77 protein-coding genes (2 of these 77 only partly in view) are annotated in these 115,343 nt (G+C 57.6%); 42 read left to right on the forward strand and 35 right to left on the reverse strand.

The genetic code is table 11. The annotated features are described in order from the left end of the window. Together SJY10_RS00040 and SJY10_RS00045 are read right to left on the reverse strand one after the other, a co-directional pair. Positions 1-1,418 carry the 5' portion of a DHA2 family efflux MFS transporter permease subunit gene (locus tag SJY10_RS00040; RefSeq protein ID WP_386678982.1) on the reverse strand. Its footprint begins 175 nt before the window's first position, so 1,418 of the gene's 1,593 nt are visible here — the first part of the coding sequence; its start codon is at positions 1,416-1,418; its stop codon lies beyond the left edge, outside the window. Positions 1,419-1,423: 5 nt separating this feature from the next. After that, a complete protein-coding gene (locus SJY10_RS00045) occupies positions 1,424-2,587 on the reverse strand; it encodes an HlyD family secretion protein (protein ID WP_386678983.1) in 1,164 nt (387 codons plus the stop codon). A 143-nt stretch (positions 2,588-2,730) separates the two neighbouring features. Between SJY10_RS00045 and SJY10_RS00050 the strand changes: the two genes are divergently transcribed. Next, positions 2,731-3,396: a TetR/AcrR family transcriptional regulator gene (locus SJY10_RS00050; protein ID WP_386678984.1), complete on the forward strand. Its 666-nt coding sequence runs from the start codon at positions 2,731-2,733 to the stop codon at positions 3,394-3,396. Here SJY10_RS00050 and SJY10_RS00055 read toward each other — a convergent pair. From SJY10_RS00055 to SJY10_RS00080, 6 genes are all read right to left on the reverse strand, one after another. Further along, positions 3,383-3,982: a class I SAM-dependent methyltransferase gene (locus tag SJY10_RS00055; protein ID WP_386678985.1), complete on the reverse strand. Its 600-nt coding sequence runs from the start codon at positions 3,980-3,982 to the stop codon at positions 3,383-3,385. The genes SJY10_RS00050 and SJY10_RS00055 overlap by 14 nt on opposite strands. Positions 3,983-4,019: 37 nt before the next feature. Further along, positions 4,020-4,559, reverse strand: coding sequence for a hypothetical protein (locus SJY10_RS00060; protein ID WP_386678986.1), 540 nt, complete (start codon positions 4,557-4,559; stop codon positions 4,020-4,022). After that, positions 4,556-5,113 carry a methyltransferase family protein gene (locus SJY10_RS00065; protein ID WP_386678987.1) on the reverse strand — a complete coding sequence of 186 codons (558 nt, stop codon included), beginning with the start codon at positions 5,111-5,113 and terminating at the stop codon, positions 4,556-4,558. The genes SJY10_RS00060 and SJY10_RS00065 overlap by 4 nt, the downstream gene beginning before the upstream one ends. A 272-nt stretch (positions 5,114-5,385) precedes the next feature. Further along, positions 5,386-6,768, reverse strand: coding sequence for a sensor histidine kinase (locus SJY10_RS00070; protein ID WP_386678988.1), 1,383 nt, complete (start codon positions 6,766-6,768; stop codon positions 5,386-5,388). A gap of 462 nt (positions 6,769-7,230) precedes the next feature. Continuing rightward, positions 7,231-8,343, reverse strand: coding sequence for a ParB/RepB/Spo0J family partition protein (locus tag SJY10_RS00075; RefSeq protein WP_386678989.1), 1,113 nt, complete (start codon positions 8,341-8,343; stop codon positions 7,231-7,233). Between the two features lie 50 nt (positions 8,344-8,393). After that, a complete protein-coding gene (locus SJY10_RS00080) occupies positions 8,394-9,692 on the reverse strand; it encodes an AAA family ATPase (RefSeq protein WP_386678990.1) in 1,299 nt (432 codons plus the stop codon). 701 nt (positions 9,693-10,393) lie between these two features. Between SJY10_RS00080 and SJY10_RS00085 the strand changes: the two genes are divergently transcribed. Further along, positions 10,394-10,861, forward strand: a complete 468-nt coding sequence (locus SJY10_RS00085; RefSeq protein WP_386678991.1) for a DnaA N-terminal domain-containing protein — start codon at positions 10,394-10,396, stop codon at positions 10,859-10,861. Between the two features lie 31 nt (positions 10,862-10,892). On the opposite strand, the gene SJY10_RS00090 is transcribed toward SJY10_RS00085, so the two are convergent. Both SJY10_RS00090 and SJY10_RS00095 read right to left on the reverse strand, forming a co-directional pair. Next, the gene (locus SJY10_RS00090) at positions 10,893-11,249 is read right to left on the reverse strand and encodes an Hpt domain-containing protein (RefSeq protein WP_386678992.1); all 357 of its coding nucleotides are present in this window, start codon (positions 11,247-11,249) and stop codon (positions 10,893-10,895) included. A 26-nt stretch (positions 11,250-11,275) separates the two neighbouring features. Continuing rightward, the gene (locus SJY10_RS00095) at positions 11,276-12,250 is read right to left on the reverse strand and encodes a PleD family two-component system response regulator (protein ID WP_386678993.1); all 975 of its coding nucleotides are present in this window, start codon (positions 12,248-12,250) and stop codon (positions 11,276-11,278) included. A 344-nt stretch (positions 12,251-12,594) separates the two neighbouring features. Between SJY10_RS00095 and SJY10_RS00100 the strand changes: the two genes are divergently transcribed. The 3 genes from SJY10_RS00100 (at position 12,595) to SJY10_RS00110 (ending at position 17,617) form a co-directional block, all read left to right on the forward strand. Beyond that, positions 12,595-15,411, forward strand: coding sequence for a CHASE domain-containing protein (locus tag SJY10_RS00100; protein ID WP_386678994.1), 2,817 nt, complete (start codon positions 12,595-12,597; stop codon positions 15,409-15,411). Between the two features lie 212 nt (positions 15,412-15,623). Further along, positions 15,624-17,237 carry an ATP-binding protein gene (locus SJY10_RS00105; protein WP_386678995.1) on the forward strand — a complete coding sequence of 538 codons (1,614 nt, stop codon included), beginning with the start codon at positions 15,624-15,626 and terminating at the stop codon, positions 17,235-17,237. Continuing rightward, positions 17,234-17,617 carry a response regulator gene (locus SJY10_RS00110; RefSeq protein WP_386678996.1) on the forward strand — a complete coding sequence of 128 codons (384 nt, stop codon included), beginning with the start codon at positions 17,234-17,236 and terminating at the stop codon, positions 17,615-17,617. Before SJY10_RS00105 ends, SJY10_RS00110 begins: the two co-directional genes overlap by 4 nt. On the opposite strand, the gene SJY10_RS00115 is transcribed toward SJY10_RS00110, so the two are convergent. The 4 genes from SJY10_RS00115 to SJY10_RS00130 form a co-directional block, all read right to left on the reverse strand. Further along, positions 17,614-18,666 carry a DUF475 domain-containing protein gene (locus SJY10_RS00115; RefSeq protein WP_386678997.1) on the reverse strand — a complete coding sequence of 351 codons (1,053 nt, stop codon included), beginning with the start codon at positions 18,664-18,666 and terminating at the stop codon, positions 17,614-17,616. The genes SJY10_RS00110 and SJY10_RS00115 overlap by 4 nt on opposite strands. 168 nt (positions 18,667-18,834) lie before the next feature. Then, positions 18,835-20,349: an AMP-binding protein gene (locus tag SJY10_RS00120; protein WP_386678998.1), complete on the reverse strand. Its 1,515-nt coding sequence runs from the start codon at positions 20,347-20,349 to the stop codon at positions 18,835-18,837. A gap of 163 nt (positions 20,350-20,512) precedes the next feature. After that, a complete protein-coding gene (locus SJY10_RS00125; RefSeq protein WP_386678999.1) occupies positions 20,513-21,256 on the reverse strand; it encodes a pseudouridine synthase in 744 nt (247 codons plus the stop codon). A gap of 114 nt (positions 21,257-21,370) precedes the next feature. After that, the gene (locus SJY10_RS00130; RefSeq protein ID WP_386679000.1) at positions 21,371-22,171 is read right to left on the reverse strand and encodes a sulfotransferase family protein; all 801 of its coding nucleotides are present in this window, start codon (positions 22,169-22,171) and stop codon (positions 21,371-21,373) included. Positions 22,172-22,346: 175 nt separating this feature from the next. Between SJY10_RS00130 and SJY10_RS00135 the strand changes: the two genes are divergently transcribed. Genes SJY10_RS00135 through SJY10_RS00155 form a run of 5 tightly spaced genes read left to right on the forward strand, consistent with a single transcriptional unit; the run spans position 22,347 to position 28,544 of the window. Next, positions 22,347-24,434: an HAD-IIB family hydrolase gene (locus SJY10_RS00135; RefSeq protein ID WP_386679001.1), complete on the forward strand. Its 2,088-nt coding sequence runs from the start codon at positions 22,347-22,349 to the stop codon at positions 24,432-24,434. Then, the gene (locus tag SJY10_RS00140) at positions 24,431-25,606 is read left to right on the forward strand and encodes a glycosyltransferase (RefSeq protein ID WP_386679002.1); all 1,176 of its coding nucleotides are present in this window, start codon (positions 24,431-24,433) and stop codon (positions 25,604-25,606) included. The genes SJY10_RS00135 and SJY10_RS00140 overlap by 4 nt, the downstream gene beginning before the upstream one ends. Positions 25,607-25,628: 22 nt before the next feature. Beyond that, the gene (locus tag SJY10_RS00145; protein ID WP_386679003.1) at positions 25,629-26,672 is read left to right on the forward strand and encodes a glycosyltransferase family 2 protein; all 1,044 of its coding nucleotides are present in this window, start codon (positions 25,629-25,631) and stop codon (positions 26,670-26,672) included. Continuing rightward, a complete protein-coding gene (locus SJY10_RS00150; RefSeq protein WP_386679004.1) occupies positions 26,669-27,817 on the forward strand; it encodes a glycosyltransferase in 1,149 nt (382 codons plus the stop codon). Before SJY10_RS00145 ends, SJY10_RS00150 begins: the two co-directional genes overlap by 4 nt. After that, positions 27,810-28,544 (forward strand): Crp/Fnr family transcriptional regulator, encoded by a 735-nt coding sequence (locus SJY10_RS00155; RefSeq protein ID WP_386679005.1) that lies wholly within the window; start codon positions 27,810-27,812, stop codon positions 28,542-28,544. The genes SJY10_RS00150 and SJY10_RS00155 overlap by 8 nt, the downstream gene beginning before the upstream one ends. 31 nt (positions 28,545-28,575) lie before the next feature. Here SJY10_RS00155 and SJY10_RS00160 read toward each other — a convergent pair whose 3' ends face one another. Next, positions 28,576-29,532: a GlxA family transcriptional regulator gene (locus SJY10_RS00160; RefSeq protein ID WP_386679006.1), complete on the reverse strand. Its 957-nt coding sequence runs from the start codon at positions 29,530-29,532 to the stop codon at positions 28,576-28,578. Positions 29,533-29,606: 74 nt separating this feature from the next. Between SJY10_RS00160 and SJY10_RS00165 the strand changes: the two genes are divergently transcribed. The 4 genes from SJY10_RS00165 to SJY10_RS00180 all read left to right on the forward strand — a co-directional run bounded on the left by SJY10_RS00165 (position 29,607) and on the right by SJY10_RS00180 (position 49,716). Then, complete coding sequence (locus SJY10_RS00165) at positions 29,607-30,515, forward strand: 3-keto-5-aminohexanoate cleavage protein (protein WP_386679007.1); 909 nt, start codon at positions 29,607-29,609, stop codon at positions 30,513-30,515. Then, positions 30,512-31,930, forward strand: a complete 1,419-nt coding sequence (locus SJY10_RS00170) for a carnitine 3-dehydrogenase (protein ID WP_386679008.1) — start codon at positions 30,512-30,514, stop codon at positions 31,928-31,930. The genes SJY10_RS00165 and SJY10_RS00170 overlap by 4 nt, the downstream gene beginning before the upstream one ends. A 403-nt stretch (positions 31,931-32,333) precedes the next feature. Then, a complete protein-coding gene (locus SJY10_RS00175) occupies positions 32,334-46,244 on the forward strand; it encodes a hypothetical protein (protein WP_386679009.1) in 13,911 nt (4,636 codons plus the stop codon). A gap of 13 nt (positions 46,245-46,257) precedes the next feature. Next, on the forward strand, positions 46,258-49,716 hold the full coding sequence (locus tag SJY10_RS00180; protein WP_386679010.1) for a hypothetical protein: 3,459 nt from the start codon (positions 46,258-46,260) through the stop codon (positions 49,714-49,716). Between the two features lie 126 nt (positions 49,717-49,842). On the opposite strand, the gene SJY10_RS00185 is transcribed toward SJY10_RS00180, so the two are convergent. Beyond that, the gene (locus tag SJY10_RS00185; protein WP_386679011.1) at positions 49,843-51,117 is read right to left on the reverse strand and encodes an MFS transporter; all 1,275 of its coding nucleotides are present in this window, start codon (positions 51,115-51,117) and stop codon (positions 49,843-49,845) included. A 160-nt stretch (positions 51,118-51,277) separates the two neighbouring features. Here SJY10_RS00185 and cyoA point away from each other — a divergent pair, with 160 nt between their 5' ends. Genes cyoA through SJY10_RS00210 form a run of 5 tightly spaced genes read left to right on the forward strand, consistent with a single transcriptional unit; the run spans position 51,278 to position 56,011 of the window. Further along, on the forward strand, positions 51,278-52,276 hold the full coding sequence (gene cyoA / locus SJY10_RS00190) for a ubiquinol oxidase subunit II (RefSeq protein WP_386679012.1): 999 nt from the start codon (positions 51,278-51,280) through the stop codon (positions 52,274-52,276). 3 nt (positions 52,277-52,279) lie between these two features. Further along, entirely contained in the window at positions 52,280-54,310 is a 2,031-nt protein-coding gene (gene cyoB / locus SJY10_RS00195) for a cytochrome o ubiquinol oxidase subunit I (protein WP_386679013.1), read from the forward strand. A gap of 5 nt (positions 54,311-54,315) precedes the next feature. Beyond that, positions 54,316-54,942, forward strand: coding sequence for a cytochrome o ubiquinol oxidase subunit III (gene cyoC, locus SJY10_RS00200; protein ID WP_386679014.1), 627 nt, complete (start codon positions 54,316-54,318; stop codon positions 54,940-54,942). Then, positions 54,939-55,304, forward strand: coding sequence for a cytochrome o ubiquinol oxidase subunit IV (cyoD, locus tag SJY10_RS00205; RefSeq protein WP_386679015.1), 366 nt, complete (start codon positions 54,939-54,941; stop codon positions 55,302-55,304). Before cyoC ends, cyoD begins: the two co-directional genes overlap by 4 nt. Then, positions 55,304-56,011, forward strand: a complete 708-nt coding sequence (locus SJY10_RS00210) for an SURF1 family protein (RefSeq protein WP_386679016.1) — start codon at positions 55,304-55,306, stop codon at positions 56,009-56,011. Before cyoD ends, SJY10_RS00210 begins: the two co-directional genes overlap by 1 nt. Before the next feature lie 4 nt (positions 56,012-56,015). Here SJY10_RS00210 and htpX read toward each other — a convergent pair whose 3' ends face one another. Together htpX and SJY10_RS00220 are read right to left on the reverse strand one after the other, a co-directional pair. Then, entirely contained in the window at positions 56,016-56,921 is a 906-nt protein-coding gene (gene htpX / locus SJY10_RS00215; protein ID WP_386679017.1) for a zinc metalloprotease HtpX, read from the reverse strand. A 141-nt stretch (positions 56,922-57,062) separates the two neighbouring features. Further along, positions 57,063-58,211 carry a lytic murein transglycosylase gene (locus tag SJY10_RS00220; protein ID WP_386679018.1) on the reverse strand — a complete coding sequence of 383 codons (1,149 nt, stop codon included), beginning with the start codon at positions 58,209-58,211 and terminating at the stop codon, positions 57,063-57,065. Positions 58,212-58,519: 308 nt separating this feature from the next. Here SJY10_RS00220 and SJY10_RS00225 point away from each other — a divergent pair, with 308 nt between their 5' ends. The 6 genes from SJY10_RS00225 to SJY10_RS00250 all read left to right on the forward strand — a co-directional run bounded on the left by SJY10_RS00225 (position 58,520) and on the right by SJY10_RS00250 (position 62,692). Further along, positions 58,520-59,272, forward strand: coding sequence for an amino acid ABC transporter substrate-binding protein (locus SJY10_RS00225; RefSeq protein WP_386679019.1), 753 nt, complete (start codon positions 58,520-58,522; stop codon positions 59,270-59,272). Positions 59,273-59,275: 3 nt separating this feature from the next. Next, positions 59,276-59,950 carry an amino acid ABC transporter permease gene (locus SJY10_RS00230; protein ID WP_386679020.1) on the forward strand — a complete coding sequence of 225 codons (675 nt, stop codon included), beginning with the start codon at positions 59,276-59,278 and terminating at the stop codon, positions 59,948-59,950. Continuing rightward, complete coding sequence (locus SJY10_RS00235; protein ID WP_386679021.1) at positions 59,947-60,702, forward strand: amino acid ABC transporter ATP-binding protein; 756 nt, start codon at positions 59,947-59,949, stop codon at positions 60,700-60,702. Before SJY10_RS00230 ends, SJY10_RS00235 begins: the two co-directional genes overlap by 4 nt. 279 nt (positions 60,703-60,981) lie before the next feature. After that, the gene (locus SJY10_RS00240) at positions 60,982-61,365 is read left to right on the forward strand and encodes a hypothetical protein (RefSeq protein WP_386679022.1); all 384 of its coding nucleotides are present in this window, start codon (positions 60,982-60,984) and stop codon (positions 61,363-61,365) included. Continuing rightward, entirely contained in the window at positions 61,362-62,234 is an 873-nt protein-coding gene (locus tag SJY10_RS00245; protein WP_386679023.1) for a CsgG/HfaB family protein, read from the forward strand. The genes SJY10_RS00240 and SJY10_RS00245 overlap by 4 nt, the downstream gene beginning before the upstream one ends. Beyond that, positions 62,231-62,692 carry a hypothetical protein gene (locus tag SJY10_RS00250; RefSeq protein ID WP_386679024.1) on the forward strand — a complete coding sequence of 154 codons (462 nt, stop codon included), beginning with the start codon at positions 62,231-62,233 and terminating at the stop codon, positions 62,690-62,692. Before SJY10_RS00245 ends, SJY10_RS00250 begins: the two co-directional genes overlap by 4 nt. On the opposite strand, the gene SJY10_RS00255 is transcribed toward SJY10_RS00250, so the two are convergent. Together SJY10_RS00255 and SJY10_RS00260 are read right to left on the reverse strand one after the other, a co-directional pair. After that, complete coding sequence (locus tag SJY10_RS00255) at positions 62,689-63,789, reverse strand: hypothetical protein (RefSeq protein ID WP_386679025.1); 1,101 nt, start codon at positions 63,787-63,789, stop codon at positions 62,689-62,691. The genes SJY10_RS00250 and SJY10_RS00255 overlap by 4 nt on opposite strands. Positions 63,790-63,879: 90 nt before the next feature. Further along, the gene (locus SJY10_RS00260) at positions 63,880-65,166 is read right to left on the reverse strand and encodes a hypothetical protein (protein WP_386679026.1); all 1,287 of its coding nucleotides are present in this window, start codon (positions 65,164-65,166) and stop codon (positions 63,880-63,882) included. A 419-nt stretch (positions 65,167-65,585) separates the two neighbouring features. On the opposite strand from SJY10_RS00260, the gene SJY10_RS00265 reads away from it, so the two are divergent. The 4 genes from SJY10_RS00265 (at position 65,586) to SJY10_RS00280 (ending at position 71,355) form a co-directional block, all read left to right on the forward strand. Continuing rightward, entirely contained in the window at positions 65,586-66,332 is a 747-nt protein-coding gene (locus tag SJY10_RS00265) for a LuxR C-terminal-related transcriptional regulator (RefSeq protein ID WP_386679027.1), read from the forward strand. A gap of 244 nt (positions 66,333-66,576) precedes the next feature. Further along, positions 66,577-67,890: a polysaccharide biosynthesis/export family protein gene (locus SJY10_RS00270; protein WP_386679028.1), complete on the forward strand. Its 1,314-nt coding sequence runs from the start codon at positions 66,577-66,579 to the stop codon at positions 67,888-67,890. After that, positions 67,887-70,172, forward strand: coding sequence for a GumC family protein (locus SJY10_RS00275; RefSeq protein WP_386679029.1), 2,286 nt, complete (start codon positions 67,887-67,889; stop codon positions 70,170-70,172). Before SJY10_RS00270 ends, SJY10_RS00275 begins: the two co-directional genes overlap by 4 nt. Next, positions 70,165-71,355 (forward strand): glycosyltransferase, encoded by a 1,191-nt coding sequence (locus SJY10_RS00280; RefSeq protein ID WP_386679030.1) that lies wholly within the window; start codon positions 70,165-70,167, stop codon positions 71,353-71,355. The genes SJY10_RS00275 and SJY10_RS00280 overlap by 8 nt, the downstream gene beginning before the upstream one ends. On the opposite strand, the gene SJY10_RS00285 is transcribed toward SJY10_RS00280, so the two are convergent. Beyond that, positions 71,352-73,163 carry a CocE/NonD family hydrolase gene (locus tag SJY10_RS00285; RefSeq protein ID WP_386679031.1) on the reverse strand — a complete coding sequence of 604 codons (1,812 nt, stop codon included), beginning with the start codon at positions 73,161-73,163 and terminating at the stop codon, positions 71,352-71,354. The two genes, SJY10_RS00280 and SJY10_RS00285, sit on opposite strands and share 4 nt — an antisense overlap. Before the next feature lie 29 nt (positions 73,164-73,192). Between SJY10_RS00285 and SJY10_RS00290 the strand changes: the two genes are divergently transcribed. After that, positions 73,193-73,849, forward strand: a complete 657-nt coding sequence (locus SJY10_RS00290; protein ID WP_386679032.1) for a 4'-phosphopantetheinyl transferase family protein — start codon at positions 73,193-73,195, stop codon at positions 73,847-73,849. An 8-nt stretch (positions 73,850-73,857) separates the two neighbouring features. Here SJY10_RS00290 and SJY10_RS00295 read toward each other — a convergent pair whose 3' ends face one another. Genes SJY10_RS00295 through SJY10_RS00310 form a run of 4 tightly spaced genes read right to left on the reverse strand, consistent with a single transcriptional unit; the run spans position 73,858 to position 79,412 of the window. Further along, complete coding sequence (locus tag SJY10_RS00295) at positions 73,858-75,867, reverse strand: hypothetical protein (RefSeq protein ID WP_386679033.1); 2,010 nt, start codon at positions 75,865-75,867, stop codon at positions 73,858-73,860. Positions 75,868-75,895: 28 nt separating this feature from the next. After that, positions 75,896-77,155 carry a glycosyltransferase gene (locus SJY10_RS00300; RefSeq protein ID WP_386679034.1) on the reverse strand — a complete coding sequence of 420 codons (1,260 nt, stop codon included), beginning with the start codon at positions 77,153-77,155 and terminating at the stop codon, positions 75,896-75,898. After that, on the reverse strand, positions 77,152-78,081 hold the full coding sequence (locus tag SJY10_RS00305; protein ID WP_386679035.1) for a glycosyltransferase family 2 protein: 930 nt from the start codon (positions 78,079-78,081) through the stop codon (positions 77,152-77,154). The genes SJY10_RS00300 and SJY10_RS00305 overlap by 4 nt, the downstream gene beginning before the upstream one ends. Then, a complete protein-coding gene (locus SJY10_RS00310) occupies positions 78,078-79,412 on the reverse strand; it encodes a hypothetical protein (RefSeq protein ID WP_386679036.1) in 1,335 nt (444 codons plus the stop codon). The genes SJY10_RS00305 and SJY10_RS00310 overlap by 4 nt, the downstream gene beginning before the upstream one ends. A 550-nt stretch (positions 79,413-79,962) precedes the next feature. On the opposite strand from SJY10_RS00310, the gene SJY10_RS00315 reads away from it, so the two are divergent. From SJY10_RS00315 to SJY10_RS00340, 6 genes are all read left to right on the forward strand, one after another. After that, a complete protein-coding gene (locus SJY10_RS00315; RefSeq protein WP_386679037.1) occupies positions 79,963-81,954 on the forward strand; it encodes a non-ribosomal peptide synthetase in 1,992 nt (663 codons plus the stop codon). After that, positions 81,954-89,825, forward strand: coding sequence for an amino acid adenylation domain-containing protein (locus SJY10_RS00320; RefSeq protein ID WP_386679038.1), 7,872 nt, complete (start codon positions 81,954-81,956; stop codon positions 89,823-89,825). The genes SJY10_RS00315 and SJY10_RS00320 overlap by 1 nt, the downstream gene beginning before the upstream one ends. After that, entirely contained in the window at positions 89,822-92,656 is a 2,835-nt protein-coding gene (locus SJY10_RS00325; protein WP_386679039.1) for a condensation domain-containing protein, read from the forward strand. Before SJY10_RS00320 ends, SJY10_RS00325 begins: the two co-directional genes overlap by 4 nt. 405 nt (positions 92,657-93,061) lie before the next feature. Next, entirely contained in the window at positions 93,062-93,793 is a 732-nt protein-coding gene (locus SJY10_RS00330; protein ID WP_386679040.1) for a sugar transferase, read from the forward strand. Further along, the gene (locus SJY10_RS00335; RefSeq protein ID WP_386679041.1) at positions 93,783-95,300 is read left to right on the forward strand and encodes an oligosaccharide flippase family protein; all 1,518 of its coding nucleotides are present in this window, start codon (positions 93,783-93,785) and stop codon (positions 95,298-95,300) included. The genes SJY10_RS00330 and SJY10_RS00335 overlap by 11 nt, the downstream gene beginning before the upstream one ends. After that, a complete protein-coding gene (locus SJY10_RS00340; protein WP_386679042.1) occupies positions 95,297-96,115 on the forward strand; it encodes a methyltransferase, TIGR04325 family in 819 nt (272 codons plus the stop codon). Before SJY10_RS00335 ends, SJY10_RS00340 begins: the two co-directional genes overlap by 4 nt. Before the next feature lie 17 nt (positions 96,116-96,132). On the opposite strand, the gene SJY10_RS00345 is transcribed toward SJY10_RS00340, so the two are convergent. Together SJY10_RS00345 and SJY10_RS00350 are read right to left on the reverse strand one after the other, a co-directional pair. Next, positions 96,133-96,849, reverse strand: a complete 717-nt coding sequence (locus SJY10_RS00345) for a Crp/Fnr family transcriptional regulator (protein WP_386679043.1) — start codon at positions 96,847-96,849, stop codon at positions 96,133-96,135. Positions 96,850-97,238: 389 nt separating this feature from the next. After that, on the reverse strand, positions 97,239-98,078 hold the full coding sequence (locus tag SJY10_RS00350; protein ID WP_386679044.1) for a 3-keto-5-aminohexanoate cleavage protein: 840 nt from the start codon (positions 98,076-98,078) through the stop codon (positions 97,239-97,241). A gap of 302 nt (positions 98,079-98,380) precedes the next feature. Here SJY10_RS00350 and SJY10_RS00355 point away from each other — a divergent pair, with 302 nt between their 5' ends. From SJY10_RS00355 to SJY10_RS00365, 3 genes are all read left to right on the forward strand, one after another. Continuing rightward, a complete protein-coding gene (locus tag SJY10_RS00355; protein WP_386679045.1) occupies positions 98,381-99,535 on the forward strand; it encodes an efflux RND transporter periplasmic adaptor subunit in 1,155 nt (384 codons plus the stop codon). 88 nt (positions 99,536-99,623) lie between these two features. Next, the gene (locus tag SJY10_RS00360; RefSeq protein ID WP_386679046.1) at positions 99,624-102,740 is read left to right on the forward strand and encodes an efflux RND transporter permease subunit; all 3,117 of its coding nucleotides are present in this window, start codon (positions 99,624-99,626) and stop codon (positions 102,738-102,740) included. Between the two features lie 216 nt (positions 102,741-102,956). Continuing rightward, entirely contained in the window at positions 102,957-104,195 is a 1,239-nt protein-coding gene (locus SJY10_RS00365; protein WP_386679047.1) for a PleD family two-component system response regulator, read from the forward strand. 158 nt (positions 104,196-104,353) lie between these two features. Here SJY10_RS00365 and SJY10_RS00370 read toward each other — a convergent pair whose 3' ends face one another. Together SJY10_RS00370 and SJY10_RS00375 are read right to left on the reverse strand one after the other, a co-directional pair. After that, on the reverse strand, positions 104,354-105,268 hold the full coding sequence (locus SJY10_RS00370; RefSeq protein ID WP_386679048.1) for a calcium/sodium antiporter: 915 nt from the start codon (positions 105,266-105,268) through the stop codon (positions 104,354-104,356). A gap of 203 nt (positions 105,269-105,471) precedes the next feature. Beyond that, positions 105,472-106,317, reverse strand: a complete 846-nt coding sequence (locus tag SJY10_RS00375) for a fumarylacetoacetate hydrolase family protein (protein WP_386679049.1) — start codon at positions 106,315-106,317, stop codon at positions 105,472-105,474. 311 nt (positions 106,318-106,628) lie between these two features. On the opposite strand from SJY10_RS00375, the gene SJY10_RS00380 reads away from it, so the two are divergent. The 3 genes from SJY10_RS00380 to SJY10_RS00390 all read left to right on the forward strand — a co-directional run bounded on the left by SJY10_RS00380 (position 106,629) and on the right by SJY10_RS00390 (position 110,924). Further along, positions 106,629-107,984 (forward strand): glutamine synthetase family protein, encoded by a 1,356-nt coding sequence (locus SJY10_RS00380; RefSeq protein WP_386679050.1) that lies wholly within the window; start codon positions 106,629-106,631, stop codon positions 107,982-107,984. Further along, positions 107,984-109,288 (forward strand): FAD-binding oxidoreductase, encoded by a 1,305-nt coding sequence (locus SJY10_RS00385; protein ID WP_386679051.1) that lies wholly within the window; start codon positions 107,984-107,986, stop codon positions 109,286-109,288. Before SJY10_RS00380 ends, SJY10_RS00385 begins: the two co-directional genes overlap by 1 nt. Before the next feature lie 121 nt (positions 109,289-109,409). Beyond that, positions 109,410-110,924 carry a catalase gene (locus SJY10_RS00390; RefSeq protein ID WP_386679052.1) on the forward strand — a complete coding sequence of 505 codons (1,515 nt, stop codon included), beginning with the start codon at positions 109,410-109,412 and terminating at the stop codon, positions 110,922-110,924. A 99-nt stretch (positions 110,925-111,023) separates the two neighbouring features. Here the strand turns inward: SJY10_RS00390 and SJY10_RS00395 are convergent, their stop codons facing one another. The 6 genes from SJY10_RS00395 to SJY10_RS00420 all read right to left on the reverse strand — a co-directional run. After that, positions 111,024-111,626, reverse strand: coding sequence for an SDR family oxidoreductase (locus SJY10_RS00395; RefSeq protein WP_386679053.1), 603 nt, complete (start codon positions 111,624-111,626; stop codon positions 111,024-111,026). A gap of 16 nt (positions 111,627-111,642) precedes the next feature. After that, entirely contained in the window at positions 111,643-112,260 is a 618-nt protein-coding gene (locus tag SJY10_RS00400) for a glutathione S-transferase family protein (RefSeq protein ID WP_386679054.1), read from the reverse strand. Continuing rightward, positions 112,257-113,633 (reverse strand): NAD-dependent succinate-semialdehyde dehydrogenase, encoded by a 1,377-nt coding sequence (locus SJY10_RS00405; protein ID WP_386679055.1) that lies wholly within the window; start codon positions 113,631-113,633, stop codon positions 112,257-112,259. Before SJY10_RS00405 ends, SJY10_RS00400 begins: the two co-directional genes overlap by 4 nt. Positions 113,634-113,736: 103 nt before the next feature. Continuing rightward, positions 113,737-114,273 carry a hypothetical protein gene (locus tag SJY10_RS00410; protein WP_386679056.1) on the reverse strand — a complete coding sequence of 179 codons (537 nt, stop codon included), beginning with the start codon at positions 114,271-114,273 and terminating at the stop codon, positions 113,737-113,739. Positions 114,274-114,377: 104 nt separating this feature from the next. Continuing rightward, positions 114,378-114,968, reverse strand: coding sequence for a DUF1190 domain-containing protein (locus SJY10_RS00415; RefSeq protein ID WP_386679057.1), 591 nt, complete (start codon positions 114,966-114,968; stop codon positions 114,378-114,380). A 51-nt stretch (positions 114,969-115,019) separates the two neighbouring features. Beyond that, on the reverse strand, positions 115,020-115,343 hold the 3' end of the coding sequence (locus SJY10_RS00420; protein WP_386679058.1) for a glutathionylspermidine synthase family protein. The gene runs 870 nt beyond the window's last position; the window shows 324 of its 1,194 coding nt (coding positions 871-1,194); its start codon lies off the right edge, out of view — the gene reads right to left on this strand; the stop codon is at positions 115,020-115,022.

Consider the following 115,343-nt stretch of genomic DNA (forward strand, 5'->3'; position numbering starts at 1 on the left):
CCGCGCGCTGTCAGCAGCGCGGCCGTTTGCTGCATCTGGGACAGCGCCTCTGCATTGGCCCAGGTCACAGCCTCTGATAGCCGTTCATAATGCAGCACGCGCCGGTCGCTTAGGATTGTGTTGATCAGCGCCAGTCCCACCGCCCCGCCAAGGTTCCGCATCAGGTTATACAGACCCGACGCGCCTTTCATCTTGTCCGCAGGCAAAGTGCCAAGCGCAAGGTTGTTGATTGGCACCATACACAGCATCAGCGACATGCCGCGAATGATTTGCGGCCACATCAGCTCTTGAAAATCCCAATCCGCTGTCAGTCCCGTCAGCATCCAGGTAGAGCTTGCAAAGCCAAGGAACCCGATCAACAGCATCAGCCGCAAATCCATCTTGGCCGAGAGGATACCCGCCAGCGGCGCGGTGCAGAACATCGCAAGCCCCGACACGAACACAGTCTGCCCGATCATCAGCGCATCATAGCCCCGGATCGACCCCAGATAGAGAGGGTAAAGATAGGTCAGACCGTAAAGCCCGATGCCCATGGTAAAGCTGAACACCGACCCCACAGCGAAGTTGGTATTTGCAAAGGCCGAAAAGTCGACCAGTGGCTCGTCCCGCGTGAACGCCCGCCAAAAGGTGACAATCCCGCCCACGACCATGATGATCGCCAGCGCCGCAACTGCGTGATCGTCGAACCAATCATTCGCGGGCCCCTCTTCCAGCACAAACTCCATCCCGCCTAGGAATCCGGCCAGCGCGAGCAGGCCCCACCAGTCGAACTTGTTCAGCAGCTTCCAGTTGGGCTTGTCAAAATCGATCAGCATCCACGCGCCAAGGGCAACACCGATGCCGGGGATCACGTTAACCAGAAACAGCCAGTGCCAGGAAAACGTCGCCGACAGGAAACCGCCGACCGTCGGGCCAACCGTCGGTGCCAGCGTCGCGATCAATCCGATGATCGGCGATACCGTTGAACGCTGCGATGGCGGAAAGATCGTGAACGCCGCAGCAAAAACCGCTGGAATCATGCCGCCGCCCAGAAATCCTTGCAGACCGCGCCACAGGATCATTTCGCCAATGCTGCTGGCTGTGGCGCACATCAGACTACTGGCCGTGAATCCCGCCGCCGCGATGGTAAACAAAACCCGCGTCGACATCATCCGCGCCAAAAAGCCCGACAGCGGAATCATGATGACCTCCGCGATCAGGTACGACGTCTGCACCCACGAAATCTCGTCCGCGCTGGCCCCAAGGCCCGCCTGAATATCAGGCAGCGACGCAGAAACGATCTGGATATCTAAGATCGCCATGAACATCCCGAACACCATAACCATAAAGGCCAGAACGCGCCGAGGTGTCAGGGCATTATCGTCGGCAGCCGCGGCCGCCGGCGCCGTGCCTTGCATGGCAGGCGATGTTGCAGACATGATCCTTACTCGCCCGCAGCCGCGACAACCGGCGCTTCATGCGCCTCCGACGCGCCGCCGGTGCGGCTGTCGACTTCGACCTTGACCGACAAACCGGCGCGCAAGCCGCCAGCGTCCAGTGCCTCTTGCGGAATGGCGATCCGCACCGGAACGCGCTGCACAACCTTAGTAAAGTTACCCGTCGCGTTATCCGCCGGTAGAAGCGAAAACACGGACCCCGTTGCAGGCGCAATTGATTCAACGGTGCCTTCAAATGTGGCATCAGGCAGCGCATCAATCGTGATGCCAACGGTTGCGCCGACCGCGATTCCCGCCATCTGCGTTTCCTTAAAGTTCGCCTTGATATAAAGGCTTTCCAGCGGCACCAGCGCAGCCAGGCGCGCGCCCGCCGTGACCAGATCACCAGCTTCCAGCGTCATATTTCCCAGCGTGCCCGTCGCAGGAGCCCGCAAAACCGTCAGGTCCAGATTGCGCTGCGCCTGATCCACCGCCAGCTCCAGCTCATGCTGGGTGCCAACCGCCTCGGCGCGCTGCGCTTTCAGCACGCCCACCTGCGCATTCGCGCTAGCAATTGCTGCATCCGCGCTGGCCACCGTCGCCGTCGCCGTCGCCAGCGTTTCGGTCGCCGTATCTAGCTGCGCCTGCGCCGCGACATTGTTGCTGGCCAGGCTTTGCACCCGTACCGCGTTGCTTTGCGCCGCGCTTTGCTGGGCAATCGCCATATCATGCTGCGCCTGCGCCGCAGCCACACCAGCCTCTGCCGCCAAAATCTGCGCATCGATCCGGTTTAGCGTTTCGCCGGCGGATGCAACGCGCCCTTCGGCCACTTCCAACGCAATCGTGTAATCGCCGTCATCCAGCTTTACCAAAACGTCGCCCGCCTGCACGGTCGCATTTTCGCGCACCGGCACCTCGGCGACATAGCCTTGCAGACGGCTGGAAATCAGCGTCACATCCGCCGTGACATAGGCATCGTCGGTTTCAACCATGAAGCGGCCCGTCGTCCAGTATTCATAGCCGAAATCCAAAACCGCCGCGATTACGGCCAGGGCCACCACACCAAGGATGATCCGTTTGCGTTTGCTTTTCGCAGGAGCAACAGGTGCCGCCGCCGCCTGCGCCTCTTGTGTTTCGCTGGACGGGGAAATTGTACGATCATGACGCGCCATGGTGACACTCCTGTAGACGTGCATCGGGAAAAGCAGAGGGATACAGAATCAGATCGAACTGCCGGGTTCGATTTGGCAGATAGCGCAGAGCCATATGCACTTCAAGGCTTTATGAAACCGATTGGTTCGATTATATGCAAAGCATGACCGGAAAAGCAGCATCAAAACCCCGACGCCCCCGCACCCCGCGCCATGCCGCAGGGGAAAACCCGGACAAACGCGCCGCCATTATCCAGGGTGCCGCACAGGTTTTCATGCAAATGGGATTTGATGCGGCCAGCGTGTCAGACATCTGCACCGCCGCGGGCGTGTCCAAAAGCACGCTTTATGTCTACTTCCCCAGCAAAGAAGACCTGTTCGAAGCGTTGGTCGAAAACCGCCGCGAAGCCATGTTCGAAAACCTGCAAAGCAGCGTTCAGGGCCCTGCCCCGCTGGCCGACCGCCTTGCTGCCTTTGGCCGCACACTCGCTACGGCGGTTTGTTCGGATGACGTCATCGCAGCGCAGCGGATTGTCATTGCCATCGCCGAACGTCGCCCCGATATCGGCACTCGTTTTTACGAATCCGGTGCTGCCAAAGGTCACGCGGTACTGCTGGCCATGCTGGAAAACGAAGTCGCGCAAGGCACTCTAACCATTCCGGACCTGCCGCTTGCCGCCTATCAGTTCGTCGAGCTTTGCACCGCCGGCCTTTGGCGCCGCCGCCTGTTTGCCAAAGCTGAAACACCGCCCCCCCCGCAGGACATCGCGGCAACGGCACAAAGTGCGGTCGCCATGTTTCTGGCGACTTACGCCGTCACCCCTTCATGAACACGTCATACCGCGTCGTTTTGCCAAGGATTTGATGCGAAAACGGCCTTAACCCGGGGATCGAAGCCGCCTTTTGCGGCCACTTCAGAACGACCCTTTTGCGGGCATGTTCCAGTGCGACCTGCATCAACTCCAGCGCATTATCGTCCTCACCGACAATCTCTCGGACCTGACGCAGCTCCAATTTGACCAAAGCGGATTTCTTTCGCTCGGGGTGCATTGGATCGACCAGCACCGCATCCGCCTCCAGTCCGGGCAGCAACGCCTTAGCGTCACCCAGCAACAGCGTCATGCGGCCCGTAATCTCGGCCAGATCACCGCCTTCGGCGCCAGCTCGCGCCAGCCCGTCTGCCAGCAGCGCATGCATCTTTTCGGACCGTTCGATCAACGTGACCTGTGCGCCAAGCGACGCCAGAAGAAACGCATCGCGCCCAAGCCCGGCCGTCGCATCCACGATCGTCGGTGTCCGCCCGTCCGTCAGGCCCATCGCCTTGGCCAACGGTTGCCCGCGCCCGCCACCAAACCGCAGACGGTGCGCGACCGCACCTTCGACAAAATCGATCCGAAGCTCCTGATCTTGTTTCATCGGGGCCCTTCCCTACCGCAACACAGCCAGTTGCGATCTACAGATCGACACCCATCAGGACCAGCTTCTTGTTCAGCCCGCCATAACTGCGCGGATCGCTCAACTGATCAAAGCCGTAAAGCCGCCGGTAAAATTCGACCCGGTCCTCTGCCACTGCGGCAACACCATAATCGACCGCGTGCTGTTCTCCCACCGTCGCATAAAGCCGAAGCGTCTGGCGTGCGATCGACAGCCGCAAGGCCCCCAGACCCGGCTCTACAGCGAACCGGGCCCCGTCAATCATGGTCATTCCGGCGTCAATCTTCGGCATCAGCACGTCGGAAAATGCGGACATCGTTGCCGACTTCGGATGCTCTTTGGTCAAAACATGCAGGCGGATGGTGCCGACAATCTCCTCTTGCGACCGGACCCGGAACACCTGACAGGTCGCCAGATCGTCGTATTCATCCAGAAAACACGCCCCGTCATGCGGTGCAATCATGCCTTCGGACAGATAGCAGCGATACCGAAACGCCCCGATCGCATTCAAGTCTTCCTGATTTTGCGCCTGACCGATCTCGAACCGTTTGGCGCTCAAGATGTCTTCCTCATCACACGGGTGGGCAGAAAGAAACCGGTGCTGCGCTGATAAGTGACATAGGTGCTGCCATGGTCACCGCCCCTTAACCAGGCTTCTTCGCGCAGGGCGGAATAGACATAGATGAAAAGCAGAGCCGCAAAGACGATGATCGATACGACGTGCACGGTGCCAATGGCGCAGGCCATCCAAAAGATGATGTAGGATACATAAAACGGATGGCGCACATATTGCCACGGGCCCGTGGTAATGATTCCACTGGTTTTGAAATCTTCAGCGAATGCCAGCCCCAACTGCTTTTGATTGCTATGCCGCGTCGCCCAGACAAACAGCGCAAAGGCCGCCACAATCAACGCAATCACAACCACAGGCTGACTTAGCGTCAACAGAAAAGCAGTATACATAAAGAACGACACGCCGATCAGCGATAGGACAGAGATTAAATGCATACCCCAAGGATATTTATCCGAATTGAAATGCTGCTTTGTCGCCGCAGCAATCATCAAGAAATAAGCCAATGCAAGGCACCCTGCGGCAAAGTCGACCAAGTTCATCCCCTTTTCTGCTTAAATTCAGCGGCTTAACCCGCTAAAGGCTCAACAAGACGGCGCGAAAAACGCAATGGCACTGGGGAACAAGGCAGATAAACCGAAAACTGGAAAGCTGTGCCAACTGCATAAACCATCAGGCTTTCAGGTTTAAAGTCGGATAACCGTTGCTTCAAGCACCAATAGCCCGGTCTGGTTGCAAAACAACCTGACCGAGCAGTTCATGCTAATTTAGAGGCATAACCAGTCCATCGTTTGGACCGGACACCAAACCAGTTTCAGATCACCGCGCGCTTTAACGCCGCGGCGTCCTTACCATGCCTCTTGTGCGCCAGTTGTCCCTTCGCCTCGGCTTCAGGAATAGTTGGCAATTCGATGTAGAACGTCGTTCCTTTACCCAATGTCGAATCGTAATCGATGACCCCGCCAAGCGCCTCGATAATTTCCCGAGAGATATTCAGCCCCAGCCCCGTGCCGCCGAATTGACGTTGGTCAGATGAATCAAGCTGGATGAACCGCGCAAAGATCTGATCCTTTGCTCCGTCGGGAATGCCAACGCCGTGATCACGCACTGTGACCCGCACCCGGTCATCGCGCACACTCATACCGACATCCACCTCCCCCAAGGCGGGGGAAAATTTTGCTGCGTTGGAAATGATATTGCCAAGCACCTGCATTAGCCGCGACTTGTCACTGTGAACGAAAGCCGATGTCAGCCCTTGCGCATCCAGTTGCAAGTCCACGTTATAGCGTTCGGCCAGCCCTTGGTGCCAGTTAATCGCATCGACCAGAAACGCGCCCATGTCGATTACTTCGCAATCGAACTTCAGCTCGCCCTCTTCCAGCTTTTGCAAGTCCAGCAGATCGTTGACCAAAGCTGCCAGCCGTTCGCTGTTCTTGCTTGCCATGCCCAGCAGATGCGCAACGCGCGGCGGCAGCTCTCCAAAACGGCCAGAATTCGCCAGATCAAGCGACCCCTTGATCGACGTCAGCGGCGTGCGCAGCTCGTGGCTGACAACCGCAACAAACTGCGATTTCAACACAAGCGCCTCTTTTGCCCGCTCATGCTCGATCTTCAGGTCCTGAAGCCGCTTCAAATCCTGGCGATACATCCGCAGAAAAATGCGGCTACAATCGACGACGAAATACATCACGAAAACGACCGTAAAAAACTGCAGCCACGATGACGATGTCATGTCGGGGCGATACAGAATGATATCCCGCAAAGTCATGATGAAAAATGCCACGCCATAAAGCGTCAGCCGGGTCGCCAGAATGCTGGCGATTTGGTGGTTGTTCATCGCCGCATAAAGCGCGCCAGAGAACAGGATGAACAAAGAGGTAAACAACCCTTCGCCGCTGGATTGCCCCGCAACCCAAACCGAATAGCTGCAGATCGCCAGCGTGCTGACGACCGTGTTACCCAGATAGCCAAGGTAAACCCGCCAAATGCCAGATTCGTCTTGCGGCCTTAAACCTTTGACTCGGCGCGCCAGTGACAGATCGGCGAATTCGCACAGCATGCTGGTGATAAAGAACAGCGTCGCCAGCACCGGCGAAAAGAACCAGCCAGTCAAAAGCGCCACGCCGAAAAAGATGATCTGACGCTGCCATGTCAACGTATTCACTGCACGGGAATAATCCTGCAGATTACGCAACATAAAACGTTCCCGGTTGATCCGGTTCAGCCTGCTTAAAAATCTAACCATAGCCGCCCCCTACCCAGGTCAAACAATGCCTGCACCGTTTCCAGCCACGCGCTTCGGTCATCAAACCGGCCCCCTCCCACGGGGGAATCATTTTGCGCAGGCTTAAGCATTTAGGCTCCGGTTCAGGTTGTACGGCGCTTTTGCAGCCAACAGTGCGACCAACGGGTTTGGCGGCTTGACTTAACGGTAGCTCTTAAATCAGGCAGAAATATGGACGAACCCGATTTAATCGAAAATTAACGTATCACAGCAAAGCATCAGGCACTTTTGAGTTAACTCGTTGTAAAATATAATAAAAAAGGGCAGTACAGGCCACCCTGCACCGCCCTGCCCAATAATAGTACCACGAAGCCGTCCTTGCGCCAATCGACTTGCGCCGACACACCACCGAAACCTTATCCGCGGATAAGGTTTTCAGTCCAAGCCATCGATCAGAGCCGCAATCGCACGCTCCAACCGCGCCCGATCCATCGTCGAAAAATCGCGGTCGACCTTGATTTCCAGCCTGCCGACGGCAGCCGTGCACTTCACGCGCCCCTGCCGCGTGCGCAAATCAAAGGTCGTCTTTGTCTTTCCCGCATCCGCAGCCACACTGCGCGACTTCTTTATCGGCGGCGCGTCAGGGTCCGGGAGTTCGTACTGATCTAACCCAACGTACCGGCGCAGAACGCCCAACTCATCGACGATCGAACGATTATCCCAATCGTGAAGCTCATCTTTAATACGGCCGATAATTCCCGGCTCGGATTCAATTTCCTGCGCCAACCTGACACCCAGAACACGTGGAATTTCGGTCGGGTAATGCAACACCGACCCTAGGGCATCCAGAACCCGCGCAAATGACCGGATATAGCTGCGCTTAGAATACGGCGACGACTGAAACAGCCGACCGACGGCAGTCTTCAAATCATTCGCGTCCGTCCCAGGATCGCCAGCGTAATTCATCGCCGCCTGCGCCATCTCCGCAAACGACAGGTCTTTGCGAATGACGTTTTCATCGACCATCCGCCGGTATAAACCCGACACGTCAGAACTCGCCGGCAAAACCAGCGCCGGAATTCGGCTCCAATCCCCCTCGCCTTCTGCCTGTAACGCCTTATAGGCAGACCACCGCCGGAAGCCCTGCACCAGTTCGTAGCCTGCCCCATCGCCGCGTTCGGCGACGCGGATCGGGTTAGACAGCCCCAGTTCCTTGATCGAAGTTATCAGATCCGCCAGTTCAAAATCTTCACCGGGCATACGGTCCCGAACCAGCAAATGGGTGTGCACATCATCCAGCGGCACCATGACCACCACATGCCCAGCCTCGCGCAGCGCGACAAACTCATGGGCTAGCGCGTCATTCTCCTCCCTGATCGCCGCAACGGCGGAGGCGCGGGCCTGCAATGCCTCTGCGTTTTCTGCAATGGCGCTTGCCATCGGACCACGGCGCTGCACGTTGGGCATCGGGGCGGGGGCGGGCGTATCGACACGCGGCGCAGGTTCGTCCGGCAGCTCTATATCAAAGATACGTTTCTTACGGCTCATAATGTGTCTCCTTCCGGATAAGGTGCAAAACCTTATCCGCGGATAAGGTTTCAGTCATTGATCTGCGGCCAGGCGGCCAGCATCGTCGCGCGGAATTCCGTATAGGCCTGATCGAAACTACCACGCGCACGGCGCCAGGTTTCACGGGTCATATCGCGGTAATCCATCTCGTAAACCGAGGCGAGGAAACGGCCAGACTGTTCGACGGCACGGGTCATCTCAACTGGGTGCACCGCAAGTCTTTCGCCAAAGACCTTACCGAATGCATCATACATCGCACGGTGCAGATCGTTTCCAGGCTCGAACCGGGTCAATAGAAACCGAACGTCGACGAATTCTTTGGGCAGTGAAACCTTATCCGCGGATAAGGTCTGTCCAAATCCATGCGCCAAATCTTCCAGCGCTTCTGACAGCTGACCAACGAAAGATGTGGTGCTGTCATATTCCCAATACCCCGGACCCGACGGGATATAGAGCATGTCGGCTGCAAAAACCGCATTCATCGACTGATAGCCAATCGCAGGGGGGCAATCGAAAATGATCAAATCCCACTGGTCGTCCGGCAATTGATCCAGATACCGCGACACGGCGGCAAAGAACGACCACTCCGGGTTCAGGTGGCGATACTGGGCCGAGGCAAATTCAACAAAGGCCGCATTGGCGCAACTCGGGATGATGTCGATCGTCGGCCAGTTTGTCGGCTGGATAAAGTCGGCAATCCGCAAATCTTGCAACCCCATGTCGGTGATGCTGGACGGGATCGCACGGCGGGGCAGGGCGGTGCCACTTGCCGCGGCCTTCGGCGCGGCATTTGCGGCTTCGGTCTGACGCACCAGATCGCGCGCCATGATGCCCCAAACGGTCTGTTCTTCGCTGACATCAGTCAGGCCCATGGAATGGGACAGCGTAGCCTGCGGGTCAAAGTCCACACAAAGCACCCGGTAACCGTCCAATGCAGCGGCGTGGGCAAAGTGTAGCGCGACAGTCGATTTGCCGGCGCCACCTTTGAAGTTGGCAATCGCCGTGCGAAAGGCGCGGCCACCGGGGCGCGGCGGCATCAGGGACTTCCCCTTCACCTTCAGCTTGCGCCGCATCGTGTTTACCTCGTCCAATGTGAACCACCGCTGACGCCCGTCCGGTTCGACCAGACCATCGGGCAGCGTCGGATCCGCCGCCATCCGGCCGCGAAACGTCGACTGGTTCATCCCAAGGATCAGCTCTGACACCTCCCATGACGAAAACCGTCGCAGCGTCTTCGTGCTTTCAGGAGAGAAGGTCTGCTGGCGAATCCAGCTTTGCATCTTAAGCGATCTGGTATGGATCTCTTTTAGATCGGTGTGAGTCAGCATGTTCCCTCGGACGCTAAAATTCCATTGTTTGTGATTTACGCTGAATTTGCGTTCTTTGTCGATATCATAGATGATGAATTACGGACCTTATCCGCGGATAAGGTTTCAGGGTGAAAAGCCAAGCGGGTAAGGGCAGTTGGTTCCGAATCAAGTTTGCCACTGATGCCCCCGCAACTTCGGCCCGGCCACAGCATTTGGGGGGACATGCAAAAGGCTCCTACAGCCGGTTGATGGGACATTTCGATCAATTGGGGTGACGCTCAGCATGACCCCCTATACCAATTCAAACCCTTCTTTAATTTTTTGAAGATTGGAAAAGGGCAGGGCGGCAGATGAATCGTTGACAGCGCCCAGCTTTCCAACGCTAATAAGCGAGAGGTCGGGAATAGCGTTTAAAAATGATTCTTGCGATAAACGCAGGGACACCATCGCATCCTATCACGCAGGCCGCGGCGCAAAGGCAGGGGACGCACGTGCAAGTCAGGAAACCAGCAGGACAGCACGCGGGTGCCGTCAAATATGATATTCTATCTGCGCTGCTTGTGCTGGCGGCTCAAGGCGGCAGCCTGGAATCGCGGCTGGCACTGCGTCTAAGTTTGTTGATCACGACACGTTATAATTGGCGCAGCGGGACGTTTTGCGTAGGACAACGTGAAATAGCGCGGATGTGGGGCGTTACCGAACGAACCGCAAAAAGAGAGATGTCAGCGATGCGCACGCTGGGCTGGCTGACGGTATCGCGGCCGGCAGCACGGGGCAGGGTGGCCGAACACCGGATCGACCTGCCGCAGGTTCTGATCGCGACCAAATCGTTCTGGGATGACATCGGCCCGGATTTTGTCGCCAGAATGACCGCGCCGACGACCGCCCCAATTGATGTGCCGCAAAGCAATGTCGTTCAATTGCGCCCGGCAGCCGCGCCGGTTCGTGACGGAAGCCTTTGGTCCGCGGTGGCAGAGCAGCTTTTGCAGGATCACCCCGCTACTTATACGGCGTGGTTTGCGCAGCTGGTGCAAATCGACCTGCAGGACGGAATTCTGGTTTTGGGGGCCAGGTCAGGTTTTGTTGCTGACTACGTCCAGCAACATTTGGTCCACCGCCTAACTGCCGCGGCTGTTGCGCAGGATCCGGGAATCAAACTGGTGCAGGTCCGGGCCCATTCAGCCTGACAGCAGCTAACTTGGAGAAGAGGCGCAAAATTCAGTGCTGCGTACCGGACACTTTGGCAAAAGCATCTTGTGGAGCTTGCGGCATCAGCTGTTCAATCGGATCGCAAAACGCGAGCGAGACATCGAGGAAAGCGTCCAGTCTTTGAGCGATGGCAACATGATCGGTATGGGTCTGATCGCGGATGAATAGTTCGAGCTGCAAGGCAGCTTCGCCCAGTTCCGTGAACCCGACCGATCCGGCAGTTCCCGCGATCTTGTGCAGAATACTTTCTGCCTCCTGCACGGCACCGGTAGGCGGATTGGCCTGCTGCATCACTGCGACAAGATCCTCCAACCGGTCGTGCCTTTCGTAATGCGTTTGTACAAAACGCTTTTTCAGGCGGGACATGCCCGCATCAAAGGCGCTGGAATTCATCAGGCCGTTGCCCCCCCATACCAAAAATCGTCCAGCTGCTTTTCGGCGCGGACAGCTTCCTGTTCGGCGCTATTGACAGCATGGGACAGCAAATCAAGGGCGGTTGTGCCCGATTGCCACATGATGCGGCTGGCCTGACCCGTGCTGACGCGCAGCCGCAGGCGGGTGCCATCGCTGCTATGCATTTCAAGGCGCTGAATGGCTAGGTTCAGCTGGTCAGTGAATTCCGGATAGTTATAGATTTTAGCCCCTTCGACAACGCAGACAAACGATCCGTTGCCGGCGTAGGCCGCGATGAAATTGCGCTGGCCCAGCGTATCGGATAGCGCCTCTGCGACGTCGACGATCATGCATTGAAAATCAAAGGGCGTGGCCTGCATGAAAAGCTGTTCGATGCGGCGGATCGAAACGGCAAAAACGCTAGACCCGAACAGGCGCGACCGAGACAGCTTCGAGACATAGTTTTCAAGCGCCACAACGTCGACCACGCCGTCGATGTCCCTGATTTCAAACGGCTTGTGAAGTGACAGGGGCGTGTTTTCGGTGCCGGTTCTGTGACCGGACGGTGTCGTCGCAAGGCTGGTGCCGCTGTCGCGGCGCGCCGCGACCAGTGATCCAATGACGCCCAGACGCACGCGCAAGTCGGAAATTTCGAAAGGCTTGTTAATGTAATCTGTGGCCCCCGCAAGGAAGGCTGCATCGATATACCGCTTTTCCGACATGGCCGTCAGCATCACGACAGGTGTCTGATCGTAGCCATCAAGCGTGCGCAAGGCGCGGCACACTTCGACACCGTTCATAACGGGCATCTGGAAATCAAGCAGGATGCAGTCGAAACGGTCTGCTTCGCGCATCATGGCAAGCGCGTCGGGGCCGGATTCGGCTGTTTCCAGAGTATGATCGCCGATATGACCGATGATTTCTTTCAACAGTTCCAAGATGAAGGGGTCGTCATCGACTGCCAGGATTTTCATGGTCGGGCCTTTCTGCCAAGCGCGGTATGCAGGCCGCGCAAGATTTTCTATTGATCCCATATGGCGAGGAGATTGTGGCTCCTTTGGGGCAACCTTAAGAAATTAGTAAGGGCGATATACAATTTATTGGTGTAAACTAAACGATCTTAAGATGCACTTAAGATACAACCTTCCCTAGAAATGTCACACCTTGCGGCCAAACTGGGGATGCATGGTCGCGTTTCAGCCGCCGTGCGCTAAGGTTCGGCAAAGCCTTCAAAGAAGGGCGAGGAATGAGTAGTTAAAAGATGTCGGGTAAGTCCACTTTTCGCATTCATGTGCTAATCGCACTGGCGTGTGTTGTCATGACACTGCTGCTGGCCGTTTATGCGCATCAGATCGGGCAGCGGCGAGGGGAGCAGACTTTTTCGGCCATCGTAAACGATAGCCGCGATGCCCTGACCATGCGCATGGACAGCTATTTGTTAAGCCTCAATTCTCTTGCGGCCTTCTATGAAGCGTCTGACGATGTTTCCGCGCAGGATTGGGCTGTTTATGTTGAAGCGTTGAATATCGAACAAACGCTGCCGGGCGTTCTGGGACTGGGCTTTGTTTTGCCAACGGACGGCCCGAAACTGCTAAACCTTTTGGACGACGCGCGGGCAGGGGGCGAGCCGGAACTGGTCGTGCACCCCCAGACCGGGCGCACTGACAAGATGATTATCCGGTTCATCGAACCGATGTCCACGAATGCCGCCGCGCGCGGGCTTGATATTAGTTTCGAAGAAAACCGCCGCACCGCAGCTCTTGCGGCACGCGACAGCGGGCTGCCGCGGCTGACAGCGCCAATCAGATTGGTGCAGGGTGAAAACAGCAAGATCGGTGCCCTGCTGCTTCGCCCGGTCTATGATCACAGCCCGATCCCGGACACGCAGCAAAGCCGCATCGCCACGCATGTCGGCTGGGTCTATGCCCCCTTTACCATGGACGACGGGTTACATGATTTGTTCCCAAATGGTGATGGCGATAGCGATTATGCGGTGTCGGTACAGGATGCGGGAGAGACAATTTTTAACGCCGGCAAACCTGCGATAAATTCGCCGTTTACCCGCACGCAGACGATTGATGTCTATGGGCGGGCATGGACCGTCACTTGGACGGGAACGGCAGCCTTTCAGAAGGCGCATGTCAGTTATTTGCCGCTGATTGTGCTGATATCCGGTCTGGGCATGAGCTATCTGGTCTGGCGATACCTGCGGATGCTGTCGAACCGAGAAAACGAAATCAACGCTTTGGTCGAACGCAAGACGCGGGCGCTGTCCGATCGGGCCCAGCAAAACCGTGCGGTGATCGAAAACTCTGTGTTTGGCGTAATGCAACTGGATAGCGAAGGCATTGTGCGATCGGCGAACGCCGCCAGTTGTGCAATTTTAGGTGTCGAAAAAGCAGAACTGACGGGCCGTGCCCTGTCGGATTTTGTCGTGCAGGACGAGCCCTGCGAAGGTGATGGTCAACCCTGCGCCGCCCACGCTATGCGCAACGGAGAGGTCTGCAAGCTGGAAATGCAGACGAATGTCTGGCGGCGCAGCAACGGGATGCGGGTGCAATCTGTGCTGTTGCGCGACATTACAAAGGAAGCGACGTCGCTGCAGGCGCTGACCGATACCGAACAGCGTTGGAACCTTGCGCTGCAAGGTGCTGAAATCGGCGTCTTTGATGTTGATCTGCGCAGCAATACGTCCGTCGTGTCGGAAACCTGGCGGCGCCTGATGGGGGTTCCCCTGGACAGTGAAATCGACACGCAGGCGCATTTCTTTTCGCGGGTCCATCCCGATGATTTGCCTGCGCTTCAGGCGGCAGATCGGGATGCAATTTTGGGCAATACGCCGCGATCCGTTTCCGAATTTCGGATTCGCATGGCGGACGGGTCCTATCGCTGGCTGCGGTCCGATGCAGTCATCGTGGAACGGGATGCCGACGGGACTGCGTTGCGACTGGTCGGTGCACAAACCGATATCACAGCCCTGCGCGCGGCAGAGACTGCGATCAAACACGGTCAAGAGCTGCTGGACCTTGTGATCGAACGCGCCCCTGTCGGCACGGCCATCACGAACGGCAACGGGACGATGCTGCGTGCAAATGGCGCGCTAAGTGCGATCACAGGTTACCCCGAAGACAAGCTGACCGGCGGCCATCTGAGCCTGATGTTGTCGCCGGCCGAGCGTGACAGTTTTATGGAAGCGATTATGACATTGCGGGGCGATGCCCACGGCAATTATCGCGGCGAACATCTGATTTGCTGCGCCGATGGTGAAGAGCGGTGGGGCCTAGTCAAGGTGTCCTGGGCATTCGATCCCGCGCAAGCGATGGAAATCTATATCGTCCAGATAAATGATATTACGACAGAAAAGCGCGCGGCAAAAATCAAAAGCGAATTCATCGCGACAATCAGCCACGAGCTGCGCACGCCGCTGACGTCCATCAAGGGCGCGCTGGGGCTGATGGGCACTAAAAAGCTGGAAGAGAAGAGCGGACCTGTGACGCGGCTTTTGGAAATTGCTACGACAAACACGGACCGGCTGATCAATTTGGTCAATGATATTCTGGACCTCGAAAAAATCTCGGCCGGGAAGATGGAATTTAACCTCGACAGTATCGGGGCGAGTGATCTGGTGTCCGTTGCCTTGGAAAGCAACCGGCCTTTGCTGCTGAAAAGCGCACTGACGTTCCGCCTGATTGATATGTCCGGCGGTGCCCATGTGCTGGCGGACGAAAACCGTATTGCCCAAGTCCTGAGCAACCTTTTGTCGAACGCTTGCAAGTTTGCGCCGCCCAAGACAGCGGTCGCGGTGCAGATTTCGGTGGTGGGTGATATGGTCCGGTTTGAAGTCACCGACCGCGGGCCCGGCGTGCCCGATGCGTTCCGCGACCGGATCTTTGGCGCCTTTTCGCAAGCAGATAGTTCGGACACCCGGCAAAAGGGCGGCACCGGTCTGGGGCTCAATATCTCCCGGCAGATTGTAGAGCGGATGGGCGGCACCATAGGATTCGAAAGCGAGCCTGACGTGCGCACAACGTTCTATTTCACATGCCCCGTCGCAACGGACCAGGATTGGGACGGCGACGGCAATATGCCGCTAAAAGATGCGCGCAAACAGCCGGATCTTGCTGGCGCTGTCTGACAGAGTTGACCCACACGTTAACCATGCGCTACGCATACGCATCGGATAAATAATCATATTGGTTTCACGGTGTTAAAGTTTCGGACTGCGGACACGTCTTTCACACGGCCAAGTCATAAACTCGCCTTAAACCGGTTATAACTCTATTAAATATTATTAAAACGGCTTCGCTTTCTCTTACTTGCTAACATCCTTTATCGTCGGACTTTTTAATGCGCGATTTCATCAGGTATCCAAGGTTAGGTCTGCAGAGTTTCATTGCTGTATGCAGCGGTATTTTCATCTGGCGCGCCTGGCCATTGGACCGGATCAGTTTAGCGGCTTGCGTCGCGGCACTGGCTGCTGCCTTTATTTGGCGGCGCGGTGATGCGTCGGCGCAGGTGCCATCGGTTGATGCCTCGGCGTTGGAGGCGCATGCTATCGTGCTGCGCGCCGATCAGGACGGCAAGATCAGTTTTGCGAATGAACGGTTGTTGCAGCTGACCGGATATGACCGCAGCGATCTGATGGGGCATCCGCTAAGCTTGCTGCACCACGTTGCCGATGCCGCGACATATGCCGAAGTCGAAGCGGATATGAAGCGCGGCAGCAAATGGACAGGAGAGACGCGCATCACCGGCAAAGATGGCCGGGTGCTGTGGACCCGCATGACCTGTGTGCCGCTTGTCAGCAAATCGGGCCAATACCGCGGCAGTCTGCGCGTTCATTCCGATATCAGCGCCCAAAAGGTATCAACAGCGGCACGCGATGCGATGACCAGTTTGAACCTGCTGTCAGAGCCGTTGTTTATGGTCTGCCTCGATACCTACAATCTGGTGTTTGCCAATGATGCAGCGGCCAAGATGTTCAATTGGAACCGGTTGCAGCTGGCGGAAATTCGCATTTTCGCGGTCGATATGCTGTATGATCGTTGTCTGGTGCAGCGGCAGGTTGCGGCGCTAAAAGCCAAAGAGATCACAGAGTTTTCGTTTCCTGCCAGCTATCGCGATGTGCCCTATCTGGCCGAGGTGCAATTGATCGAAGCGGCTGGAATGCAGCCGCGATTGTATGTGGTTCTGCGGGACCAGACGGAATCGGTGGCGATTGCCCGTACAAAAGACGAATTGGTTGCCACAGTCAGCCACGAACTGCGCACCCCGCTGACATCGATCAAAGGCGCGCTGGGTCTGATCCGGTCAGGTGCAGCGGGCGAGCTGACGAAAAAGACCAGCGATTTGCTGGACATCGCCTATCGCAACGCCGACCGGCTGGTTCTGATCGTGAATGACATTCTGGATCTGGAAAAGATGGCCGCCGGGCAGATGGATTACGACATGGCGCGGCGCGATTTAACGCAAACCGTGAAAGAGGCCGTGACAGCCAACGAAGGCTTTGCCAGCCGGTTCGATGTATCAATAAACCTCAAAGCGGACGGCGCCCCAGCCTGGGCGCATTTTGATGCAGACCGGATTCATCAGGTCTTGTCGAATCTGATTTCCAACGCCTGCAAGTTTTCGTCAACCGGGGCGCAGATTGACGTGAAACTTGAACGCCGGTCCAAAAGCTTTGCCATCAGTGTTGTGGACCGCGGTGTCGGCATCCCTGCTGGCGCTGTGGAACGTATCTTTGACCGCTTTACACAAGTCGGTAAATCCGCGCGGGCCAGGTCCGGTGGCACCGGGCTTGGATTGAGCATTGTGAAGAGCATTATCGAAAGCCATAACGGCACGGTAGAGTTAACGAGTATAGAAGGGCAGGGGACGACTGTGACTGTGGTGTTTCCAAAGGCCGCTAACAAGGCCGCACCGGTCAAACTGATCCGATCCGCCGGAGGCACATCTGAATGACGTCTGACACCATCCGCCTGCTGCATGTCGAGGATGACCTCGATATTCTGGAAATTGCGTCCATGTCGATCGAAATGGCTGGCGGTTTCGAGCTGTTGCAGTGTGAAAACGCGGCCGATGCGTTGCGTCTGGCACCAGAGTTCAAACCCGATGCGATGTTGTTCGACATGATGCTGCCAAAGATGAGCGGTGTGCAACTGATGGCTGCCATTCGCGATGTCCCCGGATTTGCGCATACACCGATCATTTTCATGACCGCGCGGGCACAGCCGCACGAGCGGCGCGAACTGATCGATAAAGGTGCGCTGGATGTGATCGTGAAGCCGTTCGATCCAATCTCTCTTGGGGATCAGATCAAGGCGATTTTGGCGGCCGCCTAGGCCGGGTTCGACCGGTTCCAGCGCATCGATGCAAGAAGAGACAGGCCGATCAACACCGCGCCGCCCAGTCCGGTGATGGTTTCGGGGATGTGAACCAGGGTCTGTGTGAACATGATGATCGACAGCGCCAGGATTGCATAGAACGCGCCGTGCTCTAGATAACGATATTCCGCCAGCGTGCCGCGTTCCACCAACATGATGGTCATGGCGCGCACATACATTGCGCCGATGCCAAGGCCGATGGCGATAACAAACAGGTTCTGGCTTAGCGCAAAGGCACCGATGACACCGTCAAAGGAGAACGATGCATCCAGCACTTCGAGGTATAGAAATGCGCCAAGTCCGCCTTGTGCAGCAGTTTTTGCGGCGGTGCTGGGGCGGTCAAGCACCGCGCCAAGTGTGTCGACCAGCAGAAATGTTAGCAGACCATAGATTCCGGATCGCAAAAACAGATCGGATTCGGCGGGTTGCAGCATGCGCGAAAAGCCGATCAGAAGGATCAGGACAAAGGCGACTTCCAGCCCCTTGATCGAGGCAGAGGCAGCAAGGCGGCTTTCGATCCAGTCGAACCAATGCACGTCTTTGTCCGGATCGCAGAAAAAGCCAAGCGCAACCATCATCAAAAACGTACCGCCGAAAGCGGCGATGGGCAGGTGCGCCCCTTGCATGATGCGTGCGTAATCATCGGGCTGGGTCGCAGCAAGTTTGATCGCGGCGATTGGGCCGATCTTGGCAGCGATCACGACAATCAATAGGGGAAAAACGATGCGCATGCCAAAGACTGCGATGATGATGCCCCAGGTCAGAAAACGCTGGCGCCAGATCGGCGTCATGCTTTTCAGCTTGTTCGCATTCACGATCGCATTGTCAAAGGACAGCGAAATTTCCAGCACCGCAAGCACGGCGCAGATGACGAAATAGCTGGCAACGCCCGACATCGTCCCTTCGGCCTGCCAGCCCAGCAGGGCACCGGCGCAAAGGCCAAGGGCGGTAACCACAAGCGGCCAGTACAGATAGGATAAGGTCGTGCGCGAGGTGGTGTTCATCATGGCGGCACCCTATGCGGGGGCACAGGTGGCGTCAAAATGAACGTTTTAAAACAGTGTGTTATATTTGCCAGATCAGCGCTTATCCGCCAGTGCAGCGCGTAGGGGCGATACACCTTGCCTAAGCAGCGCGTTCACCTGCCGCTGGCTGGTTTGGGCATTATTCGCCTGCTAGGCTGTAAAGGTGTCGCGCAGCTGGTTCTTTTGGACCTTGCCCATTGTGTTGCGCGGTAGCGCGGCAAGGATTTGAATGTGCCGAGGTTGTTTGTAGGGTGCCAGTTGCGATGCAATCATTTGTTTGATCCCATCCGGCGTCACCTGCGCGCCGGGTTCCAGCACAACGGCGACGGCAACACTTTCGCCAAAGTCAGCGTCCGGGACGCCGAAGGCCGCGCTTTCCACCACGCCAGCGATGTCGTCGATCACCCCTTCGATTTCCTTGGGATAGATGTTGTATCCACCAGAGATGATAATGTCCTTTGACCGGCCTACGATCGAGACATAGCCGTCATCGTCGATCTGGCCGATATCGCCTGTGATGAACCAGCCGTCGGCGCGCATATCGGCGGCGGTTTTTTCCGGCATTTGCCAATAGCCCTTGAACAGGTTCGGGCCGCGCACTTCGATACCTGCGGGGTCGCCCTTTGTCGGCGGGGTGCCGTCAGGGTTCGCAAGGCGCAGTTCAACGCCCGGCAGGGGCAGACCCACGGTGCCCGGTTTGCGCTGTCCGGTATAGGGGTTCGAGGTATTCATGCAGGTTTCGGTCATCCCATAGCGTTCCAGCACGGTATGTCCGGTGCGTTGTTCCCATTTCAGATGCGTATCCAGCAACATCGGGGCAGAGCCGGACACAAACAGGCGCATCCCGGCGCAGGCGGTTTTCGTCAATCCCGGCTGATCCAGCAGGCGGGTGTAAAAGGTCGGCACGCCCATCAAGGCGGTCGCACGCGGAAAATCTGCCAGAACGGCGGCTGCGTCAAAGTTGGGGTGCAGAATGATCGCGCTTCCGGCCAATAGCGTGACGTTGATTGCCACGAACAGGCCGTGTGTGTGGAACACGGGTAAGGCGTGGATCAGCACATCCTTATTTGTGAATTGCCACAGTTCGCACAACGTCGCCGCATTCGACGTCAGATTGCCATGAGTCAGCATCGCGCCCTTGCTACGCCCTGTCGTACCAGAGGTGTAAAGAAATGCGGCCAGATCGTCCTTTGTCCGTGCGACAGCCTGCGTCAGCGGGATTGCGGTAGCGGCGGCATCGGGCAGGGTGCCAGCGCCGTTTGCATCCAGTGTCAGAACGTGACTGACCCCGGCGTCCCGCGCCACGGGTGTCATGATGTCAAGCTTTGCCGGGTCGCAGATAAACACGCGCGGGGCGGCGTCGTTCAGGAAATAGGATACTTCTGCGGCGGGATAGCCGGTGTTCAACGGAAGATGTATCGCACCGGCCAGCACTGTGCCAAGATAGCAGGCAAGACCCGCGACTGACTTTTCAACCTGCATCGCGACCCGGTCACCGGGTGTCACGCCAAGCGCAATCAGCGCACCCGCCATCGCCTCTGCCTTTGTCCAAAGCGTGTCATAGGTCGTGACCTGTCCGGTGCCGGCGTCAATCGCAAACGGCGCGTCGCCCTGTTCAATCGAAGCTGCGCGCAGGGCGGCGGCAAGGCAGTTTGCGCTGTACATGGTGTGTCCCTCGTATCGTAGCGAATAACCTGCGCGGCGGGCAGGCCGCCATAGCATCGTCTGCTGCTGCGCAATCTTTGCGGTTTGGTGCGTGGGTATCAAGTATAGTTCGCCTGCCGGGGCAGCGACGTTTTGCTGTGTGTTTTGCTGCTGTCCAAACCGATCACGCCGACTGGGCTGTGATAAATGCGACTTGCGCGGCAGACAGGACAGACCACTGACCCGCTGCCAGATCTTCGGGCAAGGACAGGGCGCCGAAACTTTCGCGGTGCAGGTCCGTCACATGGTTTCCCGCTGCCGCAAACATGCGCCTGACCTGATGGTAGCGTCCTTCGGTAATGGTCAAAAGCGCCTCTTTGTCTGACATGGCGACAAGGTCTGCAGGCTCCAGCGGCTTTTCCTCTCCGTTCAGCATCAGGCTGCCGGATGCGAACAGCTCACCCTCTGTGCCGGACAGCGGGCGGTCTAGGCGGACACGGTAGGTTTTGCTGACGTGGTGTTTCGGACTGGTCAGGCGGTGCAGAAGATCGCCGTCGTCGGTCAGCAGCAAAAGGCCGGAGGTTTCCTTGTCGAGCCGGCCAATCGACGAGATCAGTGGATTACGCCGCCGCCAGCGCGGCGGAAGAAGATCATAAACCAAGGTGCCATCTTCTTTGTGGGAACACGTCGCGCCAAGCGGCTTGTGCATCAGGATGACGACACCGGGCAGCGGATCCAGCAGTTCGCCGGCGATCTGCAAACGGTCCGGCAGATTGGCGCTGATGGCTATCCGCTTGCTGACATCATGGACCGGTGCCCCGTCCAGACGAAGCTGACCTGCCTTACCCATGGCAGATATCTGGTTACGAGAGCCGTACCCCATTGATGATAACAGCTTGTCCACCCGCGAGGTCAGGATTTTCGCCATATCACAGGTTCCATATTCACTAGGATGCATCAGGGACAGCGGATGCGGTTGTTGTAAAAGGATGAAGCAGCATAGGCACCGGTGCAAGCCCCGCCGCCTATGCTGGTATCAGGATCAGTCTTGGCTGCTATATGCTTGCGCGACACCTTCACGGATATCGCGCAAGGGGTGGCGTGGTGCAAATTGCCATGCCGTATCGGTGTTGCAGTGCGGGCCGTATCCCCAGATCGCGGCACGGCTGGCCTGGTTGGCCGACATATCTGGCGGGTTGGGATAATCGGCGTTTCCGTCGCGAATGACGTCATTGGTTCCGTCCGGCGCGGTTGTATCCAGAAAGGCCGCCAGCCCGGCGCGGACCTGCGCCGGACGGCGCACCAGATCTTCGTACCGGATGACAGTGACGGCATGCAGATAGGACATATCCGTCAGGGCAAGATCATGAGCGTCCAGCCAGTGGTCGATCAACGCGGGGACTGGGGTGTCGACCCATTTGGCGACAGCCGCCGCAACGGCCTGCGGGTGGCGCAGAACGACGATGAAATGGGCCATCGGAAATAACTGTTGCAAAAGCCGCATGCGGATCAGGTTGACTGGTGACTTTTCCACGCGCCACCGGCATTGCGGCGGATACCAAGGCGACCAGTCCTGTTCCAGGCGGATGCGGGTGTCCAACCGGTTGAGGGGATGGTCTTCGGTCATGTGCTGGGCAGGATCAGTGGCAAAGTGCATGGGAATGCCGCTGCGCGCATGATGCGGGATTGCGCCTTGCAAATATGCGCCTTCGTTTTCAGGCACAGCGGCATGTGAAATCGCACCTGCGCCCGGGAATTCAGAAACGATGCGAGACACCAGACTCGTGCCGGACCGATGCAATCCGCAGACGAAGACATAGCGGTAGTCGGACCCGTGGTGCATCGCATTCAATCTTTCGGTCTTAACAAATATTAACGTCTGCATAGCGGTTTGCAATGCAACCCTAGATAATCATTAGCATAAAACATTAGCGCCGACAGCAGAGTTTGCGGCATTGCTTTATGCGGCTGGAACCGGGGGGAGGGGGGGACGTTATCGATCCGTAAGAGGATTGCACATGAACATTTTCCATCTGGCATTAGGCGGCTGTCTGACCGCCCCGCACGTGAAATATGGTCTGACCGAGGATACGGGCGGTCATATCGCCTATATCTTAGGTGCCGCAACGGCGCAGGCCGCGCGGGACGATGTGACTTCTGTAACTATCGTAACGCGGGCTTTCGATGATCCGTCGCTTGGGCTTGATCACGCCAAGCTGTATCAGAAGGTCGGTAAAAAATTCGTCATCCGGCGGCTGCGCACAATAAACGATGCGTATTTGTCAAAGGAAAAGCTTGCCGCTGAACTGACGGACTTGAAAGTGGCCTTTCTGGATATGATCGCGGGGCTGGAGGTGCGGCCGGATGTGATCCACGCCCATTTTGCCGATGCGGCCCTGATGGCGGCAGCTGCAAAGGAACGTTTTGGCATTCCATTCATCTATACGCCGCATTCGCTGGCAATCGACAAACTGACCCATCTGAAAACGGCTGCCGGACCGCTGCTGTCTGCGCGGATTGCACAGGAAGGCGCAGGGTTGCTGAAGGCCGACGCAATTGTCGTTTCTTCGCGGGACGAGGCGGAACGTCAGGTGTCAGCCTATGGGCTGGAAGTCGATGGCAAGGTGCACCGTGTCTGGCCGGGCGTCGATCAGACAAGCGGTTTGCATGCAACGGACTCTGCGGCACGTGTGCTGCTAGACCAAGACCTTGATCAGGTTGATCGTCCTCTGATCCTGGCAATAGCACGGCCTGTGGCGCGGAAAAACCTGCAGCAACTTGCCCGGACCTATGCGGCCAGTCCGGCATTGCAGGAACGGGCCAATCTGGTGATTGTTGCAGGCCAGCATGGTCCGGGTGTGACCGAAAGCGATGAAACGGCGGCCGTCTGGCAAGATCTTAACGCGATTTTATCAGCACCGCATCTGCGGGGGCGTGTTTCGCTTCCGGCGTCTCACGCGCCACAGGATATTGCATCGCTTTACACCTTGGCGCGCCGGACGCGCGGGCTGTTCGTCAACCTCGCGTTCCATGAACCATTCGGGCTAACCCTGCTGGAAGCGGCAAGTCACGGCGTGCCTGTGGTGGCAGGTGATCGCGGGGGGCCGCTTGATATTCTGGCGCGTACCGGTCACGGCGTAACCCTTGATCCGACAGATTCCGCCGTGATCGAGGCGGGCTTGTTGAATTTATTGACTAACGCAGATGCGTGGGATCAACATGCACAGGCTGCGCTGGACAACATCAGCCTGTTTGACTGGTCCGCCTGGGCCGATCAGGTCGCTATAATCTGTGCGGATCTGATTGCCCCCAAACGCGCGCCGCGGCGCCCCGCCTATATTCTGGGAAGTGATATCGATCATACGCTGACCGGATCGGCACGTGCCGCGGCCAGGTTTGCAGCATGGCATCAGCGCCGGACAGGCTTGTTCGCAGTGGCGACAGGCCGGTCCATCGTTGAAGCGCGCCGGGTTTTGCGCGAATGGTCCTTGCCGGTTCCCGATGTGTTTATCACCGCGGTCGGGACAGAAATCCACCGCAGTCAGCCCAAAGGCGGCTGGACCTTGGATGCAGGGTATGCGGCATTGCTGGATCGTGACTGGAACCCCGATATCATCCGCGACTGCATCAATACCGCGGGCATGGACTGGCAGTCCGATATTGAACAGCGGCGTTGGAAGTTTGGCTGTTTTGGCAACGCCGCTGACGCGGACAGGCTGCGCTTTGTGTTGCGGGATGCCGGGATGACAGCACGGGTTGTTCTATCTCATGGGCGGTTGATTGATGTGCTGCCGCGGCGCGGCGGCAAAGGCAGGGCGCTTGCCTATCTTGCGCAAAGCTATGGTCTGACGGCCGCCGATGTGATCGCTGCGGGCGACAGCGGAAACGATGTCGATATGTTGCTGGCCTGCGGTCGGGGCATCGTTGTCGGTAACGCGCTACCCGAAATCGCGGATCTGCGCGGATCGCCGCAGCTATATCATGCCCGCGCGGATTTCGCCGAAGGTGTGCTGGAAGGGTTGGCTGCCTTCGGGCTGGCGGAAACGAAAAGCGCGGTCCAGCCAAGATTGCGAACGGCCGCACCGGTTTTGCAGGTGGCATCATGACCGCCCCGCTACGCGCACTTACTCCGGCGGCCCCGATTGGCTATTTTGTGCACCATCAGGGCCGCGGTCATGCCGAACGTTGTGCGGCAGTCGTCAACGCGCTGCCGGCCCATCGTCCTGTGACGATCTTTTGCGCCCGTGATGATATTTTCCCGCCCCTGCGGGCGGGCGTAGAAATCGTGGTGATCCCGTCACTGTTCGAGCCGACAGGTGCCGAAGCTGCGCAGGATTTTACCGCGCAGCCTGATACGCTGCATTGTGCGCCATTGGGGTGGCCGGGCATCCGGCAGGCCATGGGCACGATGGCGGCCTGGTTCATGACCGCGAACCCTGCGCTGATGATTTCCGATGTATCGGCTGAAGTCGCCCAGCTGGCGCGGATCTGTTCGGTGCCCCACGTCAAGGTGCTGCAGCACGGACAGCGGACCGATCCCGGCCACCGCGCAGCCTATGACGGTGCGGCGGGACTTCTGGTTCCAAGCGCTGCCTGTCTGGCCCAGGACGACTGGGACGACGCGATGCGGGCAAAGACCTTTTTCGCTGGTGGTCTTGGGGTCGATACCGCTTTGCAAAGCCGTGCCGACGCACGAAAGCGGCTGGAAATCCAGCCCGACAAGGATGTGGTTCTGGTGCTGTCGGGCGGTGGCGGTACGGGGTTTCCGTCAGCGCCCATCGCGGTTGGCGCGCGTGCGGCGACAGACAGTCTGTGGCTGACTGTTGGCAAAATCGCGCGGGACTGGCACGCGACCGAACCTTCAAACCTGCGCCATGACGGCTGGGTCGACAATGTTGCGGATTATATTGCAGCTGCCGATTGCATCGTCGCCTCGACAGGGAACACGACGTGTCAACATGTGTTGGCGGCGGGTAAGCCCTGGGTTGCCGTGCCGGAGTGGCGCTATTTCGATGAACAGGTCGAAAAGGCGCGTGTCCTGCAAAAAGCCGGGGTCGCCCACGCGGTGCCGGGCCTGCCATCCAGCGTCCAGCAATGGCGCGCGGCCATCGCTGCCGCAAGAGGCAGTCACGACCCGGCCCGCCAGCGTGCCTGCGTGACCGAAGGGGCCGCGAATCTGACGGCTGCCTGGCTAGAAAATCTGATCCTGCGCCTTTGGCCGCAAGGTGCGACCCCCATCCCGACTGAAAGCCGTCCGCCCGCGCGGGCTGAAGCATAATTGAAATTTTAGGAGCAAGAACATGACCACACGTTTGCCTGCCGTCGATGCGCCCGTTTCTGTCCTGACCCTGGCCCGCGGCCGCGCGGCGCATTTACACAACGTGGTGCTAGGTTTGTCGCGCCAGACCCGCCAGCCGCAAGAGTTGATTATCGGGGTGATGCAGGACGATCCCTATACCGATCTGCCACCAACATCCTTTCCTGTCCGGCAGGTCATGATCGGCGGCGACAACCTTCCGCTGGCCCGGGCGCGTAACCGTGTTGCTGCTGAAGCCGCGGGGGATATGCTGATTTTTCTGGATGTAGACTGCATTCCCGCGCCCCGCCTTGTCGCCGATTACGCGGCGCAGATGGCCGAAGCCGATGGTCTGCACATGGGCGAGGTTATGTATTTGCCGGACGGCGCCGCGGCCGAAGGATGGCGCTATGCCGATTTTGACGATGTCGCAGTGCGTCATTCCGATCGCCAGGGTCCGCCCGACGAAGCGCGCCGCGCCTGCAATGACTATCGCTGCTTCTGGTCGCTGAATTTTGCCATGTCCCGCGCTGATTGGGACCGGTCCGGCGGGTTTGATGAACGCTTTGAAGGATATGGCGGCGAGGATACGGACTTTGGCCGCACTTTGGCAGAGATCGGTTTGCCGATCTGGTGGGTGCGCGGGGCGAAGGTGTATCATCAGTATCACGATCACTGCATGCCGCCGATCCATCACGTCGCCTCTGTCATTCGCAATAGCGAGCTTTTCGCCAGCAAATGGGGCCACCGCACGATGGAACATTGGCTGAATGCCTTTCGCATGATGGGCCTGATCGAGAATTGCCGCACCGGCCTGCGCATCCTGCGCGAACCCAATGAGGCGGACTTTGCCCTGTGCCGCCAAGGCAAAGACATGCCCTATGCCGCCACTGGCCGCGTGATCCGCATTTTAGAAGATCGCCAGCGCATGCAGCAGGGGCTGGCCCCGTCCGATGCACCCATGGCGGAACGTCTGGCGCGCATGAACCGGGCGGAGGAGGATCTTTTGTATCCGGCGCACGCCGCCGCCAGCGTAGCGGCCGAATGATGCGTATTGCGGTTGTATCCCATGTGCGACACCCTATCGCGCCCCCATTCATGGGCGGGATGGAGGCGCATTCCTGGCACCTTGTTGCCGCGCTGGCACAGGCCGGGCACGATGTGACACTTTTCGCCAGCGGCGACAGTGCGGATGCGTTGCCTCAGGGCGTCAAGCTGTTCCCGATCTTGCCAGAGCATTACGACAGCCGGTATCCTTGGCATGCCTATCACGGCACGGACACCTTGAATGCCCATGTCGATGCCGGATTTGCCCGCGCGGCGCAGGCGTTGATCGACGGAAAATTCGATGTCATCCACAACAACTCGCTACATCGCTACCCGCCGCGTTTGGCGCGGGTGCATCGCATCCCAATGGTGACATCGCTGCACATTCCACCTTTCGATGCGCTGCGCCGGGCCGTGCATGAAAGCGCAGCGCCGTGGTCGCGTTTTACAGTGACCTCTCATCGGCAATTGCGGATCTGGTGGCCTGATGGCCATCCGGTAGAGGCATCCGTCGCCTACAACGGAATCGATACCGCGCAGTGGCCTTATCGGCCCGGCGGTGATGGCTCTGCCATATGGGCTGGGCGGATTACGGAAACCAAGGGGACCCACCTGGCCGTTCAGGCCGCCCGCATGGCCGGGGTGCCGCTGACAATTTATGGTACGATCGAGAATGCGGATTATTTCGATAGCAGCGTCAGGCCTTTCCTAGATGATACCATCCGCTATGGCGGGCACTTGCAGGGTTACGATCTGGCTGCGGCTTACGGTGCGGCATCCGTCCTGCTGTTCACGCCCTGCTGGGAAGAACCCTTTGGCCTTGCGGCGATAGAGGCGATGGCGACGGGGCTTCCGGTCGCCGCGATTGACAACGGGGCCGCAAAAGAAGTGATCGGGCCTGCCGGTATTTTTGCCGCATCGGACCGGCTGCCAGATTTGGCCACAGCGCTGCGGCGCGCGATGCTGATTGACCCGGCCTTGCCTTTCCAGCGGGTCATGGAGCGCTATACCGTCGCCAATATGATCAGGAATTATGAAACCAGCTATGCCCGGGCGATTGCCGGCTTGGGTCGCAGTGATGTGCCTAACGTGACCTTTCCGCCGATAGAGCTGAAGCTGGGGACACCCATACGCGAACATGCTTGAAAGACAGAAAAACACGCCGCTGCCGCAGATCGGCATGATGCGCCAGTTATCCGCGCCGCACTGGGCACAGTTGGAGCCGGGTTTCACCACCTTGCGCCACTGTGCCGCTGGTGAGGTGATCAGCGAGCGCGGGCAGCCGCTGGATCACAGCCTGTTACTGATCGACGGCATTGTCGGCCGGCGGATACAGGTCGGCCGCAAGCATGGCGCGCGGCATCACCTTGTTGCCCTGCAGGTGCCGGGCGACTTTGTCGACCTGCATGCCTATCCGCTAAAGGTGCTGGACCATGACATCATTGCCATTACCGATGTGCAGATGGCGGCCATCACGCATGACCGCGTCAAAACGATCATTGATGGCGATCCAGAGTTTACCCGTCAAATCTGGTCGCTGACCCTTGTCGATGCGGCGATCCACCGGCACTGGGCCCTGCGCAATGGCACGATGCGGGCGCTGCAGCGGGTCGCAAACCTGTTTGCGGAACTGATTGCGCGGATGGATGCGGGCGGCGCAGCTGTAGATGGCCGCTATCATCTGAACCTGTCGCAGCCGCATATCGGGGATGCCTGCGGGTTAAGCGGTGTGCATATCAACCGCGTGCTGCGATCATTGCGTGAAGCGAACTGCTGCACCTACATCAAGGGAGAGTTGATCGTGCAGGACCGTGAGGCGCTATATGCGGTCGCGGCTTTCGATCCTGATTATCTGTATCTGCCGGCGTCATAACCGTTGCTGAATGCCGCCCTTTTTTGGAGCTTCAATTGCCGGATGAAATGCGCAGGGCAACCGGTGTGATTCCGAACTGCTGTTTAAAGGCGCGGGTCATTGCACTTGCGTTTTCATACCCGCAGCGCGTTGTAATTTCCGCCATGGACAGATCTGTATTTTCAACAAGACTGCGCACGGCGACCAGACGCCTGTAGCGATAGACCTTGCCCGGCGTAGTGCCGAGGTTTTCGACAAAGCGGCGGTGCAGGTTCTTGACCGAGCTTCCGAGGCGATCTGCCATGTCGGGGATCGTCAGCGGATCTTCGATGTTCTGGTCCATAATGACAAGCGCACGCAGAACTAGCTTTGAACGGATCGACTCCTTCTCCATATCACCGAAGGGTTGACTGGTTTCGTGCAGAAATAGTGCGGCAACATCCAGCCTTACGCCTTCCCCGCATTGGTGTCCGATAAGGTGAAGCGCCAGATCGAATGACGCCATGGCACCGCCGCAGGTAATGCGGTCGCGGTCGATGATATAGCGGTCCTTGCGCGCGTCGATATGAGCGAATGTTTCGGTAAAGCTATCAAAGACGTCGCTATGAATTGTGGCCTTTCGCCCGTCAAGCTGGCCTGCCGCCGCCAGAAGCCAAGCCCCCGTGTCCAGCCCGACGACACATCTGGCATTGCTGCAAAGCGCGCGCAGCTTTGACAGGTTTTCGGAAGTGCTAAGTTTTTTGTGTCTATAGCCGGAAGTCACCATTATGAAGTCACAGGGCGGTTGATCTGCTGTCGCCGGATCGGTCTGGACAAGCATGTTGCTAGACGATCGCACCAGCCCGCCGGGCAAAGAAAAAAGCCGCCATTGATAAATGTGTCGCCCGATAATCGTGTTGGCTGCGCGGTAAGGTTCAAGCGTGTTGGCCAAACAGTGATTGGAAAAGCCGTCAAATAGTAGAACGTCGATACGCACCACATCAGGCAGTTTAATTGTCCATTTAGGCATATTTCTGTCTATTTCTGCACAGCGCTGAATGTGCTGTACTTATAGGATTTGAATATGACTTGAAAGGAACGCCTATGCCGCTGCAAATGAACCGCGATGTTTTCATTACCTGCGCTGTCACGGGGTCTGGCAGCAGCCAGGACCGATCCCCGCATGTGCCGCGCAGTCCCGAACAGATCGCTGCGTCGGCGATTGCGGCGGCCAAGGCGGGGGCTTCCATTGTTCACTGTCATGTGCGCGATCCTGACACCGGTGTGCCGTCGCGTGATCTTGCGCTTTATCGCGAATTGACCGAACGGATCCGTGACGCCGATGTTGATGTGGTGCTGAACCTGACTGCGGGCATGGGTGGCGATATGGTGTTCGGGCCCCCCTCTGCCCCGCTGCCGCTGCATGCGGCAACGGATATGGTCAGCGCCGAAGAGCGCCTTGTGCATATAGAGGACTGTCTGCCGGAAATCTGCACCCTTGATTGCGGTACGATGAATTTCGCCGAGGCAGACTACGTGATGACCAACACGCCTGGCATGTTGACCGCGATGGGCGCCCGGATGGAACAGCTGGGGGTCAAGCCAGAGATTGAAGCCTTTGATACCGGTCATCTTTGGTATGCTAGGCAATTGGTCAAAGATGGCGTGCTGTCGTCGCCTGCCCTGGTGCAACTGTGTATGGGTGTCCCCTGGGGCGCGCCGAATGATCTGAATACATTCATGGCGATGGTCAACAACGTCCCGGATGATTGGCATTGGTCGGCTTTTTCCATCGGACGCGATCAGATGGCCTATGTCGCGGCTGCCGTTTTGGCGGGAGGCAACGTGCGTGTCGGGTTAGAAGATAACCTGTGGCTGGCAAAAGGTGAGCTGGCCACGAACGAAGCGCTTGTTGGCCGCGCGGCGGGGATCATTACCGCGATGGGCGGCACCTTAATGGGGCCGGATGCGGTCCGTGCGAAACTTGGCCTGAGGAAGCGAGCACCGAAATGAACAAGATTGCAGCGATTATTGGCGGCGGTGTGATTGGCGGGGGCTGGGCAGCGCGGTTTGCCTTGTCCGGATGGGACGTTGCAATTTTTGACCCTGATCCGGAAGCGGCGCGCAAGATCGATGCCGTAATGGCGAACGCCCGGCGATCCTTGCCCGCCTTGTCAGACGTGGCCTTGCCGCTTGAGGGTCAGATCCGGTTCGTCCCGACCTTGGCCGAGGCTGTCACAGACGCAGACTGGATACAGGAAAGCGCGCCGGAGCGGCTTGAAATAAAACACCGGATATTAAAAGAGATACAGTCCCATTGCCGCGCAGACGCGCTGATCGGCTCGTCCACCTCTGGTTTCAAGCCGTCAGAGCTGCAGCAAGGCGCGCTGCGCGCGGACCAGATCTTTGTCGCGCATCCGTTCAACCCGGTTTATCTGCTGCCATTGGTCGAATTGGTTGGCAACGATCAGGCAACGGCGCGCGCCGCGGATATTCTGACCCAAATCGGTATGAAGCCGTTGACGGTGCGCAAGGAAATCGATGCGCATATCGCGGACCGTTTGCTGGAAGCGGTCTGGCGAGAGGCGCTGTGGCTGGTCAAGGACGGGATTGCCACCACGGCAGAGATTGATGACGCCATCCGATTTGGTTTCGGTTTGCGCTGGGGGCAGATGGGTCTGTTCGAAACCTATCGTGTCGCCGGAGGTGAAGCGGGAATGGCTCATTTCATCGCGCAATTCGGACCCTGCCTGCAGTGGCCTTGGACGAAATTGACCGATGTGCCGGAATTGACAGATGAACTAGTTCAGACCATTGCAGGTCAGTCCGATGCGCAATCCGGCCGTCACAACATCAGAGAGCTGGAGCGTATTCGCGACGACAATCTGGTATCCATGATGCGATCGCTAAAGGGCCGCAACTGGGGCGCGGGTGCCTTGCTGAACGAACACGATACACGCCTTAGCGCGGCGGCGACGCCTGACTTGGCGAAGCCTATCATCAGTGTTGATCGCGTCATTCCGGTCGATTGGTCCGATTATAACGGGCATATGAACGAAAGCCGCTATGGTCAGGTCTGGTCCGACGCTGCCGATACGGTGATGCGCCTGATTGGCGCGGATGCGAATTACGTTGCGTCAAGACTAAGTTATTTCACGGTCGATACGCACACGAAATTTATTAACGAATGCCACGTTGGTGATGCGATTACTGTGTCCACGCAAATTCTGGAAGGCGCAGGAAAGAAGGTGCGGCTGTTTCATGAGATGAAAAACGGATCGGGCGCAGTCATGGCAAGTTGCACCCAATTGCTGATCCATGTCAGTCTTGAGACGCGTAAATCATGTGATCCGGCGCCGAAGGTATTGGAAAACCTTCGCAATATTATGGCGTTACAGGCCCCTTTGCATCCAGAAAGTGCAACGTGAAGCGTTCGCATTAATCTGAATGACGATTGACCGCGTCCCCCGATATCCAAGTGAAAAGTGTGACGAACGGCACCGGTAGCCGGACAGGTGGACGCCGATTGCATAGTAGTTCGCGACCCAGCCGGCTGTTTTTGGTGCAGGTCACCTGATAGCGGCACCCAAACTGTTAATAATTTTGCCACACTGCGCCCATTGTTCCCCTTGAGAGAGAACCCTCACCTCGCGCAAAGGTGAAATATGGAGTATTCGGAACCTGGCGTTTTGCAGCCTGCGGTAAGCGGCGTGCCTTCAAACAAAGGCTGCCTTTAACTGATGGTCAGGGCTTAGCGCGGTGATGATGTAGTATCGGGGACGCTTCGTGGCCGTTATGGGCACGCAGTAGCGGGGCAAGATGTTGGGTTTTATGGCTTTGACTAAGGGCAAAATCTCGCGGGTTGTGGCAGGTGTCGTGTCGACAGTTGCCGCCGCTGCAATGCTTTCGTTCGGTAACATCGCCTATGCGACCCCCTTTACGATGACGGTACCGGGAACCGGCGTCGCGCTTCCTGATGAATACCCAGAGGCGGGCGGCGTGGCGCTTGTTATGACGGGTGTGAATGGCAACATCTATTACCAGTTTTCGAATCCGGAAGGTGCATTTGTCGGCTTTCAGAACAGCGGCTCGCCCGCTGCTTTTCGCGGCAACCCTTTCACGATCAATAACCCGATCACGCTCGATTGCGGGTTTCGGTCCTGCACCGATTATTTCGGCGGCGCCATCGCCCGGGTCGATGTTCGTTTTTCGGCCTATGACGGTGATACGCAGGTCGGCGGATTTGACCAGAACGATATTTCGCTTTTCCTGAACGGTTTCGATGTCGGGAACTGGTCCGGCCGCACGACCGACAACACGAATCTGGCAGGCACAACCAGTTTTGGTCAGGTCAATGGCTTTGGCAACAATACCTTTAACACGGGGTGGTTTTCGTCGACCAATGCGGCGTTGCTGGCAAACATCCTGCAAACCGGGCAGACCAGCTCTCAGGTTTTTGACCAGGATCCTAACGACAACTATTGGGACTTTACCTATGGCAGCAATTTGCCGCGCGAAGACCTGCGGACTATCGCGCCGGGGTATGAGTTTGAAAAAACCATTGATGCCGGTGATCTGACCTACGCAGCTGTCGGCGATGTCATCGACTATACCTATATTGTCCGCAACATCGGCTCTGTCGATATTGAGGATATCACGGTCGAGGACGACCGCATCCCGAATGTGACATGTCCGGCACCGCCGAACAATTCGCTGGAACGGACGCGGGCGGGTGCCGGGCAGGCAAGAGAGTTGACCTGTACCGGCAGCTACCGGATCACGCAGGCTGACATTGATGCAGGAAGTGTGACCAACATTGCCAACGCCAACGGCACGCCGGAATTCGGCGAATTGGGCGAAGTCACAGATACCGCCACGACGACCGGACCTGCTGCGAACAATGCCATCACCCTGACCAAGCAAGGCGCGCCTTCAATCTTCGGGCCGGTCGGATCGACCGTTACCTATACACTTGTGGCGACGAACACGGGCAATACGACGCTGCGGTCTGTTCTAATTACCGACCCGCGTGTCCCGAACCAAAGTTGCAGTTTTGCGACAATTCTGCCGTTGTCAGCAGATAACACGACTAATTCGGCAAGCTGTACACTGACGTATCAGGTCACGCAGGCCGACGTTGATGCTTTTGCTTTAAACGGAACGCAATTGCTGAACACGGCAACCGTGCGGGCCACGCCGCCGAATGGCACGCCGATCACCGCGACCGGCCAGTCCAGCCTGCCAGGCCAGCCCGCAATTGTCAGCCTGACAATGGACAAAACTGCGTTGCAGTCGAATTTCGATGCCGTCGGCGATGTGCTGAATTACCGCTTTACGATCCGCAATACCGGCAATGTGACCTGGCCCGCCGCGCCTGCCGTTGCAGATAACCTGACAACGAACGAAACCTGCCCGGCAGGGTCCGTTGCCCCCGGCGGCACGGTTGTCTGCACGGCATCCTATACCGTGACACAGGCCGATCTGGATGCCGGTGTGCGCAACAACGAAGCGACCGCAACGCTGACGCTCGCGGGTCAGACGGCCAGTGCGACCGATAACGTGTCTGTGCCTGCTGTGACCACAACGGGTCTGACACTGATCAAGCGTCTGCAAAGCGGCGCACCGAACCCATTCACCGCCGTCGGTCAGACCATCGGCTATGACTTTGTGTTGCGCAATACGGGCAACGTGACCCTGACCGCGCCCAGCGTGGCCGACGCGACGACAGGTCCAAATGCGGCAACGGTGCCTGTCACCTGCCCGGCTGGACCGATCCTGCCCAACGCAACCTTGACCTGCACCGCACTCTATACAGTGACACAAGCCGATCTGGATGCTGGCGCGATTACAAACACCGCAACGGCATCGGCCACCGCCCCCGCGGGTGCTGGTGGGGGCACGGTCAGTTCTACCCCGAAAAGCGTAACCGTGACCGGCCGGCGCAATCCGGCAATGAGCATGGTCAAGACTGCGCCGACGATAGATCCCCTTGATTTCGTGGTGGGTGCGCCGGTTCAGTATAGCTATGAGATTGAAAATACAGGTAACGTGACTATCCCGGGACCTATTTCGGTAACAGACGACAAGCTGACACCGACCACGTTTCAGTGTGGTGCTGGGCCTCTGCCGGTTGGTGGAACTCTAAACTGTAATGCGCTTTATTCAGTCAGTTTAGCAGATGTTCTTGCCGGCTCTGTCCGCAATAATGCATTTGCGACGGGTAGTGACGGCACACAATCAAATACCGACAGTGCTATCATTTCACCAGACGGCACGTTTGATTTGCTTCTTGAAAAAGAGGCGATCACGACCTCCTTTAGCGCCGTTGGCAATCCTGTTGATTTCACGCTGACGTTTACCAATACCGGCACGTTCGCAATTTTTCTTGATGATGCTGATGGGCCGCCGCGGGACAGTTTTGCTCTTAGCGATCCAGGGGCCACCTTTGTAAATGCCTGCGAGCCTCAAGATCTCTCGCCGGGGCAAAGTTTCACCTGTACGGTTCGCCGCGCAGCGACGCAAAGCGACATTGATGCCGGCAGCTATACGAACACGGCAAATCTGACAATTGTATATAACCAAGGACAGCCCAACGCAGAAACGCAAGTCGTCCCGCCGGCTTCGGATACTGTGCCATTAGCGGCTACCGTATTGCCAAACTTTACCATCGACAAATCATCGGCCGATGATTTCGCGGCTGTCAACGATACGGTCAACTATACGTTTACTATCACCAACACCTCTGCCATCACGCTTAGCAATGTTGTGCTTGATGATCCGCTGATCAGCAATATCAGCTGCGCCGGATCTGGCACCGCGAATACGACGCCATCCATTGCGCCGGCGGGTTCGGCCATCTGTACCGGAAGTTATAACGTCACGCAGGCCGATCTGGATGCGGGGCAGGTGGACAATACGGTAACGGCGGTTGCGACGACGCAAACCGCCGGCACCGTCACGCAAACTGCTGACGAAACCGTGCTGATCGATCCAGCCGCTGCGACGCGCAGTTTGGCACTGGTAAAATCCGCTGTTGTGACCGGTACGGGCGATGCGACGTTTACCGGGCCCGGGCAGACCGCCACCTATACATTTGCGGTTCAAAATACCGGCAATCTGACGTTACAGGATATCGCGGTCGAAGATCTTGCTTTGGGCTTCAGCTGCTTGATTCCGACGCTTGCGCCGCAAGCGACAGATAATACGACCTGCACTGCAACGCGCCTGACAACGCAGGCTGATTTCGATGCAGGCAGCTACGCAAACACCGCGACGGCTGGGGCGACCGGTGTAACCCCGGTGCCGGATACCGCGACAATCACAGCCGTTGGCCCTGCGCGTGTTGCTAGCTTTGTCTTTGACAAAACCGCGCCGGCGACATTTTCGGCCGTCGGCGATATCGTTGACTTCGTTCTGGGCATTACGAACACCGGCGGCGTCACCCTGACGAATATCACGATCAGCGATCCGTTCCTTGGCGCAGGATTTTCCTGCACCATTCCCAGCCTTGCGCCGGGGGCGGCTGATACAAGCTGCCGTGGCAGCTATACGATTGTCCAGGCGGACGTCGATGCTGGCCAGATTGAAAACGACGCAAGCTTTACGGGGACAGGGCTGGACGGTGCACCGATCAGTGGCACTGATACGGTCGTTGTGACCGGTCCGGCAGAGGCGCCATCGCTGCGCGTCGTGAAGACCGAAGCTGCGGCTGATGGTCGGTTCGGCAATTTGCCCACCACCGAAACCTTTAACTTTACGGTGCAAAACACGGGCAATGTGACTTTGACTAACTTGTCGATCACTGATCCGCTGACCGGCTTTACCTGTCCGCTTGCCAATCTGGCACCCGGCGCGGTGACTGCAACATGCCTTGACACCAATGTGCCGCTTTCCACGACCTATACCGTAACGCAAAGCGATATTGATCGCGGGTCCTTAGAAAATACGGCAACGGCGACTGGCAACACCTCGCAGAACCCCGGCGTGCCCGTCACGGCATCCGGAAGTGTGACCCTGCAGGCCCCTGATCAACTTCCCGCGCTTAGCATGGTCAAGACCGCCACCGCAGGCGACGATTACGCAGCGGTCGGCGACACTGTTTCTTATGAATATGTCGTAACGAATGCAGGTAATATTACACTGACCGCGCCGATCAGCGTGGCAGATGATAAGGTTACGGTATCTTGCCCAAGCCTGCCCGCTGGCGGGCTGGCACCGACCCTGACCCTGACATGTACCGCGTCGCATATCGTCACGCAGGCCGATCTTGACGCCGGTTCGATCCTGAATACGGCAACGGCACAAATCAGCCAGCCTGTTCAACCATCTGCCACCTATCCGTCGGGCGTTGCGAATATTTCATCCAACACTGCGACAGAAACGGTCAACGCAGACCAGAATCCGGCACTGGCAATCACCAAACGGATCCGTCCGAATACGGCGTCCACATTTGATGCGCCAGGTGATCTGGCTGATGCGTCGAACCCCAATAATCTGGTTTTCGAGTTTATCGTTCGCAATACCGGCAACGTGACGACAACAGCCCCGATCGAAGTGTCCGATCCGCTGATCCAGCCGGCCAACCTTGTTTGCACATCGGCACCGCTTGCGCCGGGCGCGCAGGTCGTCTGCAGCTTGCCCTATGCGCCAACGCAGGCTGATGTAGACGCTGGATCTTTTGTGAACACCGCGAATGCGCTGACGGAATTTGACGGTGCAACGGTGACGACGCCTACCCCCGGAACCGCAACCGCGCGCGCAGTGCGCCGCCCAAGCCTGAATATCGAAAAAGCCCTGGTGACGTTGACGGCCTTCTCTCCGGGGCAGGTGGCGACTTATTCCTACACTCTGACCAACGACGGCAACACGACGATTACCGCGCCGATCACCGTGACTGACGACAAGATTACTGGCACTATTAATTGCGGTTCTGGTGACCTTGCGCCGGGCGATGTGACGGTTTGCACTGCTCAATATGAGGTCCGCGAACGGGATCTGGACTTTGGCAGCGTGACCAATACGGCATCGGGCACGAACGGAACGGTCACCTCTGATCCGGTTTCCCTGACGATTCCGCCGGGCGCGACACCGACCTTGTCGATCGAAAAGATTGCCGATGTGACATCCTTTGTGCAGGCGGGCGAAGTCATTCCCTATCGCTTTATCGTGACCAACACATCGGCAGGCCGCGCGCCGCCGGCCTTTATCGAGCCGGTGACGATTATCGACGACAAAATCACGACGCCGATCACCTGCCCGGTTGTGAATGCGTCAAACCCGCTGCAACCATTTGCGCCAAGTAACACGGTGACATGCACCGGTAGCTATACCGTGACGCAAGCCGATGTGGATGCGGTGCGTCCGGGGGCCACGGTCGGCTTTGTAATCAACAACGCGTTTGCTCGTGCCGATTTTGCGGGCGAACCTGTTGCTTCGCCATCGGTGCAAGAGCGTGTCGATGCAGCATCCGTTGCAGAACTGACAGTCGCAAAAAGCGCCGAGAATGACACTGCGCCTGGTGCGGCTGCGGCGGCGGGCGATGTGATCGCCTTTACCATTGCGACCACCAATACCGGCACGCAAACTTTGACAGGTGTCACGGTGGACGATCCGTTTGTCGGAACTTTGGTTTGCGATGTGGCCGAACCCGTGACCTTGGCACCGAATGATGTCTTGACCTGCACCGGCACCTATACGGTCACACAGGCAGATGTGGATGCGGGCGATCCAATCGCAAATACGGCCACAGCGGCCGCAACCACAACGCAAGGTCAGCCGATCGACGGCGAAGATAGCGCAACCTATGCCGTTGCAGCGCCTGCGCCGGCGATGACCGTCGTCAAAGACTTGGATGCCAGCGCCGCCCTGACCGATTACAGTGCTGTTGGTGAAGCGCTGGATTACCGCGTTACCGTTACAAATAGCGGCAATATCACGCTGAACGATATCGAGGTTACGGACAGCCTTGTGCCCGGCACCTGCATTGTGGGCACTTTGCTGCCAGGCGCTGTCGATACGTCCTGCGTCTTTACCTATGTTGTCCAGCAATCCGATATTGATAACGGACAAATCAGCAACACGGCAACAGCGACTGCGCAGCCGGCCAACCCCGGCGCTGCGCCGCTGTCTGAATCCGGCGTCAAAATTGCAACTGGTCCTGATCAGGAACCTGAAATCGGCCTGTCGAAATCCGGCAGCGGGCCCGTGACCGCAGGTGACGGATCGCCCACGTTCAACGTGGCGGGTCAAACGCTCAGCTATGTCTATACCATTGCGAACCTTGGCAACGTCACGTTGTTCAGCGCACCGCAGCTGTCGGACAACCGCATCGGGGCGCTGACCTGCGATCCTATCCCGGCGGGCGGATTGGCTCCGTCCGAAAACCTGATTTGCCGCGGCACTGATACAGTCGATCAGGCAGATCTGGACGCGGGTTTTGTCACCAACAATGCAGATGTTGTTATGGCAAACCCCTATGGCAACAACACGCCGCTGACCGCTGCGGCCAGCGAAACCATTACGGCGACAGCCACGCCCGATATCAGCCTGTCGAAACTTGCCTCTGTCACGGATGACGTCACGGTCGGCACGGAAGTGACCTATAGCTACACCGTGCAAAACGCAGGCAATGTGACGCTTAGCAGTGTCACCCTTGTCGATTTCCAGACCAGTGCTGCCGGCTCTCAGGAAATGGTGCTGACGGATAATGGTGTGATCCCCGTACTGGAGCCGGGCCAAGAGGTTGTGCTGACTTCGACCTATATCGTGACGCAGGCGGATATCGATTCCGGCAATGCTGTGCGTAATACGGTCCGACTGACATCGACGCTGCCCAATGGCGACGCCGGTCCGGCCGATATTGCCCGCGAACGGGTCAACCTTGTGGCGCAAGCGCCCGCGATGGTGGCGATCAAAACGATACCGTCCTTGCCCGCTGAACTTGTCGATGGCACAGATATCATCTTTGAGATCACACTGACAAACACTGGCAATGTGACGCTGACCGAGCCTGATCTGGCCGACTCTGTCAGCCAAATTGACACGGCTCCTGTCATCGCGACGCCTGTCGCGACCCTAACGGGGGGTGACACGGGTGTCGAAGGCGTGTTCGAAGTCGGCGAAGTTCGCACCTATTCCGTGACCTATCCGTTGACGCAGGCTGATATTGATGCCGGCGGTATTCAGAACACTGTCGTGGTTACGGCAGATGATCCGCTTGGCGGACCGGTGACTGACATATCTGATAACGGAGCCGGTGACGGCGACGATCCCACGCTGCTGCCCATTGCGCCGGCGGGCCAGATTGACGTGACAAAGGTTATTACGGATGCCCCCGCAGATGCGGTGGCAGGTGATGTGCTGACCTTTGCGCTTACTGTGGCCAATACCGGTAACGTGACCCTGACCACGCCAGCCCTGACCGAAGATCTGCGCCGCAACGATGCTGCCAATACGGCAGTTGCGCCGCAGCCGGTTCCGGTGCGCGATGTTGCAACCGATACGAATGGCAATGGCTTGCTTGATGTGAGCGAAACCTGGACCTACGTCATCACCCACGCGCTGACCCAAGGTGATATTGATGCCGGGGGCGTGTCCAATAGCGTTGCGGTCACGACGAACGATCCCAATGGCAGCCCCGTAACGGGCACGTCCAACGACGGTGACGACAATGACGGAAACACAGCGAACGATCCAACCGTCTTTGATATCGCGCCCGCACCGGCGCTGGACCTGACCAAGACGATTACACAATCCGGCAGCGCGCTTGGCGATACGGTGGTATTCGAGATTGCGGCAGTGAACCTTGGCAACGTGACCCTGTTCGGGCCGGCGTTGACCGATACATTCACGCGCTTTGACGGCACTGCCATTACAGGGGTGTCCCCTGTGCTGGTTGGACCGGGCGCGGCCGGCGATCCGATGTTGCCGGATGAAACCCGGGTCTGGACCCTGACACATACGCTGACCCAAGCGGATATTGACGCCGGCGGGCTGCGCAATACAGCGACCTTGTCGACAACAGATCCGGATGGCCTGTTAGTTGATGCCACGTCCGACGATGGTGACGACGGCGACGGCAACACCGACGACGACCCGACCGAATTGCCCATTGCGGGTGAAACGGGTGTGAACTTGACCAAGGTGTTGACGACCACAGGTCAAGTGGCCGGCGATCAGGTCGTATTTACGCTGACGGCAACCAATACCGGCACGTTGAGCCTGAATGACGTTACGCTGACCGACACCTTTACCCGCGCGAATGGCACGGCCATTCCGGCTGCTGCACCGGTTCTGACCAACCCCGCCGAGGCGGGCCAGCCGCTTTTGCCGCTGGCAACGCGGGAATGGACCTTGACGCATGTGCTGACCCAAGACGACATTGATGCGGGCGGCTTGCGCAATACCGCGACAGTTTCCGGCAGGGGACCCGGCGCGCAGGGTGCCATCGTGTCTGACGTATCGGATGACGGTGATGATGCCGATGGCAACACGGCAAATGATCCAACAGAGCTGTTGATCGCGCCAGAGCCACTGCTTGAGGTGACCAAGACCATCTCTCAGGGGGGGGCTGCTGTGGGTGATACGGTCGTTTTCGAAATCACAGCTGTAAACCTTGGCAACGTGACTTTGCGTAATTTTGCAATCGTCGATACGCTGACGGATGCGAACGGCGTGCCGCGCACGGCGCCGGACCCTGTCCTTCAGTCCGGTGCGTCCCCGACGGTTTTGAACGTCGGCGGTGCGAACGTTTATACGCTGACCTATGTGCTGACGCAGGCTGACGTCGATGCGGGCGGACTGCGCAATACCGTCACGGCGACCGGCACGACATTGGACAATACCATTGTCAGCGATGTGTCTGACGACGGCGATGACAACGATGGCAATACGGACAATGATCCGACAGAGCTAAGCGTTGCCGTGACCCCCGCATTGAGCGCGGTAAAGGAAATCATCACCGGCCCCACAGTTGTGGGCGGTCGTGTTGTGTTTGATATCCGGGTCAAAAACACGGGCAACGTGACCCTGCAGCAGGTTGGAATTGCAAGCGATACACTGACACGTGCCGATGGGACGCCGCTGACACTCAGCAGCGGTCCGGTGTTGCGCCAGACGGATCAAGGCTCTGCCGCCGGGACGCTGAAGGTCGGAGAGACGGGAACCTGGCGTGCAAGCTATGTCTTGACGCAAGCGGATATCGATGCGGGCGGGATCAGTAATATCGCCGTTGCCACTGGCACACCGCTGGTTGGTAATCCGGTTACAGCCCAGACCCGTGACACTGATGCGACCGACGGCAATCCGGCTGTTGACCCGACTGTTCTGACGCTACCGCGGACACCTGCGCTGGCTGTGAACAAGGTTCTGGTTTCGGGCGGACCGACCTTTGCGGCGGTGGGCGATGTGCTGGCCTATCGTTTCGATGTGACCAACACGGGCAACGTGACGCTGACGGATGACATCGCGATTCTTGATCCGAAGGTGACGGATGCCGGCGGACAGATCACTTGCCCTGCAGGCCCGCTTGCCCCGGCAGGACAGATTAGTTGTACTGCGACCTATGCTGTCACGCAGGCCGATATTGACGCTGGCTTTGCGACCAATACCGCCCGCGCAACCAGCGGCGCAGTCACCAGTGCGCCGGACAGCGTGACAGTGCCGGCGCAGCAGAACCCTGCGCTTGGCATGACGAAAACAGCCGTGTCGATCACGGTCAACGGGACGACCTATACCGATATCGATCCGGTCTATTTCCAAAAAGACGCGGTCGTGCGCTATGCCTATCTTGTTGAAAACACTGGCAACACGACCATTGTCGACGCCATTGGCGTGACGGACAACCTCGCGACGGTGGTTTGCCCCGTCGTGGCGGGCGGGCTTGCACCGGGCGGCACGACGACTTGTACTGCGGAATATACGGTCAATCTGGCCGATGTCGCGGCAGGGGCGGTGACGAACGTCGCAACGGCTACTGCAGGCGCGATCCGCAGCCCGAACGACAGTGCGACCATCCCCACCGGGGCCGTGCCGGCCATTGATCTGTCCAAGGCGCTGATTTCCGTGGCCAATGCAGATAGCTCTGTGCAGCCCGATCTGCTGTTCGATGCTGTCGGTGACGTGCTGACCTATGAGTTTACGGTGCGTAACAGCGGTAACGCATCCTACGCCAGAGAGATTGTCATCAACGATCCGCGGATCGGCAGCCCGTTTGTGTGCTATGATCCGGTCGCGGCAAACGATGACCTGGCAAGCGGCGAAACGGCAACGTGCACAGCGACCTATGTCGTCACGCAGGACGATCTGGACCGCGCTACGATTGTGAACGAAGCCGCGGCCACGACAGTGGTTACCGTTGGCGGTGATACGACAATCGTATCCTCTGGCCCGGCGCAGGCTGTGTCTCCTGCCAATGTCACGTCATCGCTAAGCCTGACAAAAACGGCTGCCGATCTGCCGATCACTGGGGTAGGGCAGACCCTGACCTATACTCTGACAGCCGAAAATACCGGAAACCAGCGCCTGCGGTCGGTCGAGGTTTCGGATGTGCTGTTGCCCGATCTAAGCTGTACGCAAGCCGTTCTGGAACCGCAGCAAACGCTGGTCTGTAGCGACACCTACGTCGTAACACAGGACGATGTGGATGCCGGTGTGCTGAACAACACGGCTGACGTGTCCGCGATCAACCCGCTCGGCCAGTCACGAACTGCCACGGACACGTTGTCTTTGCCGACACCGGCAGCTGACAATGATCTGCAGTTGGCCAAGGTGCCCAGCATCACCGCCTTTGGCGGGCCGGGCAGCACGGTGACCTTTGACCTGATTGTCACGAACAACGGCAATCTGACGCTGTTTGATCTGGTCTTGACCGATCCGGCCATTGATCCGTTCTATGAATGCCGCGTGGCGCGTCTGGCACCCGGTGCGACGGACAGCAATTGTTCCGTTGCCCGGACCATAACACAGGCCGACGTCGATTCCGGCAGCCTGAGCAACACAGCCTTTGTCAGTGGCCGCGATGCACAAAATGGCGCTGTCGCCTCTGAATCCACTGTGACGGTGCCGTCGCAGCCAACCCTGGCCGCCTTGGACGTCACGAAGGTTCTGACGCAATCCGGCACCGAAGTTGGTGATACCATCATCTATGAGATCGCAGCGTTGAACAGCGGCGATGTGACCTTGCGCAATGTCCAGATCAGTGATGACTTTACCCGCTTTGATGACAGCATCGTTGCCGCGAACGCGCCCGTGCCTGCCGATCCGGCGGCGCTGGCCGCGCCCTTTGCGCCCGGTGAAAGTCTGCTGTGGACCTTTACCCATGTGCTGACACAAGAAGATATCGACGCGGGCGGTCTGCGTAACGTGGCGACAGCGACAGCTATCGACCCGCGCGATGACGAAGTCCTTGACGTGTCCGATGATGGCGATGATGGCGACGGCAACACCGTGAATGACCCAACATTGCTATCGTTTATCGGCAGCCCCGCGATCGAGTTGGAAAAGCAGCTGACCACGTCCGGCGCAGTGGTTGGGGATATCGTTGTCTTTACCCTGACTGCGACCAATATCGGCAATACCACGCTGTCCGATCTGGTCCTGACCGACACCTTTACCCGCGCCGATGGCAGCACAATCGCGGACAGCGTGCCGGTGCCGGATGATCCAAGCACAGTCGACGATTCATTCGCGCCGGGTGCAACGCGCCTTTGGACGTTGCAGCATGCGCTGACGCAGGATGACATTGATGCTGGCGGCCTGTCTAATACAGCGACAATCACCGCAACATCCGTCACAGGCGGCAGCGTGACAGATGTATCCGACAACGGGATTGATGATGACGGCAACACGACCGACGATCCGGCTGTGCTGCCGATCGCGGCTGGCCCAGGGATCAATGTGACCAAGGTTATTACCCAATCCGGCAGCGCCGTGGGCGATACCATCGTTTATCAGATCACCGCGACCAATACTGGAAATGTCACGCTGACGAACTTTGTGGTCACCGACACGCTGACCGCGCTTGATGGCACGTCCCGCGATGCCGGAGAAATCACGCTGACATCCGGCGATGATGCCGCGTCCCTGGCTGTCGGTCAGGTGAACACCTATGCCGTCAGCTATGTGTTGACCCAGGCTGACATTGATGCGGGCGGGCTTGAAAACGTGGCCCAAATCGATGCCGATGCGCCAAATGGTGATCGTATCTTTGATGTGTCTGACAACGGGGACGACGGTGACGGCAATACGGTCGATGACCCGACCGTCCTTTTGCTGGAAGGTGTGTCATCGCTTAAAGTCACTAAGTCGGTTGATACGCCGGTGCGCGAAGCTGCAGACCGCGTGCGGTTCGACTTTGACATCGTTGTCGAAAACACGGGGACAGTAACGCAGACCGGACTGCAAGTCGTGGATGATCTGCGCCGTTTTGCCATGCCGGCGCGTGTCATATCCGTAAGCCAGCTACAGGCCACAGGCTTTGCCGGTACGGGCGGGCGCGCGACTAGCTTTGACGGTGTTCAGCAGACCAGCACGCTTCGCGGGGATGTCATTTTGGCACCCGGCGAGTCTGGCATTGTCAGCTTCTCTGTCTATCTTGATCCAACGCAAGGCTATCCGGCACAAAGCAACACGGCAGAGGTTACCTCTGACCGTATCACCGATCCTGTAACCGGGGACGTGGTTGTTCCGGCGTTGCCGCCAGCTGAGGTGCGTGTCGTCAAGACCGCGGACACGGATACCGCGCTGCTTGGTGGCACGGTGGGCTATACGCTGACATTCGAGAACCTGAACGCCAGCACCGAAACCGGGCTAACGTTTGTCGACGCATTGCCTGACGGATTAAGCTATACCCCTGGTTCCGCGCGCTATGATGGTGCCGAAGGATCGGAGCCGGTGATTGATGGCAGCCGTCTGGAATGGCGCAATGTCACGCTGGGCCCGCTTCAGAAAGTGACAATTACATTGTCTGCCCGCATTACCGGCGGCGACGGTGATCTGACGAACACGGCCTACGTGCTGGATCCGGGTCAGAACATCATTTCAAACCGGGCAGAGGCGCGCATTTCCCGCCGCCCCGAGGCGGTCTTCGATTGCGGCGATGTCATCGGCAAGGTCTTTGATGACCGGAACCTGAACGGCTACCAAGACGGCATTGCACCCATGGATCGCAGCCAGATTACCGATCAGACTTACTATGGCGACAAGAAAGGTCCGCCAGAGCAAGTTCTGCCAGGAGGAGAGCCCGGGCTTGCCGGGGTTCGTCTGTCGACGGTCAGCGGCACGATCATTACCACTGACGAGCATGGACGTTTCAGCGTTCCCTGTGCCGAATTGCCGGCGGATATCGGTTCAAACTTTACGCTCAAGCTGGATACGCGCACTTTGCCGACCGGCTATCTGGTCACGACCGAAAATCCGCGCACCATGCGTCTGACGCCCGGCACCGTGACAAAGATGAACTTTGGCGCTGCGATCACCAATGTTGTCGATATTGATCTGACAGCTGCAGCATTCATCGGCCTGACCGCCGAACCCGTCACCGGGCTGCCCGCCGGAGTCGATGCCGTGCTTGCGCAGATCCGGGACGTGCCGTCTGTCTTGCGCCTGACGTATTATACGCAAGGCGAAGGGCGAGATCTGGCACGGATGCGATTGGATGCAATTGACGATCTGGTCCAGTCGCGCTGGCGCGGTGGCGGTGAATACAAGCTGCTGATCGAGCGCACGATCAAGGCGCTGCAATAGGATGGACACGAAGATGCAAAACTCCGATCGCCGCAGCGCCACACTGAAAGCGCTTTTGGCCGCCTCTGCCTTGTGCGGGATCGGGCAGGGGGCATTTGCGCAAAACGCATGTGACGGCACGGTTCCGGTGCCGGCGGTTTGCGCCCCCAAGGCCCCTGCACTAGGGGGCACAGGATTTGCGATATCCTTGAACGGGGAAACGATCGCGGGTGATACGGCGGTGGTTGAAAAGGTGCGTAAGGTGGATGTGGCGCTGGCCAAGGCGGACATCCGTATCACCTTTGACGGTTTGGGCGCAGAGCCGCGGCTGGATCTGGAACAAACGACTGCCGCCACGGGCGATGCCGTCACGTTGCAATCGGCATTGAATTATCCGGCTTTCGTCAACCGGGCCGAGATGCGGATTATCGATCTGGCCGCCTTGGGCGGGCCGCGCACCCTGTCGGTTTTGCCTGTCGATCCCAATGGCACCGTCACGCTGACCCCGCCCGAGGGGAGCGAGCTGGCTGTGGTTCACCGGGTCTATGATGCGCAAGGGCGCTATGACGAAACAGCGCCGCAGTTGCTTGGCGCGCCATTGCCTGCCGGCAGCGCTGAGGGCGTTGAAGAAGGCCGCGATACCCTGCGGCGGCGCAGTATTCCGGTGTTTGGCGGTGCGGTCACCGTATCGGGTGCAAGCGTCGTGCCCGGCGCGCAGGTGCGTGCCTTGGGCGAAACCATTCGCCCGGATAGAGACGGCCGTTTCGTCATCCAGCGTATTCTGCCGCAAGGCAGCTATGCGGTCGATGTCGCTGTCGAAGGTCCCGGCCAGCGGACGGGTCTGGTGCGTGATGTCACCATCCCGGCGGCGGACTGGTTCGCTGTGGGCACCGCCGATCTGACGTTTGGCCTGCGAACTGGCGGCCGCGACGATACCAGGGATACTTATGCCACGGGCAGGCTTGCTGGTTTCGTCGATGGGCGCACCGCGACGGGTTATGAAATAACGGCCTCGGTCGATACAGGCGAAGGCCCGCTGGAAGATATCTTTCGTGATCTGGACGAAAAGGACCCGCGACAGCTGTTGCTGCGCGTCGATCCGGATGACTACTATCCGACTTTCGGCGACGATTCCGAAATCGTCGATCTGACCCCGACGTCAGGCAAAATCTATATTCGCGTCGCGCGCGAAGGCAACTTTGTGCAGTTCGGCGATTTTGTTGCAAATCTTGGCGACAACGCCTTTGTCCGTAACGACCGGACACTTTATGGCTTTCAGGCGCATACTGAGTCGCGTAGCCAAACGGTATTTGGAACGCCGCAGCGTCAGGCAACGCTACATGCCGCCCAGCCTGAAACAATTCCGCAGCGTGAAGCCTTTATCGGCACCGGCGGGTCGGTCTATTTCCTTCGCCAGCAGGACATTACCCGTGGAACCGAGCAATTGTTCGTGCAAGTGCGCGACCCGCAATCGGATCGGGTCATCGACAGTACGGCGCTGGTTCCCGGGGTCGATTACGATATCAACTATATTCAGGGTATCGTCACCCTGGCGCGCCCATTGTTCAGCACGACCGGCGACGGGCTGATTAGCACGACGGATAGCGGGCGCGATGATGTCGTTCTGGTCGCACAATACGAATACACGCCTGTCGCGGGCGATATCACCGGTTATGCCACCGGTGGCCGTGTCGAAGCCTGGGTTACGCCCCAGTTGCGGACCGGCATCGCCGCAGCCCGTGACGAAACAGGCCTGCGCGATCACACACTGATCGGCGGGGATATCCTCTATGCACCGACAGAGCGTTCATATCTGCGCATTGATGCTGCCGAAAGTGACGGCGAGGGGATCGATACCCTGCTGTCCTATAACGGCGGCCTGACCAGCGATACCGAGGACGGTGCCGACGGCAGCGGTCAATCGGTCCGCGTCGAAGGCCGCGCCGATCTGGCCGATCTGGGGCTACAGCAGGCCGGGGTCATTGGCGGCTATGCCGAACAGCGCGATGAAGGCTTTGCATCGCTTGACACACAGGTCACCGACACAACCGGCGACGAGGACCTATGGGGTGTTTTCGCTGATGTTCAGCTGAACGATACCACAACGCTGTCGCTGACTTATGACAGCTATACGAACGACGTCGGTGACGAGGATATCGAGGGCGAAGCTGAACTGTCTGGCCAGATCAACGAACGTCTGAGCTACACGCTGGCCGCGGCGCGTATCGACCGTGATGACAGCGACGAGGAGGGGACCCGCACCGATGTTGCTGCGCGGCTTAACTATGCGTTTGACGATCAGCGGGCCATCTATGTCTTTGGTCAGAAAACGGTGGACCGTGCCGGTCTGGATCGCAATGACCGCGCCGGACTTGGCCTGACCTATGACACCGGTACCGGCTGGGTTCTGGAGGGCGAGGTATCGGACGGTAATCAAGGCACCGGCGCGCGCGCCCTGGCCGTGCGCACTGATGGCGCTGGCGATACGCAATACATCGGCTATACCCTTGACCCGGGCCGCGACCTTGACGGGCTTGACCTGATCGGACGCGACCGGGGCCGGGTTGTTGTTGGCGGTCGGCGGACCTTGTCAGAAACAGTCTCGGTGTTTGGCGAAAACACCTATGACATGTTCGGGCAACGCGACTCGCTGACTTCGGCTTATGGTGTGACCTATCAGCCCTATGATGCGTTCAGCACGACGCTGGCCTTTGAAATGGGCCGGGTCGCCGACAACGATGCAAATGATTTCGACCGTCGGGCAGTGTCACTCGGTATGGCCTATGCAACCGAAAATCTGTCTGCGAAAGGGCGGCTTGAATACCGGACCGAAGATGGAATCTTGTCGGATTCGGATCTGGACAACGATACAGTGTTGGCGACCATCGACTTGTCCTACAAGATCGACGAAACGCAGCGCATCATTTTTAGCGCCGACAGCCTGCGGTCGCGCAGCAATGAAGCGTCTTTCCGCGATGGTGACTATACCGATATCAGCCTGGGCTATGCCTTGCGTCCTATTGAAAACGACCGGTTCAACATGCTCGCCCGATATCGTTATCTGGATGACGATATTGGTCAGGAACTTGATGGTACGGACGATACTGGCCAAGTGCAGCGCAGTCATGTGGTCAGTATCGATGCGTCCTATGATCTGGATCGCAACTGGACCGTGAATGGAAAGCTGGGGTATCGCAGCGCCGAAACCGCTGCCGATCGTACGTCGGAATATGTGCAGAACGATGCCTGGCTCGGTGTGATCGGGGCTCGATATCATCTTGTGAATGATTGGGATCTATTGGCAGAGGCCCGCCACCTGTCGTTGACGACCGCAGATGTCACCGAAACCAGTGCCTTGATCGCTGCATACAAGCAGATCAACGGTAACCTTCAGATCGGTGCCGGTTACAATTTCAGTAACTTTTCCGACGACCTGACGGATCTAACCTATGATGATCAGGGTGTGTTCCTGAATATCGTCGCGCAATACTAAAGGCAGTGTGATCCTTGCCTTGGTTTGCAAGGATCACGCTGATTGTTTTCGTTAGATAGGTTCAAAGCTTGAGCCCGATCACGCTTGTCAGGGGGCCATTCACGGGACCCGTGAATGGCTGGGTTATTAAACGTTCGACTTACCGGATTTGCTGCGCTGTAGCAGGGCAAGCGATATGAGCGTCACAATCACGCCGGACACAAGGTATAGCGCCGCAGCCCACAACCCGAATGTGCTGACCAGAAACAAACCGACAAACGGCGCAAAGGCGGCACCGATGATCCACGACAGGTTCGTCGCCAGAGCAGAGCCGGAATAGCGCGTTTCAGCGGAAAAGCGGTTTGGCACGATCGAACTGGACTGTCCGTAGGACAGGCCAAATACCAGAAATCCTAGGATGATATAGATCGACGGCGTTGTATCCAGCGTTCCTATCGTCAGGCACAGGGCCAGCGTCAGGATGCTTGCCACGAACAGAACGGCCCGCGACGTATAGCGGTCTGCAAGCAGCCCAGAGGCAATAACAGTACCAATCGCAAGGCTGCCACCGATTAGCTGCCACAGGATAATGGTTGAGATAGCGTGATCGGTGTAAAGCAGCGAATAGCTGATCGGAAACACGGTCAGCATGTGCAGCAAGGCGTAGCTGGACAGTGGCAGAAACGCAGAAAGCAGGATCGTGCGCCACTGCGTCGCAAGCAAAAGGCCCAAGGGGCTGGTTTTCATTAAAGTTTCGTCATCAGACCCGAAGTTGGTCGTCAATAGGCGAAGGCGCGCAAAAAGCGACACGACATTCACAGCCATCACGGCGAAAAAGGCAAAGCGCCAGCCGTGGGTGATGAATTCCTCTGGCGTCAAAAATCCTGTTAGAACGAAGAACATCGCAGCAGCGACGCAAAATCCGATCGGTCCGCCAAGTTGCGGCACCATGCTGTAACGTCCGGCGCGATCCTTGGGTGCTGCGGATTTCAATTGCAGCGTCAGCCCGTCCCACGACCCGCCAAGGCCAAGCCCCTGAACGATGCGCAGCACAGCCAGCAGGAAGGGTGCCAGCCAGCCAATGCTATTGTAGCCCGGCAGCAGACCAATCGCGACGGTCGCGCTGCCAAGCAACATGAGGGCCACGGTAATTTTACCGGCGCGCCCGATCCGACGTTGCAGCCGCCGTCCAATCAGGCTTGCGACAGGACGGGCCAAAAACGCCAGCGAAAACACTGCAAAGGATGCTAAGGTGCCGGGAACGGGGTCTAGGAACGGAAAAAATACAGTTGGAAAGACCAAGGCAGAGGCAATCGCGAACACGAAAAATCCGAAATAATCCGTCACACGCGCCATCACCACAGTGGTAATCACGTCATCCAGACGCACGTCCTGTCTGATTTCAGCCTCTGCCATCGCCATTTGGATATCCCTTTGCACTTCTTGACGCTAAATTAGCGATCAAAATACAAAGCGCCACCTTTTCCGGCCTTAAGGCCAAGATGTCACACCCGGTTCCGGTGTTAAATCTTGACGGGGGTGCTAAATGACCCTTCAGAAAGTTCCGATACCGGGGTCCACTATGTCTCATTCAGATCGTCGTTTGATGCCGCGCTTGTGGCGAACTGCGCTACTTGCTCCTTTTGTCATGGCACTTGCAGGCTGCAAGCTGACGGTCATGAACCCTGCGGGGGATGTCGCGTCGCAACAGGCCGATCTGATAATCTATGCCACTGTGTTGATGCTGATTGTGATTTTGCCAGTGATTGCGCTGACGATATTTTTCGCAATGCGCTACCGCGCGTCGAACAAGGAACGCACCTACGAGCCTGAGTGGGATCACTCTGTCAGTCTGGAGATTGTCATTTGGTCGGTGCCCCTTGCGATCATTATCATGCTGGCTGGTTTGACCTGGGTCGCGACCCATCGCCTTGATCCCTATGCCGATCTGACGCGGATTTCGGCCACCCAGCCGATTGACGAAAATGTTGCCCCGCTAGAGGTGCAGGTCGTCGCCATGGATTGGAAGTGGCTTTTTATCTATCCCGAGTACAACATTGCCACCGTGAACGAGATGGCGACGATTGTGGATCGCCCGGTCGAGCTGAAGCTGACAGCAACAACCGTGATGAATGCGTTCTATGTGCCTGACATGGTTGGCATGATCTATGCCATGGCCGGCATGGAAACCGAATTGAATGGTGTGCTGAACAGCGAAGGCACCTACGAAGGTTTCGCATCACACTACAACGGGACCGGTTTTTCCAAGATGCGGTTCGAGGTGCAAGCCCTTGACGAGGCCGGCTTTGCGGCTTGGGCGGAAACTGCGCAGTCCGCTTCGCAAGAGCTGACCCGCGAAACCTTTGCCGTGTTGAACCAGCCCAGTATCGACGATGACGTATCCTATTATGCCGGCGTCGAAGACGGGCTGTGGCGCCGCATTGTGAACATGTGCGTGACCGAAGGCACTATGTGCATGGATGAGATGATGATGATTGATTCAATGGGCGGCGGCGGCCTTGGGGGGATGTCGCATGGCGGCATGGACCATGGCGATAGCGCTGCGATGACAGGACACTGAACGATGGCTGATGTGACAAACGCTGTGGCGGGGCATTCCGCCGAAATCACCAATCAGGTGCACTGGTTCTGGGGCAAGCTAAGCTGGGATATTTTTCCATTCTATGACCCGCTGATCCTTGGCACTTTTATCGTTACGATCCTGCTCGGGGCCGGTGTTGTAGGCTTTTTGACCTACAAACGGCTTTGGGGCTATTTGTGGACCGAATGGTTTACCTCGGTCGATCATAAGAAGATCGGCATTATGTACATGATCCTTGCGACGGTCATGTTGATCCGAGGCTTTTCGGATGCGATTCTGATGCGGATTCACCAGGCGCTGGCTTCCGCTGGTATCCTCGAATTTCTGCCGCCATATCATTATGATCAGGTCTTTACCGCTCACGGCGTGATCATGATCTTTTTCGTCGCGATGCCGTTCATTACCGGATTTATGAACTATATCATGCCGTTGCAGATTGGTGCGCGCGATGTGGCGTTTCCGTTTCTGAACAATTTTAGCTTCTGGCTGACGTTTTCCGGCGTGGTTCTAATTATGATGTCGCTGTTCGTTGGCGAATTTGCCGCGACGGGCTGGCTGGCCTTTCCGCCGTTATCTGGTTTGGAATTTAGTCCGGGAGTTGGCGTCGATTACTATCTGTGGTCGCTGAACATTGCAGGTCTTGGAACGACTTTGTCGGGCATCAACCTGATCGTCACGATCGTGAAAATGCGCGCGCCCGGCATGACTTGGATGAAGATGCCAATCTTCACCTGGTCGACACTGGTGACCAACATCCTGATCGTTGCATCCTTCCCGGTGTTGACGGCCACCTTGGCGCTGCTGACGGCTGACCGTTATCTTGGGACGCACTTTTTCACCAACGATGGCGGTGGAAATGCGATGATGTATATCAACCTGATCTGGATCTGGGGCCACCCGGAGGTGTACATCCTGATCCTGCCTGTCTTTGGTATTTTTTCGGAAATCGTGCCGACCTTCACCCGCAAGCGGCTGTTTGGCTATACCTCGATGGTCTATGCGCTTTGCGTGATTACCATCCTTAGCTACCTCGTTTGGTTGCACCACTTCTTTACCATGGGTGCAGGCGCGGACGTGAATTCGTTCTTTGGGATCACGACGATGATTATCTCGATCCCGACGGGGGCCAAGCTGTTTAACTGGCTCTTCACCATGTACAAAGGCCGTATCCATTTCGAGCTTCCGATGATGTGGGTCATTGCCTTTATGATCACCTTTACCATCGGTGGCATGACGGGTGTGCTGCTTGCGGTGCCGCCAGCGGACTATGTGCTGCACAATTCGCTGTTTCTGGTCGCGCACTTCCACAACGTCATCATCGGCGGCGTCATCTTTGGCATCTTTGCCGGTATTAACTACTGGTGGCCTAAGGCGTTCGGCTTCTACCTTGAAACCTTCTGGGGCAAAGTCAGCTTTTACGGCTGGGTCGGCGGGTTCTGGGTGGCGTTCATGCCGCTGTATATCCTTGGCCTGATGGGCGTGACCCGCCGTCTGAGCCAGTTCGAAGATACGTCCTATGCACCGTTGTTCGCTATTGCTGCAGTGGGTGTGTTCATGATCGCTGTCGGCGTGCTGGCCTTTGTTGTCCAGATCGTTGTTTCGATCAGGAACCGCGATGCGCTGGCTTGCGGCAACGATCCATGGGAAGGGCGTACGCTGGAATGGTCCACAACATCGCCGCCGCCTTACTACAACTTTGCGCTGACACCGCGGGTTTATGCGCTGGATGCGTGGCAGCACATGAAGGAAAATGGTGCGACTGCACCGGCAACAGGCTTTGTTCCGATCCATATGCCAAAGCCGACAGCAAGCGGGCTGGTCATCTCTGGCTTGCTTACCGTGATGGGCTTTGCGCTGGTCTGGCACATCTGGTGGCTGGCACTAGTCGGATTTCTGGCATCCGTGGCCTGGGGCATCGCCCATACCTTTAACTACGATCGCGACTACCACGTCCCCGTAGACGAGGTGACAGCAATCGAAACCGGCCGCGCTGTGGCCGTTCCGGCGGAGTAAGCAATATGGCAAACCCAACCCATCCCGCCGTACCTGAAGACGGCTTCGCATTCTATGTGGCGGAAGATGAACACCACGAGCCGAGCACGATGCTGGGTTTCTGGATCTATCTGATGAGCGATAGCCTGATATTTGGCATCCTGTTTGCGGTTTATGCCGTTTTGGGTGCTAACTATGCCGCTGGCCCGGCACCGTCCGACCTGTTCGAGATCGAAAAGATACTGCTGGCGACTATCTTTTTGCTGTTGTCGTCCATCACCTACGGCTTTGCCGTGATCACGATGCAGGAAGGCAAGCAAAAGGCGATGACCCTTTGGTTGCTCGTCACCGGTCTTTTCGGGCTTGGATTTCTGGCGATGGAAGTGATGGAGTTCATGCATCTGGCCCACCTTGGGGCGGTGCCGGGTGTCAGCGCCTTTCTGTCGTCGTTCTGGTTCCTGGTCGGCACCCACGGTTTGCATGTTGCAACGGGTGTAATCTGGCTGGTGATCCTGCTGGTGCAAGTGCAACGTCATGGTCTAACGGCCGCAAACAAACGCCGCATTCTTTGTTTAAGCCTGTTCTGGCATTTCCTTGATCTGATCTGGATCGGCGTCTTTTCTTTTGTTTATCTGACCGGGGTCCTGCTATGAGCGCTGAACACCACGATACACACGAGGCACATGGGTCATACCGATCCTACATTATCGGCTTCGTCCTTTCAGTTGTCCTGACAGCGGTTCCATTCTGGATCGTCATGGCAGAGGTGGACATTCACCTGTGGTTAGCTTTGTCGATCATCTTTGGCCTTGGCGCCGTTCAGATCATGGTACACGTGGTTTACTTCCTTCACGTGACGGTAAAGGCTGAATCCGGCTGGCAGGTTATGTCGCTTGCGTTTACCGGGGTGCTTTTGCTGATTGTTCTTGTCGGTTCGATCTGGGTGATGACGCATCTGAACAACAACATGATGCCCCAGCATGAGCAGATGGAAATGATGCGCAACGCCGGATAATGGATACGCGCCGTCCCTTCTGGGTCGATGCCTTGATCCTGATCCTGGCCGGTGGACTTTTCGCCGCGATGATTGGGCTGGGCAATTGGCAAATGCACCGTCTGGCATGGAAGCTGGACCTGATTGAACAGGTCCAAACCCTTGCTTTTGGTGATCCGGTGCCGGCACCGACCGCGCCGGATACGCCGGAATACCTGCGTGTTCAGGCGCGCGGTACATTTGACCACTCAGCGGCAATACGGATCAAGGCGGTGACCGAGGCTGGTGCCGGTTTCTGGGTCATGACGCCGCTGCAGACTGCGGACCAGACCATCTGGATCAACCGCGGGTTTGTGCCGTCCGGTCTGGATTCGGACGACTGGACGCAACCAGGCGGGCAGGTGCAGGTCACCGGCCTTGTGCGCGCCGATCAGCCAGGCGGGACGTTACTGGAGTCCAATAAACCGGGCGAAAACCGCTGGGTGTCAGCTGATCTGACTGTGATGAGCAACGCCGCACATATCGGTAATGCACAGCTGGGCTATTTTATAGACGACGAAGCAGATGGCGGTGCCGACGTTTGGCCGCGCGGCGGTCTGACACGGATCGAATTTCGCAATAGCCATCTTGCCTATGCGATAACCTGGTATGCTATGGCGCTGATGTTTTTTGCGGCAATTGTCGGGGTTACCTGGTCGCGGATCAAAGGCCGCAGGATCAACGCATAAGGCGTCAGGTCCAGGGGCCGCTTTTCCGGTTTCTGCGCACCAGCGGGATACGGCTGGCGGGCACGGTCTGCGCTGGTGTTGTGCCGACCATCGCGCGCAACGCGGCCACCCGGTTTTCAGTCGCCGGATGTGTTGAAAACAGCTTGTCGCGGCTGTGGGCGTGCAGTGGATTGATGATGAACATATGGGCCATCGCGGGATTACGCTCTGCCGCGGGGTTGTCGATCCGGGTTGCGCCCTTTTGTATCTGCTCTAATGCAGAAGCAAGCCACATGGGATTGCCGCAGATTTCGGCACCGATCCGGTCCGCTTCGTATTCGCGTGACCGGCTGATGGCCATCTGGACCAAAGCCGCCGCAACCGGCGCAAGAAACATCATGGCTATCGTGCCGATGATCCCCAAACGCTCTCTTGATCCGCCGAAGAACAAAGCAAAGTTTGCGAGCATGGAAATCGCACCTGCGAAGGTTGCGGTGACAGTCATGATAGCGGTGTCGTGGTTTTTGATATGCGCCAGCTCGTGCGCTACAACGGCAGCCACCTGATCGCGGTCTAGCGTTTGCAGCAGACCTGACGTGACCGCAACGGCGGCATGTGACGGACTGCGCCCGGTGGCAAATGCATTGGGTTGCGGTGTGTCGATCAGATAGACGGCCGGCATGGGCAGGTTCGCATTCCGCGCAAGTTCCGCGACCATTGCATGAAGCCCCATCCGGTCATTCGGTGGCACGGGCTGCGCATTATGCATCCGCAGAACCATTTTGTCCGAATTCCACCACGTGAATGCGTTCATCGCCAATGCGATAACAAAGGCAATAACAAGTCCGCCGCCGCCGCCCAGCAAATAGCCGATGCCAACAAACAGCGCCGTCATGGCAGCCATCAGGATCGCGGTTTTGGTATAGCCCATGATATGCCCTTCTTAGTGGTTCCCCATCCATATGGTGGATCTGGTGGAATTTGAAAGTGGGCGGGCGATGTGCCATTATCGCAAAACAGTTCGACCGACAGCGCGGCGTGAATCGCCGACGCTGTCAGGGCTATATCTGCTTCAGCGAAGCATGCGCAGCAGGTCCAGCGACGGATCGCCTGTAACTGCAAGACCGTTATTCTGCTGATAGGCAGAGATAGCCGCACGCGATTTGGATCCCAGCACGCCGTCGGTGCCGCCTGTATCGTACCCGGCAGCTGTCAAACGCGCCTGCAACTGCTTGCGCTGGTCGGATGTGAAACCAAAGCGGTCGGGGGGGAAACGCCCTTGGATCGGACCTGCGCCAGCAATCCGGTCCGCCAGATGTCCGACCCCGATCGCATAACTGTCAGAGTTGTTATAGCGTTTAATCGCATTGAAGTTCGGCCCGACGGCAAAGGTCGGTCCGCCTGCTTGCGGCTGAAGGCGCCGCGTACCGAACGCAGCGCCGGGCGAGCCTTCTTCGCCGCCCCAGGCTTGCCCACGCTGCCAGCCGGATCGGGCCAGATATGATGCCGTGCTGGCCAAGGCGTCGGTGGGGTCATCGGCCCAGATGTCCCGGCGCCCATCACCGGTAAAATCAACAGCGTAGGCCAGATAAGACGTGGGAATAAATTGTGTATGGCCCATGGCACCCGCCCAACTGCCGGTCATCTGCGCCGGAGTCGTATCGCCATTGTCGAGGATCTGAAGCGCAGCAACCAGTTGGCTTTCAAAAAACGCGCCCCGCCGTCCGTCAAAAGCAAGCGTGGACAGGGCCGACACCACCGGCACATTGCCACGGCGCTCGCCGAACATGCTTTCAAGCCCCCAGACAGCGGTCACGACATGCGCCTCTACGCCGTATCTAGATTCAATCTGCGCCAAAACATCGCGGTAGCGCGCATAGTTGGCCCGCCCCTTTGCAACCCTTTCGTCCGATGCCGCGATGGCAAGGTATTCCTCTAGCGTGCGCGAAAACTCTGTCTGGTTGCGGTCGCGTTCGATGACATCGGGCAGGTAACCTGCCTGCGCAAACGAGGTGGAGATGGTCGCTGCAGATATCCCTTTGGCGGCAGCACGGCTTTTGAAACTGGCGACCCATGCGTCGAACGCTGGGTTAGGGACGGCCTGCATCACAGGTTCCGGCGCGCGCGCCGAAACTACGGATTTGGCAGCTGGTCTGCCACCGCAAGCTGAAAGAAGGGCCATCATAGCCCCTGTTGAAAATACACGCCGTGTTGTCAGCATTTTGCTGTTCCGCCTCATTGTTCTTTGCCGCCCATCCTAGCGGAAATTTCCGGCATCGCAAAGGATGCGCACGATTGCGGCGATTGCCTGCGCATCAACAAACTTTGCCGGGCACATTCATGGTGAAATCCGATGGGTGCGTCATTCGCCGCTTCGTCTTGGACCCGATACTGTTCCCAAATCAAACGGAACTATGGAACAGTGTCCCAAATTTCCGCATGCAAATACAACGTTGAACCTCTCTTTGCTGGCACCATTGAAGCCGATGCCATTTAGGTTACTTGCAGGGCAAGAGAATGGAGAAAACGATGAAAAAGTCTTTGACCATCACAGCACTTGCGCTGTCTGCTACTGTCAGTGCTGCCGGGGCGGAAACATTAAATGTCGGTATGTCCGGCGGCTATTTCCCCTTTACCTTTGTTAAACTGGACGAGCTGCAAGGGTTCGAGGTCGATTTCATAACTGCGATCGCCGCAGAAACCGGCGACGACGTCAATTTCGTAACAATGTCCTTTTCCGGGCTGATCGGTGCGTTGGAGACAGGCAAGATCGACACGATTGCGAACCAGATTACCATCACGCCAGAGCGTGAGGCGAAATTTGCGTTCTCTCAGCCTTACGTGTTTGACGGTGCGCAGATCGTCGTCAAAAAAGGTAACGAAGATAGCATCACGTCAGTGGACGATTTAAGCGGCAAGACAGTTGCCGTGAACCTCGGGTCTAACTTTGAGCAATTGCTAAACGAGTTGCCGAACGCAGCAGAGATTGATATCCGCACCTATGAAAGCAATATTGCGCAAGATACAGCACTTGGCCGCGTCGATGCTTTTGTTATGGACAGGGTATCTTCGGCGCAGTTGATCGCTGAAAGCCCGCTACCCTTGGCATTTGCCGGCAAACCGTTCAGCGAAATCCGCAATGCCCTGCCGTTCCGAAATGACGATGAGGGGGCGGAGCTTCGCGACCGGTTTGACGCAGCGATCACCACGCTAAAGGAAAACGGCACACTTGCTGACATCTCTCAGAAATGGTTCGGCACCGATATATCGGTCGCGGAATAAAACATGAGAGCACTGGATCTGGAATATATGTGGGACCTGGTGCCCATTTTGCTAGGATACATTCCGCTTACGCTTTTCATGGCGCTGGTCGGAATGTTCTTTGCATTGATACTCGCCTCGCTCATGGCGGTGGAACGTGTATTCCGTGTGCCAGTGCTTGATGTATTCGTGCGTCTGTTCATCAGCTTTTTCCGTGGCACGCCTTTACTGGTGCAATTGTTCCTGTTTTATTACGGGTTACCCCAAGTGCTATCGTTTTTGACCACCATCAATGGCGTCACGGCGACGATCATGGGCCTGACCTTGCATTTTTCGGCATATATGGCTGAAAGCATCCGGGCGGCAATTCTTGGCGTAGATCGTAGCCAGTGGGAAGCGTCCGAAGCTGTCGGGATGACGCAAACGCAGATGATGTGGCACATCATACTCCCGCAAGCCACGCGCGTCGCGGCACCGACACTGGTCAATTATTTCATCGATATGATCAAAGGCACATCGCTTGCGTTTACGCTGGGGGTTACGGAATTAATGGGTGCCACGCAAAAAGAAGCTGCCGGAAGCTTTCTGTATTTCGAGGCATTTCTGGTCGTCGCGGCAATATATTGGATCCTGGTAGAAGCGCTGTCGTATTTGCAGAGGCACTTGGAAGTTTACTTAAACAAGGCTTACGCAAGATGACGTCAGAAGCTGCCATTTCCGTTCAAGGGTTAAGCAAATCCTTTGGAAAGACATCAGTCCTTACAGACATTTCGCTGGATATCGCGCCAGGTGAGCGGGTGGTCGTTATTGGTCCATCCGGAACCGGAAAATCGACCTTGCTTCGCTGCTTGAATTATTTGGATCGCCCGGACAACGGGGTGATACGCATTGGCGACCTTACGATAAATTCAGCCACGGCATCGCGATCGGACATCTTGCCAGTCCGGCGCAGAACGTCGTTTGTGTTTCAAAACTACGCGTTGTTCGCGAATAAAACAGCCAAAGGGAATATCACACAAGCACTGGTCACCGTCAAAGGTTGGTCCAAAGCCGATGCCAACATGCGCGCAGATGACATTTTGCGCGAAACGGGTCTGTTAGACAAAGCAGGTTCATATCCTGCCGCTCTTTCAGGCGGGCAGCAGCAGCGCGTTGGTATTGGGCGCGCAATGGCGCTTGATGCCGATCTGATGTTGTTTGACGAGCCGACATCAGCATTAGATCCCGAATGGGTTGGTGAGGTGCTGGATTTGATGCGGCGGGTGGCCCAAAATCGGCAAACGATGCTGATCGTAACCCATGAAATGCAATTTGCACGCGAAATAGCTGACCGCATCGTTTTTATGTCCGATGGCCAAATTATAGAGCAGGGTACGCCCGAGCAGCTTCTTGAAGATCCGCAAGATGCGCGCACGAAAGCCTTTTTAAGGCGCGTCTTGACATCGGCTTAGGCTCAAAATGACGCTTTGAATGCCGCGCTTGGTTTTCAGTTGTCGAAACCCAATAGCAAACCTGCTGAATCGCCGCAAAGGCGTTTCACTGTCGCGACTGTTGAAGTCGCGTCATAAAAACTGTTGCGTGGCGGACACGGTTTGACGCGCGCTGTGTGAAAATAGGTCCGGTTTGACCCAGTTCGTGCCGTATTTGTATAAATTTTTTAAAAAGAATGCTCTGATCTGTATTGCAGTATTAAACGACAAATTTTTTATAATTTGGGGTGGAGCATGGCTATGTCTAGGTTTTTGACTGCCACATGCGTGGCGTTTGGTGCATTACCGGGTTTTGTTTTTGCAAATGGGTTAGGTGAAGGAAGGCCATGGGACTTTCGTACGCCGTCAGAACAACAGATATTGCTATTAGGAGAGCAGACACGACTTAATTTTCTTGCTTACGACCGTGATAGTGTCGCGGCCGGGGCTGCGGCAAGCGGTCAAACTGGAAATTCGCTTTCTATCGTAATTACCGGCAGTGGTAACAATGTAATTGATACCGGTCAGGACAACAATGGTGACCAGACGATCCAGGAAGCGAACGACACTGGCGTAAATGCAATATCATCGGATCCAGATGCTGCGATAGCTGATGCCGCCGCAAGGCTGAAGGATCTTAAATGACACATTTAACAACACTTTATAGGTCATTTTCAGGTGTATGTGCGGTCGCCGCCCTGGCGGGTTGCACCACTTTGCCGCCGCAACTTGGTCAGTCGCGCCCAGTCTATAATGGTCCAATTCCGATTGTCGTTGCAACGCCTGCCGACACGGCGTTGGAATGTCTTTCATTTACGCCAGAAGTACGCAATAGCAATCGGGTCTTTTCGGTTCATCTAATATCGGATTTAACCCAAAAAATAGAGATCGATGCTGCGGGTGCATATATTCCACGGGATACGGCAGGGATGCTTGTGACGTCACTGTCGCGCGCCGGTGTAAATCAGGTAAATAGAATAAATACCACTGTGACGGAGTTTGAAATCAGCCGTGCCCGCGAGCAAATTCTTGGGGACGGGCGCTCTACGGTAGTGGAAGGGGAAATTCTGCCATACCGGCCACTGGAAAGGGGATCGCTGCGCGGGTCCGATGTGGTGATTGACGGGGCAATTACGCAATTGGATTTCAACACCTATTCCGGCGGTTACGAAGGGTCGTTCTTTGGGCTTCGCGGCGGTCAACGAAACTTTGCTCTGACGGTTGCAGCTGATCTGCGGGTGACCGACACACGTTCTAGTGAGCTATTGATGGCCGAGGCGTATTCAAAGCAAGCCGTCGGACGAGAAGTTTCAGGCTCTGTTTTTCGGTTTTTCGACAACGAGCTTTTCGATGTTCAGATTGGATCGAAAAGCCAAGAGGGATTGCACGCAGGTATTCGATGGATGTTGGCTGAAGCGGCCTATGACATCGTTGCAACGACCGTAAAGCATGACGGAAGTTGCGACCAATATCTGCCGCAAAATCGGTTGCAGCCGGTCCCGGTGGCGCCATGATACGATCGTTCATTCTGGCGGTTGGTGCCGGTGTGTTCGGCACGCTGGCAATTGCGCAAACCGCTGCGCCTCCTGCGGCAGAAGGCGGTACACAAACCACGTATGATCCCACGCGGTTTCTGGAAACGATGGTTAATTATCGCCGGCTTGCCTTAACCTGTGAAGGCACGCTGCCGGGGTCGCCGCTTGCGGATTCAGACGAAATATCGGCCTTCTTTCAGACGCTTGGTATGGCAGAGCCGCGGGCGATAGATGCGCAGTTGCAGCGGCTGACGAAAAAGCTTGTCCGGGCGCAGGCGGCGTCGATCTGTGCGGAACGCCTCGCGGAAGGCGCGGTTATTTATGGCGAAAGTGCCCGGGTCTATACGCAAAACAAACCTGATGCATGGCCGGCTGCCCCGCGGATCAGCGCGGGTCCATGGTGTGCGTCAGTAACCTGTGCAGAGCTGTCGTTCTAGCGGTTAATCGTCGCCGCATTTCCAACCTGGCTGTGCGTGCCGAGGCGTGTTTGCACCGTCTGCGTCTGATTGGCGGTCTGGGCCGCGCGGACCGTCGTATCGGACTGCGGTCTGTCTGTGTTTTGGATGTCCAGTAGATTGACGATGTTGGTGCTGGAATGGGTATATTCAGAAAGGGCGCTGGACATATCTGCAAGCGTGGCTCCCTGAAGGTGGTTTTTTACGGTTTGGTTGCCGTTCGAAACCTGCATTAATCCTTCGACACGTTTGGCGCTGACGAAGTTTGCAATATTCAGGCCGCTTTGATTGACCCGGTCCGGTGTATGCCCATTTTGCGTCGTCACGGTATTGCGCACGATCTGGCTGCCGTTAAAGACGCGCGCGACATTGCGCACATCGTCAGCCATCAGCACGTTGCCGATATTGGTGCCGTGTTGTTCGATGCCGTTGGGCAGCGCAGTGCCGTAATCGAGGTGGGTCAGGTTGTCGACGCGTTGGACAGTGTCGGATGGGAACAGTTGTTCACCAGATCCGATCGACACGTTTGCCAAGACCACGTTGGCCGTGTTGCGGCCCGTTTGAACAATGCCGTTTAGACTCGCGGACGGATTGGACACTAGGTTTTCGACAATCTGGTTCGCACCGGGGCCAAAGGACTGGCGAACGGCATCGACCTGATCCGCGATGACGATATTCGCAATATTCTCACCAATTTGGTTGGTGTTCGTCAGGGTGTCTGGCGTCAATCCTGACACGACGTTGCGGGCAATTTGATCGCCAAGCATCGTTTGATCGACACTTGTGATGACTGCTTCGGATGCAATCAGCAAATTGACGGCGTTCAAGATGGACTGGTCGACTGATCCGTTTCCATCCGCCACTGTGCCTTCGTGGTCAGAGTTTAGCGCATCATGTGGCGGTAAAATTTGACCGATGCCGCCACCGTTCAAAAGCAGCGTCCGGCGGGGAACGATTTGATTTGTGGCGGTTTGCATGCCGATCCAATACTGATCCACCGACAGGCCGCCGCTGACATCTTCTGCCGCGGCAGAGGTCGTTATGCCGACAAAGGCTATGACCATTCGCATAGGCTGCATGGGACCGGACCAGTTCAGAAATTTAAAGGGATGTGCGTGGCGGGTGCGGGGCGGCGATTTACCCGCCGCCCCCCGTGTCAGGCTGTCTAACTACAGACCGCTGACCGAATTCGCCACGTTTGTAGCCGCTTGCGTGACACTGCTTAGATCATCGGCACCAAACATGCCGTTAGTTGCAATCTGTGTCCCGTCAAAGCTTTGGCTGACGTCCGTCATACCTGTCAGGTCGGGCAGGGCGCCGGCTGACAGGATATTGGCCACGTTTGTCGCGCTTTGGTCAAAGTTCGAAACGTCAGCGGAATAGCTGAAGTCCGAATTGGTCGCGAGGTTCGACGCGGCCTGATCGACGCTGAAGGCATCCTGTGACACGGTCCAGCCGACGTTTGTGACAGTTGCCAAGTTGATTGCGTTCAGCGCTGACTGGTCGATGATCGCCGGATCGCCCGCAATCGCTGGGGCCGCGCCGGTGATGCCGAGGCTGGCAAAACGGACGTAGTTTGATGCGTCTTGGCCGCTACCATCCGTTCCGTCATAGACTTGTGTGATCTCGGCTCCGTAAAACGATCCGCCAGAGTTCGGAGAGTTTTCGCCAACGCTCAGGCTGTTGGCGACGTTCACCGCGCTTTGCATCAGGTTCGTAATCGACGCACGGTAATCCGTGTCAAACGCGTTGTTTGCAGCAATCTGGCTGGTGTCGCCAAAGATATATTGCAAAGAGTCGCCTTTCAGATCGTCCTCGACCTCTGCAAGGTTCATGACGTTGACCGCGTCCTGGGTGACATCGGTAATACCCAGATCTACATCAAGATCGTTGCCTGCAAATTGGGTGCTGTCGTCAATTTCCTGCAACAGATCGTCCGGCATCGAATCTGATTGCAGGTCGTCCATTGCTGCCATGTTCATGACGTTGGTTGCGTCCTGATCAATGCCAGTGCTGGTGCCATAGCGTATGTCGATATCATTGGATGCTGTCTGGTTCGCATTATCGACAACCTGCGACAGATGATCGATATCATAGCCTTGGCCGGCGTCCATTGTCAGATCAACGCTATTCAGCACGTTAGTGCCAGCCTGCGCGACGGTGTTAAGTTCTGCAAAATTGCGGCGGTTGCCGCGGGTATCGAAATCATTGACGGCGGTTTGTGTCATGCCTTCCTCGGATGACTGGGTAACGTCATCCAAAGACCCGAAATCAATAGAGATGATATTCGCCGCGTTGACAGCAGCCTGAGAGAAATCCGTTGCGTCATCGCTGATCCGGATCGTATTCAACGCTTCCTGAAGTGCGTTGACGGTTTGGGAAATGTCTGTCTGTTCAGCCATGGCCGGCATGGCCAGTAGTGATGCAAATGCAGTTGTTGCAAGGAACTTGTTCATAATAATCTCCTCCAATCAATTTGCCCTAGGGATAGAATGCGGGCATCGGTATGTCGGTCCAAATCGGGCCGGCATATTCAAAACCAACGGTTAAAAGGTAGAGGCGCATTTGAATGAGGCGGAAACCGATACAAAGTATCGGGTCCAAAAGGATCGGCCTACGTTAAGCAGTACGATCCTCAGCTCCATCGCTCCCCCCAGAGCCGTTTGGAATGTTGAAAAGCGTCGCATCAAGGTGAAAGCCGGTAAAGTCGGGTAAATGCCTACAGGTTGTTTTTTGTAATGCGCGCCGCAAGCATTTGAACGATCGAGGTTTTCAATTTACCATGCACTTATCGGGATGAAGTTGTGAAGCCTTTTGACCTTGCGATCAAAAAATGACTTCGTGAACCGTAAGTGATGTGTTAACATACCGGTTATTGAACGATCAAATGTTAATAAACCCTAAATGCTGTGGCGATTTTTATGTGCCGTGGTGTTTGCAGTGCAGCTGGTTACGGCCGCAATTTTTTAGGCTAAGGCTGTTCTGTCATGACTTATTTAAGGCAGACTTTATGTTTAGACTTCATAATCATACAGCCAAAACGCATACCTTGCCCGCGCGGTTGCCATCAGGACTTAGGCTGACGATCCTTTCAGATGATGAACACGTCCGGGTCCGCGGTCGGCAGGCGGCAGCGATCCTTGGCGGGGTTGTCGATGGAGAATTTGCTAGCCTGGATAACGTGCCAAGCAGCGATACAAAGGCTGATATCTATATTCTGGACCCGCGCCTGTTAAGCGATCCGGCGAAAGATGCGCCCGGTCTGCTTGATGATCGGGGTAATTCCGTCGTGCTGTTCGGTGCCCCCGCGGGGTTGGTCGCGACGCGTTCCGCTGTGCGCCGCGTGGTGGATGTGGATATGGGGCCAGACGTTCTGGCGACGGTTCTGCGCAAGGTAAAATCGGATTCGGCGGCGCAGCAGGAACCGCCAAAGCTAAGCCTGCGTGAAAGGGAAACGCTGCGGCTTTATGGTCGTGGAATGACCTTAAAGGTGATTGGGCATAGGCTGGGTATCAGTGCCAAGTCAGCTGAAACCTATAAGACGCGCGCCTGTCAAAAATTGGGTTTGTGCGACCGAGCGGCTGTTCTGACTTTCACCGAACCGTCGCTGGACCAAATTTAGGTTTCTGGATTCGACACTGCAGTATTAAGGCCCGTTTCCACTCGGCACCGTGCGGATAACCGCAGTGGTAATGTCTAATATCTGTTCAAAAACGGCTGGTTTTTTTCAATTACGTACCCTTTAGGGCAACGGCACCCGATTTGACTAGGATAATTACAAAGTTTGACTTATCGGTTTGATACACACCGATTCTATTTCAGGTGCGAAAAATTTTTAACCTCAAGATATTTGTCGCGAGGGCAATATGTTTAGTTCGACTAAAACGGCGATTTTCGCTGTCCTTCGGCGTATGTTAAAGGCTGGCTCGTTTCGGCTTTTGTCTGTGTTCTGGCTTGGCACAATTGCTTTGTTTAGTTCTGTAAACTTTGCCGCCGCGCAAAGTGCGCTGGCGCGCTATGCGATATCCAGTGGCGATGCGTTGCAGCTGGATATTCTGGACGATGCCGAACCCCCTTATCCCTTGGTCGTGGGAAACAGCGGCGATGTTCAGCTACCGTTTTTGGGAAGCCTTTCAATTGCTGGGCTGACACTGTCTGACGCGCATAGGCATATCTTTGATGCCTATGTGGATGGTGCGATTTTCCTGTCGCCAAAGCTTGATTTATCGGTCGTAAATGTACGCCCTATTTCGGTTCTGGGTGACGTGCAAACGCCCGGATTTTTCGATTACCACGCTGATATGACGTCAGAGCAGGCCATCGGTCTGGCTGGCGGGCTGATGCGCGAGCTTGGCGGAGAAGAGGCGCGATCGCTGCAACGGGTGGCCCTGCGCGGTGAACTGGCCGCAAATGAGGCCGCCATCGTCCGCGAGGCTGTCGCAGCCGAACGTTTGCGCATGCAGTTTGCCGGACGCGACCGGATTGATGCGGCGCAGATCGTCCTTGACGCAATAGATCAGCCCGATGCTGCACTGATTGCCACCCTGATTGCCCAAGATGAGGATATCATTGCGGCAGAACGTGCGCACTTTGAAGCGGACCGCGACCTGATCACCCAAGCGATTACCGATGTCGGGCTTCAGGCCACCCTGATTGAAGAGCAGATTACCGCGCAAGTTGCACAAATCGCCAGCTATGACGAAGAGCTGGCAAGTGTTGCCAAGCTGCAGGATCAAGGACTGGTGGCATTGCCGACCCGCAACCGGCTGCTGCGCGAAGTGTCTGACGAGGAAACCAGCCTGCTGCGCCTGCGCACCACCCTTGTTTCAACGCAGCGGGAAATGAACCAGCTTAAGCGAGAGTTGCTGAATCTGGACTTCCAGCGTGCGCAGAACTGGCGGCAGGAAATGGCGGATGTCGGCGTTGCGGCAGCGCAGCTTCGCGAAACCCGCGCCTCCTTGCTTCAGCGCCTTGCGCTGCTAGAGGACTGGACCCGCCGTTCCGCGGATACGGCCGAAGACACGCGGATAGAACTGATGGTGCGCCGACGCGCGCCGGCGTCGGGGCTTAGGACGTTTGCCGTGACCGAAACTGATCCAATATTGCCCGGCGATGTGCTGATCGTGCGGCTGCTGCGCGACACATCCAGCCCTGACCTTTTGGCGGAGGGAACGCTATGAACCGGATGGCCTTCAAGCATCGGCCTTTGCCTGATCCGCCGCGTGGCAGCCATGCCTCGGCAGGCCCGGATGCAATTGATTTGGCGTCAATCGGCGGTGCGCTGCGCCGGGGGCGCTGGCTTATTCTGGGGTGCATCGTCGTTGCGGGTCTGATTGCCGTGCAGGTTCTGCGGACCAGCAAGCCGGTCTATTTTTCCAATGTCGAAATTCTGCTTGATACGCGGCAGGAACGGATTGTCGGCGTTGAACAGATCGTATCTGATCTGAATGTGTCCAATTCGACCGTCGCGGGCGAGGTGGCGGTGCTACAATCCAACCTTTTGCTGGGACGCGTCGTTGATCAGCTTGACCTGGTCAACAACCCGGCCTTTGACCCCTATCTGGTCGAAGAGCCGGGGGTCGCCGCGCGAATGGTCGATGGAGTCAAGACGCAGTTGGCGCAGTTTGGTTTGCTGCAAAATGTGCCAGAGCCGATGCCCGATGCTGCCGGTGACACGTCTGGCACGCTAAGCGCGCAGGACGCACGCAATCTTGTAATCTGGCAGTTGCGCCGAAACCTGAGCATTTTCCAAAGCGGTATTTCTTACGTCATCACCGTATCAATGAGCGCGCATGACCCGGCCTTGGCTGCCCGCATCGCCAATGCTGTGGCGGATCAATATATCGAGGACCAACTTGCCGGCAAACTTTTGGCGACGCAGCGGGCCATCGACTGGTTGGATAACCGGCTGGTAGAACTGGAAGGCGCGCTTCGCACTGCAGAAGATGCGGTCGTGGAATTTCGTGCACTTCAGATCCGCGATCAGGGCGGCAACGTGCAGGGCGTGGCCCAACAATTGTCGCAACTGAACGCAGCCGTGGTCGATGCGCGCAACGAACGCGCTGCCGCCGAGGCTCGGTTGACACAGGCCCAACGCCTGTTGAATGAAAACGGCCCCGAGGCCGCAGCCGCAGCGCTGAACACGCCCCGATTAACCAGTCTGGATACGGAAATGGCAGATCTGGAACGGCGTAGGGCGCAGCTGGCTACCCGTATGGGTCCGCAACACCCTGATATGCTGGCCGTTGATCTGGCTCTGAATGATTTGAAACGCGACCGTGTTGCTGCAATTGATACAGGTATCAAAGAGCTGGAGTCGGCGCTTGCGCAGGCACGAGCGCGCCAGAATGCCGTGTCGGACGACATCAAAGGCACGCTTCAGCGTCAACTAGATTTGTCGCGAACCTCTGTCAGGCTTAGTCAACTGGAACGGTCTGCCAGTGCAACACGGCAGGTCTATGAAAGCTTTCTGAACCGGTTTCAGGAAACCACCCAGCAGCTGGAATTCCAACGCCCTGACGCACGGATTATTACCGAAGCGCAGCCGCCGCTTAGTCCGGCAAGGCCGCGCAAAAAGCTGATTATCGTCGTCGCTCTGTTTCTGGGAGGGATACTTGGCGTTGCAACGTGTTTTGCCAAGGAAGCGATGGACCGAAGTATTCGCCAGCCAAAACAGCTTGAGCGTCTGACTGGCACCAAGGTCCTGGCGTCCCTCCCAAGGCTTGCGGCACCTGGTCCGCTGCGCAACCTGTTGTATCGCAAACGTCACCAGCACGATGCGTTAATCTACGACGAAGGTCTGCGCGTGTTGCGCTATACGTTGACGAACCCTGCATCGCGCAGGCCGCCGCCAAAAGTTGTTATGTTGACGGGCGCAGACTGGAATGTCGGCTGTTCTGTAACGGCGCAGGGACTGGCGCAGGTGCTGTCTGCTATCGGTCAAGACGTCGTCATCGTCGAATCCAATTTCAGACGTCCAAAACAGGCCGAGCTTTGGGGCGTTGAAGATACCGACACGACGTTGAATTCCTATCTGGCGGGTGATGTCGATCTTGCCCAGGTTTTTGCGCGTCATGTCGAAAAGCGCGTCTGGGTGGTTACCGCAGCCCGAACGACGGGAAATGCCGCCGACCTTTTGTCCGGCGACCGCTTCCGCGTCCTGATCGAGGGGCTGTCGGCACAGTTCGATACGGTCATACTGGACGCGCCACCTGCGATGGGCGTTGCCGATACTACCATTCTGGCAGACGTCGCTGACGCGGTCGTTGTTGTGGCTCGTAGTGGCCGCACGCGCGGCGATGCCGTTGTATCCGCCGTCCAGCTCATCGGGGCCTCTGGTGCGCCTGTGCTTGGTACAGTTTTGACCGATGCCGAAATCAGGCGAAAGGGATTGCCGGTTTCGGCACCGCAGCCGCCCGTTGCAAAGCAGCCCGACTTTGCCGAAGGGATGACCGATGCCTGAAGATTCTGCCGCTATCGACATTTCCAAAACCGATCTTGCGCCGCCTGCACGTGTCGCGCTGGTTCATTACTGGCTGGTCGGTATGCGCGGAGGAGAGCGGGTTCTAGAGGAAATGCTGCGGCTTTATCCTGACGCCGATATCTTCACCCATGTCGTTGATCGGGCCGAAATCAGCGCCGCCCTTGCGGCCCGCCCGATTACGCAAAGCTTCGTCGGACGCTTGCCGGGTGCGCGCAGGCACTACCAGAAATACCTCGGCCTGATGCCCCGCGCGCTGGAAGAGCTGGACCTAAGCGCCTACGATCTGGTGCTGTCGTCGGAATCTGGCCCGGCAAAAGGCGTCATCACGCGGCCCGATGCGACGCATGTCTGCTATTGCCATTCGCCCATGCGATATATCTGGGATCACTACGCGGCGACCAGTGCCCAGTTGGGGTGGTTGCAACGCAAATATTTCTCTCATCTGGCACATCGGCTGCGCCAGTGGGACACCAGTTCAGCCGCGCGGGTTGATCATTTCGTTGCAAATTCGCGCTTTGTCGCGGGTCGGATCGGACATACCTACCGGCGGGATGCGGCAGTGGTGCATCCGCCTGTCGATCTTGACCTGTATGGGCCGGCGGGCACCGGGGGCACCCCTGTCCCGCAGGCTGACCGGGGCTATTATCTATATGTCTCCCAACTGGTGCCTTACAAACGTGCGGATCTTGCCATCGACGCATTTCGTGGCCTTGATCTGCCGCTCAAGGTCATTGGGCAGGGGTCAGAGTATGCACGCCTTGCGCAGAATGCCCCCGGCAATGTGCAGATGCTTGGGCGGGTGGGCGATGACCGTATGCCAGATCTGTATCGCGGTGCCCGCGCGCTGATTTTCCCCGCAGAGGAAGACTTCGGCATTGTCCCTGTGGAGGCTATGGCATGCGGCACACCTGTGCTGGCCTATGGCCGCGGCGGTGCGCTCGACTCCGTCGTTTCAGGTCAGACTGGCCTGTTCTTTTCCGAACAGTCCGTCGCATCCTTGCAAGCCATTATCGGCGATTTCGAGGCACGGCGCGATGACTTTGATCCGGTCCGCATAGCGCGCCACGCGCAGGGCTTTGGGGCGGACAGGTTTCGGGCGGCCCTTCAAGCGCAAATCGACGGGGCGCGCCGACGCCATCGTGACCGGTTCGCGGCGGTTTAATGGGCGGGCTGAACCGGCAGCATCAATGCAGAGCCGCTGGCCGGACCGAACCAGACCGTCGTATGCGCAAGCCGCGGCGTATCCGATTGCGCGTTCAAACCTGGACCGTTCATATGCCGTTCCAGCCTTGGAAAACTGGCAGAGCTGATATGAAGTCCAAGGCGATGCCCTTCGGCAACGCGATAGGCGATCGGCGGAAACGCTATCGTGGCAGTGACAAGATCATCGGGTGTCAAAAGGGGGGCCGGGTCATCAAAACCGTCCCTGTAGCGCAGTCGCAGCGCCCCCTGCTGGATCGCAAGCATTGTGCCATCGGGGGCAATATCCATCAGCACGGCAACCAGATCGGTATCCGGAACATCCGTCGATATGACGATTTCGGCAGTGATGTTACCTGCCAGCGTCAGGGGATCGGACAAAGGCCCGGATGTGAAACCAAGTATGTCATGTCGCGCCGCATTCGGCCGCTGGTCCAAAGGTCCGGCGGGCAAGTTCAGGCCGCCGGTGCAGCAAATCGGACCGCCAATAGACGGCGTAGGGTCCATGGGGTCATAGGTAAAGTCGGCGCTACCTGCCGCCTTTGGTATGTTTTGCGTCATTTTCCCTGGTTCCAGATACCAAGTTTGCATCGTCACATCGGCTGGCGGCCAGACATCAGAGCTGTCCCATCGGTCTGCACCGTTCACGAAATAGGTATATTGCGGCAGCCGGGGCAGGGGGCCGTCCAGCAGCCAGTGGTTAAGCCAGCTTGCATAGATCGCGTCAAGGTCCAGCGCACTGTCCGGGGCGACGGCCAGATCGCCTACACCGCCTGCAGCAAAAGCCGCTTGCAGATCGCAATGCAGGCCGGGGCCTATGATAACGTGCTGATGATTGCGCGCCGCGTCCGTCACGGCACGTTTGCGCATCAGCGCCGCCGCTTCGAACGTGCCGCGCACGCCGATATCGTGCCAAGTATTGATGTGCAGGGCAGGCGTGTCAAAGCTGTCGTCGGACTTCAGGTAGCCAAGCGCGTCCCAATAGGCGGTATTGTCAAAGTTGCGCAAAAAGTTATCGTAGTCGGTCGGGTCGGACCGGTTGCGCGACACCAAAGTGCCTGTTGGCAGCTGACCGATCACCTCGGCCGCATCTATCGGCACGCCGTGCATGTGGTCGCCGGTCTTGCCGCCGTTGGCGGAAAACCAGCCATAGGCCGCGGCAAGGTTGGGAATGCCACCCTCGAAAAAAGCGAAATAGGCTCTGGATGCGCCGCCGGTCCCGATGGCACCGCCAGCGCCTTCTGCAATCAGTGCGCGCAGATGGGGTGCACCAGCCTTGGCCTGCATCAGCTGCACCTCGCCCAGGGCAGAGCATCCGCCCATCGCCACCCGTCCATTCGACCAGTCCTGTGCGGCAATCCAGTCCAGCGTGGCGGCGCCGTCGGACACGGTGTCAGCGTAGGGCGTAAATGTGCCGCCCGATCCAAACCGTCCACGGATATCCTGCACCGCAACGGCATAGCCGCGTGGCACCCATGTCCGGACCCAGCGCAGTGCTTCGCCGTAAGTGGTCTTTCCATAGGGCAGGCGGATCAGGATCGTGGGCAGATCGGTATCGCTTGCTCTGGGGCGATAAAGGTCGGTGGCCAAAGTAATGCCATCGGGCATCGGGATCATGATGTTGGAGTCAAGAGTAATGCCAAGAGCCAGTCGTTTGGCTTGAAATCCCAACTGTCCCCGCACCTCGCGCAGGCGGTCAAGCTGGCTGAGGCCAAGTCCGGCGACGGCGGCGCAGACAAGGCACCCAGCCATGACGCGGCGCAGCGTCATGGCCGCAGCCTTTGGGCTGGCAGGTATTCATGACCGTATGGATTGATATATGGGTTTGGGATTTGGTTAATCCCGACCCTGCGGTTCTGTCGCGCGATGAAACCGCTCGCGCGGCGCGCTTTGTTTTCAACCGCGACAGGGACCGCTACATTGCAGGCCGCAGCCGACTGCGACGCATCCTTAGCTCTTATCTGAACCAGAACCCGCGTGATGTTACCTTCTGCTATGGTGACCACGGTCGGCCAGATGTCCATGGTCTGCAATTCAACCTGAGCCATACCGGCGATTTGGCCTGCCTTGCCGTTTCGCGAAGTGCGCATCAACTTGGACTGGATATAGAGGCGGTGAGGCCCATCGACCTTGCCGTCGCGCGGGCGCATTTTGCGCCGGAGGAGATGGCAGCGTTGGTGTCTTTGCCGGACAATGACCGGGTCGCGGCCTTTTACCGGTGCTGGACCCGCAAAGAAGCGTACCTGAAGGCGCGGGGTACGGGATTGTCGACAGACCTTGCATCTTTCACTGTCACTATAACTCCCCAAAACGACCCCGAACTGACCTTTTGCGAAAGTGGCGATGCGGCAGCGTGGATATTGTTGGACCTTAACGTTGCACCCGGAATTGCCGGGGCCCTTGCGGTGCGAAGTGGGGGCGAAGATGTGCGCACTGCGCTGCGGACTGCGCCTTGATACGCAGCTTAGGCGGCACATAGAAAAATGCCTTCAATCTCTACCGGGCCAGTCATTTGGGACATATCGAGCCAAAGCGCGATATTGCTGAACCCTGCTGGCATTCGCCCGTCGCCTGCTGCTTCGGGGTGGGTATTGGCGGTGTTATTGCGGTAAATGCTCCATTCTGATGTGACTTTAACGGGCCAACTATCCCCCAAGGCCATTCGCTTGTCCCATTGCAAAGCCTGCACGGTAGCGATCAGCGTGCCGGGCGTTTGCGATCTGATGCGGAAATATGCGCCGACTTCTGCCCCCTGAACGGCCATGCCCACAGCCCAAAGGTGCCGCGTGCCGGAACCGATGATCACGGCCTTATCGTCGCCAGCGACGTAGGGCAGCATTGGACCCAGCGGTGCATCGCTTTGACGTAGATCGAATGGTGCGGCACCAAGAAGGTTCCGGTCCGCGCGGTGCTGCACCAGCGGAGCCATATGCCGGGGGCGGCGGCCCCGTAGATAGGACACATCCAGACGGCCGGGTCCGCCAGCCAGTGCACCGCTTTGACTGCGCAGATTGTAGATGCTGACCTCGCGCATAGCAGCGGTCGCCGCGCGGGATCGCAGCGCAAAGATGTGGTCGCACTGGTTGCCCCTGTCGAAATCGACACCCGTCACCAAGAAGGTCCCGCCCGCAATGTCAATATGCCCGTGGCCGATGTCGAACAGCGGCGCGTTTGCTGCTTTGGGGCGGTTTACCTCTAAATGGCAGCCTTGCAGCAGCACCCGCCCGGTTCCGACAACGACCTGATCGACAAAATCGATCGAACTGCCCGTCAGCACAAATTCCGCACCGTCGTTCAGGATGGCAATCTTGCCACCGTCGATGACGCTGTCTTGCAGCGTAATCATCTCTCCAGCATCGCGACTGCCGCCGATAAAGTGCAGGCCGACATCGCAGGCGATCCTCAGGTTTGTCGCGCGGATTAGATAGGCGCGGTGCGACAGAACCAGACCGGTCTGAAAACCGCGCACGGTCACGTCGCGCAACTGCAACCGCGATGACATGGCGTCGGCCTGTGTCTGGAAGCGCAAGCCGTGCAAGGCCGTGCCGCCACCGGGACCCGCGATTTCAATACCTTCAAGCCATTTATGGCCGTATTGCCGGCTGTTTCTGGTCGCGCGGATCAGAATGGCCTCTTGCATGCCATGTGTTGTAACCGTCAGCGCATCGATCCGTGCGGCACCGTCGGCGCGCAGGGACAGTGTCGCCGCGGCGGGATGGTCTTCGACTTCCAGGATGGACTGGCCGGGGGCAAGCAGTGTCGTGCCACCAAGCTGCGCGCCGTCAGCAGTCGCAAGCGTGACGAAAACGGCCGGATAATCCTGCCAGCCCGACAGCGCCCCCAGCGTTACCGCAATGCGAATTCGCCCGCCTTGGGGCAAAGCCAAGGGCAGGGTCAGCGCATCGCTGCCGGCAGGATCGCTGTGCAGCGCGTCGCCCTGCCAGTGCCAACCGGCAGCGGCCTTGATGTTTTGCAACGCGGCAAGGCTTTCGCTGCGGGGTGGCTCTGGCATTTCGGCGAAATCCAGTACGGCACCCGTGCCGCGCAGGATCACGGTCGTCGGGTCAACAATCAGCCTAGACCGACAATCATACCGCTTTGCCCCCAGGGCGATTTCGAAAGGGCCATAGGCGTCAGCATGTGTGATGGCGCGGGCGAGGCAAAGCGCGTCATCAGGCCCGTCATCTGGTTGTGCAAACCAAGAAGGGTCCAGCGTGCCTTGCGGGCCCATGCGGCGCCAGTGAACGCCATCAGGGCCGGCCACGCGCAACACGCCATCGATCGGGTGATCGTCGGCAACGGCTTCGAACCAACCTTGTCCGGGCACGTGGACCGGCCCTGGCGCGGCAGGCAGCTGCGCCAGATCCGACAGTTCGCGCAGGCTGCCAGTCACCTGACCCTGTGCAGCATTGGTCCCGCCCAGCGTCAGCCCTGCGATACCCGTTGCCCGCATCAGATGCCTTCTGGAAATCATGATCGTCGCCCTTTTAGGATTACGTCTTTTAAGCTGGCGCAAGGATATCGGATGACGCGACCTGCCGCGCTGCGGGCTGCAGGATCTGCCGGTACAGGACGAAGTGGCTGTCGATCCAACCGTCCATGCCGTGACCCAGCGCGGGACCCGCTGCCCGTGCCGCGCCTGCCAGCTGAGCAACCAGATTGTCGTCGCGTATGACCCTGCCCAGAACGCGCGTAAGGTCAGCCACGTTTCCAGCCTTAAACGGCAGGGCAAGCCCGGCCTGCGTCAATTCCCGCGCGGCCAGAATTGCATCCGATACAACAAGCGGAACACCGGTGGCTGCGGCCTCAAACGCCGCCAGGCAAAACGGTTCCGGACTTTGCGATCCGACGACGACGACACGGGCTTGCTGCAGATGCGCGGCAAGGGCCGTGCGATCTGTCCAGCCATGGTAACGGTGGCAAGCAAAGCGGCTTTGCAGGTCGGTCAGGTCTTCTCCGGCACCGTAGAAGTCAATACGAAGTCCCAAGGCTTGCCCGGCATTGGCAAGGTCATAGACGCCTTTCAGCCGCTGCACCTGACCGATATGGACGATCCCGCGCTGCCGTTCCGGCTGCTGCGCGCAGGGGCCAAAGGGTGATACAGGGTTGCGGATTGTCACCATCTGCCGCGGCTGGATGGCCCGGTGCAGGGCAGGGTGCATGTCAGGGTGAATTGCAACGAAGGTCGCGGCTTTTAGGTGCGGTGCAAGGCGGGTCGTCAGAACCGCTTGCCGGGCCACGCGCCATAGTTTGTGAACGTGGGCCCGCTTGTCGCAGCGTGTCATGACGCAGGACAACGAAAGCGGATCGCGGTTGCACACCTGCGCATGACTGTAATCAAGATAGGCCCCGTTCGGGCAGGCCAGAAAGTAGTCATGTGCATGAATGACAGTACGATGGGCCACGGGGGCCAAAGCATCAAAAATTGATGGCGACAGAATATTTGACCAGTTGTGCAGGTGATACAGTGTGCGCGGCGTATCGTGCTGCGTCATCCATGAGCGCATCTGCGCAGCGGTGCGCCGGTTGTATATCCCGTGTGCTGCGGCTGTGGCGGACGATTGATCCAGAAGCGATGCACCGCCAAAGGCGATCATGTCGGCCCCGATCGGCGCGGGTGAACCGCCTTCGTCTCCGACTATCGTCGTCACCGGTACACCGCGCCCTGCAAGCCCCTGCGCCAAGGCTCCCGCCAGATAGCCCGCGCCGCCTTGGTTCGAGGCGTAGTCGTTGATGATGACAATGCGATCAGGGTTGATCATTGATCTGGCCTTTCCAGATCCAATACGCGCAAAGGATGCACCGATCCGCGCAGCAAATCCGCGATTGCGGCAAAGTTACCGCGCAGGCGCCCGCGCCGGTCAATCCAAGGTTCCGGTCTGAGCGATTTGACAGCATTTGCCAGCATATTGCCACCGGCCAGTCGCAGCGCATGCCCGGGCTTCATGATCGCGCCGCGCACCAGGTAAAACGGATTTGCCACTTGCGAATAACCTAGCCTTATCCCGCTGGTACGCCCAGCTTTCGTGCCCAGATGCACGCCGCGCAGCGATGCTGCCTTGACGCAATGCCCAAAGGCAGCGACCCGCCGAGAGAAATCGACATCTTCAAGCCAGCCATAAAGCGGCAGATTTTCGTCAAAGCGCAGCGCGTTATCGCGAATAGGCGCCGCGCGAAAGGCCATGTTGCAGCCGTATGCGTTATTCACCTCGGTCAGATCGGCCGCAATCGAATGCGGGGCAGCAGCCAGAATACGACGTGCGGCATCATGCGTCAGGCCCGCGCCGCCAATTCCGTCGGCCTGAACATCACCTGTCGCGACCGCGATACGCGAAGCTTTGAAAAAAAGGCTTTCCAGATTTTGCAGGTAGTCAGGTGCCATGACGAAATCATCATCAAGGAACAGGATCACGTCGGTATCATCCAGATGATCGAGGATCAAATTTCTTTGCCGCGTCAGTCCTTTCGTGCCGAACAGCACCTTCACCGGAACACAACATTGCCGCACGGCTGTTTCGTCGATATCGCCGGGTCCTGTGGCGGAAACCAAAACCTTATCCGGCTGCCGCGTCTGCTGTGAAATGTTGTTCAGCGAATGACCCAAATCTTGGGGTCGCCCTAATGTTGCAATTGCCAGCGTAATGCGCAGGTCTCCCACTTGCGCCTTTGTGTTTTTTGATAGGGTCATCGGGCAAAACTCCAAGCAGGAAGGTGCGGCATCTTTGGCCGGGGCGCTATTGGAACGGTCACGGGACTACGCCGCGTCGCAACGGCCAGTGCTGCCAGAAAGACAAGCGGAACGCCGGGATCAGGGACCGTTGCAGACAGCATCAGGGATACCAAGGCAGCAACGGCAGCCAGGCGCGCGGCGGCAAGTGTGTCCTCTTGCCCGGGGATCGCCCGGCCGCCAAAAGCGAGACACAAGAAGGCACAAAATGCAGCTGTGCCGGGGATACCAACGCTGCCTAATAGCACGAAGAGCAGTCCATTGGACCGGAGCGAACCGGCCCCGACGCCAAGTCCCATGCTTTGCTGCAGTGCGTCCAACCCGCCCATCATCCAGGCCGACCGTTCCAGACCCGACGCACTTTGCGATTTGCTCAGGATCAGGTCATTGACGACCGATGCGATCAGCACCGGTGCATCAGTCATGGTCAAAGCCGACGCCAGAGCAAGCCCGCCTGCCGCCAACAAAATAGCGAACCCCAACAATACCCCGCGCGAGGTTTGCCTTGGCACCCGCACCTGGATCTGCACGATCAATATGCAAACCGTGACGGCGACTGCCAGAAGCCCTGTCGCCGATAGCGCAAGGCAGGCAAACAAACCGTTGCCTAGCGCTAAGATTATATCGCGCCGTCGACCCGTGCGCAGTGCGAGGCATGCGAAATAAGCGAAAAGCACGGCGCTAAAGGCCCCGAAGCTTGCGGATTCGGAAAACCCGCCAATGATGCGCGGAATACCTGCGACGGTTGCCTCGTTCATCAAGGAATAGCTGGCTGTCCGGATAAGCGCGAGAATGGTATCCAAAGCAGCCATATCCAACAGGCCAAGCCCAAGGTTGATCCCCGCGGCCCATGCGATGCACTGATCGCCAAAGGCCGCCCCGCGGCGGCTAAGCTGCTGTGCGGCGACAATAAAAAGACCGCATGCCAGAACGATGTAGAAGGTTTGCGAAATGTTCGAACTGCCCGGGGCCAGCCAGACTTTACCCCAAAGAAATGCAGTGCTGACGCGCACACCGCCTGCTGCACGTGACAGGGAAAACACCATGATTTCGCCGCTGAACAGGCGAACCAGGACGGTTGCAGAAAAGATCGCATAGGCCGCGAAAAAAATGAACGCGATGGCAGAGGGCTCTAGCCTGATCCTTTCGCCGCGCATCAGCTGGCCAAGCAACAACAAAAGTCCCGCACCCACAGCCGCAGCCGAAGCAACATTTACCGCAAGCAATGACAACCCCCCCAGCTTGGGAAGCCCGACAATGGCCAGCATTCCAAAGGGCATCATCATTGCCACAAGAATCATAAGGCGGTGGATGCCGCCCAAGGTGAATACAGCCAGCAAAAGAAAAAATATCGGTGTAAGAGGATAGATCTGAATGATCCTGCTCCCTCTATCAGTTGAAAAATAAGATAAATAAATTCGGTAATATAGAATAAGCGGGGTGTAGGAGTAGAGTGCAAAACAAAATTATAGATTCATATTTTGCAGATTATGACCTGCAAGGCAATTGAAATTTTGGTCGTGTCAATGGTCAAAATATTGTTTCTTGCAGATTATCGTCTGCTTCGGCATGTTTTTGCGATTCTCGTTGCGGATGGCAAGATCACGCTTTATTTTCTACCGTTGCCTGATGCGTGATCAAAAGTTAGGCATCGTTTTATGTCAGGAATATCCTTACATGTGGTGTGCAAATCATTGTTATTATTGCTAAAGCAATTTTAATTTATTATTTGGTAAGAAATTAACTAATGTTAAGGAATGGTTAACGGAAATCGGCTGAACTCTGCTTGCCGATTATTTATGGCATCAGATTCGGGATTTATCCGAATATTTGCATCGTTAGGTGCAGTCCTATTTTTTTGGGCGGAAAAGAATTTTTACAAATGCATTCAGCGAGCGGCTCATCCGTTCGAAGGGGGAAGCTTTGCCAACTCGAGCGAATTTTAAGAACGAAGATGATATTCATCAGAGCCCGGATCTTTTGGCCTCGATCTGCGACCTGTTTTTTGCGCAGGTTTCTAATCGAGGTCAAAAGATCTCCATTATTCAAGATGATCGCCGACTAAGCTATGCGGATTTATCCCGCCTTGCAGGAACTATTGCGCAAAGGCTGGACGCCTTTGGTGTTGTTCGGGGTGACCTCGTCGGAATCATGGCGGGGCGCAGTATCGAAACGGTAGCGGCGCAACTGGCGATTATGGCCCTGGGTGCTGCTTTTGTGCCGCTGGATCCGGCGATGCCGGACCAATACCGCAAAACGGTCGTGTCTGCCGTAAAGCCGAAAGCGATTGTTTGTCAGGCCGAGTTTCATAACATTGCCGCGGCCTTGTCGCAGCAGGCCTTGACGCTGCCGCATGAACCGGCGCCGGATGCCCCGGCCTTAGCAACTTTCCAAAATGATCCGGATCGGCGGGTTGGTGCGGATGATTGCGCCTATGTCATCTTTACCTCTGGCTCTACGGGTGACCCGAAGGGGGTGATGGTTCCGCACCGCGGAATATGCAGATTGGTTCAGGGGCAGGAATATGTGCCACTCGATTCAAAGCAGGTTGTGCTGAACCTTGCCTCTGTCGGTTTTGATGTCGTTCTAGGTGAGATCTATAGCGCCCTGCTGAATGGCGGCACGCTGGTCGTTGTGCCAGAGGCTGCACCGTCCTTGGACCGCATTGGCCGTATTATCGCCCGCGACGGCGTCACGACTGCTTATATCACGGCAGGTCTGTTCCATATCATTGCTGAACAGGATGCCGCCCTGCTGGCTCCGCTGGAAAGCGTTATTCCATGCGGTGACGTGTTATCCGCCGCACACGTCGCAATGGTGCGACGTGCTTTGCCCCATCTACGCATCATCAACGGCTACGGTCCGACAGAGGCCGCGGTTTTTACCTGCTTTCATACCATCCCGGACGACTGGGACGGGGGGCCGATCCCGATCGGCCTTGGCTTGAATTACGACCAGCGCTTTGTGCTAGATGAAAACCATCGCCCTGTTCCGCGCGGAGAGATGGGGCAGCTCGCCGTTGGCGGGATGGGTGTCGCCTTGGGATACTTTGGTCGCCCCGACCTAACCGATGCCGCTTTCGTCCATCTGGACCATGCCGGCGGTGTGCGTGTCTATCTGACCGGTGATCTGGTCAGAGAGCGGAGCGACGGCGTTTTCGAGTTTCACGGTCGCGCCGATCGGCAAATCAAGATCAACGGCCAACGCATCGAGCTTGATACGATTGAACATGCCTTGCGCAATGACCCTGCTGTCGACGATGCAGCAGCGGTTGCAATCCCGCGGGTGGGGGGCGGCAAAAAGGTCGTCGCCTTTGCCATCCCCGCAAAAGGAGAGCATGTTGCCGTGCAGGAAATTCTGCACCGCCTGCGTGAAGTTTTGCCCGCCGCTGCCATTCCATCCCGTTTGATCCTGCAACCTGCTTTTCCACTGTCCCGTTCGGGCAAGGTCGACCGCAAGCAGTTGGCGCAGGGTCTGTCAGAGGTTCAGACGCCGGCCCCGCCCGGCCCTCCTGTCCCAATCACGTTGGCCGGTACGATCCGCAGCGTGTGGGCCGGCGTTCTGAACACAGCAATCTCCGACGACGATCTGACCTTTTTTGACCATGGCGGAACGTCCCTCCAATTGATCGAGGCGCATGCCCTTTTGCAGGACCGTATCGGGCGCAGGTTTGATATCGCTTTGATGTTTCAGGCACCGCGTGTCCGCGCGCTGGTGCGATTGCTGGAAGGGCCATCACCGTCGCCAGCCGAAACACTGGCCTATGCTGTCGATCCAATCGCTGCACGGCGGGCTGAAATGGCCCGCGCCCGCAACCGGCAAAGGACCCAGTGATGAAGGATTCAATCGCCGCCCAACCAGAGCCCGGAATGTTCGCGATTGTCGGTATGGCAGCGCGTGTGCCCGGGGTGTCGTCGATAGAGGCTTACTGGAAGGCTGTCTGCGATGGCCGTGATCTGATCCAACGCCATGATGCGGGCATTTTGGCCGATAACTTTACCGACGCGGAACGGGCGAAAGGCAACTATGTGCCAGTGCGCCCTGCGCTGGATGATGTGGACATGTTCGATGCCGCATTCTTTAACATGCTACCGAGAGAGGCAGCTTTGCTGGATCCGCAATTTCGGGTCTTTCTGGAAACATGCTGGCAAGGGATGGAGGATGCGGGCTACGATCCGGGCCGCACACCGGGGCCGGTCGGTGTGTTCGGCGGCGCGTCGATGTCCACCTATTTTCTGAACAACGTGCTGACTGATCGCGCAACGATCGAAGAATTCGTCTCTACCTATCAGCTTGGCGACTATCAGCAATTCATGGGGGCCATGGGCGACACCCTGGCGACACGTGTGGCTTTTCGGATGGGGCTCACCGGCCCTGCGATGACGGTCTCGACCGCATGTTCGACTTCGCTTGTTGCTGTGGCGCAGGCCTGCCAAAGCCTTGATGCGTTTCACTGTGACATGGCGCTTGCGGGCGGTGTGTCGATCACATTTCCCCAAGAACGCGGATATTTGTATCAAGAGGGCGGGATGGTGTCGCATGACGGGCACTGTCGCCCGTTCGACGCTGCGGCAACCGGCACTGTCTTTGGCCATGGCGCGGGCGTTGTCGCGCTGCGGCGACTGGAAGATGCGCTTGCCGACAAAGACCGGATTTATGCGGTCATTCGCGGCAGTGCGTTGAATAATGACGGAAACGACAAAATCGCGTTCACGGCACCCAGCGTCACTGGTCAGGCCATGGTTATCGCGATGGCCCAAGGGATTGCCGGCGTCGATCCGGATTCAATCGGCTATGTCGAATGTCACGGCACGGGCACACCTCTTGGTGATCCGATTGAGTTCGAAGGCTTGAAGCAGGCCTTTGCGGGTGTTGAACAGGGACGGGTCGCGCTGGGGTCCAGCAAGGCGAATATCGGCCACTGCGACGCGGCGGCCGGCGTTCTGGGGTTGATCAAGACAACATTAATGCTGCGTGACCGGGTCATTCCACCGCTGGCAAATTATACGGCGCCGAACCCGCGGATCAATCTTGCAACCAGTCCTTTCCGCATCCCGCAAGTCGTGACCCCTTGGGTCGAGTCCGGACCGCTGCGCGCCGGTATCTCGTCGATGGGCGTGGGCGGCACCAATGCGCACCTTGTGCTGGAAGAAGCACCAGTGCCAGTACCAAGCCCCGAGGGCGGTCTGCATGTCATCCCCGTTTCTGCCCGCACGCAGACGGCGCTGGCTGCGCAGGCACTTGCATTGGCCGACGCACTGGACGCGCCTGATGCACCGCCTTTGGCCGATGTCGCGTTGACATTGCAGGATGGTCGCCGCGCATTTGACCTGCGCAGTCATGTGATCGCCACGACAAAGGCAGAGGCCGCCGCAGCATTGCGTGCACCGATGCGCGCGGTGAAGGCCGCGAAGGATACGCCGCCGGTTGCATTTATGTTTCCGGGGCAAGGGGCGCAATATCCCGGCATGGCAAAGGGTCTTTATGCAGACGAACCCGGCTTCGCCAAGATCATTGATACCGGCAGCGAGGCATTGCGCCCCGCGCTAGGCCTTGATCTGGCAGATCTTCTGTATCGTAGCGACGACGCAAAAGCTGCCGCGCGGGTATTGCGCGATACCGCCATTACGCAGCCTGCACTGTATCTGATCGAATATGCGACAGCCCGGCTGTGGCAGGACCGTGGCGTCACGCCGGCTGCTATGATCGGACATTCGGTCGGCGAATTTGCAGCCGCGACGCTGGCCGGTGTCATGACCTTCGAGGCCGGATTGTCCTTGATCGCAGCCCGCGGCCGTCTGATGCAGGACCAATTGCCGGGCGCGATGTTATCCGTGCGGGCAGGGGCAGATGTCGTCGCAGACCTGTTGCCGCACGACATTGATATTGCCGCACGCAACGCACCTCTTATGACGGTTGTTGCAGGTCCGCAGGATGCGATTGCCGCATTTGCGGCGCGCCTTGGCGCGCAGGATATCGCCTGCCGCGAGTTGCACACATCACACGCATTCCATTCTGCCATGATGGACCCGGTAGCGTCTGCGCTACAAAAAGAGGCTGCCTCGCATAGCTTTGCGCCGCCGTGCATTGCTTATGTCTCCTGCGTAACGGGCACCTGGATCACCGACGATCAGGCCACCGATCCTGCCTATTGGGCGCAGCACTGCCGCGCTGCCGTCAATTTTGATGCGGGCGTGCGAACACTCTGCGCCAGTGATCAGCCCCCCGCATTGATAGAGGTCGGCCCCGGCCGCACCCTAAGCGCGTTTGCCGCGCAGGCGGTGGCAAAGACTGACCGTGCAGTAATTATCCAGTCGCTGCCGGATCACGACAACCCTGCAGGCGATATAGAACAGATGGCAAACGCGGCTGGCACGCTGTGGTCGGCGGGGGGTGCTATCGATTGGGCTGCCCATCGCCGTGTGGCGGGGCGGCGAACAAGCCTGCCCGGCTATCCGTTTGAAAAAGCCCGCCACTGGATCGATGCGCCCGTCCCGCAGGCCCGCCAACACGCACAGGTTGCCGCTATCCCTGCTACTTCCATGCAAACAAAGGCTATACAGCCCGAGGAACCGACCATGACCACCGTTTCCCGCACAGACACCTTGACCGATCAAGTCCTGTCCATTCTGTCTGATCTGTCCGGCGACAGCTTTACCGTAGCCGATGCCAATTGCACATTTCTGGAACTGGGTTTTGACTCGCTGTTGCTTGGTCAGGTGACCCAGCGGCTTGCGCGGACATTTGATGTGACGCTGACCTTTCGGCAGTTGATGGGCGCTTTTCCCAGCGTTGCCGTTCTGGTGGCCCACCTGGACGACGTGCTGCCGGCCGACGCCTTTGCCGCAACTGCGCCTGAGCCTGTGCCTTTGCCCGGTCCTGCACAACCGGCCAGTACGACCCCGCCGCATTCCGCCCCGTCCGCCTTGCCGATATCAGGCGATGTGGCTGGACTGATGCAGGCGCAGACGCAAGCGATGCTATCGCTGTTTGACACGCAACTGCGGGCATTCAACCGCGCAGCGCCCGCGGCGGCGCAGGTCACTGCCGAACCCGCCACCCCTGCCGTTCAAACCAAGGGGCGCCCTGCGATTGCAGCCGCGCCCGACACATCCGATACGCGCCATGATCTGAACCGCCGTTCGGCCCAGCTTGCCGATTTCACGCCAGCACAAACAGCATTTATCGCGGGTCTTTGCGATGACTACAGCGCAAAATTTCCTGCGTCCAAATCCCGCACGCAGGATTACCGCCGGCTTCTGGCCGATCCGCGCACCGCGGCGGGCTTTCGCCCCGAATGGAAAGAGCTGGTTTTTCCCGTGGTCGCCGAAACTGCAAAGGGCGCATACCTGACAGATACGGACGGCAATACCTTTGTTGATCTGGTTAACGGCTTTGGTCAGACTGCGTTTGGCCATTCGCCGGATTTTGTAACAAAGGCTGTCAGCGAACAGATGGCCAAGGGGTTTCCCATTGGCCCGCAAACGCCGCTGGCCCACGAAGTTGCGAAGAAATTCCTTACCATTACGGGGCACGACCGCGCCACCTTTTGCAACACCGGATCAGAGGCGGTGATGGCCGCCATGCGTTTGGCCCGCGCTGTCACGGGGCGCGAAACCATCGTCACCTTCAAGGGTGACTACCACGGTCAATTCGACGAGGTGCTGATCAAAGGCCGCGCATCGGGTGATCCTACGGCCTTGCCCGCTGTTTCAGGTGTGCCGTCCTCTTCGGTCGCAAATATGGTCGTGCTGACCTATGGCACACAGGACACGCTGAACTGGATTGCAGACAACGCAGAGGACATCGCCGCAGTTCTGGTTGAACCTGTTCAAAGCCGCAGACCTGACCACCGCCCCCGTGCGTTCTGCGAAGAAATCCGCCGCATCACGGCCGCAAGCGGCACTGCGATGATCATGGACGAGATCGTCACCGGTTTTCGGGTCGCGCCCGGCGGGATGCAGCAGTTGTGGAACATCGCGCCGGATATGGCGACCTACGGCAAGGTTGTCGGAGGCGGGATGCCCATTGGTGTTTTGGCCGGCACGAAACGGTTTCTTGACGCGCTTGATGGCGGGTTCTGGGCCTTCGGTGACGACAGCGCGCCAGAGGTGCCGCCGACGTTCTTTGCCGGAACCTTTGTGCGCCATCCGCTGGTGCTTGCTGCGGTGTCAGCAGTGCTTGACCATGTCATGGGTGCGGGCGCTGCCCTTTATGACCGGATTGCCCCACAGACCGAGGCGCTGCGCGACCGGATGAATGCCGCCCTTGAAGCACGAGGTTTGCCGCCTGCGATAACCGGTTTTTCCAGCTGGATGATTGTCAATTTGTCATCGCTTGATCCGCGTGCGGCACTGATCCACCCGATGATGCGACTGGGCGGCGTGCATGTGCATGACGGCTACCCGTGGTTTTTTACCACCGCCCATGCCGAAGCCGATTTTAACCGTGTGGAAAAAGTCTTTTGCGACGCGCTTGATCAGCTGCAGGCTGTTGGCATCCTGACGGGCGACAAGACAGATAATGATCCGAAGGGAACGCAACCGGCGGTCAAAACCGATGCCGATACGATGCCTTTGACCGCCCCGCAGTCAGAAGTCTGGATGTCTGCCCAGATGGGCGAGGCCGCCTCTGGCGTATTCACCGAAAGCGCAAGCCTCCGGCTTCAGGGCCGTTTAAACGCGAAGGCGTTGCAGGACGCGTTGAATAGTGTGATCGCACGGCACGATGCATTGCGTTTGTCTTTCGATGCGTCAGGTCAGGAAGCAAGGGTTATGCCTGAACTGGTTCTGACGCTGGACCCTGTTGATGTGGACCAGTCGCGGCTGGACCAGATGATTGCAGAGGATGCCGCGCGCCCTTTCAATCTGACGGATGATCCTTTGGTGCGTGCGACACTTGCGCGTTTGGCACCGGATGATCACACCCTGCTTTTGACCATGCATCACATCGTCTGTGACGGCTGGTCAAGCTATCTGGTAATCGAAGAACTGGCATCGCTTTACAATGCGGCCGTTGATGGACGCCCTGCCGAACTGCCACCGCCTACCAGCTTTGCAGCCTATGCGCGCAGCCACGGCAAGGATGCCCCGGGTGCTGCCACCGAGGCGTTTTGGAAAGCGGCGTTTCCAAAAGCCCCCGATCTTCCTGAACTTCCGCTTGACACCCGCCGGGGCGGGCAGCGCGACTTTGCCGGGGCGACCCATGTTCACCTGATTGACGCTGACCTTGCCAAAACGATTAAGCGTGCCGCAGGACGCGAGGGTGTGACCCTGTTCGGCGCACTTGCCGGATCGCTTGCGGCGCTGCTCTCTCGCCTTAGCGGGTCGGATGATATTACGCTGGCGGTGCCAACGGCGGGGCAAACCCTGCTGCCGGATGATCGCCTTGTCGGGCATTGCGTCAACCTTCTACCGATCCGCCTGAAGGTTGCGGGGGACGCGGAAACAACGCTGGCAGACCACCTGAAGGCCGTATCGACCGGTGTGCTGGACTGTTTCGACCACGGGGATACAACCTACGGATCCATCGTGCATAATCTGGCTAGTCGCGGCGATCTTGCGCGCCAGCCTTTGACAGAAGTGCAATTCAACCTTGATCAGCAGCCAGACGATTTCGGATTTGACGGGATTAAGGCCACGCTTTCGTCCAACCCGCGCGCCTATACCAATTTTGATCTGATCTTTAACGTCACCGAAAGCAGTCAGGGGCTGCGGATTGATCTGACTTATGCCACCGATGTTCTGCGCGCCGAAACCGTGGCCCGCTGGTGCGCCCACTATCAAAGCATCCTGGAAACTGTTGCCCGCGATATGCAGACATCGTTGCAGGCGGTACCACTTATCGGCCCGGCAGAGGCCACCGCATTGGCTGCGATGAATAACGACACCGCCCGTGTAGCACCAAAGCATGATCGCCTTGAACAGATGATTGCCGCGCAGACGACGGCAACGCCTGATGCCATCGCAGTCGAGGATGCAAACGGGCCGCGTAGCTATGCCACGCTGGCGGCGCAAAGCGACCGCCTTGCCGCGGAAATACGCCGCCGAATTCCGCAGCCCGGCCAAAGGGTCGCTGTGATGGTCGAACGCTCTGCCGATATGTTGGTCGCGCTTCTGGCAGTGCTGAAGGCGGGGCATGCCTATGTGCCACTTGATCCGCATCATCCGACCGCCCGCCACCGCGCGACGCTGACAGCTGCAAGCGTGGCCGGTCTGGTCTATGATGGCGATGTGACCGATGCGATCAGCGGTCTGGACCTTGCGGCGATACGCGCCAGCGCCAACTATCCCGATGCGACGCTTGACCAGTTGCATCAAGGCGGCGCTGCATCGGATGCGGCCTATGTGATTTTCACCTCCGGCTCGACCGGTACCCCGAAGGGGGTCGAGGTGTCGCACGGTGCATTGTTAAATTTCCTGACTTCGATGGCCGAACGCCCCGGTCTGTCGGCAAGCGATGCAATCTTATCCGTCACAACGGTCAGTTTCGATATCGCTGGGTTGGAACTGTTTTTGCCGCTGACCATCGGTGCCAAGACAGTCATCGCAACAGATACAGACGTGCGTGAAGCATTTCCGTTGGTTGATCGTCTGGCCAAGGGCGATATCACAGTGCTGCAAGCGACGCCGACCCTTTGGCAGATGCTGCTGGAAGCGGGGCTGAAACCGACCCCGGTGCTCAAAATCCTGACCGGAGGAGAGCCGTTGCCACGGGATCTGGCTGAACGACTGGTGTCCTTTGGCGGCGAAGTCTGGAATATGTATGGGCCGACTGAAACGACGATCTGGTCGTCCTGTAGTCGGGTGACAGACGGCAATGTCATGATCGGGAATCCCATCGCAAATACCGTGCTGCACGTCATGGACGATGCGGGGAACCTGGTGCCCCCCGGCGTGACAGGAGAGTTGAACATCGGCGGCGCAGGGCTTGCTATCGGGTATCTGCACCGGCCCGATCTGACCGACGCCGCCTATCGCAGCGTTGATGTGCCCGGCGCGGGACCCACGCGGCTTTACCGGACAGGTGATCTGGCCCAGCGGCGACACGATGGCACGATCCGTCTGCTGGGACGGCGTGACGGGCAGATCAAATTGCGCGGCTTCCGGATCGAACTAAGCGAGATCGAAGCAGCTATGCGCAGCGTCGCGGGGATCCGCGCGGCCGCCGTAGATTTGCGCGACGGGCCGACCGGGCCGTTGCTGGCCGGTTTTTATGTGGCAGACAAGACTGCGCCGCCTGTCGTCGACATCACCGCCGCCCTGACAGCCAGATTGCCTGCCTATATGGTGCCCCAGCGCCTGCAGGCGATTGACGCACTGCCCGAAACCGGCAACGGCAAACTGGATCGCCGTGCCTTGCCCCCGCTTGATACCGCCAAACCTGCCCCCGCATGTCGCCAGGTAAAGGCGCCTGAAACCGATCTGGAACGGGACCTTGTCACAATATGGCAGGACGTGCTGGGACTAGACGATTTAAGCACTGATGACAGTCTGTTTGATTTGGGCGTCGACTCTCTTGGCATCTTTCGCATCGCAGCGCGTATGCTGGACCGCGATCTGGGGCTGGAGGCACGCCATCTGATGCAGGCACCAACCATTGCCGGCGCTGCCGCCTTAATGAAATCACGAGAGGCGATGCCAAAGGCACCCTCGTTGAAGGATTTCCGCAACGGTGCACGGCGCAGCATGGGGGTGACAGTATGACCGCTCCGCGTGACACCTTGTCCCTCGCCGCACCTGTGCCAGAGGCTGCCCCGCTTCGCTTTCCCTGTAGCGCGACACAGGAACGGTTCTGGTTTCTGGACCAGATGAACCCCGGCGATCCGGCTTTGAATGTCGCCTTTCGCTGGAATATCAACGGAACCTTTAATGCCACTACTATTGAAGCTGCGTTTCAGGCGGTTATTGCCCGCCACGAGGCGCTACGAACGCGGTTCGTCGCGGATCAGGGGCACCCCTTGCAAGAGGTCGTGGAACAGGTCCGCTTTAAGATGTCGGATATCGACATCCGCAACACGCCTGCAGCACAGCAACCGGACCGCATCGACCAGATCGCACGCGAAAGCGCATTACAATCATTTGATCTGACAGAGCCCTGCCAATTGCGCGTTGTGCTGATTCGCCTTGGCAATGATCACGCCGTTCTGGCGATCACTGTGCACCATATCTGCTTTGACGGCTGGTCCATCGGTGTACTGGGGCGCGAGGTCGGCACCTATGCCGCAGCTTTGGATGCGGGAAAGACAGCAAAGCTGGACGATCTGGCCCTGCAATTTGGCGATTTCGCCTTATGGCAGGCCGCGTTTTTGGAAAGCGAGGCCTATGCCGCCGATCTGCACGCGGTCTGCGATCAACTGCATGGCGCACCCTATTTCGAGCTGCAGCCGGATTTTCCGCGGCCACTTCAACGCAGCACGGCATGCGGCGTGATTGCCGCCGATCTGTCGTCTGATTGGGGCAAAAGGCTTGAAATCGAGGCGCGCAAGCGGGGCATGTCGACCTTTGCCTATGGTGCCGGCGTGCTGAGTGCCCTGCTAGGGCGCTGCGCCGATGCACCAGAAGTGCTGCTCGGATCGCAGGTCGCCGGTCGGAGCGAAATCGAGCTGGAGCCGCTGATCGGCGTGTTTATCAATACCGTCGTCCTACGTTTGGCAACGGACGAAAAGACAGCCTTGGGTGAACATCTGGACCGGGCCCGCAGCGCGGTCACCGATGCGCTGATCGGACAGACAGTGCCATTCAACAAGCTAGTCGAAACGCTCAATCCCGCCCGTGATGCATCGCGCACGCCTTTGGTGTCAGTGAACTATCTGCTTCAGCACGTTTTCATGGAAACGGCGCAATACGGCGGATTCACATTGTCCAGCGCACCATCAAACGCCCCCGGGGCACTGCATGACCTAAATTTCTCGCTGATTGGCCGCAAGAGTGGCTGGCGCATGACGCTGGAATATAACGCGGACATGTTCGACGCAGCCACCGCGCAAGAGCTGGTTGACCTGTGGCAAAGCTGTTTTGCGCTGGCTTTTGACAATCCCGAATGTCTGCTGTCGGATCTGCCGCATTTGTCAAAGGGGCCGCAGACGCGAACTGATGATGCCCTGCAACTTTCACGGATCGAGGCTGCCTTGCAGTCCCATGAATGTGTCGGTGCTGCCGCTGTCGTGCCCTATGCTGCACAGGACGGCCGCCGGGCGCGCCATGCTTTTGTCACCCTAGCGCCCGATGCGTCGCTGATGCCGCTAGAGGTGCTGCCGGGCCAGCTTCATGCGCATCTGGGGGCCGGGCTGGCTGTCGACGGGATCAGTGTTTTGCAATCCTTGCCCCGGGATGCCGGCGGGCGGGTGATCAAGGCGCAGCTGCCTTTGGCCGCCGCCCTGCGGGCCGCGCCAATAGCCCCGTTACAGGCAGAGGCCGCGCCGGGCGACAATACCGCCGATATTGCTGCACGGCTGGTCCCGATTTGGGCCGATGTGCTGGGGATTAAAGATGTGCCGCAGACGACCAGTTTTTTTGACCTTGGCGGTCATTCATTGCTGATCGTCCGCCTTCTGGCGCGTATCGAGGCAGAGTTTGGTCATCGCATGACCCTGGCCGAGGTGTTCCAGAACCCGACGCTGCGTGCATTGGCGCGCCATCTGGCAAAAGGGCAAAAGCCGGCGTCCCGCCTTGCCGCAGATCGGGATTGGCGCGTCGTCACATTGCAAGAAGACGGTGACGGAATTCCGCTCGTCGCAATCAACAACGCAAACATCACCTATGCGCTGGCCGATAGCATGAGCATGCCGCGTCCGGCCATGTCGCTGCGCATCTATGACAAGGCGCAGGGGCACAAGCTGGAGCCGCTTGCGTTCGAACAGATTGCAACCCGTTTTGTCGAAGCCTTGCAAGCCGGCCAGCCGCATGGTCCCTACGCGCTGTTCGGCATCTGCGTACACGGGAACCTTGCGATCGAAGTCGCGCGCCAGCTAAAGGCGAAAGGCGAAGAAGTGGCCGCGGTCGTTATGAAGGACGTCTGGGCCCCGCACTACGCCCGCGATGTGGATGCAAAATGGTCGACCCGCTGGCGTAACCGTTTGCATTTTCTCAAAGTGCGGATGCACCGCGTTGCGCAGGGCACAATGTCGGTGCCAGCGTTCCTTGGGACCTTTCGCCTTATTCGGGCGACAGGGCTTTTGGATGCGGCAGTGCGTTTCGGCCTGATGGAACGCGTGCGTTACACCGACCTGAAGGCAGAGCAGGAAGCCTTTATCGCCTACCTGACCGACGCGCGCGATGTGCACGAACCAATGCCCTATGACGGGCGCGTGCTGCACATTGTTACGAATGATTCACCGCGTGGCAGGGGGTTTGATACGACGATGGGTTGGGGTGACCTGATCACCGGGCCGATGGAAACCGTCTATTTGCCTGATGTGTCAGCCGATCAGGGACGCACATGCGGGATTGCTCAGGCTGCGGGAAAAATTGAAGACATGCTTCAAGGTTTCGACGGTGCGGTGCCCGGCAAAAAGGGTCAGGTCAATGACCAGTAAATTACCGCAGACCAAACAAGGATACAGCAAAGCACCGTTGCCAGTCGCAGCGCGAAACCTCGCCGGGATGTCCATCCCGCCAAGGCAACCTGCTGCTTGGTGTCCGGTACCGCGGCCGTGTGGCGATTTGGCTGGTGCACGCAGGGTGCCTCCTGAGGGTTGCGGAACGATCTACGATAAAGCTGGACATAGTTCAGGTGCCGGATATGGGCAACTTTTCATCTTTTGTGTCGCGGATCCATTTCGAACCGCGCTTATTTCGCCGCACCCCCGTCGTGGTGCTGCAACCTTAGAACGACGATCTACAACAAATACTTAATTTTACGACTGACGGGATAACTGCCACAGCGCCCGGAATTACCCGGATGCATCCCGAAACAGGATTTTGACTTGGGGGAATTACCAGTGTCTACGCATTTAAACCTACGCACAATCATGGCGACGGCAAAGGTCGTCGAAATCCCGCCGCCGCCCGCCCCGCAGCTGGAAGGGTCGCAGCCCGATCTGGCCGGTAGTGACTGGGTAAAGGCCGATCGTAGAAAACGTGCGTTTGACCTGGTTGCCGCCAGCCTTTTGCTTTTGCTGTTTTTGCCGGCAATAGCGGTCATCATGACTGTTTTGGCGATATGTCACCCAGGTCCAATCTTTTTCAGCCATACCCGTATTGGTCGCGATGGTAAGCCATTCAAATGCTTAAAGTTTCGCAGTATGTGCGTAAATGCCGACGACGTACTTGCCGCACATTTAAAGGCCAACCCTGACGATCTGCGCGAATGGGTCCTGACCCAAAAGTTGCGCCATGATCCGCGCATTTTGCCGATTGGATCGTTCTTACGAAAATCCAGCCTGGACGAGCTGCCGCAACTGATTAACGTGCTGATGGGCCATATGAGCCTGGTCGGGCCGCGGCCAATTACAGCCGCTGAAATCGCAAATTACGGTGACAAGTTTTGCCATTATATGTCCGTTCGGCCAGGTGTCAGCGGTCTGTGGCAAATCAGCGGGCGTAGCGATACCAGCTATGACGAACGGGTAACGCTTGATGTGCAATATGCGCGGCACAATTCGATTTGGGGCGATGTAAAGATATTGCTACGCACAGTTGGCGTCGTTTTGCGGGGTCGCGGTGCCTACTGATCGCGCCCCAGCCGGGCAAGGCAGTACCGCAAACTCTGGTCGCAAAACCGCAGGCGATATCGCCGTAACCGTATCCGAACGACTCGTGTCCCAAATCTGCCAACTCGCGGTGTTTGTATTGGCGGCACGATTGCTGGGGCCGGGGGAATTCGGCACTTTTGCAATTGTATCTGCCTGTGCCATTTTGCTGCTACGACTGGCAGAGGCGGGCTGGGCACCCTTTATCATGACGCGGCCGGATCAGGACAATACGCCCTATCAGGTCGTGATGGTTGCATTGCTAAGCGGCAGTGTTTTTGCGGCAATCGGCATGGCAGGGACGGAGGTGGCGAAAATCGCGGGGCTGGCGCCGAATCTTGCGCAGCTTTCCATGCTTTTCTGCCTTTGGATTGCTTTGGCGACAGTTTTTACTGCGCAAAAAGGGGTCCTGATTTGGCGAAATCAAATCACGACTGCTGCTCTGATCGAAATAACAAGCGAGCTTGTTGGCGGTGCAATTACAATCATCAGCCTGTTTCAAGGTGCGGGGTTTTTCGCTCTGATCTATGGGCGGCTTGGCTATCAAGGAGTCGCGCTGTTTCTAAGCTTCAGCGTCACTCGCCGTTTGCCGACTTGGGGCATACCCGCCAAGGTGCGGCAAGAGCTTTGGGCGTTTTCTTTCCAGATTTTGTCATCGCGGATGCTATACAACGTCCGGCTGCATTTCATAACGCTTACCCTTGGCGCTTTTTTGGGCCCGGTTGCCGTGGGCTATTTTCGCGTCGCCGAACGTCTGGTTGGTGCGGCGTTTGAATTGGTCGCAGTGCCGGGACAGCTGTTGGCTTGGACTATGCTAAGACGCGCCCGCGACGCGGGTCCAAGCGAAAAGGCCGCGGAACGTATACAGCAACAAGTCGCCCGGCACCTAAAAGTATTGTTGGCCATCGGGACCCCATTGTTTATTTGGCTAAGTGTCATGCATAGCGAAATTGTCGCTGCCTTGTTGGGACCGGAATGGCAACCTGCGGGCGTTTTGGTCGCTATTCTGGCGCTGTGTCCGGTCCTGATGCTGCCCGGCGTTTTGACCGAACCCTTGCTCTCAATTTGCGGGCAGACGCGGCGGTTGCCCGCGTTTACCGCCATCATTTTTGCAATTTCTGTCGGTGCAACCTGCGTTGCGGCACCGCTGGGGGTTTTACCTCTAGCTTGGACACAATTGCTGGTGAATAGCGCTATTATGGTTCTGACATTCCGGCTTTTCATGCGCCACACCGGCATTCATGTCGTCCAAATTGCAAAATCACTGCAAAGCATTGCTTTGCCGCTGATCCTGGGGTCAGTCATCCTTCTTTTGCTGCAACGCATTCCTATCGGCGCAGACTGGCCTGCGCTTTTGCGCGCGGTGGTCTTCGGACTGGTCAGCGGAGGCGGCTATGTCAGCGCACTTTTGCTGCTGGACCGACCCTTTTGGGATCAGATTGCAAATATTCTTCGCGCTGATCGCGTCTGTCAAGGAACAGCATCATGACGGCATTGGCACCAATTGGAATTGGCAAACGCCTGCGCGCAAAACTGCGTCAAATAAAAGCCTTACCAGAAGCTGCGATCGCACGTCTCTTATCTCGCACACCGCGTGCGCGCCACTTTTCCGGGGCTTATCGCACACGTGCTGCCGCCCAGCAGGCGGTGATCAGGCGTGGCGGCAATGGGTATGACGATGCGGCCATTACGGACGTATCCTATGAATTGATGTGTCAACGTACGGCCTGGGACTATCCGGTCATGTTCTGGCTGCAGCGATTGTTGCCAGAATCTGACGCTTTGATTGATGCGGGTGGGCATTTCGGCACCAAATACATTGCGTTTCGCGATCTTATTGATCTGCGCAAAGTGCGTTGGAATGTTTATGATTTGCCCGCCATTATTCAGGCTGCGCGGCGCAAACAGGGTATGGGGTCCCTGCCGTTAGATATCGTGTTTTATGATGAAGTATCGACACTACCAGCGGCGCAAATTTTGCTTTGTTCTGGTTTGCTGCAATACCAGGATAGTGCGTTTGGCGATTTTGTCGCAGCATTGCCGGCGCGGCCGGACCATATCATTTTGAACAAAGTAGCCCAAAGAGAGGGGCCGGAAACATATACGATCGAGCGGATTGGGTCCGGCTGTGTTCCTTATCGTATACGCGAGCGGCGACAGTTCGAAGCGGAAATCGAGGGTCTTGGATATGATGTCGTAGAGAGTTGGGACATTCCCGATTTGGGCCATGTCATATCCACTCACCCTTGGCTTGGCCGTAGTAATAGCCGGGGATATATCTTGCGGTGCAAAACGTTGCGGTGATGGGTGAAAATTATACGTTAATTTAGCCGCCGTTCCATGTAGGACGATTCGAATTCTGCGAAGTCGTTCAGTAAGTCACGGTCATGAAACTGTACCCGGCCAATCCGGAACGTCAAAAATTTTCGCTCTCTTAAATCACGCAGGACGCGATTCACATGTACCGCGCTCATGCCAAGAATATCTCCCAGATCAGTCTGCGAAAGCGGGCATAAATACCCATTCTTATGCGACAAATTAACCCGATCAAGGCGGGCACCAAGTTCGAGCAAGAAATGGGCAACGCGTTTTGGTGCTTCACGCCGCCCCATACTGACCAATCGCTCTGGCGCAAAAGCCGAGTCAGACATCATGGCCCACATCACCTGAGCCGCAATTTCAGGAGACTTTCCCAAAGCTCGCAAAATGATATCAGCCGGAAGTTTTTGTGCAAAAACCTCTGTAATAGGTTCAACGCGGTATTCATCGTAATTGAACAGAATTTGCCGCATGCCGAGAACATCGCCCGGCAAATTGACGTCAATCACCTGACGGCTTCCGTCGCGCAGCAGCTTATAGGTCATGGTCCAGCCATGCTGGATAATCATAATGGTCTCGTCAGCTCGGCATTCTTCACCAAGGTCGTGACCTACGGCATATTTCTTTCCGATACGCCCCAGCGAATCGAACAGGTCCAATTCCTCTTCTGGAACGGCTCCGCCAAGCCGGCGCAAGAGCGGCGTTCTATCAAAACTCATAATGTGGCTCGCTCCTGAAAAATGGGTCGCTGAGCATGACGATGTGGTAAGAAGATAACGTAATTAAAAAGATCGACTCGCGTATTAATTGTAGCGGGATAACATGCCGGGTGTCAGGCTGGCAAAGCAATTTCATCGTACTGCCCAAAAGTACATGGTTGCGACAAATCTGCGACAACGCAGGCGTAACGCGGTGTATACTGGCTGGCCGCTTCGCTTTTAATTACCGCGAAGGGGATGCGCGATATTCCTTAGGGGCCTGCTTTTTAGAATGGCATCGTAGCGCATAAATTTTCGGACTATGCTTTTGTTAACGTGACACTTTTTCGTTGCGAAACATTTAGTTGCACGACCGGCTAGACAGGCGATATGCGCATTACCATCGCCCTTCAGGCAGTTCTATTGCGCAGGCCTAGTATTTTGCGCGCCTGTTGCCATGTCGCGACCGGTCGTTCGTATTTTGCGCATAGCGCGGCTGCGCGCGTAACCAGCGCAGCGTTGGAAGGCGCGAGCGTTTCTCGATCCAGTCGCACATTGTCCTCTAGACCTGTGCGCAGGTGGCCGCCTGACGAAATAGCCCATTCGTTGAGCACGATTTGGTTTGCGCCAATTCCTGCCGCGCACCAAGGCGCATCGGGCCCAAACAGACGCCGCACCGTTTTGACATAGAAGTCAAATACATCCCGATCAACTGGCATTGCATTCTTAACACCCATGACAAATTGAATATAGGGAACCGCAGCAAACTGGTCGTTTTCGACCATTTGTTTTGCTTTAAAAATGTGCGATAAATCGAAAACTTCGACTTCTGGTTTCACCTCATATTTCAGCATTTCTGCTGCAAGCCAATCGACCAGGGCAGGGGCCGTATCGTAAACGCGGGTTGGAAAGTTGTTGGATCCGACGGCGATCGAGGCCATGTCGGGTGCCAGTGATAGCATGCCGCCACGATCGCGGCCTGCGCCAGAGCGCCCGCCTGTGGACAGCTGGATGATCATGCCGGGGCAGTATTTTTCCAGACCCTCCTTCAACTTGGCATAACGATCTGGATCTACCGTTGGGTTACCGTTTTCGTCGCGGACATGGCAATGGGCAATAGCGGCACCCGCTTCGAAGGATTCCTGTGTACTTTCAATCTGCTGCGCAATTGTAATTGGGACGGCAGGATTGTCTTTTTGGGTTGCGACAGACCCGGTTATCGCGACGCAGATGATGCAAGGGTTGGTCACAAGGCCCACATGTGTTGGAAATTTTGTTCAATCACTGAAGCGATAAATGCTGTAGTTGGCTTATTTGGCAAGCCGTCGCGCGAACCGTTTTCCGTCTGACTAGTATGATTTCGCACTGCTTTTGGACATAACCGGTGCAGGGCCAGGCAAAGGTTATTGCCGCGCCTAAAGCAGCAAACTGGATTGGCAAGGGCGATCTGCCCAAACGTGATGCACAGACCTGCCGCACCTTTCGCTGAATTGATTGCAGAGGCATGGTGTGTTTTCGGGGTTGAACACGTTCGTATGACAAGGTTTTCGTTATGTCCCCGCGCAAGATCTATTCTTCTGTCCTGTTTGCTGCGCTGGTGTTGGTTGGCATGTCGCCGCCACTTGCCGCGCAGGATGGGCGCCCACCAGCTGCTGTAACAGTTCTGACGCTGCAGGCGGAACAAGTCACATTAACGACCACGCTTCCTGGCCGCGTCGCGGCATCTGCGATGGCAGAAGTGCGCCCACAGGTGGCGGGGATCATAACAGAACGTCTATTTACGGAAGGTGCGCCGGTGGCCGAGGGTGACGCGCTTTATCGGATTGATCCGGCCAGTTATGACGCCGCTTTGGCGCAGGCGGATGCGGCGGTGGCGCAAGCGCAAGCGCAACTGGATGCGGCCCGCAAGGCGGCGGCGCGAGCGGACGAGCTGCAATCGCGGAACGTCGCAAGCACGGCGACAAAGGACGATGCCGACGCTGCCCGCGCGAGTGCCGAGGCGAACCTGCAAGCCGCCGAAGCGCAGCGCACCGTGGCCCAAATCGAACGCGACCGCACCACAATCCGGGCGCGCCTGTCAGGGGAAATTGGCTTGTCGGAAACCAGTGCGGGTGCCTTGGTGACGGCCAGCCAGGCGGCACCGCTGGCGGTGATCCGCAATATTGATCCCGTTTATGTCAACGTGACCCAGTCTGCGGCGGATCTTTTGGTCTGGCGCCGCGATCAAGGGGCCGGGCAAATCGACAGTTTTGACCCGACGGTGACTTTGACGCTTGCCGATGGTTCGGCCTTTGATCAGACCGGTAGCCTGACCGCAGCAGAACCAAACGTCGACGAGCAGACCGGGGTCGTGCTGCTGCGAATGGAGTTCGCCAATCCTGATAAACTGCTATTGCCCGGCATGTATGTGCAGGTCGAAGTTCCGACCAGCACATTGGACGATGTTTTTCTGGTGCCGCAGCAAGCTGTTAGCCGCGACCAGAAAGGGCAGGCAACCGTGATGACGGTGGACGCGGAAAATGTGGTGCAGGCCAAGGTCATCAATGTCGTTACCGATCAAGGTGCCAATTGGGTGGTGGATGACGGGCTTGTCGCAGGTGATCGCATTATCATGGCTGGTCTGCAAAAGGTCGCGCCCGGCGCGACCGTCACGCCAACGGAACAGGGTGCTGCCTCCCGGCCTGCGGACGCGGCCCCTGAAAACTGATGCGACCGGCCGCGTTGCCATATTTTCCTTAGACGCGCGTCGTTGTCTGCGGCCCTGCCGAACTTAACAAATCTGCGAAAGATCTCTCATGGCCCGTTTCTTTATCGACCGCCCGATTTTTGCATGGGTCATTGCGCTGTTCATTTCTGGATTGGGCGTTTTGTCGATCCTGTCGCTGCCGGTCGCGCAGTATCCTCAGATCGCGTCGCCTTCTGTCGCGATCCGTGCGGTTTACCCCGGTGCTTCTGCCGAAACGGTCGCCAATACGGTCACGCAGGTGATCGAACAGCAAATGACGGGTCTGGACGGGCTTCGCTATTTTTCGTCCAGCTCTTCCTCTGCGGGCGGGGCAAGTATCACACTTACGTTCGAGACAGGCACAGACCCGGATATCGCGCAGGTGCAGGTGCAAAACAAACTGGCGCAGGCGACGGCCCTGTTGCCAGAGGCCGTACAACGGCAAGGTGTGACGGTCCAAAAATCGTCGTCCGGCTTCTTGATGGTTGTCGCATTAATTTCAGAGGATGGCAGTTATAGCGCGACGGACCTGTCGGATTATCTGTCGTCTAATATGGTCAATGAAATCAGCCGGGTCGAAGGCGTCGGCAGCGTTCAGGTATTCGGATCGCAATATGCCATGCGCATTTGGCTGGACCCTGCCAAATTAGCCGCGTTTAACCTGACACCATCGGATGTTGTAGCGGCTGTTTCAGAAGAAAACGCTCAGATCTCTGCTGGCTCGTTTGGCGCGCTTCCGTCACTAGACGGGCAGCAATTAAACGCCACGATTACCGCGCAATCCTTGCTGCGCACGCCCGAAGATTTCCGGCAGATTGTCATTCGCGCAGGCACTAACGGCGGCCTTGTGCTGCTCAATGATGTCGCCCGGGTCGAGATCGGATCAGAGAATTATTCCACAATTACCCGCTACAACACGTCCAATTCGACGGGCATGGCTATCTCTCTTGCTCCGGGCGCCAACGCGCTTGACACCGCGACCGCCGTCGAAAACCGGCTGGAGGAAATGGCGGGCTTTTTCCCAGACGGGGTCGATTATGTCATCCCCTACGACACGACGCCTTTCGTGCTGATTTCGATTGAGGAAGTGGTCAAGACACTTGTCGAGGCGGTCGTGTTGGTGTTCCTTGTCATGCTGCTGTTCTTGCAGAACCTGCGGGCAACGCTGATCCCGACGTTGGTCGTGCCGGTGGTTCTACTTGGCACTTTTGGTGTGCTGGCGATGTTCGGGTTTTCGATCAACTCGCTGACAATGCTCGCCATGGTCCTGGCCATCGGCTTGCTGGTGGACGACGCGATTGTCGTTGTCGAAAACGTCGAACGGATCATGGAACAAGAAGGCGCAACCCCGCTAGAGGCGACACGCAAGTCCATGGACGAAATCACCGGGGCGCTGATCGGCATCGCGGTGGTTCTGACCGCCGTGTTCGTGCCAATGGCGTTCTTTCCGGGCTCTACAGGCGTGATCTACAAGCAATTTTCCATCACCATCATCTCGGCCATGGTGTTGTCAGTGGTGTTGGCGTTGACGCTGACGCCTGCACTATGCGCAACGCTGCTTAAACCCAAGGGCCACGGTAAAGCGCGCGGTCCGTTTGCATGGTTCAACACCGGGTTTGGCGCGACACTGGCGGGCTATGCGGCCAGCGTGGGCTGGATTGTGCGGCGTCCGTTCCGGATGGGGATCGTCTATATCGCGATCATCGCGGCGACCGTGTTTCTGTTTCTGCGCACGCCGGGGGGGTTCCTGCCCGAAGAAGATCAAGGCATCCTGTTTACGCTGATCCAGACCCCAACCGGTGCCACGGCAGAACGAACGCAGGCCGTACTGGAACAGGCCGAGAATTATTTCCTAGAGCAGGAATCGGACATCGTTGAATCTGTGTTCGGCGTTGTCGGCTTTAGCTTTGGCGGGCAGGGGCAGAACCAAGCGTTGGCCTTTGTGCGATTGAAGGATTGGGAAGAACGAACCGCGCCGGGTCAAAGCGTGCAAGCGTTGGCGGGTCGTGCCTTTGGGGCATTCAGCCAAATTCAGGACGCCATGGTGTTCCCGATTGTGCCACCATCGGTGATCGAACTAGGCAATGCCTCTGGCTTTGACTTCTTCTTGCAGGCGCGCGCCGGCCAGACCCACGAAGAGCTGTTGGCCGCACGTAATCAACTGCTGGGGATGGCGGCGCAAAGCCCGCTGATCGCCTCGGCGCGGCCAAGCGGGCTGGAGGACGCGGCGCAATTCAATCTGGATATCGACTGGCGCAAGGCGGGCGCGATGGGTGTGTCGGCCACGGATGTTGGCGCTTTGCTGACGACCGCTTGGGCGGGGCGTTATGTGAATGACTTCATCGATCGCGGCCGGATCAAGCGCGTCTATGTCCAAGGTGAAGCAGACGCGCGGGCGGCGCCGTCAGACCTCGACAAATGGCGCGTGCGCAATGCTAGCGGCGGGTTGGTGCCGTTTTCGAACTTTGCCGATGCGTCATGGGTCTTTGGGCCACAAGGCGTGAACCGCTACAACGGCATCTCTGCAATGCAGATTCAGGGCTCTCCTGCTCCGGGGGTCAGCACCGGCGAGGCTATCGCGGAAATTGAACGGCTGGTCGGGCAACTGCCTGACGGGTTTGGTGCCGCGTGGACGGGTTTGTCACTGGAAGAACAGGAAAGCGGCAATCAGGCCCCATTGCTTTACGCGCTGTCACTGGCTGCCGTATTCCTTGCGCTGGCCGCGCTTTATGAAAGCTGGTCGATCCCCTTTGCAGTCATGTTTGCCATGCCGATCGGCGTGTTAGGCACATTGCTCGCTGCACGGCTCGGCGGATTTGAGAACGGGGTCTTCTTTCAGGTGGGCCTGCTGACCGTCATCGGTCTGACCGGCAAAAACGCCATCTTGATTGTCGAATTCGCCCGCGAACAGATCGAGGCAGGCACGCCCGTTATTGAGGCGGCGATTGATGCCGCACGGCAGCGGTTCCGGCCTATTATCATGACATCCATGGCCTTCTCGTTGGGGGTTGTGCCGCTGGTGTTAAGCTCTGGCGCAGGGTCGGGCGGACGTCAGGCAATCGGGGCTGGCGTACTGGGAGGCACGATCAGCGCAACCGTTATCGGTGTTTTGCTGGTGCCGCTTTTCTTTGTTATGATTGCGCGGCTGACCGGGGCGGGGCGGCCGTCAAACAAGACCGACGCCTGATCGGGTTTAATATGATCGCGGCCGCTTATGCTGCGGCCGCGATCATGCGTTTCATGCGCAACCAAGGCGATAGCGCCTTATTCAATCACGCATATTTTCATTCAGAGCCATAATTTGGCCGCACCACACGTTCAGGTTGGTCCACGAGGCATGAACAATTCGTCGGCGATTCGGAACTTGGCCGCTTGACCGACGAAGGAAATCGAAAGTGATGTGATGGTACTTGGCTATATTTTTGTCGGCATTGTAGCGGGATTGATCGGCGCAATCACAGCCGCTGTAATGGGCGCGTCGTTCTGGATGGTTAGCGCAGTTTACACCCTGGCCGGCAGCTTTTGCGCCGCCATATTTGCAGGCTTGGAGCTGCTGCACCAAGCCCGTGGCAAGCCGGGAAGATACATCATTCCAGCCGAGGAAACGGATTCTACCCGCCTTAATGGCTTGCCGATCCCCGCAAACCTGCCCGGCCCGGTCATCCGATCCCGCGATATGCGTACGCTTGTCGTAGATGACGATCCGTTCATCCTAGAGTTATTGACTGTCATTGGCGAATCTAACAACGTCGGCGAAATCGTGACCGTCGCCTCGGGCGAGGCTGCCTTGGCGTTGCTTAGCGATCGGCACACCATTTTCGACAATCTGCTATTTGACATCAGCATGCCCGTCATGAATGGCATCGACCTGTGCCGCGCTGTGCGTGAACTGCCCGCCTACCGCGAAACACCGATCACGATGTTGACGGCCATGCGCGACGTGGAACACATGAGCGATGCTTTCCGGGCCGGTGCCGATGACTACGCAACTAAACCTTTTGATGTGGATCAGTTGGTAGAGCGGCTGGAAGCCGCGCAGCAGGACTTTACGGCCAAAGGACGTATGACGAGCCAGAAAGGACGCTCGGGCAACCTGGTGCAGAAGTTTGCATCCAACAGTCTTGCCTTGGCTAACAGCGTAGTACGCGGGACTGCATTGCCGGTGATCGACGCTGCGGCGATGCAGAATTACCTGACCCAACTGCCGCGCAAGGATGTTGCATCCGTGCAAGTGTTCGCGCTGAATATCAACCTGGTTGCGGCCTTTCACGCTGACCCCGCGCCGCAGCGCTGCGCCGCAATGCTTCAGGAAGTTGCCGTCGCTGTTGCCGCCAATCTTGGCGCGACACAGACGGTCATGGCCTTTACAGACGATGGTGATCTGCTTGTTGCCGCAGTGGCAAACACCTTGCCGCAAACCCAAGATCTGGAAGCGGCCGTCAACACCCATGTCACCGCCACCGGATTTGCGGATGTTGCGATCGCCGCACAAGGTCAGTTGATCGCTGTGGGCACCCCGGTCGCATTGCAGGGGGCAAAGGACCAGCGCGCAGCACTGGCTAGCAGCCGAGCAATCCGTTTTGCCGAAAACCGCGCCATGCAAAAGCAAGGTGGCTCGGTCGTCGCCTTTCTGCGCGCCTAAAAACGTCAGGCAAGCAACAAGTTAAAACAGGGCAGGGCGCACTATCGTACGCCCTGCCCAAACACGTAACCCCTGCCGCGGCATCGTGCATCGTAAAGCCGATGCCGCTTAGCACCGTATCAAACCCGGCGGGTTGCCAGATCTAACCCTTGCGCTGCCTACTGTGCAAACCAGACGTAACCAACATAGAGCGCAAGGACAGCGGCTCCCAAAATCCGGCCGACAACGGGGCGTGTCAACAAAAGCACGGTCAGGCCAAGTGTCGCGGCAATCATAACAGGCAGATCGAACACCAGAAAACGATCGGCAACCGGAATGGGCTTGATGATCGCGGTGACGCCAAGAATGCCAAAAATATTAAAGATGTTTGATCCGACAATATTGCCGATGGCTATCTCCGACTGCCGCCGGAAAGCTGCAATAATGGATGTCGCCAGCTCTGGCAGGGATGTGCCGACCGCCACAATCGTCAGCCCGATAAAGGCCTCCGATGCGCCCAAGCTTCGCGCAATAGAGACAGAGCCGTCGACCAGAAACCGTGCGCCGAACATAAGCGCAACCAGTCCGCCCGCCACCCACAGGGTAGATATCGCGACCGATGTGGGGCCTGCGGTGTCGTCATCCTCGGCGGCGGGACCGGGTTGTAGATAGGCCCATGTCAGGTAACCGGCCAAAGCTGCGACTAGACCCAATCCGGGCAAACGCCCAATTTCACCAGTAGCAAATATCGGCACCAGAACAAGTGCCGCTGCAACCATCACCGCCGTATCACGTCGCAAGGTCGCGCCAGAAACACGAATAGGCCAAACCAGACTGGTCAGGCCGACAATCAACAGAATATTTGCAATATTTGATCCGACAATATTGCCGATGGAAATATCCGGCACACCTCGCATCGCGGCCTGGACTGATACCAGAAGCTCTGGTGTTGACGTGCCAAACCCGACAACGGTCAATCCTATCAATAATGACGGAATAGCCATGCGCCGCGCAATGCCGACACTGCCCCGCACAAGCGCCTCACCGCCTAAAAACAGCCCGATCAGGCCGGCGACAACATAGATGTAATCCAAGATTTTCTCCCCAAGCGCCCACGCGGGCGCTGTGGGTAGATGGGAGTGAAAAGGTTACCTGCAAGATCGGCAAAGCTGTACAATGTAAAAATATTCAACGGTGGACAGATCGCATCGTCCCCCTTCTTCTGGTCAAAAATATCCCGGGGGTGTGGGGGCAGCGCCCCCGCGGTGTCGCCAAGCTCCGCGCCGCAAATTGTCGCTTACTTTGCCGCGACGGCTGTCTGCTTTTGCGCGCCCAGACCTTCAACCTCCACTTCCATCACGTCGCCCGGACGTAAAAATCGCTGTGGTTTCATCCCCATACCTACGCCAGACGGCGTGCCCGTGGCGATAATGTCGCCGGGGCGCAGTTCCATGAAACGGGACATATAGCTGACGATTTCACGCACACTAAAGATCATGTCGGACGTATTGGAATCCTGCACCGCGTCGCCGTTCAGTTTCAGCGTAACCCGAAGATTTTGCGGGTCGCCTACCTCGTCTGCCGTGACAAGATAGGGACCGGTGGGGCCGAATGTCGGCGCGGATTTACCCTTGATCCACTGTCCGCCGCGTTCAGTCTGGAAACTGCGCTCTGATACATCGTTAATTGTGCAATAGCCTGCGACGTAATCCAATGCGTCCTCTTCAGCCACATAAAGCGCAGTTCTACCAATAACGACCCCCAGCTCGACCTCCCAGTCGCCTTTCAAGGCGGTGCGGGGAAGGATGACGTCATCATTTGGGCCAGACAGGGCAGAGCTTGCCTTGGAAAAGATGATTGGCTCTGCGGGGGCGTCCATGCCGGCTTCTTTTGCGTGCAAAGTATAATTCAGGCCGATGCAAAAGAAATTTGGTACGGACGACAGACATGACCCGATACGGCCGGGTTCTGCCACCACGGGCAATGTGTCAATGTCGATAGCGCGCAATTTATCCAGCGCGTCCAAGGCGACGGCGGGGCCGGACAGGTCTGGGACATGCGCAGATAAATCACGCACCTGCCCTTTTGAATCCAGAATGCCGGTCTTTTCCAAGCCAGCAGGTCCGAAACGTAGCAACTTCATAGGTCTTCCTTTCTGTCAGCCGCCCCCTGCGGCCTGTCTGAAATCTTGCGTGATTGCAGTACTAACTTTGCCCCTTGGCGATTGGGATGCACCTCACGCGCTTTACGGATGGTTTTCAAGCGCCAAAAGCTTGACGGCGTGGGCGGTTTGGCTGGCGGTTGGAACCCCGAATGCGGAACTGAGCGCCGCGGACCGCGCGTTTTAATGCGCCGCCGGACACAGGCTGTCATGGCCTGCTTGGGCTTCATTGACTTGCGCAAGCTTATGACACTAAATCCATTTTATATCCGCGCAATTTAAAGGCCATTTCCATGGACCACGCCGAGCATTTGCAATGGCTGAACGAACAGACTGACATCGAAAACATTTTTGCCTGTATCTGCGACCTGAATGGCACGCTGCGGGGTAAACGTCTGGACGTCGCGCAGGCGGCGAAGATCCTTGAAGGTTCGGTCCGTATGCCGCTGTCTCTGGCAGGTCTGGATATCTGGGGCGAGGATATCGAGGTGTCGGCGCTTGTGTTCGAAACCGGCGATGCTGACGGTATTTGCCAATACACCGGGCGCGGTATCCTGCCAATAAACTGGACATCGCGGCCTACGGCACTGATTCCGCTGACGCTTTATAACGAAGACGGTCGCCCGTTCATGGGTGATCCCCGCCATGCGCTGGATGCGGTCGTAAAGCGTTATGCTGAAAAAGGTCTGACACCAGTTGTTGCGACAGAGCTTGAATTTTACCTGGTCGATCCGACTGAAACGATACCCCAGCCGCCACTGTCGCCCGTGACCGGTAAGCGTCTGGACAGCGATGGCGCCTTGTCGCTGGACGAGCTGGAGCATTTCGACGAGTTCCTGAACGACGTCTATGCCGCCTGCTATGCCCAGGGTATCCCTGCCGATAGTGCGATTTCGGAAAACGGCGCGGGGCAGTTCGAAATCAACATGCGTCACGTCGGTGATGCCTTGCGCGCGGCCGATGATGCGGTGTTGTTCAAGCGGCTGGTGCGCGGGATCGCCCGCAAACACGGATTCGCCGCAACTTTCATGGCCAAGCCTTACGGCGACCGCGCCGGAAGCGGTTTTCACGTTCACTTCTCGCTTGAGGATGAAAACGGCAACAACGTTTTCGACAACGGCGGCGAAGAGGGCGCGCCGATCATGATGCATGCTGTTGCAGGGCTTCTGCATACGATGCAGGAAAACGCGCTGGTTTTTGCACCGCACGAAAATTCGTTCCGGCGCCTGCTGCCGGGCACGCATGCGCCATCGTCCGTCGCGTGGGGCTATGAAAACCGCACGGTCGCTGTGCGGATTCCGGGCGGCCACCACAAGGCGCGGCGGATCGAACACCGGGTTGCCGGTGCCGATGCGAACCCCTATCTGGTGCTCGCATCCATTCTTGGCGGCGCATTGCTCGGGATCGAAGGCGCGTGGGAGCCGACAAAGGCACTGGTCGGTGACGCCTATGCACAGGAAAAAGAGCTTGCTCACCTGCCACTTGACTGGGCAACCGCCATTCAGGCCTTCAAAAACGGCGCGCATATCCAGTCAATCTATGCGCCGCGTCTGCAGCGTATGCTGGTTGATTGCAAACGGCAGGAACAGCACCGGTTCAACCGGCATGTCACTGAATTTGAATACGATACTTATCTGGAGACGGTGTGATGCAAAATCACCCATACGCCGGGACCGGCGCCCATACGACCAGTTACTACGCGGCTTCTGCAAATCCCTCTCCGGACCGGCCCGCGCTGCAGGGTGATATTCAGGCGGACATCTGTGTCGTGGGCGCGGGCTATTCCGGCCTGTCCACTGCGCTGCATCTAGCGGAAAAGGGCTATTCGGTTGTCGTGATTGAAGGCGCGCGCGTTGGCTGGGGTGCCTCTGGCCGCAATGGCGGGCAGATTGTGAACGGTCTGAATGCATCCCTGCAAACGATCGAACGGCGCTATGGCAAGGACACCGCCACTTTTGTTGCCGGTGTCGTGCAAGAGGGCGGAGAGATCATCCGCCAGCGCGTTGAAAAATACGACATTCAGTGCGACCTTAAGCCGAACAACGTGTTTGTCGGCCTGACCGATGCTCACCTGAAAGAGTTGGAAGCGCGCCAAGCGCTGTGGCGCAGCTATGGTATCGACAATCAGGAAATGCTGGACCGTAACCAGCTGCAAAAGCATGTAAAATCAGATCTTTACAGCGGCGGTTTAATTGATCGCACCGGCGGTCACATGCACCCGCTGAACTTGGCTTTGGGCGAGGCTGCCGCGATCGAAAGCCTTGGCGGCAAAGTTTACGAGATGTCGCCGATCCTGTCCGCTGATACCGAAGCCGCGCAGCCTGTCGTTAAAACGGCGCAAGGCTCTGTAACTTGTAAAACGCTGGTCCTGTGCGGCAATGCCTATCTGGGTCATGCCGTCCCGGATCTGGAACCGCGGGTGATGCCTGTGTCTACGCAGGTCATGGCGACAGAACCGCTGGACCCCGCACTCGCCGCAGAGCTGATGCCTGGCGACGATTGCATCGAGGATATCCGTTATATTCTTGATTACTATCGCCTTTCTGCCGACAAGCGTATGCTGTTCGGCGGCGGCACAGTTTACGGCGGAGCCGATCCTGCAGATATCGAAGCCAAGCTGCGGCGCAACATGGACAAGGTCTTTCCCCGGCTGAAAGGCGTCAAGATTGACTATGCTTGGTCGGGTAACTTTGCATTGTCCTTTAGCCGCGTGCCGCAGATGGGGCGCCTTGGGCAAAACACCTATTACGCCCACGGCTATTCCGGTCACGGCGTCACCGGCTCGCATCTTTTCGGTCGCATCCTAAGTGAGGCAATCGACGGCGATCTGTCGCGGTTTGATGTTTTTGCCGATTTGAAATGGTACCCCTTCCCAGGCGGGCGGGCGCTGCGCGTGCCTTATTCGGTTATGGGCAGCTGGTATTACGGGCTGCGCGACAAGCTGGGCCTTTAACATCGACAAGTCCTGCGACCCGCCAGCGCGGCCTGCAGGACTTGTTCCTTACGGAACCCTTTCGCAGCACGCCGCGTTTGTCCTGCAGACAAAAATGGCAGCTGCTGTGAAAGGGTCTGATATGACAGACAATAAATCCGTTCCCCCCACCACGACGGATGGCGGTATTCGCGTTCAAAGCGACGAACATTCGCTTACGATTGGCCCGGATGGTCCGATCTTGTTGAACGATCACTATCTGCTAGAGCAGATGGCGAATTTTAACCGTGAACGTATTCCTGAACGCCAGCCCCACGCCAAGGGATCCGGTGCTTTCGGCACGTTCGAAACGACGCAAGACGTGTCGCGCTATACCAAGGCCAAGATTTTCCAGCCCGGTGCCAAATGCGATGTCGTTATGCGCTTTTCCACCGTCGCAGGAGAGCGCGGCAGCCCCGACACCTGGCGCGACCCGCGCGGTTTTTCCGTCAAGATGTATACCGAAGACGGTAACTTCGACATGGTGGGTAACAATACGCCAATCTTCTTTATCCGCGACCCGATGAAGTTCCAGCATTTTATCCGCAGCCAGAAGCGCCGTGCAGACAACAATCTGCGCGATCACGACATGCAGTGGGATTTCTGGACCCTGTCGCCTGAAAGCGCCCACCAAGTAACCTATTTAATGGGTGATCGTGGTATCCCCAAATCCTGGCGCGAAATGAATGGCTATTCCAGCCACACCTATTCGCTGATCAATGCCGAAGGTGAAAAATTTTGGGTCAAGTTCCACTATCACACAGATCTGGGTGACGGGAACGCTTATTGGTCGCAGGACGAAGCTGACAAACTGGCTGGGTCGGACGGCGATTACCACCGCCGCGATCTGTTCGACAATATCGCCAAAGGCAACTACCCCAGTTGGACGCTGAAGTGGCAAATCATGCCGTTCGAAGATGCAAAGACATATCGCATCAACCCGTTCGACCTGACCAAGACCTGGCCACACGCGGATTATCCGCTAATCGAGGTCGGTAAGTTGACGCTGAACCGCAACCCTACCGATTTCCATACGCAGATCGAGCAGGCCGCGTTTGAACCGAACAACATCGTGCCCGGCGTTGGATTGTCGCTGGACAAAATGCTGCTAGCCCGTGGTTTTTCCTACGCAGACGCACACCGTGCGCGTCTTGGGGTGAATTACAAACAAATCCCGGTGAACAGCCCGCAGGCCCCGGTGCACAGCTATTCAAAGGATGGCGCTGGCCGGACCGTCAATGTGGCTGACCCTGTCTATGCACCGAACTCTTATGGCGGCCCCGCGGCGCAACCGCAGCCCCATGACGAGCCGCTGTGGCATGCAGATGGTGACATGGTGCGTCAGGCCTATACGCTGCGCGAAGATGATGACGACTGGACACAGGCCGGTATTCTGGTGCGCGACGTAATGGACGACGCTGCGCGTGAACGGCTTGTTGGCAACGTTGTTGGCCACCTGTCGGACGGTGTCAGTGAAAAGGTATTGCTGCGCGCCTTTGAATATTGGCGCAACATCGACGGTCCGACCGGCGACAAGATCGAAGCCGGCGTGCGCGAAAAACTGGGCGGCGAGTCCAAGGCACCCGGTATGGCATCCGCCAAAAGCATCGGCGGCTGAACCGCCACCGGTAAATAAAAAGGCCCCCGGTGATGCATCACCGGGGGCCTTTTTCGTTTCGCTCGCAATCTATGGCGCGTCGCATCCGCAAAATGCGGGTCAGGCCGACTGCATGTTTAGGGCTTGCCCATCGAAAGTGCCTGTCATAGCGGCGTCCGCCAGAACAGCCGCCACATCGGCACGGCTAGCCTTTGCGGTTTTATCCACTTTGTCGCCCAAAATGACATCACCGCTTGGGTCATCATCGGTCAATGCGACTGGGCGGATTATTGCAAAAGGCAGACCGGATGCCTTGAGGTGTTCATCCGCTTCATGTTTGGCTTTCAGATAATGGGCCAGATCACCGGTCGGGTTTTCCTGATCCGCGCCAACAGAGCTAAGCATCACGAAGCGGGCAACTCCCGCCTGTTTGGCCAGATCAACCAGACGTTTAGCACCGTCCTGGTCGACCTTGTCTGTCATTTCCGTTCCGGTGCTGCCGCCAGAGCCGGCCGCAAAAATGACCACATCCATGCCCTCGCAAACGCCGTCCTGCAGGTCGGTCAGATCGCCTGATCGTAGGGCAGTGCGTTCCGGCAATTCTGACGTGTCAGAGCTGCCGCGCACCAATGCGGTCACGCTGTGACCGTGATCCAGCAGGTCCTGTGTCAACAGCACGCCGGTTTTGCCGGTTGCACCGGCGATGAGGATGTTCAGTGTCATAATAGTTCCTTTCTATTCAATCTGCCGGCGGGGCCATCGGCCCGGCAGAACGTGTCGCCGCGATGTAGCCGGGCTGCTGTTGCAGCGCGTTCCAATAGGTGGCGATCTTCGGGTGGTTGTTCAGCAGGTCCAGCCTGTCCAGCAAGGCAATGATATAGGACATCTGAATGTCAGCCAGCATAGCCTTGTCGCCGAACAGCAGCGGCCCGTCCCCAATCGCCATAGCGATATAGTGCAGGTGTTTGTCCAGAACGGCCTTCGCATCCTGCGGGACCGGTTTGCCTTCAAAAGCCGGCATGATGGCCTTGAGTGCGACATCCGCAAATGAGGCTTCGACATAATCGAACAAAGCCTCATGGTGCCAATAATCTGCCGTGTCCTTTGCCGGCCTGTGGCCGCCGTCATCGAACTTGTCGGACAGATACCGCAGGATCGTGGCGGATTCAGCGATCAGCGCGCCATTATCGTCAATCACCGGCGATTTGCCCAAGGGGTGAACCTTGGACAATTCAGGCGGGGCACGAAACGCGTCTGTGCGGTCATAATCGATGCGGTTGCAAGGCTGACCCAGATCGGCCAGCAACCACAGAACGCGGGTGGCGCGGGAATATTTCAGGGCGTGAAGCGTAATCATGGCAGATAGATCGCTTTTACGTTGACGAATTCCTTGATGCCGAACCCGCCATGTTCCCGCCCGTAGCCTGAATCCTTTACGCCGCCAAAGGGCATGTTGGGATCGGCGGCACCGAAGGAATTGATGCGGATCATCCCGGTATCAAAATGATCGCGGGCCAGACGTAGTGCGCGATCTTCGTCCTCGCTGAAGATACCTCCGCCAAGGCCATAGCGGCTCTCGTTGGCGATCCGCATGGCGTCTTCGTCGTCTTTGGCGCGAATGACTGCGGCGACAGGGCCGAATATTTCATCTTCATATGCGGGCATGCCGGGGGCGACATCGCCCAGCACGGTCGCAGGGTAGTAGGCCCCTTTGCGGTCAGGTGCCTTGCCGCCGCACAGGGCAACGGCGCCCTTTGCGATACTTTGGTCGACCTGATCCCTTACAGTGTTAAACTGATCCTCGCTGGACAGTGGGCCAAGCTGGCTATCGCTATCGGTCGGATCACCAAGTTTGATCGCGTTCATCTGGTCCACGAAAGCATCAACAAAGGCGTCGTAGACTTTATCCGTTACGATGAAACGCTTGGCCGAAACGCAGGTTTCGCCGTTGTTATAAAGCCGGCCCATGACCGAATACTTGACAGCCGTTTCGATGTCGGCGTCTTCCAGCACCAGGTAGGCATCGTTCGATCCCAGTTCCAGTACGGTTTTCTTCAGGGCCTTCGCGGCCACCTGGCCAACGTGCCGCCCTGCGCCGTCGCTGCCGGTCAATGTCACACCGCGCACAAGGCGGTGGGCGATCAGTTTGTCGCTGGTGTCGTGGTCAATCAGGATGACCTGAAACAGGTCTTCGGGCAGGCCCGCTTCAATGCACAATTCCCGCAGGCGCAGGCCGGATCCGGTGCAGATGCTGGCATGTTTCAACACGCAGCCATTGCCGGCCATCAGGTTGGCCGCAAGCACGCGAACCGGCTGATACAACGGAAAATTCCAAGGCTGGATGGAATAGATCACACCAATCGGCTGATAGCTGACAACGCCCCGGTTGCCATCCTTGCCATAGGTGCGGTCTTCATCGGCCAAAGCGTCTGGTCCGTTTTCGGCCGTATACTCGAAAATGGCGGCGCAGATTTCGACTTCGCGCTGACCATCAATCAGTAGCTTCCCGGTTTCCCGGGTCATCAGGGCGGCCAGTTCATCGGCATTGTCGCGCAGTTTTTGCGCGATCTTGGTCAGATACGGCGCGCGTTCGGCATGGGATAGCTTGCGCCATTCCAAAAACGCTGCATGAGAGGCTTCCAGTTTTGCCGTCGCTTCAGCTTCGGACATTAGTGGATAGGTAGCGATCGTCTCGCCGGTTGCGGGATTGGTTGTCGTAATCGTAGACATGACGTCTCCTTCGGTATTCACCAAAGGAACGATATGGTTCGCCCGCAGGTTCCAGTGACCGCGCCGCGCAGCCCGTCACGAAACCGTATGATACCTGCCAGGCCTAGCCCAGTGCCAGCGGGCCATACGTGGCGGCGATACGTGCCACCAAAGCGTCGGGATTGAAACTTTGCCAGTCAAATTCTGCAGCGAAAAGAACCGTTTCACCGTCTTCATCAATGTGATTGACGCGAATGCTGTCACCACGGCATGGCGCGGATGCGCCGTCCTTTGTGGTAATGCGCCAGACGCCGCCCTGCGGCACATGGTGCGTCAGGGCTGTCCTGTCTGTGCTCAATTGCAGACGTTTGAAACCGTGAATGTGCAAGGTCCTGCTATCTGCGGCGTAGTCCAAGACGTTTAGTTCGGCAACAATGTAATCCGTTATCCGGTCTAATCTGCCTTGCGGTGACAAGTTATGCCATCTTGTCCTGCCATCATCTGCCGGATCATTCAGTTCCGGAAAATGCAGCGTCGCCAGCCCGCCATTGCGTACGCCCAGCATGGTCTGGATAATATAGCAGGCCTGCCCGATATCATCGCAGCTAATAGCCATATGAATGGTGTCAAAAAGCGTTGGTGCGCCTCGTGTAAGTGTCATGCTGGACTTCCGTTTCTTTACCTCGAAGATGATAAAAACCGGATGTGCAGGAAATATGCAGAAACCGCGCCTTTTGCTAAAAGCCTGGCTGCCTATACGGCATATTAGCCACCAAAGCTGGTGCGGCTGTTGGAAAATGAACTGGTGCGGGACGAACCAAATCCGCCCGTCGCCTGAACCGAGGCCCGCGACATTGGTGCAGAGGCCGCCGCCGCAGGGCGAAAGTTCGATGCGGACATCTTGGCGCTGCCTTTGTTGCCGTTCAGGACGGTGCTGCCCGACGCGGTGGCGTATTTGCCCGCAGCATCGCGATACAGCGGCTGGGTCTGGGCGCGGTTGTTGCTCAGCATGCTGCCCATCAGATAGCCAGCCATCAGCGGCATGAACATCGACCCGCCACTGCTGGTCTGCTGGGCGACACATCCACCACCGTGCTGTTCTTCGCACAGGGCCAATTCATCATAACGTGGTGCAGAACGTTCGTATTCGGTCAGCGCTTCGGCAAAGGCGGTGTCGCAATCTTCGACCGTAAAGACTTGCGTGCCATCCTTCGCTGCCTCTTCACAAGATGCCAGGTCTGGAAACGCGTTGGCATCAACCTGTTCTTCTTGGCACCCGGCCAATGCAAAAGCAGACGCGCCGATCAAGATGGCGGGCATGATGCGTGATCGTTTGGATATACGCGCTGGCGTCATGATGTCTGTCCTTGGTTCGCGTTGTCTGGGTCCCACCGGATATAGGTCGCTTTAAGGCTGAATGAAATGCGGTTTGAATCTGCTTAGGTTTTGTGTGATGCGCGACTGGTCTTCGCGCAGCCCCATGCCGACGCAGGTCTGACCGACGATCCAAGCGCCGATAATCGGGTGGAAGCCATCGAAATCAGGCATTTTGGCATAAGCCTGCGTAATCATCGGATGATTGGCGTAGTCCTGATCGGTCGATTTGGCGATTATCTGATCGCCGCGTTGAATCGTCACGCTGGCCCCTTCGCGGCCAAAGATCGGTTTGGTCACGGTGCCCTGCGACAGCGCGTCTTGTGCGCGCTGCACGGCATCGCTGCCTGCAGCGAT

Origin of the sequence: Loktanella sp. R86503 (assembly GCF_042466455.1) — a bacterium.
Taxonomy (GTDB): Bacteria; Pseudomonadota; Alphaproteobacteria; order Rhodobacterales; family Rhodobacteraceae; genus Loktanella.

What these genes read in the sequence shown, in the direction of transcription:
- SJY10_RS00235 (WP_386679021.1), top strand. Translation starts at nt 59,947, where the DNA reads ATGACGTCAGAAGCTGCCATTTCCGTTCAAGGGTTAAGCAAATCCTTT.
- SJY10_RS00345 (WP_386679043.1), bottom strand. Translation starts at nt 96,849, where the DNA reads ATGAGTTTTGATAGAACGCCGCTCTTGCGCCGGCTTGGCGGAGCCGTT.
- SJY10_RS00130 (WP_386679000.1), bottom strand. Translation starts at nt 22,171, where the DNA reads ATGCACCACGGGTCCGACTACCGCTATGTCTTCGTCTGCGGATTGCAT.
- SJY10_RS00400 (WP_386679054.1), bottom strand. Translation starts at nt 112,260, where the DNA reads ATGATTACGCTTCACGCCCTGAAATATTCCCGCGCCACCCGCGTTCTG.
- SJY10_RS00300 (WP_386679034.1), bottom strand. Translation starts at nt 77,155, where the DNA reads ATGATCAACCCTGATCGCATTGTCATCATCAACGACTACGCCTCGAAC.
- SJY10_RS00160 (WP_386679006.1), bottom strand. Translation starts at nt 29,532, where the DNA reads ATGCCTAAATGGACAATTAAACTGCCTGATGTGGTGCGTATCGACGTT.
- SJY10_RS00230 (WP_386679020.1), top strand. Translation starts at nt 59,276, where the DNA reads ATGAGAGCACTGGATCTGGAATATATGTGGGACCTGGTGCCCATTTTG.
- SJY10_RS00295 (WP_386679033.1), bottom strand. Translation starts at nt 75,867, where the DNA reads ATGATTTCCAGAAGGCATCTGATGCGGGCAACGGGTATCGCAGGGCTG.
- SJY10_RS00320 (WP_386679038.1), top strand. Translation starts at nt 81,954, where the DNA reads ATGAAGGATTCAATCGCCGCCCAACCAGAGCCCGGAATGTTCGCGATT.
- SJY10_RS00270 (WP_386679028.1), top strand. Translation starts at nt 66,577, where the DNA reads ATGTTTAGTTCGACTAAAACGGCGATTTTCGCTGTCCTTCGGCGTATG.
- SJY10_RS00055 (WP_386678985.1), bottom strand. Translation starts at nt 3,982, where the DNA reads ATGAAACAAGATCAGGAGCTTCGGATCGATTTTGTCGAAGGTGCGGTC.
- SJY10_RS00045 (WP_386678983.1), bottom strand. Translation starts at nt 2,587, where the DNA reads ATGGCGCGTCATGATCGTACAATTTCCCCGTCCAGCGAAACACAAGAG.
- htpX (WP_386679017.1), bottom strand. Translation starts at nt 56,921, where the DNA reads ATGGGCTATACCAAAACCGCGATCCTGATGGCTGCCATGACGGCGCTG.
- cyoA (WP_386679012.1), top strand. Translation starts at nt 51,278, where the DNA reads ATGTCTCATTCAGATCGTCGTTTGATGCCGCGCTTGTGGCGAACTGCG.
- SJY10_RS00260 (WP_386679026.1), bottom strand. Translation starts at nt 65,166, where the DNA reads ATGAACAAGTTCCTTGCAACAACTGCATTTGCATCACTACTGGCCATG.
- SJY10_RS00075 (WP_386678989.1), bottom strand. Translation starts at nt 8,343, where the DNA reads ATGAGCCGTAAGAAACGTATCTTTGATATAGAGCTGCCGGACGAACCT.
- SJY10_RS00125 (WP_386678999.1), bottom strand. Translation starts at nt 21,256, where the DNA reads ATGGCGAAAATCCTGACCTCGCGGGTGGACAAGCTGTTATCATCAATG.
- SJY10_RS00175 (WP_386679009.1), top strand. Translation starts at nt 32,334, where the DNA reads ATGGCTTTGACTAAGGGCAAAATCTCGCGGGTTGTGGCAGGTGTCGTG.
- SJY10_RS00290 (WP_386679032.1), top strand. Translation starts at nt 73,193, where the DNA reads ATGACCGTATGGATTGATATATGGGTTTGGGATTTGGTTAATCCCGAC.
- SJY10_RS00285 (WP_386679031.1), bottom strand. Translation starts at nt 73,163, where the DNA reads ATGACGCTGCGCCGCGTCATGGCTGGGTGCCTTGTCTGCGCCGCCGTC.
- SJY10_RS00305 (WP_386679035.1), bottom strand. Translation starts at nt 78,081, where the DNA reads ATGACCCTATCAAAAAACACAAAGGCGCAAGTGGGAGACCTGCGCATT.
- SJY10_RS00355 (WP_386679045.1), top strand. Translation starts at nt 98,381, where the DNA reads ATGTCCCCGCGCAAGATCTATTCTTCTGTCCTGTTTGCTGCGCTGGTG.
- SJY10_RS00275 (WP_386679029.1), top strand. Translation starts at nt 67,887, where the DNA reads ATGAACCGGATGGCCTTCAAGCATCGGCCTTTGCCTGATCCGCCGCGT.
- SJY10_RS00245 (WP_386679023.1), top strand. Translation starts at nt 61,362, where the DNA reads ATGACACATTTAACAACACTTTATAGGTCATTTTCAGGTGTATGTGCG.
- SJY10_RS00080 (WP_386678990.1), bottom strand. Translation starts at nt 9,692, where the DNA reads ATGCTGACTCACACCGATCTAAAAGAGATCCATACCAGATCGCTTAAG.
- SJY10_RS00410 (WP_386679056.1), bottom strand. Translation starts at nt 114,273, where the DNA reads ATGACACTTACACGAGGCGCACCAACGCTTTTTGACACCATTCATATG.
- SJY10_RS00100 (WP_386678994.1), top strand. Translation starts at nt 12,595, where the DNA reads ATGACACTGCTGCTGGCCGTTTATGCGCATCAGATCGGGCAGCGGCGA.
- SJY10_RS00210 (WP_386679016.1), top strand. Translation starts at nt 55,304, where the DNA reads ATGGATACGCGCCGTCCCTTCTGGGTCGATGCCTTGATCCTGATCCTG.
- SJY10_RS00145 (WP_386679003.1), top strand. Translation starts at nt 25,629, where the DNA reads ATGACCACACGTTTGCCTGCCGTCGATGCGCCCGTTTCTGTCCTGACC.
- SJY10_RS00155 (WP_386679005.1), top strand. Translation starts at nt 27,810, where the DNA reads ATGCTTGAAAGACAGAAAAACACGCCGCTGCCGCAGATCGGCATGATG.
- SJY10_RS00365 (WP_386679047.1), top strand. Translation starts at nt 102,957, where the DNA reads ATGGTACTTGGCTATATTTTTGTCGGCATTGTAGCGGGATTGATCGGC.
- SJY10_RS00395 (WP_386679053.1), bottom strand. Translation starts at nt 111,626, where the DNA reads ATGACACTGAACATCCTCATCGCCGGTGCAACCGGCAAAACCGGCGTG.
- SJY10_RS00065 (WP_386678987.1), bottom strand. Translation starts at nt 5,113, where the DNA reads ATGAACTTGGTCGACTTTGCCGCAGGGTGCCTTGCATTGGCTTATTTC.
- SJY10_RS00120 (WP_386678998.1), bottom strand. Translation starts at nt 20,349, where the DNA reads ATGTACAGCGCAAACTGCCTTGCCGCCGCCCTGCGCGCAGCTTCGATT.
- SJY10_RS00325 (WP_386679039.1), top strand. Translation starts at nt 89,822, where the DNA reads ATGACCGCTCCGCGTGACACCTTGTCCCTCGCCGCACCTGTGCCAGAG.
- SJY10_RS00255 (WP_386679025.1), bottom strand. Translation starts at nt 63,789, where the DNA reads ATGCAGCCTATGCGAATGGTCATAGCCTTTGTCGGCATAACGACCTCT.
- SJY10_RS00070 (WP_386678988.1), bottom strand. Translation starts at nt 6,768, where the DNA reads ATGTTGCGTAATCTGCAGGATTATTCCCGTGCAGTGAATACGTTGACA.
- SJY10_RS00135 (WP_386679001.1), top strand. Translation starts at nt 22,347, where the DNA reads ATGAACATTTTCCATCTGGCATTAGGCGGCTGTCTGACCGCCCCGCAC.
- cyoC (WP_386679014.1), top strand. Translation starts at nt 54,316, where the DNA reads ATGGCAAACCCAACCCATCCCGCCGTACCTGAAGACGGCTTCGCATTC.
- SJY10_RS00390 (WP_386679052.1), top strand. Translation starts at nt 109,410, where the DNA reads ATGACAGACAATAAATCCGTTCCCCCCACCACGACGGATGGCGGTATT.
- SJY10_RS00225 (WP_386679019.1), top strand. Translation starts at nt 58,520, where the DNA reads ATGAAAAAGTCTTTGACCATCACAGCACTTGCGCTGTCTGCTACTGTC.
- SJY10_RS00250 (WP_386679024.1), top strand. Translation starts at nt 62,231, where the DNA reads ATGATACGATCGTTCATTCTGGCGGTTGGTGCCGGTGTGTTCGGCACG.
- cyoD (WP_386679015.1), top strand. Translation starts at nt 54,939, where the DNA reads ATGAGCGCTGAACACCACGATACACACGAGGCACATGGGTCATACCGA.
- SJY10_RS00165 (WP_386679007.1), top strand. Translation starts at nt 29,607, where the DNA reads ATGCCGCTGCAAATGAACCGCGATGTTTTCATTACCTGCGCTGTCACG.
- SJY10_RS00115 (WP_386678997.1), bottom strand. Translation starts at nt 18,666, where the DNA reads ATGATGAACACCACCTCGCGCACGACCTTATCCTATCTGTACTGGCCG.
- SJY10_RS00050 (WP_386678984.1), top strand. Translation starts at nt 2,731, where the DNA reads ATGACCGGAAAAGCAGCATCAAAACCCCGACGCCCCCGCACCCCGCGC.
- SJY10_RS00405 (WP_386679055.1), bottom strand. Translation starts at nt 113,633, where the DNA reads ATGTCTACGATTACGACAACCAATCCCGCAACCGGCGAGACGATCGCT.
- SJY10_RS00360 (WP_386679046.1), top strand. Translation starts at nt 99,624, where the DNA reads ATGGCCCGTTTCTTTATCGACCGCCCGATTTTTGCATGGGTCATTGCG.
- SJY10_RS00150 (WP_386679004.1), top strand. Translation starts at nt 26,669, where the DNA reads ATGATGCGTATTGCGGTTGTATCCCATGTGCGACACCCTATCGCGCCC.
- SJY10_RS00240 (WP_386679022.1), top strand. Translation starts at nt 60,982, where the DNA reads ATGTCTAGGTTTTTGACTGCCACATGCGTGGCGTTTGGTGCATTACCG.
- SJY10_RS00170 (WP_386679008.1), top strand. Translation starts at nt 30,512, where the DNA reads ATGAACAAGATTGCAGCGATTATTGGCGGCGGTGTGATTGGCGGGGGC.
- SJY10_RS00280 (WP_386679030.1), top strand. Translation starts at nt 70,165, where the DNA reads ATGCCTGAAGATTCTGCCGCTATCGACATTTCCAAAACCGATCTTGCG.
- SJY10_RS00095 (WP_386678993.1), bottom strand. Translation starts at nt 12,250, where the DNA reads ATGAAAATCCTGGCAGTCGATGACGACCCCTTCATCTTGGAACTGTTG.
- SJY10_RS00375 (WP_386679049.1), bottom strand. Translation starts at nt 106,317, where the DNA reads ATGAAGTTGCTACGTTTCGGACCTGCTGGCTTGGAAAAGACCGGCATT.
- SJY10_RS00385 (WP_386679051.1), top strand. Translation starts at nt 107,984, where the DNA reads ATGCAAAATCACCCATACGCCGGGACCGGCGCCCATACGACCAGTTAC.
- SJY10_RS00220 (WP_386679018.1), bottom strand. Translation starts at nt 58,211, where the DNA reads ATGCTGACAACACGGCGTGTATTTTCAACAGGGGCTATGATGGCCCTT.
- SJY10_RS00105 (WP_386678995.1), top strand. Translation starts at nt 15,624, where the DNA reads ATGCGCGATTTCATCAGGTATCCAAGGTTAGGTCTGCAGAGTTTCATT.
- SJY10_RS00340 (WP_386679042.1), top strand. Translation starts at nt 95,297, where the DNA reads ATGACGGCATTGGCACCAATTGGAATTGGCAAACGCCTGCGCGCAAAA.
- SJY10_RS00140 (WP_386679002.1), top strand. Translation starts at nt 24,431, where the DNA reads ATGACCGCCCCGCTACGCGCACTTACTCCGGCGGCCCCGATTGGCTAT.
- SJY10_RS00380 (WP_386679050.1), top strand. Translation starts at nt 106,629, where the DNA reads ATGGACCACGCCGAGCATTTGCAATGGCTGAACGAACAGACTGACATC.
- SJY10_RS00180 (WP_386679010.1), top strand. Translation starts at nt 46,258, where the DNA reads ATGCAAAACTCCGATCGCCGCAGCGCCACACTGAAAGCGCTTTTGGCC.
- SJY10_RS00185 (WP_386679011.1), bottom strand. Translation starts at nt 51,117, where the DNA reads ATGGCGATGGCAGAGGCTGAAATCAGACAGGACGTGCGTCTGGATGAC.
- cyoB (WP_386679013.1), top strand. Translation starts at nt 52,280, where the DNA reads ATGGCTGATGTGACAAACGCTGTGGCGGGGCATTCCGCCGAAATCACC.
- SJY10_RS00415 (WP_386679057.1), bottom strand. Translation starts at nt 114,968, where the DNA reads ATGACGCCAGCGCGTATATCCAAACGATCACGCATCATGCCCGCCATC.
- SJY10_RS00085 (WP_386678991.1), top strand. Translation starts at nt 10,394, where the DNA reads ATGTCAGCGATGCGCACGCTGGGCTGGCTGACGGTATCGCGGCCGGCA.
- SJY10_RS00110 (WP_386678996.1), top strand. Translation starts at nt 17,234, where the DNA reads ATGACGTCTGACACCATCCGCCTGCTGCATGTCGAGGATGACCTCGAT.
- SJY10_RS00090 (WP_386678992.1), bottom strand. Translation starts at nt 11,249, where the DNA reads ATGTCCCGCCTGAAAAAGCGTTTTGTACAAACGCATTACGAAAGGCAC.